This window comes from Paraburkholderia sp. 2C (assembly GCF_054589215.1).
The window spans coordinates 86,996-194,898 of sequence record NZ_BAAILL010000039.1; the positions used below are offsets into that span (position 1 = coordinate 86,996).

The window sequence follows — 107,903 nt, forward strand, 5'->3', positions numbered from 1 at the left end:
CTCCATGCTGAACTTGCCCTGCAGCCCGGTCTTCGGATGGTGATGAATCAGCGTATTGAGCATCTGCCGGTTCGTGCCGACGCGAACCTGAGCCACATCGGCTGCCTCGATGCGATGCGTCTCGATGAGATCGAGCATCGCATCCATGGCCGGATGCGTCAGCGACCCCGTGGGAAACGGCTTGATCGACACGCCAGGCGTCATGAGCGACCACGGCTTGCCGAACTTTCCTTCGGTAGCCTGAGGATTCCAGCCGCCGCCATAGGCCGTAAAGAAGCCGCGTTTCGCTTCCAGAATATTTTCTGCGGCCGTCCATCCCAATGCGGCCAGATCGGCCGCGGTCACGCCGCATTCGGCCGCGTGGCCGGCCTGAAAAGGTTTGGTCATGGTGCCGAAGTTCTCGCGAAGACCGCAGGCCTGAGCGCCGGCGATGCCGAACACATTGCAAAGCGCGCCTGTGTCAAAGCCGCGCATTTTGCCGGCTGCCGCCGCCGACCCGAACACGCCGCAGAAACCGGTCGAGTGAAAGCCGCTCTCGTACGAGCGCGGCGCGATGGCTTCGCAAATCTTGGTCTCGACTTCGAGGCCGACGTGATACGCGAGCATGAAGTCGCGTCCGGACTTGCCCAGCGCTTCGGCCATCGCGAGCGCCGAGGGCACGGCCGTTACCGTCGGATGCGTGAGCAGTCCGTAGACGCGGTCCTTCGCTACTGCCAGTTGCGTGTCGTCGAAATCGTCGGCATGAATGGCGACGCCGTTGGCGAATGCGGCGAAGCGCGGCGGCGCTTTGAGGTTCGTGCCGAGCACGCTCGACAATCCTCTCAGTACACCGAGGTCGCCCAGATACCGCTGCACGACGGGGCCGGTTTCCGCGCGCTGCCCGGCAACGGCGAGACCGAACGCATCGAGGATATGCATCTTGCCCAGTTCCACCAGTTCCGGCGGCAGATCTTCGTAGGCGACGCGGGCGACAAAGCCGGCCGCCTCGGCCGTGACCTTGTGCTCAGCCATGGCTGAGCTTGCCGCGGCGCCTGCTGCGGGCTGTGCGGCGGCATGTGAAGTTGCAATGCTTTCCGACATTTACGATGCGCTCCTTTGCGCGGCGAACGACCCTGAACGTGAATTCTGTCGTTCGTCGAGCGGTTCGCCGAGGTAGGGCCGGTCCGGCCGTATCCAGTTCGCGGCGATCGGGCCGAGCAGAAGACAGGCGATCGATAGCGCGAACACCGGTTGCCACGAATGCGTGGCATCGACGAGCCAGCCGACGATCGGCGGCGACACCGACGCCGCCACGCCGAGGCCCGTATTCATGATGCTGCTCGAGGTGGCCGCATGATTCGGCGCGAGATCCATCGCGACGGCCCATAGCGGCGCCGTGACCATCTCCGAGAGGAACAGGGCCGCCGCCAGCGATAGTGCCGCGATGTTCGGCGATGGATGCAGGAACATCGGAATGAAGAACACGATAGGCGCAAGAAAGCCGATGGTGATCATCGTCTGGCGTGCGCGGCGGATATTGCCGGTGCGCTTGAGCAGCAGGTCGCTGAGTGTGCCGCCGAGCGTGGTGCCGACCACGCCGCTCAGAAAAATGCCGGAGCTGAACAGGGCCGAATGCTTGATGTTCAGGTGGTAGCTCTGCGCGAAGAACGACGGCATCCAGTTCAGGAAGAACCACAGAATCCAGCCGTGGCAGAAGCTGACGAGCGTGGCCGGCCACAAGGCGCGCAGCAGCGGTCCCCAGCGCATCGGCACGCGCGCCTTGCTGGCTTTGACGGGAAGACGCTCGAGGTCTTCGGGCGTGATGCCGGGATGGTCGGCCGGATTGTCGCGGTAGTACCAGACCCACAGCGCGACCCACGCGAGGCTCGCGATGCCGAGCACCACGAATGCGATGTGCCATGAAAACGCGGTGATCAGCGCGGCGACCACGATCGGTGTCGATGCATTGCCGAGGCGCGCGCATGCATGCGTGATGCCTTGTGCGAAGCCTCGCTGATCGGGTTTCATCCACGCGGTCATGGCGCGCGCGGAAGTCGGAACGATCGGGCTTTCGCCGAGCCCGACGATAAAGCGCGCGACCAGCACCATGGCGAAGCCGCTGGCGAGGCCGGTCAGCAGCGTGCCTAAGCCCCAGAGCAGGCCGCAGATGGCGAGCATCTTGCGCGAGCCGAGCCGGTCGGCAATCACGCCGCCCGGAATCATCGCGATCGCGTAAGTCATGGCGAACGCGGCGAACACGACGCCGAGTTGCGAATTGTTGAGCTGAAGATCGTGGCGGATTGCGAGCGCCGCCGTGGAAATATTGGTGCGATCGACGTACATCAGATACGACATGATGCACAACACGATCAGGACGCCAGTGGTGGCGGAAAACCGTCTGCGCGGCTGAGGCGATGCCATTGTCTCTCTCCATGCGCGCGCCGTGCGAGCCGGCGCGGTTGCGACTGCCTGTGCCGTCGCTCGCGGGCGCGCGCCATCGGAATGGCAGCGTGCGCCGCGGCACGACATGGGTTGCTGCAACGCTGGGGCCCCGCGGATGTGTCGCGGAGCGGTGCGCCGGCTGTGTCGTATCGATCTTGTCAGTGCGCCGTGGACGCGCGGTGAGCGCGTTGGAAAGGCGCGGGCCGGCGCGCGTGGCTTATTCCAGCACGGCGCCGTGCACGCCCGCGGCGAGCGTTTCCTTTTCCCAGCGCTTCATCGGCACGACTTCCGCGACCGGACCATTAGGCGAGCGGAACTTGACCGGCAAATGACCGGGCGCGGTCAAAATCTCGCCGCCATTGGCCTTGATCTGTTCGATAAACGCGTCGAGGTCTTCCACTTCCATGCCGATATGATGGATGCACGGTGCGGGGCCCGCGAAGTCGGCTTCGTCCGCGTTCGACGATTCGTAATGGATCAGCGTCAGGTCCATATAGCCGTCGGTCAAATGATGCGACACGTGATTGCCGTTTTTGCCCTTGCGCAGCACCGTGTTGACGTGCCGGTAACCGAACACGTTCTCATAGAACGCGCGTTCCTTCTCGACGTCTTCTACCTTGAAAGCAATATGTTTGATGAAGTTGGGCATGGAGTCGGCTCCTCATGAATGGCGCGCGGGAAGCGCGCGGTGTGAGTCAGTCTAGGACGCACGTCGGTATGCGTCAATCGAATCATTCGAATGATTCGATTGATAATGCGCGTTTCTCGGGAAAACACCAGGGCGCGACGCCGGTTGCGTCGTAAAAGGGCGCGTTCCTGTATCCTTCGCAGATTCGCGGGCGAGGGCGCCGAAGTCGCCGGCGGACAGCCCGGTACCACCTTTGCGCCGACCGCGTCGATAAACCGGGCCATCAAGCCGCTTTCAGCCGTTTTCAGCCGCTTTCATTTTCAACCGATGCCAGTCACACGCAACACGGGCGAACAGCCACTTTATGAAATCGTTCGGGCGGGGATTCTCGAACGGCTACGTACCGGCGAATGGGCGGCGGGCGACAAGATTCCGACCGAGCCGCAGCTCGCCGAATCCTTCGGCGTGGGCATCGGCACGATCCGGCGCGCGGTCGAGGAACTGGTCGCGGAGCGGCTGTTGATCCGGCGTGCGGGGCGGGGCACCATCGTCGCGCGTTTCGGCGAGAACCATCAGTTCGACCACTATTTCAATTTCGTCGACGCAAACGGCGACGCGGTCGCCGTGTCGGCGCGCCTGCTGCGCTTCGGCAAGGAGCGCGCGACGGCTGAACTGGCGGAGCTATTGAAGGTCGAACGCGGCTCGCGGCTCGCGAGCGTCGAGAATCTGCGGCTGCGCGACGAGACGCCGCTGATGCTCGATCATCTGTGGTTTCCGCTCGACGTCTTCCCGAATCTCGATGCGCAGACCTTCGTCGCAAGGCGCGGATCGATCTATGGCTTCTATCAGGATCACTTCGGTATTTCGGTCGTGCGGGTAGTGGAAGATTTGCGCGGCGCGGTCGCCGACGAGCGAATCGCGGATGTGTTGAATATCGACGTGGGAGCGCCGGTGCTGCGCATCGAGCGCATCGCTTATACGTTCAAGGACAAGCCGGTGGAGTTTCGCGTGCGGATTGTCTCGAGTGAGATTGCGTATCGCAATGTGCGAGGGTTGCAGGATTAAGGCGATCGATACAGGCAAAAGGATATGAAGACAAGGATTGTTGACGACGAGGCTCGTGATCGCCTGATCCTCTGGCTGCGTCGTCGGATGGATGAATTTGGCATTACGACTGAAGCGCTGGCGGCCTCGATCGCCGAGGATCGCCGCTATCCGCCGCTTTACCGCGACGCGCGCGGCAACGAATGGAACGGGCAGGGCGACATGCCCAGCTGGCTGCGGGCCGCGCAACACGCGGGCGTCGATCCGGCATTCTTCCGCATCGAATCGAAGCCGGCCGCACCGCAGTCCGTCATCGGCGCGGGGCAGAAACCGGCCGGCGACGACCCGCGTCAGCTCGATCTCTTCGTGTGAAGAGGGGAACGCATGCCGAGCCATGAGCGAATGCGATCGTCTACGCTGATCGACTGGGTCTGGCGCGTGGCGCTTCGTGCCGCATTCCGTTGCGCGCGCGTCTGGTGGCACATCCGGCGGCCTCGTCATGAGGGCGCGCTGGTCGCGATCTACGTCGGGCGTGACGTGTTGCTGGTGAAGTCGTCGTATCGCACCGAGTGGAATTTTCCCGGCGGCAGTCTCCACGCCGGCGAGACGCCCGACGCAGCGGCGCAGCGCGAAATGGAAGAGGAGATCGGTCTGTCTTCGTACCCGCTGATTCCCGCAGGCAGCGCCAGCGGCGTTTGGGACGGGCGAAGCGACCGCGTGCACTTCTTCGAACTGCACCTCGATCGCGTGCCGGAACTGCGGCTCGACAATCGCGAGATTGTCGCGGCGCGTCTGGTCGCGCCGGAGGATTTGCGCGGCCTTGCGCTGACCGGGGCGGTCGAGGCGTATTTCGACGCACGTCCGCGCTGACTTCGAACGCTATGCCTCGCGCTTGCTGCGCCCGTATAGCAGCAGCATCGCGGCGATCACCACGCCGTAGATAATCTGCCGTCCCGCTTCGGGCATTTGCGCGACCGAGAGGATCGACTGCAGCAGCGTGATGAGAATCGCGCCCGCCACGGTGCCGAGATACGAACCGCGGCCGCCCAGAATCGACGTTCCGCCCAGCACGACCGCCGCGATGGCCGGCAACAGGTAGGCATCGCCCATCGACTGCGCCGCCTTCGACGCATAGCCGGCGAGCAGCACGCCGCCGAACGCCGCAAATGCGCTGCATACGGCGAACGCGGCCACGGTGACGAGCCGCGTATCGATGCCGGAGAGATAGGCCGCGCGCTCGGTGTTGCCGATCGCGTACAGCGTGCGGCCGAAGGTCGTGCGCGACAGCAGGAACATCGTGACGCCGCCGATCACCACCCACAGCGCGACGGCGTTCGGCACGCCCGGCACGAGCCAGCCCGCCGCGAGCCAGCGCATCACGTCCGGTGCGGAATCCTGCGGCGACGATCCGCCCGTGTAGACGATCATGATGCCCTGAGCGACCGCATTGGTCGCGAGCGTCGCGATCATCGACGGAATGCGCAGCAAGGCGACGAGGATGCCGTTGACGACGCCGATCAGCACGCCGCAACCGATGCCGGCCGGAATCGCGAGGAGGCGCCCGGTTTCGCCGTGCCCCGCGACGGCGCACGCCATCATCGCGCCGACCGTGATGGTCCAGGGCAGCGACAGGTCGATATGGCCGAGCAGGATCACCATCATCAGGCCGGTCGCGATGATGCCGAGAAACGCGCCGACCTTCAGCTGCAGCAGGATGTATTCGGGCGACGTGAAGTTTCGTGAAAACATCCCGCCGACTAGCACGAGCGCCACGATGCACGCGAAGGCGATGACGATCGGCCGGTCGATCCTGCGCGTGAGCTTGGTGATGAACGTGGTGCACCTCGTTGCGGAAACGTCGCTCATTTAAACCACTCCAGGCGATTGCGCACCCTGAACAGCCCGCATGCGCCGATCGCGACCGAGAGCAGAAGAATCACGCCCTGGAACAGCGGCTGCCACAGCGCATCGACGTTGAACACGAACAGCAGGTCGCCGATCGAGCGGAAGGCGAAGGCGCCGAAGATCGCGCCGATCGCGCTGCCTCTGCCGCCGAGCAGCGAGACGCCGCCGATCACCACGGCGGCGATCGAAAACAGCGTGTAGGAGTTGGCACTGCCGAGGCTTGCTTCGCCCGTATCGGTGAAGAACGTCAGGAACAGGCCGCCGATCGCCGCGAGCACGCCGGCTAGCGTATAGCTCGCGAACTTCGCGCGCTGGATCGGCATGCCGGATAGAAAGGCCGCGGATTCGGACGAGCCGGTCGCGTAGGCGGCGCGCCCGATCGTCGAGCGTTTGAACGGAATCCAGACAATCGCCACTGCGGCCAGCAGAATCAGCAGGCTCGCGGGCACGAGGCCGGCAACCTTGCCGGTCAGCGCGTCGGCGAGGTCCTCGTTGATCGATCCGCCCGGCACCGGACGCAGCAGCAGCGCGAGTCCATAGTAGACGGCGCCGGTCGCGATCGTCGTCACGATCGGCTGCAGACGCCCGAAAATGATAATGACGCCGTTGAGCGCGCCGCACAGCGCGCCGGTGGCGAGCACACCGACGATGCCGAGCGCGCTGTGCAGCGCATCGCCCGTGACGATCCACGATCCGACGCAATTCGTCAGCACGAGCATCATGCCGATCGACAGGTCGATGCCGGCCGTGAGCACGACAAGCGCCTGACCCATCGAGACCAGCGCGAGCAGCACCGCCTTGTTCGCCGCCGTCTGGAACACGTTCGCAGACAACGCCGACGGATAGTTGAACAGGTAAATCGCGAACATCAGCACGAACAGCGCGAAGGCGAATGTCGTTCCGCGGTTTTCCGCATACCAGTAGCGCAGCCCGCTCATCGCGCGGCTCCCGTTGAAGGCGAAATCTGTCCGACAGGCAGGTCCAGTGCACTGGCGATCAGGTTCTGCTCGGTGATCTCCGGCCCGGCCAGTTCCTTCTTGATCCTGCCTTCGTACAGCACGAGCACGCGGTCGCAGCAGCCGATCAGCTCGTCGTAGTCGGTCGAATGGAAAAGGATCGCCGCGCCTTCGTCGGCGAGGCGTCTGAGCAACTGATAGATCTCCTGCTTGGTGCCGACGTCGATGCCGCGCGTCGGGTCGCTGAGAAGCAGGATGCGCGGCTGCCGGATCAGCCATTTCGCGATGACCACCTTCTGCTGGTTGCCGCCCGATAGCGAACCGACGGCCGCGTCGACGCTGAACGACTTGATCGCCAGCAGCTCCATCATCCGGGCGACCAGCGACTGCTGGCGGTCGCGATCGATCACGCCCGCGGTGGACATGCGATCGAGCGCGGCAAACGACAGGTTCTCGCGTACCGACATCGGCAGCATCAGGCCTTCGGTCTTGCGGTCCTCCGGAATCAGCGCCATGCCGACGCGGTTGGCGCGCGCGGCCACGGGGCTTCCGATCGACATGGCACGGCCGTCGATCTCGATCTTGCCGGTGCAACCGCGCAGCACGCCGAACAGCGCGAGCAGCAGTTCCCGCTGACCTTGACCGTCGAGGCCGCCGAGTCCGAGAATTTCGCCGCGCCGCAACGAGAAGCTGACGCCCTGCAGCGTGTCGCTCCACGCAAGGTCGCGGCAGGCGAGGACGGGTTGGGCGGCGAGGCGGCTATCGCTCTGGCCGGCGGGCTGATCGGCGGGCTGAGCGGCGGTCTCATCGGTGGGTTTATCGGTGGGTTTATGGACGGGCTTAGCGGGGAACGCATGCTGGTACTTGCGGCCGATCATCATTTCGACCACCTCGTTGTCGGTGCGCGTGCCTGCCTCGAAGCTCATGACGTGGCGACCGTTGCGGTAGACCGTGCATTCGTCGGCGAGCGCCTTCACTTCGTGCATCCGGTGCGAGATGAAGAGCAGGGCGAGCCCCTCGTCGCGCAGGCGTTTGAGCACGTCGATGACGCGCGCGACGTCGGCCGCGGTCAGCGCCGAGGTGGCCTCGTCGAGGATCAGGATGCGCGGCTCGTGCGCCAGTCCCTTCGCGAGTTCGACCATCTGCTGGCGCGACAGCGGCAGATCGCGGACGTTCGCGAGCGGATTGATGTCGGCCGCGCCCGCGCGGGCCAGCGCCGCTTCGGCCTGGCGGCGCTGGGCCCGGCGGTCGATCATGCCGAAGCGGCGCGGCGGATTCGACGCGAAGATATTGTCCGCCACGCTCAGATCGGGGATCAGCGACAGCTCCTGATACACGCAGACGATGCCGGATGCGTTCGCCTCGGCAGGCGACGCGAACGCGCTTGGCCGGCCGTCGAGCCGCATGGTTCCCTCGTCCGGCTGCACGACGCCGGACATCACCTTCAGCAACGTGGACTTGCCGGCGCCGTTCTCGCCGAGAATCGCGTGGATGCGTCCCTTGCGCACCTCGAGGTCCGCATGATCGAGCGCAACCGCGCCGCCGTAGCTTTTGGACACGCCCGACATCTGAAAGATCGGCTGCTCCCCATCCTGCGGCATGCTTGGTCTCCCGTTACGGCGCCGGTCATCGCGCGATTACTGGTTGCCCTGGTTCTGCTTCATGATTTCCTGCGCGGAGAAATTGATGCCGCAAGTCGGAAACGAGTTGCCGACGAAGAAGTTGTCGGACTCGTTGGGGAAATAATTGACGCCCGCCTTCAGCTGCGAATCGTCGGTGACGTCGAGCGGCAGTTTGATCGCCACGGGAATGGTCTGGCCGTCGAGCGCCGCGAGCGCCGTCTTGATCGCCACGGCCACCTGCGCGGGACCGCTGCCGGCCGACGTGCACTTCAGGCCCTGGCTGCCATACTGCGCGCAGAACTTGCGAAAGCCGTTTTCGGTTTCGCCGCCGAACGGCACGAAAGGATGTTTCGCGTCGAGCATCGCGCGCACGACACCGGTGTCGCCGCCTTGGGCCGAAATGCCGTCGAAATGGCCTTGAACGGCAATCGCGTCGGCGGCGGCCTTCTGCGCGACGCCGTCGTCCCACTTGCCGTAGACCTGGACGACATTCCACTTCTTGCCGGTGTCGTCGAGGGTTTTCTGGAAGCCATTGTGGCGGTCGGTGTCGACCGACGTGCCCGCCACGCCGCGGACCTCGAGCACCTTGCCGCCGTTCGGCACATGGGTTGCGAGCCATTTGGCCCACAGCACGCCGAGCCCGTACTGGTCGACGTCGACGTTGATCGCGTCTTCGCTGTCGAGCGTATTGTCGAATGCGACCAGCACGACGCCGGCTTTCTTCGCGCGGCGGATCGCGGGTCCGAAGGAGGAGGGATTCTGCGCGTCGACGACGATCGCGTCGTAGCCCGCGTCGATGAAGTTGTTGACGGCCGAGATCTGCGCCGGCACATCCTCGCCGGTCGAGACGACCTTGAACTCCTTGAGCTTCGCGGCGACGGCCGGCTGCGCCGTATAGGCCTTCGCCGTCTTGATCATCTGGATGCGCCAGGTGTTCGCGATATAGCCATTCACAAGCGCGATCCGGTACGGCCCGGTCTTCTTAGGATACTTGACGAACTTCGTGTCGTTTTTCCATGGAACCATGCATGTGGGATCGCTGGATGGGCCGGATACGATCGAGGCCTGCGCGAAAGCCGCGCTTGCGCTCAGCGCCAATGCCGCGGCCGCTGCCGCTCGAAGCACCTGGATTCCTGAAAGCATGTTGTCTCCGTTTTGTTGGATTGAACTTACCGACTGCCGGCGCACACGGGTCGTCGTGGATAACCGACGCGGTGTGCGTAATGCAGGGAATCTTGCGGACAGGCTGCAGCGGAACGGGATCGGGCTCGCCGGATTAGCGGAATGGCGTTTTCAAAGGTGCCCTCGAAGCGCAACGGAGGGCATGCACGACACCTCCCCATCTGACAAAACGGATTGTTACTGGCATACCAATCGGCGCGCGATAGTGGTTTACCAGTGCGCCCGAAATCGGCCCGATCGGGCCCGAAGCCGCGCCGTGTCTGAAGGTCGGCGAGCGGCATGCCCCCGGTGCGGGCGGTAAAATTCAGGGAACATGGAATCGCATTGGAGTGGGTGTTTGACCGAACAGAAACAGGGCTTCATTTTGACCCGTCACTGGCGAGACTCGCCGGCAGGGACGGAGGTGGTGTTCTGGCTGGCGACGGACGACGGACCCCGCCAGATCCGCCTGCGCCCGCAGGAATCCGTGGCGTTCATTCCCGCGGCGCAGCGCGATCGGGTCGAGCTGACGTTGCGTCGCGAATCGTCCTTGTCTGCTGGAATCGAGTTGCGTCCGCTCGAACTGAGCGACTTTCATCATCGTCCGGTGCTGGGGCTGTACAGCAAGCAGTACCGGCAACTGACGCGGTTCGAGAAGCGCCTGAAGCAGGGCGGCGTCGACGTCTACGAGGCCGACGTGTTTCCGCCCGATCGATACATGATGGAGCGATTCATCACGGCGCCGGTATGGTTTGGCGGCCGGCCCGACGGCGAGGGGGCGAGTGGGGCGAGTGGCGTGGGTGGCGCGAGGGGTGCGGGCGGTGCGTTGGTGGACGCGGACATGAAGCCCGCATCGGGCTATCGGCCGCGCTTGCGGATGGTATCGCTCGACATCGAGACGAGCGCCAAAGGGGAGCTGTATTCGATCGCGCTCGAAGGGTGCGGGCAGCGTCAGGTTTACATGCTCGGACCGGCAAACGGCGAGGGCGGTTCAGTCGACTTCGACCTCGAATACTGCGAGAGCCGTCCGCTGCTGCTCGAGCGGCTGAACGAATGGATGGCCCGGCATGATCCCGATGCGATCATCGGCTGGAATCTCGTGCAGTTCGATCTGCGCATCCTGCATCAACACGCGGAGCAATATGGTGTTTCGTTGCGTCTGGGCCGCGATGGCAGTGCGATGGAATGGCGGGAACATGGGCTGACGCAAGGGCATTTCTTCGCGGGCGCCGCGGGCCGGTTGATCATCGACGGGATCGAAGCGCTGCGCTCGGCGACCTGGAGCTTCGCGTCGTTTAGCCTGCAGTTTGTTTCGCAGTCCGTGCTGGGTGAGGGCAAGGCGATCGACAACGCCTACCAGCGCATGGACGAAATCCAGCGCCGCTTCGATGAGGACAAGCCGGCGCTTGCGCGCTACAACCTCAAAGACTGCGAGCTGGTCACCCGCATCTTTGCGAAAACCGAGTTGCTGGCGTTCCTGCTCGAACGCGCGACCGTGACAGGTCTGCCGGCAGACCGAAGCGGAGGCTCGGTGGCCGCGTTCACCCATCGTTATATGCCGCTCATGCATCGGCTCGGCTATGTGGCGCCGAATCTGGGGGAGGTGGCGGGCGCCCCGAGTCCGGGCGGCTTTGTGATGAACTCGCGGCCGGGTCTCTACGACTCGGTGCTCGTGCTCGATTACAAGAGCCTGTATCCGTCGATTATCCGCAGCTTCCTGATCGATCCGGTCGGGCTCGTGGAAGGCATGCGCAATCCCGATGATGCGGACTCGGTTCCCGGTTTTCTGGGGGCGCGCTTTTCCCGTACGCGGCACGGCTTGCCGGCGATCGTCGCGCAGATCTGGGAAGCGCGCGAGGCGGCCAAGCGCGAGCACAACAAGCCGTTGTCGCAGGCGTTGAAGATCATCATGAACTCGTTTTATGGCGTGCTGGGTTCGACCGGATGCCGGTTCTTCGATCCGCGCCTCGCGTCGTCGATCACGATGCGCGGTCACGAGATCATGCGCAAGACGCGCGATCTGATCGAGGCGCAGGGCTACGAGGTGATTTACGGGGATACGGATTCGACGTTCGTTTGGCTCAATCATGCGCGTACCGAAGAAGAGGCGGCGCAGATTGGGCGGATGCTTGTCGGGCATGTCAACGACTGGTGGCGGCGGGATCTGCGCGAGCGTTTCGGGCTGGAGAGCGCATTGGAACTGCAGTTCGAGCGGCACTATCGACGCTTTTTCATGCCGACTATCCGGGGCACGGAAGAGGGCAGCAAGAAGCGTTATGCGGGCCTCACGCTGCGTGAGGATGGCGGCGAGGAAGTGGTCTACAAGGGGCTGGAAACGGTGCGGACCGATTGGACGCCGCTCGCTCAGCGGTTCCAGCAGGAGCTTTATCTGCGTGTGTTCAGGCGGGAGCCGTATCAGGAGTATGTGCGTGATTATGTGCGCCGGACCTTGAGTGGGGAGTTCGACGAATTGCTGGTGTACCGCAAGCGGTTACGTCGTCCGCTTGCGGCGTATGAACGCAATGTGCCGCCGCATGTTCGGGCGGCCAGGATGGCGGATGAATTCAATGCGAAGCAGGGGCGGCCGCTGCAGTATCAGAGCGGCGGGTGGATCAGTTATGTGATGACGAGCGCCGGGCCGGAGCCGCTGGAAACGTGGCGAGCGGGGCTGGATTATGGGCACTATGTGAGCAATCAGTTGCAGCCTGTGGCGGATGCGATATTGCCGTTGTTGGGGGATGACTTTGAGACGTTGACGAGTGGGCAGCGGACGCTTTTCTAGCTGGATCACAGGTGTGGGTCGCGACGTCGGTCGGCGGCTGCGGCACGATAGCCGCTTGGGGGCGGGTAGCATCTATCGGCCAAAACCGAAGCGTGGGTCTCGTGTCGGCGGCAAGGCCAGGAACGTCGACTGCGACGCGAAATTCCCGAAGACGGCTCGAACAGCTGGCCTGCGCTGTCCGCTATGAATGTCATGAGCCCCCGCATCGATCTGGCTTACGAACTTGAATTCATGTACAGCGTGTCCCGTGGAAAGAACACACGCTGGTTGAAAGCCGGCAGCACGACTGTCGCGCCGCTGGCGGTTACACGGACATTGCAGGTTTGATCGATCAGCGTGCCGTGCTGGTAGATGAACGCCCCAGGGCCGCCGCCGCACGCGGCAACGTGCTCGAAGAGCTGCATGTCCCGACCGTGCGCCATGTCCCTTCTGATGACGAAGCCGTCGGCATATGCACCGGTTACGCTAACCAAAGCAGCGACTCCAATGACGAATCTGGCAGTCTGCATGATGCCGATCTCCATAGGTTCATTTGCTGCGTCTGATTCTATCGGCAAATTAAAGGTATTGCAGGCGCGACCGAATCATGAGCAATCTGCGCCGGGCATGTCGAGCGACGCTGACCAGGCGCCGGTTCGCGCACGGCCCCGGAAAGTCACGCGCCGTTCGCCGTGGCACAAGAATTCGTTCGTTCCTGCACAACTCGAGTCATTTTTGACACTCCTATTATGGGTCGTCATCGCTGAAGCGTGCGCACGCAATGCGCATCGATCTCTCGCTGCTCTTTTCAACCCCGAATGGAGTTTTACGAAAGATGAAATCCCTGCTTTCCACCGGTCACTGCGCACGCGGTTCCTTCGCACCGTTTTCACCTGCACGCACACGCTTCATGGTCGGCACGGCGGCGGTCGTCGCGGCGTTGTGCGCAACGGTGGCTGCTAACGCCGCGGCGCCGCAGCCGATCGAGTTCGTCGAAGCGGTCCACAATCTCGGCTACATCGATCTGTATGTCGGGCAGCATGCAGGAATTTTCGAGAAGCACGGCCTTGCGCTGCACCTCACGGCCGCGGGCGGCGACACGCAGGCATTCGCCGCCGTGCTCGGCAAGACCGCGCAATTCGCGGTCGGCGATCCGACCATGGTCGAGATGTCACGCGAGCGCGGCGGGCCGGGGTTAGTCATCGGCACGCTGGTGCAACGCGCCCATTACTTCGGCGTTTCGAAGACCGTCGCCGCACCGATCAAGAATCCGCAAGGCTTCAAGGGCCTTACGTTCGTCACGTCGCCGGATCCGAACACGAACTACAGCGTCACCAGGAAGCTGATGCAGGACGCCGGTCTGAAGCCTGGCACCGACGCCAAAATTATCGAAGTGAACCCCGGGACCGAAATCGGCGCGATGCTCGCGGGCCGCGCGGACGTCGCGGTCGCGTATCAGCCGAACGTCGCGGCCGCGATTTCGCAAGGCGCAAAAGTCGTGTTCGATTTTTCGAGCTACATGGGACCGTTCTGCAATACCGGCGTGATGGTGTTGCCCGACTACGTGAAGGCGAATCCGCAGGTCGTGCAGGCGCTGATCGATGCGCTCGAGGAATCCGCGCGGCTCACATACGCAAAACCTGATTACGCGAAAGAAGTCGCGCGCGCGGAATTCCCTGATGTACCTGCGGACGTAGTGAACCGCGCCATCGACATGGAACTGCAATACAAAATTCCCGCGCAGACGATTCCGGTCGATCCGAAACAGTGGCAGAACCTGATGGCGATGCAGAAGTATCTCGGCAACGTACAGGCTTCGATCGGCTTCGATCAGATCATCGATAACGGCTTTGCCGACAAGGCGGCCAAAACCGCCGCCGCCAAGGATGCGGGCGCAGCGGTAGCAGCGAAGTGACTGGCACCGGCACGCACAGCGCAGGCGGGACGGCGGCGGCCACTCACGCGGCAGCGAGCGCAGCAACACTGTCTGCCGCGGCGCCGCACATCCACCGCGCCTCGGCGGTGCCGCTTGCCGCGCGCGGCGTAGGCAAGACGTACGGCGAAGACGACACGGCCAACCCCGTCATCGGCGAAATTTCGTTTGATCTTCGCCCCGGCGAAATCGTCAGCCTCGTTGGGCCGTCGGGTTGCGGCAAGACCACGCTGCTGAACCTGCTAAGCGGCCTCACGCGCCCCACGCGCGGGGAGGTGCTGTGGCATGGCAAGCCGCTTGCCGACGTGCCGCGCGGCATCGGCTACATGCTGCAGAAAGACATGCTGATGTCGTGGCGCACGGCGCTAGCCAATGTAACGCTCGGCCTCGAGATGGCAGGAATACCGCGCGCGCACCGCGCCAGCAAGGCGCTCGCGATGCTCGGCAAGGTCGGGCTCGCGCCTTACTACGACTACTATCCGTCAGCGTTGTCGGGCGGCATGCGCCAGCGTGTCGCGCTGGCACGCACGCTGGTCACCGATCCCGAAGTGCTGCTGCTCGACGAACCGTTCGCGGCGCTCGATTTCCAGACCAAGGTCGTGCTCGAAAGCGACATGGCGCGCCTCGTACGCAGCGAAGGCCGTTCTGTCCTGCTCATCACGCACGACGTCGAAGAAGCGGTATCGCTATCAGACCGCATAATCGTGCTGACACACCGCCCCTCGCGCATTCGCGCAATCCACGAAGTCCGCCTTGGGGGCGAGCGCGGCGACATGATGGCGATGCGCGATACGCCTGGCTTTGCGGCGCTGGTGCGCGAGATCTGGTCGCAGCTCGACGTGCGCATGGGCGAACGTTGAAGAGGAGCCACGCGTGTTGAAACCCAATCGCCACGCAGTGCCCGCCGGGAGCGGCGCTGTCTCGCCCGCACACGTCGAGCGACGCCGGCGCCTCCTGCGCAAATGGCGCGGTAAGCTCGGCGTTGCCGCCTGCCAGTTGCTGCTGCTCGCGCTGTTGCTCGGACTCTGGCAATGTGCGGCTTCGAAGCAGACATTGAATGCGTTCCTGTTCGGCTCCCCCGCACAGATCTGGGGCTTTCTCGTGCAGATGCAGCAGGACGGCAGCCTCGCACACGACACGGGCGTGACCGGCCTCGAAACACTGCTCGGCTTCCTGCTAGGCAATGTGATCGGTACGCTGCTCGGCCTTTCGTTGTGGTACTCGCGCTTCGTATCGAAAGTCGTACAGCCGTTTATCGTTGCACTCGGCTCGATTCCGATCGTTGCGCTCGCACCGATCGTGATCATCTGGTTCGGTACCGGCATGGCCTCGAAGCTGGCGATGTCGACGCTTTCCGTTGTCGTGATCGCGCTGGTGATCGCCTATAAAGGCGCCACCGGCACCGACGACGACCAGATCAATCTGATGCGCACGCTCGGCGCGAACAAGCGCCAGATTTTCCTGAAGCTGATCATTCCCGCGTCGCTGCGCGACATCTTCGCAGGCCTGAAACTGACGGTCGGATTTGCGCTGATCGGTGCGATCATCGGCGAATTCATGTCGTCGTCGGAAGGGCTCGGGCACGCCATTTTCAAGGCCGGCAGCCTGTACATCATTCCCAAGGTGTTTGCGGGCGTAGTCGTGACCATCGCGCTTGCGCTTTTCCTGTCGTTTCTCGTCGGACGTCTTGAGCGCTTTCTGATGCCGTGGCACAAGTTCGACTGAGCGCCTGCGCCCATTGCTGCCGTTGCGCGCACAACCGATCGATGTTGCAACGGCGTGTGTTTACCTCACCGCTCCCGTGATAACCGAACTCGCACGCATACCATGAACACTGTCTCCGTACCGCATCAGATCATCCGCAAGCAGGGCCTGAAGTATGCGCTCGCCGCCACGGACAGCTTCATCGCCGAAGTGCAACCGGGCGATACGTTCGAAGTCGAGACCGAACTGAATATCGGCGGCCATCTGATCACGCATCTGGACGACAAGCTCGACGCTTCGCAGGTCACGCTGCCGTTCGTCAATCCGGCCACCGGCCCGGTGCGCCTCGCCGGCGCAAAACCGGGTGACATGGTCGTGATCGACGTGCTCGACGTCGGCGTGCACGGCCTCGGGTACACCGCGCTCTGGCCCGGTATCGGCATTTTTCCGGACTGGGTGCGCAAGCGCGAGTTCGGCATCCAGAACCGCAACGTCGTCGTCAAGGACGGCATCGTGCACTGGAGCGATGCGTTAAAGCTCGAAGCGAAACCGATGATCGGCGTGATCGGTGTCGCGCCGGTTGCGGGCGGCACGCTGACGGTCGACAACGGCGTGCATGGCGGCAACCTCGATATCCAGGAAGTGACCAACGGCAACCGCATCATGTTTCCCGTGTTTCACGAAGGCGCTTACCTGTATTTCGGCGACGTGCACGCGCTGCAGGGCGACGCCGAATGCAATGGGATGGGGGCGATCGAGATTCGCGGCCATCTGAAGCTGAAGGTCGACATCAAGCCCGCGCCGCGCCGGATGACATGGCCACGTATCGAAACGCCGACGCATATCTGCACGGTGGGCTGCGCGCGGCCGCTCGACGACGCGCTGCGCATCGCATTCGAAGAGATGGTGTACTGGCTCGAAGAGGAGTTCCACATTCCGGGGCCAGAGGCCTACATGCTGCTCGGGCAGATCGCCGAGGCGCGCTGCACGCAGATGGTGAACCCCAAATTCACCTACGTCTGCAAGGTGGCGAAGAAGTACTTGCCCAAACGCTAAAGCAGGGCGCCTCATTGCGCGCGCGGCGTTATTCGCCGCCGCGCGTCGAATGCGACAGTGCCGCTGCGGGCGTGGGCGGGTGTCGAACAGCCCTTGATTCGACAGGCGGATCGGGCAAGTGTTGCGCGCAGGTCTGACTGCGGCGCATCAGCGGGGCGATTGCGTCGGTCGCCGGCGTTACGATTTCTGTGGATCGGCTGCAGCGGATCGCAAAACCAACGATCACTACATCGCCAGAATGTCCCTCACTGCCCGATCGATGAACTTGATGTCGGTAGCATTGGCCGCCGGGCCGCCCGCAAAATGTCCCCAAACCGACTCGATAGGCCGCAGCTGTGCATTGGGCATCTTCGAGACTTCATACGCACTGTCCTCCGGCGGAAAATACAGATCCGTGCGTCCGGGCATCACCATAGCCTTGGCAGTGATACTGCCCAACGCCCGATCGAAATCCCCCATATAACGCGAATTCGCGGAAATATCGCCGTGCTGCCAGCTCCACATCATGGACAAAATATTGTTCGCGTCTTTCTTCAGAAAATCGCCTTCCCAAAAGTGGGTGATAAAGTCCTCGAGCGAGCCATATCCCATGGCTTCGATGTCGAGCCGTTGACGCAGAAATGCCTGCGAAAACCCCCAGCCGGCGAATACACGCGCAGCGGCTCGCATTCCACGCGTCGGCGGTGCATCGTAAAAACCGTGCTTGAACGCCGGGTCCAGCAGCAAGGGTGCCTTTAGCCCCTCGATAAACACAAAATTGTGCCGGGAGCACCGCGCCGACCCGCAAATCGGCAGAAGTCGCTCTACCATCTCCGGATACATCGCGGCCCAATGGTAGGCCTGCATCGCCCCCATCGACCAGCCGGTGACGAGCCTGAGCGACGCGATGCCAAACTTTTCGGTCACGAGGCGGTGCTGCATCGCGACGTTGTCGTAAAGCGTGACATGCGGAAAGCGGCCACGATCGTAAGGCGGCGGATTATTGCTCGGCGAACTCGATACGCCGTTGCCAAACATATTCGGCACAATGATGAAGTATTCCAGCGGATCAAGGCCCATGTGCTCGCCAATCAGCCACTCGTTGTCTGCGTGGCTGCCGCTATAGAAGGTCGGATAGACGATCGCGTTGTCGCGTGCTGCGTTTAGCCGACCATACGTTTTGTAGCCGAGCAGCATGTCCGGCAGCGTCGCGCCGGACTGTAGCGTCACGCGGCCAAGATTGAAAGTTTCGAAGTCCGGCATGTGAGCCTCATATCAGGTGGCGACGACGTTAAGGAATCTTCGGGTACGCTCGTGAGTCGGGTTGTCGATGACTTGCTGTGGTGTTCCTTGCTCGATGACTTCGCCACCGTCCATGAAGACGACACGATCGGCGACGTCGCGGGCAAAGCGGATTTCGTGCGTGACCACGATCATCGTCATACCGGCATCGGCCAGCCCGCGCATCACGCCAAGCACTTCACCGACCAGTTCCGGATCGAGCGCCGAAGTGGGTTCGTCGAACAGCATCAACTTCGGCTTGATTGCGAGTGCACGGGCGATCGCCACGCGTTGCTGCTGTCCGCCTGATAACCGGTGCGGCAAGAAGTCCGCATGGCCGGCCAGACCCACGCTCTTCAATAGATCGCGGCCGAGCGCTTGCGCCTCGGCGCGCGGCACGTCGTAGACCTGCCGCTGAGCTTCGACGATATTCTCCAGCGCACTCAAATGACTAAAAAGATTGAAATGCTGGAACACCATGCCCACGCGCGCCTCGGCTCGCGCTCGCGCGAGGTTGTGCACGGGCCGAACCGTGCCGTCGCCACCCGCTACTTCGCGATACCCGACATACTGCGAATCGACCTTGATGGTCCCCCAGTCAAGCGGTTCCAGATGGTTGATGAGTTTGAGCAGCGTGCTTTTACCGGATCCGCTCGGGCCGAGCACGACGACCACCTCGCCATGCGCGATCGACAAATCGACGCCGCGCAGAATCTCGCGCTTGCCGTACGATTTCCAGACGTTCCTGCACGCGACAAACGGTTCGTCGGGATGTCGCGGCGTGCGACTGCCGGCGGGCAGCAGCGTGCTGATCCATACGTGATCGCTCGCCGTCGCTGCCTTGGCTGCGCCCGGCAAATCAACCGGTGCGTCGACGGGCTTTACGTCACGCGTCGATGCGCGCAGTCCAAACCACGTGAACGCGAGCTTGCGGTCACGCTCGTGGTCGAAGATGCCTTCGAGCCACACCTGCAGCATGGAGATTGCACTGGTCAGGAACAGATAAATGACCGCGGCCGCGCCGAACACGGTAAAGAACTTGAAGTTTTGCCCGACCACCTGTTGCGAGCGAAATGTTAGCTCGTTGACGAAAATCACCGACGCGATAGACGTCAGCTTCAACATGCCGATTGTGTCGTTGGCCAGACCCGGAATCACCGCGCGCATCGATTGCGGCAGGATAATGCGGCGTAGCGTCAGCAGGGGGCCCATGCCAAGCGCTGCGGCCGCGGTCGATTGCGAACGATTCACCGACAGGATCCCGGCACGGAACAGTTCGGCGCTAAACGCCGCCTCGTTCAACGCAAAGCCGATCACCGCGGTCGTGAATTCATCGAAGCGCAGACCGATCAGCGGCAACGCGTCGAAGATAAACACGAGTTGCAGCAGTTGCGGTGTGCCGCGCACAAACCAGATATAACCCCATGCTGCCGAGTTTAGAGCCTTGAATCGCGACAAGCGCATTAGCGCGAGTCCGAGGCCGAGCATCAGCCCGATCGACATCGCTATTAGCGTGATCTTCACCGCGATCCATGCGCCGCCGAGAAGAAAAGGCGAGCCCACGTAGCCGCCGAGTTCTTTGAAACCGTCGAATACCTGAACCCCATCGAGACCGGCGGCGATTGCCGGCTGCCATGCAAGCATGGCGATCGTGCCGAGAGCGCCGGCGAACCTGTGTTGGATACGCAATGTCTTCATGTCCAGACCTGATCCATGACGACGGCCGGAAGACGACGTCGTGTGCCGCGCGGGCAGCGTTATTGAGTAAGCAACGTGGTCGGCATTTGCAGCGACGGATCGACGCCGTACTTCTCGAAAGTCTTTTTCTGCGTCTGATTCGCCTGCATGATCTTTAGCCCATCGGATACCGCCGCGATCATGTCGGCGTTATCTTTCTTCACGCCCACGCCGATCTTCATGCCGCTCGTCACCATGAAGCCGCGCATGTAGAGCTGTGGATTCTGTTTCGCGAGACCGTCAACGAGCGCCAGGTCGTACATCATGACGTCGGCGCGATGGCTTGCGACGAGGCGCGCGCCCGAGGCGATATCGGCGGACGTCATGATCGTCACATCAGGTTTGTTTTCTGCCTTGCATTTGGCGGCCTGCGCTTGCGCCATCGTCAGTTCGACGGTACCGATGCCTGCGGTGACCGTGAGGCCGCACAGTTTGGAGATGTCGTCGATCTTCTTCGGGTTGCCCGCTGCCACCAGGCCACCCGTGCCGGCTTGCATATACGTGACGAAACTCGTCTCCTTCGCGCGTTCCGGTGTGTAGTAGAGCAAGTCCCACATCACGTCGATCTGTCCGGCGCGCAGCGCGGGCAGCAAGCCCGGCCAGCCAGCCGTGAAAAACTCCGTTTTCACGCCGGCGCAATCGAACACGGCGCGCGCCATGTCGGCATCGGCGCCGATGATCCTGTTGAAGTCCTTGCTGTCACGAAACGCATACGGCGGCGACTCCGGATCTACGCCGATCTTGATGGTCTTGCCCGCAAGCGAGGGATATTTCTGAGCCACCTTGGACGGTTCGCACGATTGCGCGAACGCGCTTTGAGCGAGGAGGAGGCCGGTAACCGCACATAACAGCAGCTTGAAAATCTTTGGCATGAACATGGCGAATCCTGTCGGGGCTAATAACACGAAAGAGGGGGAGGCGAGGCGTGGCACGACGTGAACATGAAGCGATCTAATGGCCAAGCAGCTCCATGTGGCTTGCAATCGAACCGGGCGACGTGATGCAGATCCGGCCTTCGTTGCGCGCACGGGCAATATGCTCGAGTGCCCTGCGCAAGTGACACAGGCGATGGGGCTGCCCCATCAGGTAGGCATGCAATGCAATGCCCATCACGAGCGGTTGGCGGGCGGATTGCCGCAACATTTCCTCGAAGTGGTCGATTACCAGATCGGCGAACGACTTTGCGTCCATTTGGCGCGCGAGAATCATGGGGATATCGTTGACCTCCTCTGGATACGGAATCGCCCACAGCGGCTGACCGTTGCGGGTATGCAAGCGCGTGGGCTGATCGTCGTGACACCAGTTGAGCGTGTACTGGTAACCGGCTTCTGCCACCAGATCGCTTGTGACATGACTCTCCGAGAGCCACGGTGACAACCAGCCAGCCGGCTGCTGTGCGCTCTCGGTGGCGATGCGCTGGCGACATGCCACGATCAGTGCGCGTTCGTCGTCCTCGGACAACGTGCCCTGCCGTTCCGAGTTCGTATGGCCATGTGCGACCAGTTCATCGCCACGCTGAGCGAACGCGGCGACCAGTTCAGGGCAGTGATCGTAGAGGGCCGTGTTGATGATGGCCGCGGCCGGTAGCGCAAGTTCGTCGAAGAGATCGAGACAGCGCCATGCGCCGACGCGCAACGCGTATTCACGCCAGGCGTGATTGAGCACATCGGGTTCGGGCATCACCGGACCGATAGTCGGGCCCAATCCTTCGCCGAACGAAAAATGCTCGATGTTGAAGCCGATATAAACCGCTAGCCGGGATCCGTCAGGCCAACGATAGACCGGTCGGTCATTGATCGGCGAATATTGAAAGCGGCCGTGGCCGGGCACCGCGCGGTGTGCGGGAGAATCCATGGTCCAGTCAGTCCTGTCAAACGGCGCGTGCGCCTGTGTTCACGTCAGGACCATGGTATGGAAGTCAAAATAGCGGCATCGCGCTTGCAGCGAACAAACTCTTGTCCGCATGCGCATTGAATCGCGTCACTTGCGACTTGAGTCCTTGAAAAGCGCCTTGCGGATGATGGCGTGCACTCCCCAGTTGCCATCGACGACCTGCGTCACACCGAAATCGACGGCGACCGAGATCAGGGAGATCGCTTCATCTTCGGAAAGCCCCTTGGTGGTCATCAGAAAGCGCCGCGTTTTGATGAACGCGTCGCGCATCGCAAGATCAAGCGTGGATTTCTCGTACACGGCGCTTTGCGCGCTGGTGCCGAACTCGGCCAGATAGTTTGGATGACTGAACCCGTGAAGCACCCATTCATCGGCGGTTTCAACGAGCGGATATGTGAGGTCCGCAAACTCCTGTTTGCCAAGCGTTTCCTTCTTGTGAAGCACCAGTTGGAAGTCGCCGGTGAGGGAACACTCGATTGCGGTGCCGCACAATTCCGAGTCTCCTTGCGACGCGTGCGGGTCGCCAATGGAGAGCAGCGCGCCGGGCACCCCGACCGGCAGAAACACGCTCGCACCGCGCGTGACACGCCAGTTGTCGAGATTGCCGCCGAACGCGGACGGCGGAATCGAATCGATCAGACCATCCTGTTGCGGCGCGACGGTGACTACGCCAAAGTGCGGACGCACCGGAATCCGGACATCTTTCAGGATGTCGTGGTTCTCGACGACCGTTGAGTGATCGACGGGCACGCCCGGATAATCGATTGTCGGATGCATCACGCCAAAAGGATCGCGCTGAGGTGTCCAGCGGAAGTTATAGACGGCGTGCGCACAGGCTCGTTCGCCCGCGGTGGCGTCGGCGTCGAGTTCGTAGATGGTGATGACCTCGCGAGGTTTCGGCTCGGTCAACAGTTCGCGATAGTGGAAGCCCCACCAGGCAGCGGCATTGCTGCCGAACGCGCGACCGGCGAATTTTGGATTGGCGCAACGGCGTGGATGAATGTCGAGGATGCGGACCTCCAGCACGTCGCCGGGTTCGGCGTCGCGCACGGCAATCGGTCCGGTGCAGATATGCACCCCGAAGCCTTCTCCCGCACCCCGTCCATAGATGGAGGCATCCATCGGGCCCGCTCCGCGGCGGTCGACGTTCTTGCGGTTGGCGGTCCAATGGAACACGCTTTCGGCGCCGGGGTCGCCCTCCACCATACGCTCCCAGTCATCCGCCGCGTGCTGCGTGAGTGTTTCGATCGTCACCGTGTCGCCGGTGCTGACTTCGAGGACCGGCTTGAGACTGTGGCTGAAGTAGCCCCAGTGAATTGTATTGGCCGTTGCGCGCAAAAGATGATGGCGCGGCTTGCCGGACTCGCGCGGTGGTGGCGCAGAAGTCGCGCCGGGCGGCGCGAGGAAGCGGGGGCCGGCCAGCTGGTCCGCGACTTGGTGAACCACCTCCTTAGTGGCGAGCTGTGCACGCGCAAGCAAGCTGCCGGCATTGACCGGTAGGCCCCGCGAAATCCGCCGCACGAGATGGCGCGCCAGTTCAAGCCCGCGTTCATGCCGGAAGGTACGCGGCGACGCGCCATATTGTTCGCGAAACGCGCGGCTGAAATACGCGGAATCGTTAAATCCCCAGCGAAAGCACACATCGGCGATGGAAACTTTTTCGTACAGTGGATTGACGAGATCCGCACGGCAGCGCTCCAGCCTGCGCGAGCGCAAGTACGTCGAGAAACTCTGCCCGACCGTTTCAAACAGCTTCTGCAGATAGCGCGGCGAAACGCGCTCTTCCTTGGCGATCGATGCCAGTCCGAGATCGGGGTTAGCCAGACTGCCTTCGATGGTCCGGCATACGCGCGAAAAAAGCGCGGCCTGGGAGGGCGTGAGGCCAGTGAAGCCGCCATTCTTGTCGTGACCGGCGAGACTCGCGATCAGAAACTCTGCTAGCGCGAGTTCGAGAGGACGCAAGTCGTCGAGTGATAGCGTCTCGATGCTTTCAGCGATCGAGCGCAGAAAGCCCGAGAACACATGACCAATGCCCGTCTCGCCTGGCAAACGTCCGGCTTGCAGCGAGAACGGTGTTAAAAGGCGTGCGTTGATGGCCGAGCGGGGGACGCGGATCCCGAATGCGCGAAAGCTGGACGTGAAGGACAGGTAGGCGTCCTCGCGCGACGACGCATAGACAATATCGCCGATGGCAACCGGCGTGTGCACGCCATCGACGACGAACGTCCCGCCGCCGTCAAGATGTAGCACGATTGTGAGCGTGTCAGCGCCGTCGTCCTTGAGCTCGATGGTTTGCGCAAACGCGGCCAGCGCAATCAGCTCGAAGTCGTTGCCCGATTTGCGCGACCGGATGGTTCCATGCAACTGCTGCGCGGATGCCGGACCTGCGCTGCAGCGCAGGCCGAGCGCTTCGAGCGCCTCCCTCCATGCTTGCAGGCGATCTCCTTCGGCATACGACTCGGTGGTGAAACGCAATAAGTCCAATCTCGGCTCCCGGACCCTGACGAACGTCAGCCGACGATTGAAAAGCAATGTCCGCGCCATTAATGAAACGTCGTAGCCGCTGTCGTTCATGTCGGACAATGCACGGTGCACGGTTAGCGTGCACTGTGGGCCTGTGCGTGGACGCACCGTGCTAGCGCGCGCACGCACTCTTTACGCGCGAGGCTTTTTTCTTACGGGAAAGATGCGGCGGGGAACCTTGCAGTGAATGCCTTGCGGCCGTCGACAACCTGAGTCACGGAGAAATCCGCCGCGACAGTCGAAAGCGGTGAATAGATAACCCCACGGCGCTGCGACGTTCGATCCTTGGTGGAAGCGTGGAATGATCTGCCGATCGCACACCACGAGCAGGTCGCCGGGTCGACCATCCCCCACAGGGAGGGGGCCTGTCATCAGAGGCACACCGGGCGGGCGATCCGATTCGGGAATCGCGTCTCTTGCAGGTCGTGAAGCATGCGTTTCTCACGCTCCGTAAGCGTGTGTAGTCAGCACGAACGAGACCGGTGACGATCGTATGGGCGACAGAACAGCGGATGATGATGCGTTCATCGCCTGGTCCGAGCGTGCGACAGCAGGTCATCGACGGACCATTGATCGTATAGATGCTTCCCATACTTGCAGGCGAGAACTCGTCCATCGATGTCGATAAGGAAATCGGCGGGCAAGCCCAATTTTCCACCTTCAGGATGGAACGACGTTACAGGTTGCCGTTTGAACACAACCCTGCCGAGACTTCGCAACACACCGCGCAGAATCGGGAGCCATGCCTGTGGACTCAACAGTGCGCGGGGCGATGCCTCGACGCCGAACGCCGCATATAGCCTTTTGTCCGGATCGGCAATGATCTCGAACGGCAGTTCCACGGTGAAGGGGCGCAAGTCGTCCGCGGCCGTGTGGAACACAGCCACTTCCCGAATCCCGGCAGACACGATCTCGCCGTGCCGTTTCGCGATGGAGTGCAAGTGCAGGTCGCACGCGGGACAACCTGCAAAACGCCGGAATTGCAGATGAATCAGCCGATTCGGGTCTGGCAGCGCCACTACGCCATTCAGCGAGAAAAGCTGTCGGCCTGTGATCAGATGGCCGGGTTCGATTACCAGGCGGTTGTGCAACGTGTGCATGACTTTGTCTCATCGTTAGAGTACAGTGTACGCTTACGCAACAGCATAACGCAACTCTGCGATTCGCGGCCATGCCACGTTCACGTTCTCTGATGCATTCCGACCTCGCCGCCGCAGCCCTCCGAGTCATCGATCGCGATGGCTTGCCGGCACTCTCCATGCGTACAGTGGCGGCGGAACTGGGCGTGGGAGCCATGTCACTGTATCGTTATGTCGAGGACCGCGAAGCCTTGGAGAGACTCGTAGTCGACGAGGTGCTAGCGAGCGTCGAAACGGATTCCGAACTTTCTTTATCGTGGGATCGACAAATCGCCGAGCTCGCGGCGAAAATTCGCGATGCGGTGGGCGCACACCCGTCGATCGTGCCGCTGCTGATGCTTCATCGCCATGACTCGCAGTCCGTGAGGCGATGTGCGGAAGCGCTCCTGCGTATGCTGACCGACGGCGGATTCAAAGGCGCACAGCGAGTCATTGCGTTACGCACGCTGGTCAGCTATCTCAGTGGTGCACTCCAGGCGCAATACCTGGCTCCGCTCGATGGGCGGGGCACGGGCGCAATGGCCGATGCACCACGCGGCGAGTACCCGTTGCTGTCGGCGACAGCACGCGTTGCGCGACGGGTTAGACCCGACGAAGAGTTTCGGAAAGGAATCGATATTTTATTGCGCGGATTGGCGAGCCTGCTGAACGATGGATGAGTAGGGCATCTCTACGCTGATGTACAAGGCTGAATGGCATCAGCCATTCGTCGGCATTCGAGCGTGTTCGGTAGTCTGACGGCATCGACCGACACTCGCATGTGCGCTTCGCGGCCCGACAGCGGTCGCTCGTCCGCCAAAGGCCAAAGGCCAAAGTCGAATGTCGGTGGCGTCAACTGTACGACTGATCGATGAAGGCGGAAACGTCGTTTTTCCCTCATTTAAGGTCAAATGGCGCAGTTCGAGGTTTCTTCGTAAAATGCGCCTTTCCATCGATTTCAGTTAACTACTTCGTCATGCATCGAATTGGATTTTTCGTTTGCCGTGGCCACGACGTTCTTGATCTCGGCGGGCCCCTTTCGGCATTTAGCCAGGTGGTGACAGCCGCTGGACATTCCCCATATGATCTTCAGGTAATCTCGCAGGCTGGAGGCCCAATTCCTGGCAATTCGGGCCTTCCGATCGAAACAAAGCCGGCCGGGCGGCGCACGTTTGACACCGTCATTTTCGTGGGCGGTGACATAGCTCCGATGCAGGAATCCAGGAACATCGCCGCTGCAAGGAAATTGGCCGCCAAAGCCTTGCGTGTCGCAAGCGTGTGTACGGGGGCGTTTTTGCTTGCGGAAACCGGCTTGCTGGACGGTCGGAGAGCAACGACGCACTGGCGATACGCGACTCAATTGCAGTCGCGCTTCCCTCTCACCAAGGTCGAAGGCGACAGCATCTATATAGCGGACGGTTGCATTTGGACATCGGCGGGCATCGCCTCCGGAATAGACCTGGCACTCGCCATGATTGAAAGAGATCTGGGCGCTGAAGTTGCGCGCGCTGTCTCCAGGCTCCTGGTCGTTCCATATCGTCGGCCCGGCGGTCAGTCTCAATTCTCGGCGATGTCGCAAATGGAGCCGGAATCGGATCGTATCCGCATCGCTTTGAATTTTGCGAGGGAGCATCTGGCTGAAGCGTTACCTGTCGAACGGCTCGCCGATGCTGCAAGATTAAGTTCGCGACAATTTGGACGAGCATTTCGCCGGGAAACCGGCGAGACACCTGCCAAGGCGGTCGAGCGCTTGCGAGTGGAGGCCGCGCGGTTGCGCCTGCAGGATGGTAGCGAGCCAATAGAACAGATTGCTCTCGCTGTGGGATTCGCAGATCCTGAACGGATGCGCAGGGCATTCGTCAAATTGCACGGACACCCACCGCAATCGATTCGACGCGAGAGCAGGCTAGCCAGTGGGCGCTGATCGATTGACGGCCGATTGGCGCTGCCTGGTCGGCACGGTCTAAAAGCTTATTCGCGCGTTCTATAAGCGATATCTATTTCTCGGCGCGACGCTCAACGGCCGTCGGCGTTTACGGTAGCGGAAGCATTCCACATGTCGCGATGCAATTTCCAGGCGCCGTTCTGCCTCAGGAAAACGAGAGTCTGCTTGCCGCGAAACTTGAGTCTCCCGACGCGGTCTCGAATTTCCACGTCAGAAACCTCGGTCACGGCTTGATCATTGCCGTAGAACTCTGCATGACTGAACGATACCGTGTCGGACGCGGCGCTGGCATTGCCCTTGGCGAAGTAGCTGGCAATTGCCGCGGCACCGGTGATTCTCTCGCCGCCGGGTGGCAAGAGCGCGCCATCTTTCGTATAAAGACGGCCTATCGCCTCATCATCACCTCGCGCGAAGGCTTCTGCCCATCGCGCGTTCTCGGCTTTGATGGCGGCTTCGGGCGGACGCGGCGAACGATCGGCCAGTGCCGGTGCGGCAAAGGCGGAAAAAGAGACGCAGGCTGCAAGGGCAGCAGTGCAAAGAGAGATCCGTTGCATGAATTGATTTCCGATCTTGGCTTAATTGAAAAGGGGTTGCCCGGACTGGAACCGGGGAGCAGGCAATGCCGCCTGGGCTGTCCTTCAACAAAGCGACCGCGCACATTGCCTGCACTGCGTTTCAGCGAACGCCTGGAATGCGTGCGAGCCCGCGGCTTGCGCCGGGCAGTTCCTGATCGACCATCGCAATCACGTCCGGCCGCGCGTCTCGAGGGTGACCGGAATGGAATGGCGGAGCGGGATCATATTCGATCGCGAGCTGAGTGAATTCGGCGGCCTGTTGCCCGCGCAATTTTGCTGCGACACGAAGCGCGAAGTCGATGCCCGCTGTCACGCCGCCACCGCTCATGAACCGGCCGTTATCGTCTTCCACGAAGCGATCGGGAACGGGGATGGCGCCATATTCGGAAAGCTTGTTGACGAAGGCCCAATGGCAAGCGCTGCGCTTGCCGTCGAGCACGCCCGTCGCAGCGAGCACCAGCGATCCGTTGCAAACCGAAGTGATATGTTGGGCGCTTTCGGCGAGACGCCGGATCTGCGCTTGATACGCGGGGCGCATCGGCGCTGTCAGGTTCGAGCCGCCGGGAACCAGGATCAGATCTGTGCGATCGATATCGGCCAGTCGTTCAGTCTTGCCATACACGACGCCGAATTCGAGCGTTACGTTGCCTCCATCGAGGCTCGCATAGCGAACGTTCGTATTGGGCAGTCGATGAAAAATCTCGCTGGGGCCCGCGAAATCGAGCAGCGTACCTCCGTCGTAATTGACGATCAGAATATTGAGGGGATCATTCGGCGCAAGTATCCCCGCGCTTGCGGTCTGCTCAGGCGTCGGCGTGGCGTGGCCAGGCAGCGCCCGGCCTCCCAGAATCGCGCCAAGCGCGGCGATGCTTCCAAGCTTGAGAACATCGCGGCGGGAACGGCCCGCAGCGTACAGCGGCTTGCTGGAGGCGCTGTTTTTGGTGTTGTCGGTCAAGATATATTCTCCTGATGCTTTTGCGCTCTTTGCGAGCGCGACCCGTGAAGATCCACCGCGACGAAAATCGTCGCGTGCATGTGGTCTGGTTAGCGGTGGATGACCTGCGGTGACGCGCAAGCCTCCGGAATCGAAACCCGAGGCCTTAGAGTTGCGAGGCACCGCCATCGACGACCAGTTCGGTGCCGACAACGTAGGCGGATTCATCGCTAGCGAGATAGAGCGCCGCATAGGCGATGTCCTCGGCCTTGCCCATATGGCCCACGGGAATAGCTTCGGCGAACTCGGCCTGACGGTCGCGAACCCACTCGTCGGACATGCCCCACCTGGTGATCAGGGGCGTCTTCATCGCGCCAGGCGCGATGGCGTTAAAGCGGATTTTTCGGTCGAGAAACTCATAGGACCAGCTGCGGGCAAGCGATCGCACGGCCGCCTTTGCCGCCGCGGTCAATGAGATGCCATGCTTGCCGGTCTGGGCGACGAACGATGTATTGAGAATGACCGAGGCGCCCGCTCGCAGGTCCGGCAGTACGGCTTGAAGTGTGAACACCACGCCCTTGACGTTGATGTCCATGATCTCGTTATAGAGTTGTTCGTCGATGTCGTCGACCGCGGAGGGGAAAGCCCAGCCAGCGTTGGCGAATACGACATCGAGACCGCCGAACTTATCTTTTATCTGTGCGGCAATCGCCCGCATGTCCTCGATCGAGCGTACATCGCCCTTGAGAACGAGCGCATTCTCGCCAAGCTCGGCTTTTACGCGCTCAAACGCGGCCTCATCGCGACCAGTAACCGCTACTCGGGCGCCTTCCGCAATGAAGAGCCTGGCGGTTGATAGACCGATTCCACTGGTACCGCCCGTAATCAAAACTGACTTGTTCTTAAGCCTCATGGTGTGTTCCTTTCTTCGCTTTAAGAATGATCGAACCGACAGGCAAAGGCACAAACGCGTTTGTGCACGTGTCTGGGTTTGATTTCCTGTGCAAATTATGGAACCTGAATCAGACGGCTCAAAGGTCCTATTTCCCTCAAAAAACGCCGTTTCATTTCAGGCAAATGGCCAACGAACCTCGGCCGGGCCGATGCCGTTCAGTGAATGCGCCCGGCGATGTAAGCGCAATTCCTTTCGATCACTGCCGAGTTATCCAGGTGCGCGATAGTGTTTCGACGCACGCCTGCAGCGCGCCTTACTTCCAGGCGCTTAAACAACGTTTGGGGTTCGCGTCGATAGCCCTGGCCGATAGCCGGGGTAGGTAATAGCCGGTGCCGTGCTGTGCGGCTTTGACTTGAGGTGCACCGCCTGTGCGCCGTTGGCGCATGCCGTGGATCAAACTTCGCCGATCGGCGTCAGCCGGGTCCATCACTTGCGGCTGCGAGAAGCGGCACGACCAGATCGCTGATCGGCGTTGAAATGCCGCGCGTGCGACCGCATCGCTGCACGACTGCGTTGCGGCAGTCCCATTCGAGCGGACGACCTGCCTGCCGGTCCGCAAGGATGGACGTACCCATGTCGGCCGGGTAGCGTCGGAATGCATCGAGGATCTCTTGCGGCACCTCGTCGCCCAGCGTGGCGCCTTCCGCACGGGCGACTTCGAGACATTCCCGTAGATAGGCCAGAGACAACGCGGCGATGTCGTCTCGGGAGAACATGCCGGATCGGCGTCCTGTCAGAACCATCAAACCGGCGACCGCGTTCTGCAAGAGCTTTCTCCACGCGACGGAGGCGAAGTCGGCAGCGACGTCGACCGCGCATCGCGTGTCGCGCAGCGCCGCGAGCACGACGCTGCTTTCCGGTCTGTCCGGCAAGGTGAGGCGCGCCTTGGCGCGCAGCCATACCGACGCGTCCGCTTCACGTTGAGCAGGAAACCACACCACCGAGGGCAGCACCGGGTTGCCGGGCAAGAAGGATGCGACGAGCGCTTTCTGTTCCACACCGTTTTGCAACACGCAAACGACGGTCTTCTCATGGCATAAGGCAGAAAGCCACGGTGCCGTGGCTGCAGTCTGTGTCGACTTGACCGCGACGAAAACCAGGTCGTACTTGTTTTCGATCTTCGCCGGATCGTTCTGCACGGGCCCCGGTACGACGATACTTCCGCCATCGAAGCGAAGCTCCAGGCACTCGTGCGCCGTGCGGCCGAACAGATCCGGCGTGCGTCCCGCCTCATGAAGCGCTGCTGCCACGGTCGTGCCGATTGCGCCCGGACCCACGAGCGCGACGGTCAGATGTTCAAACTTCGTCATTGAATGGTGTCCTGATGTGTTCGAGCATGGGCGCAAGCATATCCACCTTCTGAAGCTCGAACAAACCAGATAAATTGCCGCGCCGCCTTAGAAAAACTCTCTCGAATGAACCGGCGAACTCCTCCGCTCAATCGAGTGACCGGGGTGGGGCGCAAGGCGACGGTCGTGTCGCCTACTTCAACGCAGCTTTTCTTTTCCCGTTTTCCGCACCCGTCTGCGCCGCACTCAGTTGTCGACTCGTCGCGCGAATCAGCGACGTCTTCACACTGACCACGTGCTGCCGCATCAGCGTCTCGGCCTCGCGGGGTTCGCGCGCAAGAATCGCATCGTAAATGCGGTGATGAAAGCGATGCCGTTCGCGAATGTCATCGATCTCGAACGCCAGGATGTTGTGCGCCGATGCCTGGGGAATCTGCTGGCACAGGCGCAGCACGTCGGACACGAGCCGCGAACTCGCCGCGTCATGGATGACCGAGTGAAATACCTCGTTGACCTCGGCGTACTCTGCGCGCTGTTCGTTCGGCTCCGCGTGGCTGGCAAGGATCTCGTCGCCGCGCATGAGCGCGTTTTCCAGTTGCACGCATGCTTGCGCCGACAGCCCGCGCTCAGCTGCGAGCCGTGCGGCGAGTCCTTCTGCGAGCGCGCGCATTTCATAGGCGTCGACGATTTCCGAAAGCGGAAACGCACGCACCGTGAAGCCGCGATTCGGTGTGTAGGTCAGCAGGCCTTCGCCTGCGAGCATCTGCAGCGCGGCACGTAACGGCGTGCGCGACACCGCGCGTTCCCGGCTCAACGACACCTCATTGATGCGCGAGCCGGGTGCAAGCACGCCATCGAGCAAATCCTGGCGTATGCGCTCGGCGAGTTCGCCCGACAGCGTGGCAGCGGCGGTTTTTTCGGTCATAGGGTCCTCGGACTTGAGACGAGCGCAATTATAGACGAGTGGTGAGCACACTTATGGGTCGTTCAGGCTACAAAAGTATGCAGAATCGATTTCTTGCTTATCGCTGCTCGACGGCCAGATCGGGGTTGAGCCGTATATCGGTGCACACATTGCCTGATTCGGGAGCGATACAGATTGCTGCAATGCACCTCAAAGTGAATACACTTATGCGTTGACAAAGAGAAATTGTACACAGAACATCTGGCCAACAAACCTCACAACCAGGAGAGACAAGCTTGACTGCTTCGTATGCCATTTCATTGGCTACCCCCGTCCTCGCGATCGCCGGCGGCGCTAGCGCGTTTCCGGTGCGCCGCGTCTACTGCGTCGGCCGTAACTACGTCGAGCACATTCGGGAAATGAAGGAAGGTGACGAACGCGATCCACCGTTCTTTTTCCAGAAGCCGTCGGACGCGATCGTCGCGAACGGCGCCGAACTGGCTTATCCGCCGTGCACCGAAGACTTTCAGCACGAGATCGAGCTCGTCGTCGCGATCGGCACCGACGGCATGAACATTCCGGTGAGCGATGCGCTCGACCACGTGTTCGGCTACGCGGTGGGTATCGATATGACGCGTCGCGACCGTCAGCGCGAAATGCGCGAACGCATGCTGCCGTGGGAGATGGGCAAGTCGTTCGACGCATCGGCGCCGTGCGGTGCGCTGCATCCGGTCGAACGGATCGGACATATCGGACGCGGCGCCATCTCGCTGTCGGTCAACGGCGAGGTGCGGCAAAGGGGCGATCTTGCGCAGATGATCTGGAACGTGCCCGAGATTGTCGCAAACCTGTCCACGCAATACGAACTCAAGGCAGGCGATTTGATCTTTACCGGCACGCCTGCCGGCGTCGGTCCCGTCGTGCCGGGCGATCGCATCGTAGGCGCGATCGAAGGGCTCGATACCATCCAGTTCACCGTCGGTGCGAGGAAATCATGAAGCTGCTGCCTAACGAACGTCTCACGTATTCGCCGATCGTCGAGCGGTCGAAGCTCGCGCTGCCGGACGGCGCGCGGCTTGCCGTGTGGGTGATCGTCAACATCGAGGAATGGAATCCGCTCGAAACGATGCCGCGCACCGTGCTGACGCCGCCCGCCGGCGGCTCGCCGACGCCGGATGTGCCGAACTGGGCATGGCATGAATACGGCAATCGCGTGGCGTTCTGGCGCATGCTCGACGTGTTCGACACGCTCGGTATTCGCGCCGCGCTGGCCATCAACGGCTCGGCGATTCGCAGCTACGAGCCGATTTCGCGCGCGGCGCTCGAGCGTGGCTGGGAGTTCATCGGCCATGGTTTTGGTCAGAAGAACATGCAGAAGGTCGAGGACGAGCGCGCGGACATTCGCAAGACCACCGAAGCGATCCGCGCGTTCACCGGGCAGGCGCCGCGCGGCTGGCTCGGACCGGGCCTTACCGAAACGTGGGAGACACCGGATATTCTGATCGAGGAAGGTTACGACTATGTGTGCGACTGGGTGCTGGACGACCAGCCGCTCTATCTGAAGACGCGCACGAAGCCGATTGTCAGTGTGCCGTATACGCAGGAGTGCAACGACGTCGCGATGATGCTGATCCAGCACCATGCGGCAGCGGAGTATCGCGACCGCGCGATCGACCAGTTCGAGCAACTCTATGCGGATGCGCACCGGGAGCCGCGGGTGATGGCGCTGGTCGTGCATCCGTACATCATGGGCGTGCCGCATCGCATGCGTTACTTCCGCGAAGCGCTCGCGCATATCAGTGCGCGGCAAGGTGTCGTTTTCACGACCGGGAGCGCGATCTGCGACGCGTTCGTCGCGTCGGCGCCGCAGCCGGGCTGAGAGCAGGACCGTGGCGCGCCGGCCTGCCGTGCCGGCGCCGCTCCCGTGACATGCGGCGGCCGTGCGGCCGCCGTCTCCTTCGAGATGTTCATGACTAGTGCTCTTTCAAAGACCACGCCGCAGGCTGGGTCGCGTCTTCCGGGTTCGATGCTGAGCGCTTTCGCGATGTTCGTCGTATTACTGGTCTCGTACTCGATCAACGCGATGGACCGCCAGATTTTCCCGCTGCTGGCGACCGACGTGCGACGCGAGTTCGGTTTCGGTCTCGCGCAGATCGGTCTGCTGTCCACCATCTTCACGCTCGGTATGGCGGTGGCGGGGGTGCCGACCGGCTTTCTGCTTTCGCGGCTGTCGCGCCGCAGCGCGACGATCATCGGGATTGCGATCTTTTCGATCGGAACCGTGCTGACCGCGACCGCACACGGTTTTGCCGACATGCTGCTGTATCGCGCCGCGACCGGCGTCGGCGAAGCGATGCAACTGACGGTAATCATCGCGATCGGTACGAGCTACTTCACGCGTTTTCGCTCGACCGCGGTCGGCGCGGTGAACTTTTCCTTCGGCGTCGGCGCGATCATCGGGCCCGTGGCCGGCAGCGGGCTCCTGACGATGCGGCACGAGTGGCGCCTGCCGATGATCGCGTTCGGGTCGTTAGGCATTCTCGCGATCATCCTGATCCTTATCGCGGTGCGTCCGTGGTTCAGCGAGACTCGCGCGGCCCGTTCACGCGACGACACCGGCATGACCGCGGCCGACACGCTATGGAATCGCAACACCGTGCTGCTCACGGTGCTCAGCCTGATCGGCGGCCTGATCATCTACGGTTATCTCGGCATGTATCCGACATTCCTGCGCGAGCATCTCCACTTCACTCCGTCGATGACGGGGCACGTGATGAGCGCGTACGGATTCGGTGTGTTTGCGTCGATTGCGGGTGGCTGGGTCGGAGACCGCTTTTCGGCGCGCAAGGTGCTGATCGCCGGTTTTCTGATTGCGGCGCTGCTTGGCTACGGGCTCTTCCATGCCGCGACCACGCTGCTCGTACAGGCGCTGCTGTCGTTCTGCTGGGGTCTCGTGGTGAGCGGCGTGATTTATGTGAATCTGGCCGGCTATCACATTCGTTCGGTTAGCGGCCATCTGAACAACAAGGCCTCTGGAGTATTCGTGTCGAGCCTGTATGGATCGGCATCGATTGCGGGCTACACGATCGGCTGGCTCGCGACGTCCGCCGGCTGGTCGGCCGCCGGACTCGAGCAGATTTCGCTGCTGGCCTGTATCGGCGCATTGCTCGCACTCGCGTTGCAACCGTCGCGCATGGCGCTGCCCGCCGGACGTGCGGGCAGACCCGTCGCGGCGACGGTCGAATAGTCCGAACGTCTTTCTTCCGTATCTCACTGCAATATATATTTAGGATGGTTAATCAATGAAAGAATCAGGAAAGTCATGGGCGGCCGCCTTCGTCGCCGCCGCGCTCATCGCATGCGGCATCAGTGCCGTGCCGGCTGCGCAGGCGCAGCCGGCACATGAACCGGACGTGACGGTCAACGTATTTCCCGGCGGCTTCAACTGGCCGAGCTATGTGGCCGAAGACAAGGGCTTTTTCGAACGGTACGGCATTCACGTGATCCTGCAGGGCACGACGGGATCGGTGAACCAGATGACCGATCTGTCGCAAGGACGCTTCGATATCGCGATGACCGCGATCGACAACATCGTCGCGTATGTGGAAGGCGAGGGCGAGGCGCCGATCGGCCCTCAGCCGGACTTTGTCGCGATCATGGGCAGCGACAGCAGCTTCCTGTCGCTGGTTGCGGCGCCTGACATCAAGACATACGACGATCTGCGCGGCAAGACGCTGTCGGTCGACGCGCGCACCACCGGCTATGCGTTCGTGCTGTACGACATGCTTGCGCGAAGAGGCCTGCAGCCCGACGACTATCGGATCGAGACCGCGGGCGGCATGGTGCAGCGATGGGACGCATTGCAGCAACACAAGCAGGTAGCGACGCTGCTGTCCACGCCGTTCAATATTCTCGCGCGCAACAAGGGATTCAACCAGATCGCGACGGCCACCGATGTGATCGGACCGTATCAGGGCAACGTCGCGGCGACGCGCCGTTCATGGGCACGCAACAACAAGGCGAAAGTGGTGGCGTTCATCCGGGCCTACGTCGAGGCGATCGACTGGCTGTACGACCCGAAGAACCGCGATGAAGCGATTCGCATCCTGATGAAGAACGTACCGCAGATGTCGCCGGAACTGGCGGCCACCACCTATGGCGAGCTGCTGGATCCGCACGCCGGCTTCTTTCGCAAGGGACGGATGAACGTTGCGGGCATTCGCACCGTGCTCGCGCTGCGCAGCCGCTACGCGACGCCCCATAAGGCGCTGACCGATCCGTCGAAATATTACGACCCCGCCTACTACCGCGCGGCCATGCGCTGATCGGGCGCACACCAATAAAACAACAGATTACGGAGGTATCAGATGCACAGGAAACTGCTTCGTGCGTTCCCTGCGGCGGCGCTCGTCGCGTCGTTGTGGAGCGGCCACGCCGCTGCGCAGTCGAGCGCGCAGTTGTACGGCGATGTCGACGCGTTCGTGGGGGCGAAAAAGGCGTTGGGCGGCCAGACCGCGCTCATGCTCGGCAACGGCGGTGCGACCGCGTCGTTCTGGGGCATTAAGGGAGCGGAGGATCTGGGCGGCGGGTATCAGGCGGTGTTCGAGCTGGAGAGTTATTTTTCGGTGCAGAACGGCACGTTTGGGCGGTTCGCCGGGGACGGGTTCTTTTCGCGCAACGCGTGGGTCGGAGTAAGTGCGCCATGGGGCAAGCTCGTATTCGGTCAGATTGGCCCGCTCTACTGGAATTCGACGATTTTCTACAATCCGTTCTTCAATTCGTTCGTGTTTTCGCCTGCGGTGATTCACACCTACGTCGCTGTGAACGGGCAGGGCGTGGGCGGTGGAGGAGGCGAGTGGAGCAATGCGGTCACCTGGTCGTCGTCGTTCTACCACGGTTGGCAGTTGAACGGGCAGTATGCATTCGGTAACGCGGCGGGCGAGCCGGGGCAGAACAAGTGGGCGGGGCAGGTTCAGTATCGCGGTGGGTCGTTGAGCGCGAACGTCGTGTATCAGCAGATCAAGTTCAACAGCGTGCCGGGCGATTTCGCGACGAGCATGCCGGGACTGTCGACGCAATCGGCGGTGCAGGCGGGCGCCACCTATGTGATCGGTGTCGTCAAACTGTACGGGCAGTATCAGTACATCGAGAACGCGATTGCGGGCGGCGGGTATCACGTCGATTTCGGCGAACTCGGGGCAGCGATACAACTGGGCACCGGGACGGTGCTCATGTCGGACGGCATGTCGAAGAGCGGTGGCCAGCGCGACGAATTCCGCAACACCTGGTCCGTCGGCTACGACTATCCGCTCTCGAGACGCACGCTTGTCTACGCGGCCGTGCTCGGCGATCACGCGACCCATTTTTCGTCTGGATACACCGTTGGAGGGGGAATCCGCACGCTGTTCTGATGGGGTAGTGCCGCAGCGCAGTCCTGGCTGCGGGTACCGATCGATTCATGCGTAGGAATGCGTACCTACCTGACCGCCGCGACCACCGCGTTAAAGAAATCGTCACGGTTGATCACTTCCGTTCCGCTCGGCTTGGACTGCGCACCCCACATCACGATGACGACCTTCTCCTTCGGGTTGATGTAGAGGCCCTGGCCTTCGATGCCGTGCCCGGCAAAGGCGCCATCCTGAACCGACTGCCCCGACGTTACCGGCCACCAGAAGTAGCCGTATTGGGACACCTGGCCCGTGGTGAGCGTCTTGGGCGTACCTGCTTCGGTGGTCCAGCCCGTGGGCACGACCTGCTGGCCGGCGATAGCCCCGCCGTTTTCGATGAACACACCGAAGCGCCCCCAATCGCGCAGTGTCGCGCTCAGGCCGCTACCGCCGATCTCGACGCCATTCGGAGAGTCAAGCCACCACGTGGCGTCGGACTGCATGCCGAGCGGACGCCATACCTTCTCCGACAAGTATCCGGAGATCGTCTTTCCTTTTAGCGCACCATGCAGGACTTCGGCTGCGACCTGGGTTTCGCCGGTGCTGTAGTTGAAGCGGCTGCCTGGCGGGAAGGCTCGCGGCAAGCGTTTCATGAGGTCGATTGTTCCGCCCGGTTTTTGAGCCAGTTGCACTTCGAGCAGCGCGCGTCGATCCGAATTCGGGTTCGTGTAGGTTTCGTCCCAACGCACGCCGGAGGACATCATCAGGACGTTCCGGATGGTGACGCCATCGTAGGCGGTGCCGGTTAGCTCGGGTACATAGCGGGTGACCGGGTCGTTGATGCTGTCAATCAAACCGTCCTTGATGGCTGCGCCGAACAAGGTTGAAGTAATCGACTTTGCGAGCGACATCGACATCCACCGCGTGGCAGGCGTGTTGCCGTACTGGTAGGTCTCGTAGACGATCTGGTCGTTCTTCAGGATCAGCAGTCCCGATACACGATCGAGCGACAGGAAATCGAAGAGGTCGAAGTGTTTGCCGTTCGAGACGAACTGGACCTGCGTGAGTTGCCGAGGCGAATCGGCAAGCGGGGAGACGGTGTCGCCACGGGCGATGCGGCGCGTGGGGAAGAGTTTGTCGATGTGCCTGAAGGTGTGGACGGCGAGGTCGGGGGTAAGGGCGCCGTCGTAGATCTGCCGGACTGTGCCGATGGGTTCGTCATCGTTTGAGGCGTCGCCTGGCTGGCGGGAGGCGGTCGAGCAGGCAGCGAGGAAGGTGATTGCAGCGCAGAGTGTTAGAGCGAGTCTGGTCGGGTGGGGCAGGTGCTTCTGACGACGCGATGAGGCGCCGTTGTGTGACGCAGGCATGAGTGATCCTCGTTGTTGGTGGCATGTAAGGTCGTGCTGGTGTGGTGAGCGTCGGCAGCACGTTGTGCGGCAGGCGGGGCATTCTATAGCGCCTTTAATTGAGGTGCGTTGGACCCATCGATAAAGGGATCGCCATCGGTCGAATTCGATTGACGGCACTTACGATTTTTTGTGAACGACGCTCATGCGCCGTTGGGAAGCGGAATGAAAAAGCATGTGACAAAAGTTCAGATTTGGACTTTCGCAGACTGCCAGAATATAAGCACATCGGCACGATGTCAGTGCGGCAAGGCAGTCCATCAACCGACCAGATCTTTATGGAACCTCTAGATATCGCGGAAATCTGCAAGCGCGTAGCGGTGCATCGTCCGTACTTTGCATTTTCCGAACTCAACGCAAACTTGCGCGACAAAACGACAATCGGAATATTCAATGCCGAACAGGTAACGGGCTTCGAGCTTGGACCGATTTCATCGGCGGAGCTGGGCCGTCATCTGGCAATACTTGGAAGTTGTGCTGCAGCCGTGGACGGACCCGATGAGATGACCTATTACCTGGCGAGCAAGGGCCGGTTGAAACTTCTTCCCTACACGGACGAAGCGCAAAAGAATCAAAGCGGCGTCGCGATCGCTGCCGTAGTGAACCGGAACCGGCGTGTAATGACGGCAGAAGTTTTGGGCTATTGTGGACCGCTCGCCGCACACCTTTGGTGTGAGTATCAAGTGCTGTCACGTGAAGTATTTGCCCGGGTTTTCAGTGGGCACTATATGGGTTCTATTGCGCGGCCAGATAAGTCACCGTATTCCGCACCGATACCATTTGATGTGCTTTCCGCCAGCACCGATCGCATTGTCGTTCACACAAGCGAAATTGGTCCCGAGAATTTCTCTGGACACTTCGACAACTATCCGTCCTGGCCGGTCGCCATTCTTGCTGATACTTTTGGCCGGGTGCGGAGCGCGCTTTTGCATAATATCGTGGATCGACAGACGAATTATCGTGTCGGCTATCTGAACGTCGACGCGTTTCAACTGGCACCGGCGGCGGCCAGATTGACGTTCGACGTGGTATGCATGAGCTCTTTGCCGTCGCTGGGGCGCTATGTATTTAGTGCTAAGGTCTTATGGGGCGATAAGACTATCGCGGCCATGGAGTCGGAAGTTTTCGCGTCTGGGGAGATGTCTGCCGTCACACCTGCTCAGTTTGACCATGCGGCTGGTTGGACTCGTCGGGCGTCAGGTAGGCCAAGCTTGAATGTGGCCGGATAGCATTGTAGTGACGTCGCCACTGATAGCCGACGGAAGCCGGCACAGGGGACGATCGTGCCGGCGCCGGAGCGCAACAATGACAGCGTCGCAAAGGTTGACGACGTGTCGATCGCTGGCGGCTGGCCGCTGCGCGACGTCTTGGTCATCGCGCAATTGATCGCGTTAGTGATTTGACATAAGATAAATTATCGACCGGAAATCTGTAACGGCCATTTAGTAATGTCCGCTTCTAGCTAAATACAGATGTCGTGTTTCGGCGCGCGGCAGGATGATCGCCGGTACCCCTGAGGGAGCGCCGGCGATGAACGCAACTGGGACGATCACGATGACGATGCGTGAAGTGGATCGGCTGAAGGTCATCGAGGCGCGTGGACCGGCGTTGCGCGGCGCACATGCGAAACATAGCCGTCGGGCCGGATCATCAGCGCCGCCAGGTCCGGATAGAAATCGTCGTCGGTGCGCTGGATGTCGAATGGCCGGATGGCGCGGTGGCCTGCCGGTAGCGCGGCATCGCGCGCAAACCGCAGGCAAACCGTTCGCCCACTTTCGAGAAGGCGGCTGGCGCGTATCGACGTTCCGTCCTGCAGCGTGACGCGTCGATCTTTGATCCGCTCGCCGCTAATACCTGCAACGTGTTCCCAGCCATCCGGCGCCGCGTCGAGAGGTTCCGGATAGGCAACGCTGAATCCCGCGATCTCGTTCGCGAGCTGCCGGTTGAGTTCCGGATTCTGCAGCATCGTGTCGAATACACGCCGTAGCGCGAGCGTCGGCGGGTCGAAGTGCGAAAACAGCGATAGCTGCGCCAACGTGTTGTCGCGCAACGTTATCGCGACCGGCAGGCGCTCGCGCTGATAGCTGTCGAGCAAGGTGTCGGGCGCGATGCCGTGAATGACACTCGCCAGTTTCCAGCCGAGGTTCATCGCATCCTGCAAGCCCACGTTCATGCCTTGGCCTCCCATCGGCGCCTGGATGTGCGCGGCATCGCCCGCCAGCAGGATCCGGCCATCGCGGTACTGTTGCGCCACGCGCGTTTCGTCGGTGAAGCGGGTCAGCCACAATGGATCGTGAGGCCCGAAATCGCGACCTCCGATGCGCGCCATCGCTGCGGCGAGTTCGTCGAGCGTCAGCGGCTCGGACGGACAGACGTCGCGGCTCTGCACGTCGAGCATGCCAATCCGGAAGTGCACGCCGTCGCCGCGCGGGAGCATGATCAGCCCGCCTGCTTCGTTCGCTGTCAGCAGCGTGTTGCCTTCAGGTGGAGCAAGCAACGCGACGTCGGCCGCTGCCAACGTATTGCGCGCCGGATAGCCCGCGAACTCGATGCCCAGCGAGCGGCGGACGAGGCTGCGCGCGCCGTCGGCGCCAACCGCGAATTGCGCGGCAATGCACCAGTGTCCGGCGGCGGACTGTCCTTCAATAAACACGCCGTCCGCGTGCTGTTCGATGGACTCGACCATGTGGCCCCGGCGCAGATCCACGCCAAGCTCCAGCGCCCGCTCTTCCAGCAGCCGTTCGGTGGTCGCCTGAGGAATGAACAGCGTGAACGGATAACGCGTGTCGAATACCGACATGTCGAGCTGGGTCGACAGCGCGGCATAGTGCATGCGCGCTAACGGGCGGCCTAGCGCCAGGAATCGCTCTGCGAGGCCACGCAGCTCGAGCATTTCGAGCGACCGGCCGTGCAGCGTCAGCGCACGCGAATGCACGATGCGCTCGGTGCGCCGCTCGACCACCGTTACCTTCACGCCGGCCAGCGCCAGTTCGCAACTCAGCCAAAGGCCAACGGGGCCGCCTCCGGCAATCACCACATCCGTTGTGTCAACCATGCTGACCTGGAGAAATATCCTTCACTGAGGGGCGGCCCTTTGCCGATTTGGCCATTCATGCGGCGTTACGGCACCAGCATGAAATGCGTGTCGAAACGCGCGCTCAGCTCTTTTGCCGCAAGCGTGCCGAACTGCCCTATCGCCATAAGGTCCGAAATGGCCTTGAAATACTTGTCCTGTCCGCCTGGCAGGCTCCAGTCCAGCATGTGTCCGACCGTCGTGCCGATGTTCTTGAAGCGATGCGTGACGCCGCGCGGAATGAACAGCAGCGTGCCGCCGCCGACAACGCGAGTGGCCCCGTCGATCGCCACTTCATAGGTGCCGTCCACGATAAAGATGCACTCTTCCTGCGACCGGTGCAGGTGATCTGGCGGTCCCTCGCCTGGGCGGTGGCTGACGAGGATGATCGAAAGCGCCCCGCCGCCCTGCTCGGTGGTCAACATGATCTGCATGTCGAGCCCGAACGGTTTGATCGCAATGGCTTCCGCGGCAGTTACCACGAGCGGTTTGAGTGAATTTTCAGCTGTCATTGAGAAACGGCGAAGAAGAAAAGCGGTTCAACGGAAAGGTGCGCAATGAACGGCACACGATGTTCAACAGGCGCGGCTGTCGAGCTGCGTTAGGTCTAGTGTGGTGCGTGGGTCCGATGTCCGTCTTGAACGCTATTGCAGGCGGCCGGCGCGCTATGCGCCGGTTCGCGGCGAGCCGCGCTTGTCGCTGCCCTCCACTTCGAAGGAAAATGCCGCCTGATAGGCGCCGGGCGTGATGCCCATGAATTTGCGGAAGGTTCGGGTCAGATGAGCCTGGTCCGCGAAGCCGGTTTCGGTGGCCGCTTCGCTCAGCGACAGTCCGCGCCGGATCAGTTTCATCGCTTCACGCAGGCGCGCTTGGCGCTGGTAGCCGTGAGGGGTCATGCCCGTCGCACGCTGGAACGCGCGTAACAGCCGATACGGCGGCAGCGTGGCCGCGGACGCAATGTCGGTCAGACCCACCGTCTGGTCGAGATGCGCGTGCACAAATTCGAGTGCGCGCTCGACGGCGCGTCCCTCTTTGCCGACGCTCGCGTTGGCGCGTGCGCCGCCGCGAATATGCAACTCGAACAGCCGGGCAGCGAACGCGAGGTACCGCTCGTCCCGGTACAGCGGATTGCCGGTGCCGCCAGAACTGACGTGGAAATCGTACAGCGACGCGCATAGCGTGGCATCGCGAACGATCGGCGAGCCGGTCAGCGACAGGTGACGCCGCTCGTCACCGAGCAATACGCCGATGTCGTTCAGGTCGACGAACAGCACGCGCACCGAGCACGCATTCGCCGAGCTTGAACCGTCGCCGATGCGCGGGCCGCCGGCGTGCGGGACGTTGGCGTCGATCGCGCAGATCTCTCCGGGCTGCATATAAAACGTTTCGTCCTGGATTTGCAGGCTGTTTTGTCCGGCGGTCAGCAGCGCGAAACACGCTGTATCGTGAGCGTGCACGTCGCAATCCCAACGTTCGAATTCCGCATGCAGCAAACACTCAGCCCTCAAAGCCGGGATCTGCCAAAAAGCAGTGTCGACGTTCGAATGCGATGTCGCCATGATTGCTCGAAGTCCTGTGATGGGTTCGTGGTATGCGTGCCTACGACACGCTTGCATCGGTTTACGGTCGAAACACGCCGCCCGCCGGCTTTATTCCGCGCGAATGCCGGTTTCCTTCTGCGGCAGCATGACCTCGGCAAGGTTGCCGACCGTTTCCGGGTGCGAAGTGATGCAGTTGCGTACCGCGCGCGCCGGATTTCTGGCCGATCACGCGGACCGCTTCGAGCGGCACTCCGGCGATCACCGTTTCGTGGATGTCCGAGCGCTGCCGCAGGTCGATCGACGCCAGATCGAAGCCGAACACGTCGGCCGCGGCAGGAATTCGGCTGTCGCCAGCAGGGACGTCCCTGCGGCGACCGACCAGACTGCGAACCAGCCCGACCGCGCGTTTGACCGATCGGGGATGACCGAATCAATACGCGGCCCGGCATTCATGCGCAGGCTGCCTTTACGGCCTGGCAGGCCGCTTGTCCGGACCCCTGGCTGGCGGCGGGCGCGATCATACCGTCCCCGACGGCATCAGCAGGTTGAGCAGAGAGAGCGGCTGTTCCAGGTCCATTAGCCGCCCACCCGTCGCGAGGCTGCCCAGCGGTACCGCGCGAAAGCCGATGTCTTCGATCAGCCCGCAGACGGTCGTCAGCGCCTCGTCGTCGTCGCCGGCGGCGAACAGCACGCGATTCATGCCGGCCGGCACGGGCGAAAACATCGTGCCGAAGTCGAGCGTGTTGAACGCCTTGACCACGCGAGCGGTTGGCGCGAGCCGGGCTATGATCTCGCTACCGGAATCGCCGTTCAGATCGTCGATGCGGTAATTTGGCGGGTAGCTGAGATAGATGTTGGTGGCGTCGAGCAGGATGCGTCCTTGCCAGTCGTGGGTGGGGTCCAGTACTTCCTCGCGCTTGATCCAGGGCGCTGCCAGCACCACGAGCGGGCAGTCCACAACCTCCGCCGCCGACGCCGGCGTGACGCCGTCGGCCACGCCTGACTCGGCGAGGCGTTCCTTGACGGCTTCCGGGCCGCGACTGTTGGCCAGCAAAACGTTATGACCTGCCTGGGAAAATTCGATCGCCAGCCGCATGCCGACGATGTGGGTGCCGATAATGCCGATCTTCATAACATCCTCCTGCGCAACTGCAGAGTGGAGCGGCACATCGATACGATGCCGATGTGCCGCTTCGCGACGGCGCAATCAGGCCGTAAAGCCGCCGTTCACATCGATGATGGACCCGGTGATGAATGCGGCGTCCGGTCCGGCGAGGAACACAATCGCGGCTGCCACCTCGCCCAGCGCGGCTACCCGCGGGATCGCGTGCGCCTGTTCGAACGCCGGCGGCAACTGTTCGACGGAACCGAGCACCCCTGCCGCCATGTCGGTGTCCATGACGCCGGCCTGGACGACATTGACGGTGATGTTGCGCCGGCCGAGATCACGCGCCGCGCCACGCGTATAGGCGACGATTGCGGCCTTGCTCGCGGCATAGTCGGTCAGGCCCGGAAAGGGGATGCGCGTGCCGACGCCTGAGCCGATCGAGATGATCCGGCCGCCCTCGGGCAGGACTTTCACCGCCGCGCGGATGGCGGCGATCACGCCCATCGTGTTGATCGCCCACTGCCGGTCCATCGCGTCGTTGTCGATCTCTGGGTCGTCGATGGTCTTGCCCTGCAACGCAATGGCGGCATTGTTGACGAGGATGTCGAGCTTGCCGAACTGCTCGACCACCTTGGCGATGAGCGGCCCGGCGGAGGCGGGGTTGCCCTGATCAGCCTGGATGGCGATGGCGCGAACGCCTTTCGCCTTGAGGCTTTCGACGACGGCGTTCGCCTTTCCGGTCGAAGCAACATAGCTGATCGCGACATCCGCACCCTGATCCGCGAGGGCAAGCACCGTCGCGGCACCGAGGCCGCGCGATCCACCGGTGACGAGGGCAACTTTGCCCGCAAGTGGTTTGCTCATCGGATTGTCCTTTTTATGAGGCAAGAAGTGAGAACAGAGCTGAACGCTCAAGCCACCGCCGGCAGGCCCAGTTTCGCGCGCACCCAGCCGGCCATCTCGACGATGGCGGCGTCGATCTCCGGCACCCGGCCCGCGCCCAGAATGAAATTGTGTTGACCATCGGCAAGCGCACGTAGCGTCACATCGACGCCTGCCTGCTGCGCGCGTTCAGCGAAATCGATAGCGTCACCTGCGAGTATTTCCTGATCGCCGTAGTAAATCATCGTAGGGGGCAACCCGGTAGGATCGGCATGCGCCAGATTGATCCGCGGATCGGCCCGGGAAACACCGGTGCCGTCGAGCATCAGATCGCTGAAACCGAGGAGCATCTCGCGGGTGAGCTGCTTGTCGAGATGCGCGTGCGTCTGCACTGTTTCGTGTCTCACTTCCATATCGAACCAGGGCGACATCGACACCACCGCGCCCGGCGTGGCCATCCCCTTGCGGGCGAGCGTCAGTGCGAGGTTGACCGCATAATTCCCGCCGATCGAATGGCCAATGCTGACGATCCGCGACGCGTCGAAGCCTTGTGACATCAGCCAGTTGAACGCCGTTTCAACGTCATCGATTTGCGCGGGAAACGTGTTCTCGGGCGCAAGGCGGTAATTGATGATCAGCGCTCGCATGCCGGTTGCCTTGGCCAGGTGCGCGACTGCTTTACGGTCCATATACATCGAACTGACGACCGAACCGCCCGAATGACTGTGCAGCAGCACATGACCGGGCGAACTGTCGACCGGAACAGCCCATATCGCCGGAACCCCGCCGGCATCTGCTTCAGCGTAGGTCACGCCCTCGGGCTCGGTGGCAAGCATGTGCAGCCGTTCGGCCACATCCCGCTGCATTCTTATGTCGTCGACAGGCCATCGATCGGCAAGGTCGGCGTAGAAATCCGCCATCTGAAGTAGCTCGGCACCAGGCATGTCATTCCTCGCATCAGGGTAATTGCGAAACCAGCATTACCGCCCCTCCCCCAGCGTCCAGCGCACAATGCAGCAACAACCTGCGACAAGGCCGATACCGCTGACGGGACAGGGAGCCTTCAATCTTTGGTGAGCTGAAGTAAAATATAGTATCGATCGTTATGGTAATGAACGGTACTGTATTTGTCAGGTGCCGTCAAGAATTCTATAATGACCGTTCTTGAATACGGGTTTGATGCCACAGGTGACGTATGGGGCGACGCAGGGAATTCGATGAGGACAAGGCACTCGAAGCTGCCCTGTCGGTGTTCTGGGAAAAGGGCTATGAGGGCGCTTCGTTTGACGATTTGAGCAAGGCTACCGGCGTAGCGCGCCCCGGCCTCTACGCCGCATTTGGCAATAAGGAAGCGCTGTTCCTCAAGGCCGTCGACCTGTACGAAAGCCGCTACCTTGGATTCATGTCGGATGCGCTGGCCGAGCCCACGTCGCGCAAGGTTGTGGAACGCATCCTGCAAGGCTGCGCCGCATTGCATACACGAGATTCAAACCATCCTGGCTGCCTTGGCCTCAATGGCGCACTCGCGTGTTCGGAAGAGGCGGAGCCTATTCGCGTGGAACTTGTCGAGCGCCGCGCGGCGTCGCAACTGGCATTGCGGCGCCGGCTGGAGCTTGCTCAACGCGAGGGGGATTTGCCGCAATCGGCGAAGTGTGCGGTGCTTGCCTCCTTCGTGATGGCCGTTTCACAAGGCATGGCGGTACAGGCGAAAGCAGGCGCATCCAGACGGGCGCTAGAGGCGCTGGCGAGCCACGTTCTGAGCACCTGGCCTTCGCCGTCCGACTAGACTGCGGTGCCGTCCGGGCCCGACGCAAGCGGCAGCCGCACCGTGACGCACGCACCCCGGTCTGGCCCGTCGCTGATGACGGAGATCGTGCCGCCGTGCAGAACGACAATATGCCTGGCGAGCCACAGCCCCAGGCCAAGACCGCCTACGCGCCCGCTCGAGCGCGGTGCAATCTGCTGGAAACGATCGAACAGGAGCGGCAGCGCATCGGCCGAAATGCCTCGTCCCGTATCGCGCACACGCATTTCCGCGAATCCGTTGGTCACGCTTACCGATAAATCGACATGGCCGTGATCCGTGAACTTGACAGCATTGGTTAGAATGTTCCAGATCACCTGTTTCATGCGGCTGTCGTCCGCCATCACGGTGCAGGGGGAAATGGCGGAGGCACGTAATTCGATCCCTTTGTGCTCGGCAGGCTTGCGCATGTCCTGAGCGACCATGGCAGCGATCGCACCAAGATCGACGGGCTGCAAATTGACCGATAGCTTGCCGGTTGCGATCGCCCCGCTGTCCAGCAGATCGTCGACCATCAGCGACAGCTGCCTGCCGTTGCGCCTGATTGCTTCCCCAGCGCGCGCGACGTGCGCCGGATCCGCGACCACTCCGAGCAGTTCCGCCCAGGAAACGACGGCATTGAGCGGCGAGCGCAGCTCGTGGCTCACGGCCGCAATAAATTGATCCGTCGTGCGCGCGAGCGCTTCGCTTCGCTCGCGCGCCGCCCGTTCGGCATCGGCGAGCTCGCCCAGTTGCAGCTCGTGCTGCTTGCGCGCCGTGATGTTGAGCGTAAAGCCCATGACGGAGCGCAGGGTCCCATCCGCATTCAGGCGGCCCATGCCACGTACGAGCACCCAGCACTTGCCATCCGGCAACGCGACATTCCGTTCGAAGTCGAACGGTCTCCCGCTTTCCAGCGCGGCGCGATTGGCCGCCGCGTGTTCGGTGTCATATCCGAGCAGTCGGTCTTTAACATGATCGCTGGATGTGTCCGCGCCAAGATCCCGCAGGCACCTCTCGCTGCACACGAGCTCGCCCGTGTCGATATCGATCTGCCATGTGCCGAGGCCCGCGAAAGCGCACGCCTGCTCGAAGTGGCTCACACGGTCGTCGCCCTGCTCTTTCACTTCGCGACGAAGAAGCTGCCGCAGACGCGCATGAGACCGGAAGCGTGCCTTCTCGCGGCGCTCGTCATCCACGGCCAGGTTGCGAGCGGTTACGTCGTCGTAGCGCAGAGCGAGCTGCGCGGACGCGGCCGATGTCGCGGGAACAAACGACGCATGGAGCTGCCAGTAACGCGGCGACGCCGCGGTACCGGTAATTTCGTCCACGACGTCCATGCGGAATACCGGCGAGAGCCGGTTCTGGTTGCCGCGCAGATTGCTCGCGATCGCCCTGATCAGCTGTTCGTGCTGCGACTGCATCCCGGGTTGCCGCGCGCCTGACGCGCCCTGCGCCGCTTTCGCGTCGGCAAACAGCGCGCGCCACGCCGCGTTGGTTGCAACGATTGCCAGCTCGCTGTCGACCACGACGTACGGGTCGGTCAGATGTTCAAACAGCGCCGCATGGTCAAGCGCCGTCGTGCCGCTTGCCGGCGCTGGGTGTATTCGCTGGTCCATTACCGCACCATCGGGACACGTCGGACCATGCGCGGCAAAGTAACGGGCATCGTGCGGTCTACCTTCGGGTCAGTTTTTCAATCGTTGCCAGCAACGCGTCCATTCGCGCAGGCTTTCTCAGCACCGCGTCCCACAGGCGCGGCGGCGCAGCCATCACGCCGACGTGCGCCGACGAATGTATCAGGATCGGGATAGCGGCCCATTGAGGCGTTTCGCGCAGCGCCCGGCACAGATCTTCGCCGCTCATGCCGGGCATCATCAGGTCGGTCACGACGAGATCGGGTGGCCGTTTGCGGACCGCCTCGAGCGCCTGCTCGCCGTCACGCGCCAGATCGACCGCGTAGCCGGCGAACTCGAGCGCGAAACTCCACGCCTCAAGCATTTCCGGTTCGTCATCAACAAGAAGTACGCGCGTCATGGAGCACTCTAAGTCAATGCGGTCATTTCAAAGGAACTGTCCCGACAAGGATGCAACGGCGCCGCTCCGCGTTCCTGCTCACGCCGACTCGCCGTTGCCGACACTGCCGGCCGGCGTGACGCCTGCGTACCGCGCGACCAGTTCGATCAACCGGGCGGGCGCGTATGGCTTACGGAGAATCGCCGCAAACAGGTCGCGCTCCTGCTCTGCAACCGGATCGGGTACTGCCGTGCACAGAATCAGAGGAGGCTGCCGCGAGGCCTTGCGCTCTCTCAGCGCCCTTGCAAGTGCCAGGCCCGACATGACCGGCATCATGAGGTCGGTGATTATCAGCGCCGGCGTTACCCGGTCAACGATATCCAAAGCCTCCTTGCCGTTCGAGGCGGCGTGGATCACGTATCCCTCGCGCTCCAGCAGGAACGTGAGAAAGTCCGTGACCAGCGACTCATCGTCGACGACAAGCAGGTTCGTCATGCCCTCGGTCCACGCTTATTGATCTTCCGGCCTGCGACCCGGCAAAGCGCCCTTGCCGGAGATCGGCAACGTCCCGGTCACGCGCAGGCCGACGCCGGTTCCGGTGAACTCCACCTGCGCAACCGACGACTCGAAATGGCTGTCCCGCACCTTCATGACCGTCACGCTGCGCTGCAGGATGCCTTCGACCACCGCATGCTGCATACCGATGATATTGTCGAGCTGACTCAATATTTCCGGCGATGGATTGGTCACCCACGGGCCGGACAATTCCTTGACTTCCCATGTGCAAACCGTTGTCACGCCCATCGAACGCAGCTCGTTCGTGAGCGCCGCGAAAAACTCGACGATACGGTGCGGCTCCACGGTCGCACGCTCGAAGCCGGTCAGCCCGTCGATAAAAAGCCGCTCCGCGCCCGTTTCGCGAACGGCCGCGAGCAGGTCGTAGGCGAGCTTGTCGAGCAGGTTCTCCGTAAGCGGACGCCACAGCAGCTTCAGTGCGTTCGATTGCACGAGCGACTCGAGGTCGATGCCGAGCGCGTGAGCCTTTGCGCACAGGCGTTCGGGCGTTTCGTAGAAGCCGAAATGGACGGCGGGACGCTGCGGCGTCGCAAGCCGCAAAAAGCCGATGCCGAAGGTGGTTTTTCCGCTACCTGCCGGTCCGACGACCACCGACACCGAACTGGCCGGGAGGCCCCCGCCGAGCCGTTCGTCGAGACCATGCATGCCCGTGCCGATCCGCGCGGCGCTCGCCCGGTCCGCTCCTGAAGGACTGGACAGCGCGGCTTCGAGGCGCGGATAGACGTCTATGCCGCGGTCGCTGATCTCGAACAGGTGCAGGCCGCCGAGCGACCGGCTGCCGCGCGATTTTGCAACACGGATGTGGCGCACGGTGCGCGACGCGAACAGGTTTTCCTCGAGCTGCAACACGCCATCGACCATCGTATGTTCGGGACTCGATTCGTCGATACGCGCGCTAGTCAGGAACAGCACGGTGCAACCCGTGAAGGCGGCATGGCCTTGCAGCTCCGCGACGAAGGTCTTGACGTCCAGGTTGTTTTGACCGCTTTCGCGTGCGTTGAGCAGTCCGTCGAGAATGAGAATGCTCGCGTTCTGGCGCGCGAGTTCACCGCGCAGCGTGCTCACGAGCGCGCTGAGCCCTTCCTCGCGCAGCGTGCGAAAGAGGCTGATATAAGTCAGATCCTTGCCCACCCGCGCGGCGTCGTAGAAATCGAGCGTGGACAGAGACTGGAACAGGCGGTCGTGAGACTCTGCCAGCAGCGTGACATACAACACCTTGCATCCCTGCCTGGCCTGTGCGAAGGCAATCTGGTTCGCAAGGATCGTCTTGCCTGCTCCGGGACGTCCCTGAACGATATAGGACGAGCCGGCAATAAGGCCGCCGCCCGTAATCTCGTCAAGTCCGGGAACGTCGCTGCTTAGCCGCGCAAGCGTCTTGTCCATTGCCTGAATCCGTAAAAGAAAGGTTCGTACCGGCTGGCAGGACGCGCGTGCTTCGCTGCACCGCGTTCGGGTTGCATGCCGCCAGTTATCTCACGAAACGGGTAGTCTACTTTAATAACTCGCGCGGACCGGTTTCAGGCTGCGGTTCAGTCCGGTTTTTACTGTCGGAGCGATGCGATGCCGGGAACGCGGCTTGCTGCTTCCCGCTTCCCGCTTCCCGCTTCCCGCCGTGATCACTTCCCTTGATCAACAACCAGAAAGGTTGTGCGTACAACGAACTGTGAGCTTAAGGCCACGCGCCACAGGTAACAGGATTGTCAGCGACTCCACCTGTCGGATGCGCGGATGGCGGGCGCGTTTCGCGGGGGGCGCCTCGCCGGCTTGATCGCGGTCGATCTTCGTCGCTTCAATACCGTCGTCGATCGCCGCACAAACGGCACCTGCATATCTCGGTTACACAGGCACCGGAAAACCAGGCAATCGCGGCGTCCTCGTGTATTGCAAAAGCACGCTCGCACGCGCACCGACCTCGCCATTCAAGCGTCAATCCTGTAAGCAACGTAACGCACGTAAGCCCGGAACGGGGAAGTAACGGGGCGTCCCCGAATGATTGATTTACATCAATCGCCGCGTGTCGGGAAGAGCAGATTATGTAGACGTTCCCAACATCCTGAAGGACTTCACCATGGAACTTCCTCTTAGCGGCATCAAGGTTATCGATTTCACCGGCGTTCAGTCCGGCCCCGCGTGCACCCAGATGATGGCCTGGTACGGCGCCGACGTTATCAAGGTGGAGCGCCCCGGTGTTGGCGACGTGACACGCAACCAGTTGCGGGACATCCCCGATCTCGACGCGCTGTATTTCACGATGCTCAACAGCAACAAGCGTTCGCTCGAACTCGACACGAAGACGCCCGAAGGCAAGCGGATCATGGAGCAGTTGATCCGGGAAGCGGACGTGCTGGTCGAAAACTTTCACCCTGGCGCGATGGACCACATGGGCTTCACGTGGGAGCACCTCCAGGAACTGAATCCCCGCTTGATCTTTGGGTCGGTGAAAGGCTTTAACGACGCTTCACCCTACGCGCACATCAAGGCCTACGAAAACGTCGCGCAATGCGCCGGTGGTTCGGCGTCGACGACCGGCTTCTGGGACGGCCCGCCGACCATCAGCGCGGCCGCGCTGGGCGACAGCAATACCGGCATGCATCTGTTGATCGGCGTGCTCACCGCCCTGCTCGGTCGCGAGAAGACGGGCAAAGGCCAGCGTGTGACGATCTCGATGCAGGACAGTGTGTTGAACCTGTGTCGCGTCAAGTTGCGCGACCAGCAGCGCCTCGATCGCGTCGGTTACCTCGAAGAATATCCGCAGTATCCGAACGGCACCTTTACCGACGTGGTGCCGCGCGGCGGCAATGCGGGCGGCGGCGGTCAGCCTGGCTGGATCCTCAAATGCAAGGGTTGGGAGACCGATCCGAACGCGTATATCTACTTCACCATTCAGGAGCAGAACTGGGCCGAGACCTGCGATGCGATCGGTAAGCCGGAATGGAGAGACGATCCCGCCTACGCTACCGCAAAAGCCAGGCAGCCGCACCTCTTCGATATCTTCGCCGAGATCGAAAAGGTGCTCGCGGACAAAACCAAATTCGAGGCCGTCGACTATCTGAGCAAGTTCGATATTCCTTGCGCGCCGGTATTGACCATGAAGGAAATCGCCAACGACGCGTCGTTGCGAACAAGCGGCACCATCGTCGAGGTGGAGCAGAAAAAGCGCGGCAGGTATCTCACGATAGGCAGTCCGATCAAATTCTCGGGGTTCACACCGGACATCAAGGGTGCGCCGCTTCTTGGCGAGCACAACGAGGAAATTCTCGTGGGACTCGGCTATTCGAAGCAGCAGGTCGACAGGCTGCGCGAAGCCAAAGTCATCTGAAGCGCGGATCTTTCCCAACGGCTCACTCACCGGAACGAGATGCAAAATGGCCGATTCTCCCACTCAGAGCACCATGACGGATGGTTTTCATCTGGTCGTGCAGTCGCTCAAGCTCAATGGCATTGACACGATCTATGGTGTCGCCGGCATTCCCATCACGGATCTCGCGCGTCTCGCGCAGGCCGAAGGCATCCGTTACCTCGGCTTCCGTCACGAGCAGTCCGCCGGCAACGCCGCGGCTATTTCCGGCTACCTGACGCGATGGCCGGGAGTCTGTCTGACCGTGTCGGCGCCGGGCTTCCTCAACGGACTGGTCGCCCTTGCCAACGCAACGACTAACGGATTCCCGATGATCCAGATCAGCGGCTCCAGCGACCGCTCGATCATCGATCTGCAGCAAGGCGACTACGAGGAACTCGATCAGCTCAACGCAGCAAGGCCATTCGCGAAGGCGGCGTTCCGGATCAACCGTCCCGAAGATATCGGTATCGGCGTCGCGCGAGCCATTCGCGCGGCGGTCTCCGGCCGCCCCGGGGGCGTGTATCTCGACCTCACGGCCGCCTGCCTCGCCGCGACCATCGATGACGATAGCGCTCGCCGCTCGCTCGTGAAAGTGGTGGACGCCGCTCCCGCGAGACTTCCCTCGCCCGCTTCCGTCGAACGGGCGATGCTGCTGCTCGCGGGCGCCAAACGGCCGCTTGTCATTCTTGGCAAGGGAGCGGCTTACGCGCAAGCCGACGAAGGCATTCGCGCGTTCCTTGAGGAAACCGGCATTCCCTATCTGCCGATGTCGATGGCAAAGGGAATTCTCCCCGACGATCACGCCCAGTCCGCGGCCGCCGCACGCTCCTTCGTGCTCGGGCAGGCCGATGTGGTGATGCTGATTGGCGCGCGTCTGAACTGGTTGCTCGGCCACGGAAAGGCGCCGCAATGGTCGCCCGATGCCGCGCTGATCCAGATTGACATCGAGCCCACCGAATTCGACAGCAATCGACCCATTGCGGCACCTGTCGCCGGTGATATCGCTTCGTCGATTGCGGCATTCCGGGCAGCGCTTGCGGCCACGCCTCTGCGCGCCCCGGAAGCGTGGACGAATGCCATCGCCGAACGGCGACGGCACAACGAAGAGCGAATGACGGCGAGTCTGCAAGCCAACCCGGAGCCGATGACGTTTCAGAGCGCATTGCGCGCAGTGCGTGACGTGCTTGCGGCGCACCCCGAGGTCTATCTCGTCAACGAAGGGGCGAACACGCTCGACTTTGCGCGCAACATCATCGACATGAAACAGGCGCGCAAGCGGCTCGATGCCGGTACCTGGGGCGTAATGGGCATCGGCATGGGCTATGCCATCGGCGCCGCGGTAACCGGCGGCAAGCGCGTGGTGGCAGTCGAAGGCGACAGCGCGTTTGGTTTCAGCGCGATGGAGATCGAAACCATTTGCCGCTACGGCCTTCCGGTTGTTGTCGTGGTTTTCAACAATGGGGGCATTTATCACGGCGACGACGTCAATCGCAGCGGCGGCTCGGATCCGGGCCCGACGGTTCTCATGAGCTCGGCGCGCTACGACCGGATGATCGAGGCGTTCGGCGGCAAGGGCTTCCATGTCACCCGGCCCGACCAGTTGACGACGGCGCTATCGGAGGCGCTCGCGGCCGGCGTGCCCGCCCTGATCAATTGCGTCATCGATCCGCACGCGGGCACGGAAAGCGGGCACCTGAAAAACCTGAATCCGAAAAGCGGTCTGACGGCCGTGAAGTAACGGCCGGCGATTGCGGCCCCCTTCTCTCCAAGGAAGAATCTCGATGGACATGTCGTCACGCACCGCCGCGCGGCCTGCAGGGCCGTTTTCCGACCTGCTGGTCATTGACCTCACCCATGTGCTGAACGGCCCGTTCGGGACGAACATCCTCGCGGACCTCGGCGCTCGCGTGATCAAGATCGAGCAGCCTGGGCACGGCGACGATACGCGCCTGTACGGCCCGTTCGTGAACGGGCAATCGCTCTATTTCAGTTTCGTCAACCGGGGCAAGGAAAGCATCGTGCTCGACCTGAAAGCCGAAGCGGATCGCGAAATCTTCCTGAACATGGTGCGCAAGGCCGATGTGATCGCGGAGAACTTCCGCCCCGGTACGATGCAGCGGCTGGGCTTCTCTTACGAAGCGCTCTCCGCCATCAACCCCCGGCTGGTCTATGCGTCGTCTTCGGGCTTCGGCCAGACAGGACCAATGGCCAGCTATCCCGCCTATGACACGATCGTCCAGGCCATGAGCGGCATTCTCGATGCGACCGGCTTTCCGGACGGACCGCCGACGCGCGTGGGCACTTCGCTGTCGGATCTGTGCGGCGGCATCTTCATGTTCAGCGGTATTGCGAGCGCGTTATACGACCGTCAGAAGACCGGAAAAGGCGCGCATGTCGACGTCGCGATGTTCGATGCGACGCTCGCGTTCCTCGAGCACGGATTCATGTCCTACGTGGCGACGGGTCACGCGCCCGGGCGAATCGGTAACCGGCACCCCTACATGGCGCCCTTCGATGTCTTCGAGGCGCGTGACCGGCAGTTTGTGATCTGTTGCGGCAACGATTCGCTGTTCCAGAAACTGTGCCATGCCATCGCACGGCCGGAACTCGCGACCGACGCGCGCTTTTTGGGCAATCACGACAGGATGGAAAACAGCGCCGCGTTGAAAGTCGAACTCGAGCGCACGCTGCGCGGCGAGGACGCATCGCACTGGCTACGCGTCATTCATGAAGCCGGTGTGCCGGTCGGGCCCTTGCTCGATATAGCGGAAGCCGCGGCCTTGCCCCAGACAGCGGCGCGCAATATGGTGATCGAAGCGGGCGGCATCAAAATGCCGGGCAACCCGGTCAAGCTCAGCGGCTATGAGGATCCCGCCGTGCGGCCTGGCGCACCGTCGCTGGACGAGCACGGCGCATCGTTGCGACGCGAGTTTGCGACGGAAGCAACTGTTCCCGGCTATGAGGGGCGGTAAATGGATGTCTCTGCTTCCCGGGTCGCAACGCTTCCGCTACATGTGAACGCGCGCCGCGTGATTGCGCTGACCACGGTATGCGGATTTGTGGAGGTAATCGGCTACAAGGACGCCGGCGGTATCTATCCGGCGATCATGACCGGCAACACGGTGCAACTGGGCTGGAGTCTCGCGCAAGGTGCATGGTCACGCTTCTCGCTGCTGGCGTTTGCCATTGGAAGCTTCTTCATCGGATGCATGATTGCGAGCCTGATCAGACGTCACCTCAAGCGGCCGCCGCTGGAGCTTTGCATGATGTCAGTGCTTCTTATCGCGACCGGCGTCGTCCGCCAACATGCCGCATTGCGCATTCCAGTCGAACTGCCATTGCTCGCGCTCGCCCTCGCAATGCAAGGCGAAACCGTCAGCCGGTTCGGCGCCGTCTCGTTGCAAACGCTTGTCGTGACCAACAACATGGTCAAGTTCTCCGATGCGTTCGTTGGGCGCTACTTTGGCCGCCATGGTCCGGCGGACAAGCGCCCTGCACTGGCCGAGGTACTCCTGCCCTGCCTTGCGTGGCTCACGTATAGCCTCGCAGCGGCCGCCGGTGCGCTTGCCGCGGGCCAGATGTCCGAGCCGCTGATCATACCGGCGCTCCTGCTCGTCCTGATTACGCTCGATCTGATCCGACTTCCCGATCGCTAATTGAATGGCTATGAAAGATACTTCCCACGCAAAGAGCAGCATTCCCGTGTTGCCGTTCCTGTGGCCATTGGCCGCCGGCCTTGCCGTGTTCGAAGCAGGCGCGGCGCTGTCCGCAAGAAATCTTGCTTTTCTCGCCGAAGAGGAAAAGCTCCACTTCGAACTGCGTCCTGCGCTCGCGACCGCGAACCGTCCGCTGCTCGACCTGCGCACCATGGTCTTGCGTGACTATTCCACCGATGCGGCGCAAGGTCTGCCGACCATTGTCGATGCGCCCTATGCAGGTCACAGCGCGATGATCGCCGACTTCCATGCCGGGCAGAGCCTGATGGAGACGCTCAAGACGAATAACGTCGGACGACTGTTCCTGACCGACTGGAAATCGGCCACCAGCGACATGAAGGACCTTGAGATCGACCAGTACCTCGCCGAACTGAACGTATGCGTGGACGAACTGGGCGGGCGCGTGAATCTCGTCGGCTTATGCCAGGGCGGCTGGATGTCCGCGATGTACGCCGCCCGCTTTCCCGACAAGGTCGCAAGTCTGGTGCTGGCCGGCTCGCCGATCGACACCGACGCGGGTGACGGGCCGATCAAACGCATGGTGCATACCTATCCCGAGTCGTTTTACGAGGAACTGGTCGATCTTGGAGGAGGCTTGATGCAAGGACGCCTCATGCTGCGCGGCTGGAAGAATATGCATCCGGAACAGCATTACCTCTCCGAGCACGTCGATCTGTATGAGCACATCGACGACCCGGTCTATCTGAAGAAAGAAGAGGTTTTCGAAAGCTGGTACGAGAATCCACTGGATCTGCCGGGACGATGGTACCTGCAGGCGATCCGGCAGATCTTCCGGGAAAACCGCCTTGCGAAGGGCACGTTTGTCGCATTGGGCCGCACGTTGAACCTGCGCGCGATCACCTGTCCGGTCTACCTGCTTGCCGGTGAGTCCGACGACATTACGACGAAGGAACAGGTGTTCGATGCCGCAAAATATCTGGGGACCTCGCCCGAACGTATCTCGAAGCGCCTGGTACCGGGCGGCCACATCGGACTCTTCATGGGCAGCCGCACCTTGCGAGAAACCTGGCCTCTGATCGCTTCGTGGATCTCGACGGCCAGGTGATCGCTCGCAGCGGTCAGCTAAAAGCTCATGGCGAATCCGAACGACACGCCATGTACGTTGTGGCCGAATACGTAGCGAACGATCGCGCGCGTGCGCGTGACGATGACCGGATATCGGCTGCTATCGAGTTCGAGGCCGACGCCGAGAGACGTGAGGTCATTGAAACCCAGCACGCCCGCGCTGTCGCCGAAGTAATGCGAATAGGCGGCCTCGAGCACATAGCGCACGGGCCGGTCCAGCGCGTGCCAGCCGGTAGGCGCGCGCCAACGCGTCCAGAGGCTCACCTGTTGTGCCGTCGCCGAGCCCTGCACGGCCTCGGACGTGCCACCAAAGCTGCGCAGATAAATATCGGTCGCGCGCAACTCCGCATCGATTTCATAGTTGTCCCGGTAGTGTTCGTAGTCCAGCATGAGCGAACCGCCGTAGCCGTAGGCGTCCAGCGAACCGTTCTCGAGAAACTGGAGATTACTGTCGGTCACGCGATTGAAGATCGACTGCCCGACTTTCAGATCGCTCGAGACACGCCCGATCGTGCCGTTCAGAATGGGACGAAATGCCAGTTCGTTCGTAATGCGGAAGTCCCATCCAATGCCGACCGTGCCGCTAAAGGTGTTCCATTTTGTCGGGACTGACCGCTGTTCGGCGCCGTCCGTGGCAACGAAGATCGGATCGTAGCGGCTATAGGCGAGCGTGCCCTCGAGATACAACGGAAACGACCGGCTCATCGTGAAGCCGCCGCCGAACTGCGTCTGGCCGAAACTGGGATTGCCGCTTACGCCGTTGTTGACAGACAGGTTGCTGGTGGTGACGTCGGGCACGGTCGTGTAAGTCATGACCGCAAGCACGGCATCGGCATGCTGTTTCACATTGCCGCCGATCACGGTATTGCCGGACAATTGGCCCGGCGCACTCTGCGCCTTCGACAGGCAGGACAGCAGAGCCATCGACACAGCGACACACGCACGTGATGAGCAGCGCGACCACATCATGACCTCCGTCGTCGTTGACGTCTTCGTGTGCTGCGGGGTTCGGCGATGCCATAAACACGGTGGATCGAAAGACCCGGCGAGAGCACAGTTAATGTGCGCGTCGACCGGCACTGTCTGTTCGCCAACGAACGGAACGATGTGCAAGACCGGCGAATAGTGGCAGTCGTACGAAGCCCAGCGGACGGACCCCGATGCGTGCGTATCTCCACCTCCTCGCCGTTTCAACGCTGATCGCCGGCTGCAACACGCCGCCGATCCCGCCAGGCAAGCCGGTCGACATTTCCACCGCGCTGGGACAAGTGCTGGACGGCCTGTGCGACGCAAAAAAGAATCTGGCGGCCCGTCAGAAGGAGCTGGGCGTTGCGATTGACTCGCTTACCGTGGAGCTCGATTTGACCGTGGACGGATCGAAGAATCCGCCGGTGGCCGTTGCACCGGATATCCAGTTCATCCCCACCGTCAGCTACGGGCAGATCATCACGGCGACCCGGGGCAGCAGGCTGACGCTTTCGTTCAGGAATACGGGTGCCGGCACCGCCGGCGTCGAGTGCCATCCTGCCAATCCTGTGAATTAACCGCCGACGATTGACGGCAGGCCTATGCAGAGCAAACCGGCGGGCATTCCTGCGGCGATGGGTAGATGCGGTGCTATGGGGTGCTGCGTTGATCAACCCGGCGGTTCGACCGTGCGCTGGAATGCCGCCTCCGTTTCCGCTATCTGAGGGGCGCATTGGGCGTAAGTCCATCCTGGGCCGCCCGTGCTGTTGTACATGCCGCGGCACATGCCTTTGAGCCGGATTCGCGTCGCGCCGTCTTCGCCGACGGTGCGCTCCGCCCAGAAGTAGGCGACGCCGAACTGGTGCGGCCGTTCGGTTTCTATCACCATGCTATCGGCGCGATGAATGGGCGTCGTCGAATGCCCGGCGACGTATGCGCGCGTTCGCTCCCAGATGCCATCGCAGATGGACTGTGTACGACAGGTGACCGACGCCAGCTCGCGCGCTTTCGCCAGTTCCGTTTCCGTCTTCTGGAATGCGGCCGCACGATCGGTATCTCGCGGGCCGTGCCCATACGGGTCTTGCCAGCCGGTCATCGTGCAACCGGCGGCGCAGGCAGCGCAGGCGATGACGAAACCCGCGCGCGCCCGCCACGCAGACCGCAGTTCGCCCGGCGCATTGACTACGCGGCAGACGTGCTCCGGCAAGCTTCGCACGCCGTTCTCCTACATCGTCCATTCGATCGTCTGCAGCGCCGCGAGACGATGACGGACCTTGCGTGCAAACTCGTCGACGAGCGCATAATCGCGCCCGGCACGCAAATCCGCGCCTGTCACCGCGCAGGTTGCCAGCGGCGATACGCCGGCGCTTGCGCCCATCTGCTCGAACGCCTTGTCGCTGCCCCGGCTGCCCCGGCCGCCCAGGCTGCAGAACAACGCAAGATGGCGAAACTGCCGACGATGCTGCGCGAGCCATGTCGACACCGGAGTCGACGCGCGGCTCGCCCACACTGGCGTGCCGACGATCACAATGTCGTACTGTGCGGGGTCGTGCATGGTCGGCCGCAGATTCGCGGAGCGGCGCGCAATGATGTCGATGAGCGAGCGCGCATAGCCTCGCGCCCCGCTGCGCCATTGCGCGCCCTCGCGTTCGCGCAATGTCTCGCAATCGGCCGGCAACTGCGCCGCGATCGCGTCGGCCAGCCGCTGCGTCGTGCCGCTTCTGGAAAAGCACACCACCAGTACGTGAGGACGGTCAGGCATCGCCAGTTCTCCTTGTATCCTTAGCCGCGCGCCCCTGCCCCGCGCATGGCGGCCTCACGCGCACTAGTCCGCTTCAATCAGCACCTTCAGCGCTTGCGTGCTGGCGGCCCGGCCGAACGTGTCGTACGCGTCCATTGCGCGACTCAGCGGGAACCGGTGCGTAATCAGCTTGCGCGGGTCGAGCCGGCCCGAGCGCACGGTCTTCAGCAACATCGGCGTGCTGACCGTATCGACCAGACGCGTCGTGATCGTAATGTTGCGGTCCCACAGCGTCTCGAGGTGCAGATCGGCTTTCACGCCATGCACGCCGATATTCGCGATCACGCCGCCTGGCGCCACGAGCGCCTCGCAGAGTTCGAATGTCGCCGGCACGCCGACCGCTTCGATCGCGCAATCGACACCGACCGAATCGGTGAGCTTCATCACCTGCGCGACGACATCGCCGCCGCGCCCATCCACGCACGCGGTCGCGCCGAACTGTTGCGCGATCTCGAGACGGTTCGGATCCTGGTCGATCATGATGATTTGCGACGGCGAATAGAACTGCGCGGTCAGCAGCGCTGCGAGACCGATCGGCCCCGCACCGACGATTGCCACGTTGCTTCCGGGTTCGATCTTGCCGTTGAGCACGCCGCATTCGAACCCGGTCGGCAGAATGTCGGACAGCATCACGAGCGCCTCCTCGTCGACCTCCGCGGGAATGCGGTAGAGGCTGGTTTGCGCGTGCGGAATGCGTACATATTCGGCTTGCGTGCCGTCGATCCGGTTGCCGAGAATCCAGCCGCCCGTGGTGCAATGCGAGTACATGCCGCGGCGGCAGTATTCGCATTGCCCGCATGACGAGATGCAGGAAATCAGCACGTGGTCACCCACCGCAAGACCCGACACCGCCTGCCCGACGCTGTGCACGATGCCAACACCCTCGTGACCGAGAATGCGGCCCGGCTCGCAGGTCGGCACGTCGCCTTTCAGGATGTGCAGATCGGTGCCGCAGATCGTCGTGCGCGTCACCTTGACGATCGCGTCCGTCTGCGCCGCAAGCTCGGGCATCGGCCGTTCGTCGAGCGATTTTTTTCCCGGTCCGTGATAAACGACTGCTTTCATGAACGCATCCTCCGTTGATTGGCCTGTGCACCGCGCGGCGATCGCATGACATCAATGTACGAACACGGCAGCAGACCGGCATTGACCTCGATCAAGTCAAAAGGAAGAACGCGCGCCATCGGCGGCGCGTCGTTCGGGTTGCGTCACGGCAACAGCACATATGTGCCGGGCGCGTCGGCAAGCTGGGGATCGAGGCGGCGCGCCGCCGCTTCGCCGTTCGAACGCGCGCGCAGCCACGCCGCCCAGCACGGCCACCACGAACCGTCGACGGGCGGCGTGCGTTCGACGAAGTCCTGCCGGCTGCGATAAGGCGCATCGGCTTCGCGCACCGCGCAGCGGTAATAGCGGTTGGCGTGGCCGGGCTCGGAGACGATGCCCGCGTTGTGTCCGCCGGCCGTCAGCAGAAAGGTCAGTTCGTTGTGCGTGAGCAACTGCAGCTTGTATACGGAGCGCCAGGGCGAAACGTGGTCGCGCTCGGTGCCGACGACGAACGTCGGCATGTCGATATCCGATAGCGCGACCGGTCTTCCGTCGACGCAGTACCGGCCTTCCGCGAGATCGTTGTTGAGCAGCAGCGACGTCAGATATTCGATGTGCATCCGGTACGGCATGCGCGTCACGTCCGCGTTCCACGCCATCAGGTCGTTTGGTTTCGAGCGGCGGCCGAGCAGATACTCGCTCATCATGCGCGACCAGATCAGGTCGCGCGCGTTGAGCAACTGGAATGCCGCGGCCATTTGCGCGCCGTCGAGATAGCCTTGCCGCCACATCAGCGCATCGAGTGCGGCGAGTTCGCTCGCATCGATGAAGAGTCCCAGTTCGCCCGGTGCGCTGAAGTCGGTTTGCGCGGCGAGCAAGGTGATCGAACGCAACGCATCCTGCCCGCCGTCGCGCGCGAGCGCAGCCGCGGCGATCGCAAGCAGCGTGCCGCCGAGGCAATAGCCGACCGCATGCACAGGCTCGCCACCGCAACGCTCGCGCACTTGCGCGAGCGGCTCGAACACGCCTTGCGTCAGGTAGTCGTTAAGCGCGAGATCGCGATCCGGCGCGTCGGGATTGCGCCAGGAAACCGTGAACACGGTGAAGCCCGCATCGACCAGATAGCGGATCAGCGAATTGTGCGGCTGCAGATCGAGAATGTAGTACTTCATGATCCACGACGGCACGATGAAAACCGGTTCCCGCGCAACGCGCGCGGATGTGGGCGTGTACTGCAGCAGTTCGCAAAGCCCATTGCGCCAGACCACCTTGCCTGGCGTGACCGCGAGTTCGTGGCCGGGCCGGTATGCGGATGGGTGGTCGGCCCGCTCGCCGCGCGGGGTGCGGACAATTTCCTCGAAATCTTCGATCCAATGGCGCGCACCGACCGCGAAATTCGCGCCGCCCGAACGTACGGCCGTTTCCAGCACGAGCGGATTGAGCGCGGCAAAGTTGCTCGGCGAACACGCGTCCAGCCATTGCCGCGCGGCGAAGCGCACCATGTCTTCATGGTGGCGGCTCACGCCTGGCACGCCCGTCGTCGCGTCTTTCCACCAGCGTTGCGCGGTCAGGAAGCTGTCGCGCCAGATTCGGTACGGCCAGTGTTCCCACGCCGCATGCGCGAAGCGCGGGTCGTCGACCGCGCCCGGTACATCCCGCCCATCGTGTTGCGACGCCAGGCTTGCCGACGCAACCGCCGACCCGCCATTCAACCCATGCAGCATCAGGTCGAGCTGTTTGCCCGGCGCGATCCCGATGTGCATCGCCCAGTCGAGAAACGCAAGCGCCATCGATGCCGGCGAAAGGCCGCCCGTCAACATGGCAAGCGTCGCCTGCGCGGCCTGGTCGATCGGATCGCCATGCGTGGGCAGCACCGTCGCGCAATCGTGCTGCCTGGTCAGGGAAGGCCTTGGACGGCGCGGATGGTCGGGGACGCCGGTTTGCACGGCTCGTATATCGGCGGGTGCCGCATCGCTCGCGCCGCGCAGCGTGTGCAATGGTGCGACGTCCGGTGCAGCGCCCTCTTCGGCCTGAGTTCCGGTGATTGAACTCATCGCATGTGCATGCCGCCGTTGATTGCGATTTCCGCGCCGGTGATGAACGCCGCCTCGTCCGAACACAGGAACGCGACGAGCGCCGCGACTTCGTCGGGCTGCCCGAGTCGGCCGACGGGAATCTGCGGCAGGATGCGGCTTTCCATTACCTCGCGCGGCACGGCCTCCACCATCGCCGTGGCGAGATAGCCAGGCGCCACCGTGTTGACCGTGATACCGCGCTTCGCGACTTCGAGCGCAAGCGCCTTGGTAAAGCCGTGCACGCCCGCTTTCGCCGCCGAGTAGTTTGTCTGCCCGTACGCGCCGCGCGCACCGTTGACCGAGCCGATATTGACGATACGTCCGAAACCGCGATCGATCATTCCCGCGAGTAGCGGCTTCGTCATATTGAAGAGGCTGTCGAGGTCGGTTCGCATCACGCGGTCCCAATCGGGCTTCGACATCTTCGCGAAGGTCGCGTCGCGCGTCATGCCCGCGTTGTTGATCAGGATATCGACACGCCCAAATTCATCGAGCACCCTGCGCGCGCACGCTTCGCATGAGTCGAAGTCGCTGACGTCCGCTTCGAATGCGCGGAAGTCGCGGCCGGCATCACGCTCGTGCATGAGCCACGTGGCCACGTGATCGTTGCCCGGCGAATGCGACATCGCAACCGTTATGCCAGTCTCATGAAGACGGCGGCTGATCGCCGAGCCTAGACCGCCCATACCACCCGTGACGAAGGCCACACGTTTATCCGACATGCTGCTCTCCTTGCGCGGCGCGCCTTTCGCCTGCTCTTGAGGGTGCCGCGCCGCTGCTCGTAACCGGCACCGCGGGCATCCCGGCGGTGTTCATCATGCGTTCGAAGATCGACATCCATTCGCGCGCGGGCTGACCGGTTGCGTCAATGCCGGGCATGCCGCGCCAGAATTCCGCCCAGGTCGCGAAACCGTTGCCCACCGCGCGCTCGAGCGCGCTTGCGAGCGCCCCCTGATTGCCGCTCGCAAGCCGGACAGCCTCCTGCCAGATTTGCGCGGTTGCGCTCAGGTAATCGCGCAACGCGGATTGCGCGTCGGCGGAGAAGCCGTTCCAGTCAGCCGCGCGCGCCGCCTCCTGCATCTGCCGCGCAGCGGCCTGGTCGCGCGCGATCCGTTTGCCTTCGAGATCGTGCAGATCCCTGCGCCAGCCTTGAGCGATCGTCGCCAGTTCAAACCATGTGGTAAAGCCGGAGCGGCATTCGCCGAACCATGATTTCGCGCTATACGTCATCGTGTGTCCCGTCCAGAACAATTGGCTGAAGAAAGGCGCCATGCCGCGCGTCTATCGCTGCATTCCACTCTAGTTCGCATGCCGCGGCCGCCATTGATGTGTGTCAACGGAACGCTTCGAATGCCGTGCCGCCCCCGTCCGGGCGCGCCGCGGACCGGCTTGATCTGCGTCAACGCGACCCGCACCGCACGCCATAGACTCAATCCAGTTTTTCTCGTGATCGGCTTTTGCAACGGAGCCCATGCGATGAGCTACAGAAGCCTCCTCGTCCATCTGGACAACAGCGAACGCACCCATTCGCGGCTCGACATCGCGCTACGCCTCGCGCGGCAATTCGGTGCGCAGCTCACAGCGGTGCATGCGACCTTCACGCCCGATCCGCGGGCCTTTTTCGTGATGGCCGGGACCGGGGCGTACTACGCCGAGCATGTGCGCGATCGCGACGAGCGGCGCGGCGCCATCGAGCGACTGTTTCATGCGGGATGCCTGCGCACGAAGGTGACGGGCCGGTTCATCACCTCGAACGAGCCGGCCAACCGGGTGGTCGCGCAGCATGCGCGTCTGGCCGATCTCGTCATCGCCGGGCAAAGCGACCCGAACGATCCGCAGTCCTATATCGATGATCACTTCGCCGAGCGTCTCGTGATGACCGCGGGCCGGCCCGTTTTGCTCGTACCGTACGTCGGGGTCTTTCCGGACATCGGCAGCCGCACGCTCATCGCGTGGAACGGGAGCCGCGAAGCAGCTCGCGCCGCCTACGACGCCGTGCCGTTCCTCAAGCGTGCGAAACAGAACACGGTGGTCACCGTGCACGGCGCGTCGGACGCGTTGCCCGGCGAGCGAATTCCCGGCGCCGATATTGCATTGACGCTCGCGCGTCACGACGCGGTGGTCGACGTATTCGAACTCGAGGCGCCGACCGGTGCCCACGCGGGGGACATGCTGCTCTCGTGCGCGCACGAACGCGGCTGCGATCTGCTCGTGATGGGCGCCTATGGGCACGCGCGCTGGCAGGAGGCCGTCATGGGCGGGGCCACGCGAACCGTGCTGCGTTCCATGACGATCCCTGTGCTGATGTCGAGATAAGCGGCAGCGCGCGAAAGGTCGCGCTTTTGCAAAGGAGACGTGATGTATTCGAACATTCTGGTGGCGCTCGACGGCAGCGAAACTTCGACGCGCGCGCTCGACGTCGCATTGCGGCTTGCGCGCGAAAGCCACGCGCTGCTGCATCCGCTCTATGTAATCGAGGTGCCGCTCATTGCGTTCGATACACCCGGCTTCGACCCATCCATTGTCCGCGAGGCATTCTGCGAAGAGGGCCAGCGTGTCATCGACGCCGCATGCAGCCGGATGGCGAAGCTCGGCGTCGACGGCAGCGCGCGTGTCGTCGAAGCGGCCGCACCAGGCGAGGACGTTGCGTACCGCATTCAGCGGGCCGCCACCGAGTGCGGCGCCGATCTGATCGTGATGGGCACGCATGGAAGGCGCGGCTTCCGGCGGCTCGTACTGGGCAGCGTCGCCGAGCGCGCGCTGCGAAGCGCAACCTGCCCGGTTCTGCTGATTCCCGCGTGGACAAAGCAGCAACTACCCGGCGCAACGGACGCCCATGCCGTCGAAAAGGAGTGCTCGTGAGCGACAAGACTGGACCGGTTCACCTCGACGACAGCGGTCACTGTGCCGCACGCACGGCAGTCGCACTGGATCTCGCCCATTGTTTCAACGCGCGGCTGATTGGGCTTTACTGGTCGAATCGATGAAGGTGCCGGTGCTGATGTCGCGTTGAGTCAAGACGGATCGCGGTATCTGGGGCATATCCGGGACGTGACGAAACACGTCCCGGCCGCCGCGACTTCCAGTACGGCTCGAACCGTTCCTGAGCGAAGCTCGAACGGCAATCGGCCAGTTCAGGCCGGCGGATGAGACTCAGAGGCGCGCACGAGCAATACGGGCTGGCGCGCGGTCCGCACGACGGCTTCGGCCACGCTGCCGAGCAACAGTCGTTTCAGGCCGCGCCTCCCATGCGTGCCCATCACGATCAGATCGGCGCTGCACTCATCGGCGGCGAGTGCGACCACGTCCGCAACATTCGCGCCGCACGAGTCGATCATGCGCACACTTGCGGTTACGCCCGCTTCGCGCAACCGCGCGCCCGCTTCCTCGAGCGCGACCGACGCCTCCTTGTGCGATGCGGTTTCGGTTTCGTACTCGTCCACAAAACCGGAATCGACATCGGCGAGCTTCATCCCTTGCCATACCACGCTTATCGCTTCCACCACCGCGTGCGCGTTGCGCGCGATAGCAACGGCTTCGTCCAGTGCGCGCCGCGAACAGCGGCTGCCGTCGAGCGCAAGCAATATCCTTTTGTACATGGAACCTCCGTGGGCACGTACCCGCTGGCTGTCGCGGCATCGTCCAGGTGAGCCGCACTGCCAGTCTGACGAAGCCGCGGCGCGTGAACTTGACGCCGATCAAGACAGGCCTTCCTGGCGAGCGGTCAACGCAGGGGCAGAAAAACAGGCTGCATGGACAAGCGCGGCAGTGCGGCCCGATCCGGATTGGCGCATTGCGGTCAAACGTGCAAAATCGCGCGTACGGGTCATGGCGAACAGGTCCGCGCCGCGGTCTGCCATGCGGCGACGCGCCAGAGCACGCCCGCAAAGGTCGCGCGAAGCCGCGCGATCCGCGGCACCAGGCGTTGAATTGACGGGTGGATCGACGAAGCGATCGGAGGCGTTGCGGATGGCAGCGGATACAGCGGATACAGCGGACACAGCGGGTAAAGCTGATACAGCGAACAAGCAGGCGAATTCCAGCATGAAAGCGCCGCGCCGTGCCAACGGAAGGCGGCCGTTGCTGCGGCCTGCCGTCCTCAGCGGTGTCGTTGCTGTCATCGGCGTGGCGGCGACGCTCGCGGTCGCGCAAGTCGTGGTGCACGAGCGACGGCAGGCGGCGTCGACCCGCTTCGAGCAGCGTGTTGAACGCGTCACGACCACCGTGCGCAACGAACTCCGCACGAGTGCGCTATGGCTCGAAACCGCGCGCCGGGTGATCGAGGCGTCGCATGCCGCGCCGGACCCGGTATCGCGCGAATTCGCCGAAGCGCTCGATCCGGGCAGCGCGATGACGCCCGTGCGCGCATTCGGATTCGTCGATGCCGGCAACACACAGGCCGACAACACACAGGCCGGCGGCGATGCCGGCGCGGCGGCGCGTGCCGCGTTGCGCGATGCCGCGCAAACAGGACAGCTTGTGCTGGTCGCGCCAACCGCGCCGTATATGGGCTCCGGGCAAGAGCGCAATGGCACCCTGCTTCTCGCGCTGCCGGTTCGCCCTCAAGGAGGGCAATCCGGGGCCTTGGGGGATGAGCCCTTGGGCTTTCTGTTCGCATCGATCGATCCCGCGCGCCTGTTCGAGCCGGCCGGCATCTCGGAACGCGGCCTCGACATGCGGCTCTCGGTCGGTTCGCCGCCGCAGGCGGTATACGCCGCAGGGCGCGGTGACGACGATGCGCCGAATGCACGCGACGCGTTCGAAGCGTCCAGAACGATTTCATTCGGCGGCTCGCTATTGACGCTCGCTTTTACGGCAAACGGCGGTGCGGTCGACACGGGCGCCGCCGGACCGGTCGCGATCGTTCTGGTCGCGGGGCTCGCCGGAACGCTGCTCGCGGCGCTGGCGTGCCAATGGATGCTGTTGCGCGGCAACGGCGCGGCGCGTTCGGGAGACGCCGTCCTCAACGAGGCGCGGATGATGAGCATCGTGCACGCCTCGTCCGACGCGATCATCACGATCGACGACGCGCAGCGCATCATCATCTTCAATCCGATGGCCGAGCGCGTGTTCGGCGTGTCGGCAATGGAAGCCATCGGCACGACGCTCGACCGCTTCATTCCGCTCCGTTACCGTGCCGCCCATGCGGGCCATGTCGAGCAATTCGGCGTAACCGGCGTGTCGACCCGGCAAATGGGCAGGCAGCGCGTACTGTCCGGCATCCGCGCAAACGGCGAGGAATTCCCGCTCGAAGCGTCCATCTCGCAGATCCGCGACCCGATGGGCAAGCTCTACACGGTCGTATTGCGCGACGTCACCGAACGGATGCGCGCCGAAACCGCGCTCAGACAGTCGCGCGAGGAATTGCGCGACCTGTCCGCCAACCTGCAGAAGGCGCGCGAGGAAGAAAAAATGCGCATCGCGCGCGAGCTGCACGACGATCTCGGCCAACAGCTGACCGCGCTCAAAATGGACCTGTCGTCGGTCGAGCAGACGCTGCGGCCAGCGACGACGGACGGCCTGGCCGGCTCGCCGGCCGTGGCCGAAACGCTCAGACTTCTTGCCGGCATGCGCAGGCTCGTCGACGCCACGGTCGTATCGCTGCGCAGGATCGCCGCCGACCTGCGCCCGGTCATGCTCGACGATCTCGGCCTGCTGCCCGCAATCGACTGGCTCACGCGAGACTTCAGCCAACGATATGGCATTCCAGTCGACCAACGCATCGACGCCGACCAGATCAATTTCAAGCGCGAAGCGGCCACGGCGATTTTTCGCATCATTCAGGAAGCGCTGAATAATGTCGCGCAGCACGCCGATGCGACGAGCGTCCGGCTGCGCCTCACCACCGGCGACGGTCGCTGCACGCTGGCGATCGCCGACGACGGCCGCGGCTCGGACCGGCACGCGCGGCAATACGGCAGCGCGCCGGCCGACGCCGAAGCGCGCACGGCGTTCGGCCTGATCGGCGTGCGCGAACGCGCACATGGGCTCGGCGGAACGGTTACCATCGAAACGACGAGACACAAGGGCTTCACGCTTACCGTTTCCCTTCCGTTAGGTGCCGTACAACAGGAAGAGACGCTCTTATGATCAGGGTATTGATTGCCGACGATCACGCGGTGGTGCGCGACGGACTTCGCCACATTCTGCAGAGCGCAAGCGGCTTCGAGGTGGCCGGCGAAGCCGGCGACAGCATCGCGACCATCGCGCTGGCCCGCAAGACGCCCGCGCAGATTCTGGTGCTCGACCTGTCGATGCCTGGCCGCAACGGCATCGAGCTGATCAGCCAGATCAAGGAAGAAAAGCCGGAACTGCGCATCCTCGTGTTGACGATGCATGCGGAGCAGCAATACGCGGTACGCGCGTTCAAGGCCGGCGCGTCGGGCTACCTGACCAAGGAAAGCGCGAGCGAGGAACTCGTCGGCGCCGTAACCAAAATCGCGGCGGGCGGTGTCTATGTGAGTCTCGCGATGGCCGAGCGTTTCGCGCAAAGTCTGAACGAGCCGGCGGATGCGCTGCCGCATCAACGTCTATCGGACCGCGAATTCGACGTGTTCCGGCGCATCGTGGCGGGGCAGACGCTCACCGAAATCGCCGAGGCGCTCTGTCTCAGCGCGAAAACGATCAGTACCTACAAAATGCGCATCCTCGAAAAAATGCAGATGCCGCACGACGCCGCACTCGTGCGTTATGCCATGCGCCATCAACTGTTCGACGACGATCAGGACGGCGTTTGACGTACTGAGCGCGCCGCGCGTGCCGCCGTTCGAAACGCCCGCGCGCGTAGGGAATTTCCTACAAAAAGGCCGCAACACCCTACAGCAAGTTCAACCACCGCCGATTCTTTTTTGAGATAGCGGCGACGATACTGCAGTGCATGGACACCGATGCGCGCAGCGCCACCCTCAAAGTGTTTCTCGTCGAAGACGCCCCAGGCGTCAGACGCAACATCGCATTGCTGCTCGAAGTGCTGGCTCGCGCCAACATAGTCGGCGAAGCGGAAGATGGCGAAACAGCGCTCAACGCGATTCATGCATGTCGTCCCGACGTCGCGGTCGTCGACCTGCGGCTTGCGGCCGGCAGTGGCATCGAGCTGATTGCGCAACTGTCGCGAACGCTTCCGGATATCGTCACGATTGCACTGACGAACCATTCCGGAACCGCTTTCCGCTCGGCGTGCCAGGCGGCGGGCGCGCACTACTTCTTCGACAAGACCGCCGAGTTCGATGCAGCCTGCCGCACCATCCGGGAACTTGCATCGACGCCCCGCCAGCGCGTCTCCAGGTAAAGAGGAACTGATCATGTCATCGCCACTCGCCATAGAAGCCATGCCGTCCGCCACGCCCATGCACGCGATCCTTCGCATTCGTGCGATCGACCCGCAGCCGTGCGTCGAATCCGACAAGCGCGCCCCGGTGCGCTGCTCGGGTTGCTCGATGCGCGCCGTTTGCATGCCGGCCGGTCTGACTGCCGCCGAACTCGCGCAGCTCGATTCGGTGATCTGCAACACGCGCCCGGTGCACCGCGGCGATGCGCTGTACCGGGCGGGCGACGCGTTTCAGAGCATCTATGCGGTGCGCGCCGGTTCCTTCAAGACCGTCGTCATGCACCGCGACGGCCGCGAGCAGGTAACCGGCTTTCAGATCGCGGGCGAAGCGCTCGGACTCGATGGCGTATGCACGAACCGCCATAATTGCGACGCGATCGCCCTCGAAGACAGCGTCGTCTGCGTGATTCCGTTCCTGCAGCTCGAAGCCGTCTGCCGCGAAGTGCGGACGATGCAGCATCATGTCCACCAGATGATGAGCGGCGAGATCGTGCGCGAATCGTCGCTCATGATGCTGCTGGGCACGATGACCGCGGAGCAGCGCGTCGCGGCGTTTCTGCTGAACCTGTCGAAGCGTTTCAAGGCGCTCGGCTACTCGCAGTCGGAATTCAACCTGCGCATGACGCGCGAAGAAATCGGCTGCTATCTCGGCATGAAGCTCGAGACAGTGAGCCGTATGTTCTCGAAGTTCCAGCGCGATCGGCTCGTCGATACGCGCGGCAAGCAGATACGCATTCTCGATCCGGACCGGCTGTCCCACGTCTGAGAAATGGATGAACTGCGCCGTCGTGCGTGATAGTCAGAAGCCCGATTTCACGCCTTGAGCTGCACTTGACGTGCGTCAATAGCGGTCTTGCGGCTCGCGTTACAGTGGTCGTGAACGGAGCCCGCCATCATGACCCTATCCCGGTTTCGCCTGATCGCCGCCTGTGTTGCCGCGTGGAGCGCCGCTGTCAGTAGCGGTGCGCTCGCCCAGCGCAACGAGCCTACCGAGCTTGTCGACCAGCAGCACTGCATGTTCTGCCACACGTCCGATGCGCCGTTTCTTGCGCCGTCTTTTCATCAGATCGCCGAGCGGTACCGCGGCAAGCCTGATGCAACCCTGATGCTCGAGCGCAAGTTACGCGTCGGCGGCCGTGCGCACTGGGGCGACATGCCGATGCCGGTTTCCGCTGAGCGGGGCGGCCCGCCGCTTTCCGCTGAAGACGCTCGCACGCTGATTCAGTGGGTCATGAGCCAGTGATATGCCGCCCGGCGTGATCCGCCTGCGTTCCATCGACACCGCGAGGCCCTCCGCGTTGAGGGAAAAGCAATGCGAATTACCGTCCACCTCGATACATTCCACTGCGCCGTTCCTTCGGCCTATGCCATTCTCTGGCTCGACCTCGAGGCGCGCAAATGGTCGCGCGAAGGCCATGCCGGCGTCGAACTGCCCGAATGGGGCACGCTCGAGTCAGCCGGAACCGACACGCGAATCACAGGACAACACGCACCGCAGGCGCTATGCGTGCTCGAAGGGCTCGATCTGTCGAGGGTCCATGCGCCTTTCGAGGGAGAAAGCGGTCGCGCGCTCTGGTACCGCCACGCACATCACGCACCGGTGATCGGACAGTGGCATGTGCAATGCGTCGACCGTACGCCGTCGGCGCCCGAGCACGGCGTGTTCGCGGACGACGAGCGGTGAGCGGCATCCGTCGCCGCGCCGGAACCCGCCAGGGTCCGCTACTGAAAGCCGTCGAGTCCGCCTGACGGAACGCCTTGCGAACGGTGCGCCACGCACTTACTGGACGCGAGGCGCCGACTGCGCCACGAGCCCCCGCAGCTCGCGCTCGGCGAGGTCGAACGCATGCCGGATCGCCGCGCCCGCGCTCTCATCGCAACAATGATCGAGCGGTTTGAAGCAGGACGAGCGCAGCAGCAGATCGAGACGCACGTCATAGACGGGATGCTCGCTGCGTGGACGCAGCGCCTCGATCGCAAGATGACAGCCTGACAGCAGATGGCTGTATCGCTCGAGACGCACGAGTTGCGCGGCGGCTTCGCCCTCCAGCTCCCTTGAGCCGGTAAAACCCATATAAACGATCTGCATCCCGACTCCCATGACGGCTCCCCAAACAGCGTGCTTGCCACTCATGCAATCGGCGCCGGGACGGCGTATTGCGAGGCATCTGCTGGCTTCATCATGGTGCGATCCGGTGCGAACGCCTTGATGTGTGTCAATGGGCTGACGCCCGGCTGTCATGTCGGCGCAAGATCGACAGACCTCGAGAGAGACGCCGGCGTGCTTGTGATGCGCGATGCGCAGAGCGGTCGCGAAAAATATCGAAGCCTGCCCGGCACGCCCGCGTCGCTGCGTCGCGTCGCAACGATGCCCGGCGGCCGGTTGCGCGACTCCGGGACAGCCTGAGCTTGCGTGCGTCCGCCGCCTCGGCCTCCATGTTCGAAACGTTCGCGCGCCGCGCCGAACCGCCAAACGCTGATCTGCATCAAGAGCGCCGGCTCCCTGGCATGACTTAATGAAGTATCTCTTCAATGAGGGAGCCTCGCCATGAGCAATCCCGCAGACCATCTCGGCCATGCGCCGTCCGCCGCGGCGCCCCAGGCATCGAGCGCCACCGCGCCGCGCAAACTGCCGCTTTCGCTGCTGACCGCGGTCGTCATCGGATCGATGATCGGTAGCGGAATTTTCTCGTTGCCGCAGAACGTGGCGGCCGGCGCGAGCGCGGGCGCCGTTCTGATCGGCTGGCTCATTACCGGCGTCGGCATGCTGATGCTTGCGCTGTGCTATCAGACGCTCGCATTGCGCGAGCCACAGCTCGATAACGGCGTCTATGCCTACGCGCGGGCGAGCGCAGGCGAATTCGTCGGTTTCAACTCCGCATGGGGCTACTGGGTCAGCGCCTGGATCGGCAACGTCGGCTACCTCGTGATTGTGTTCGGCACGCTCGGCTATTTCTTCCCCGTTTTCGGCGACGGCAATACACCCGCTGCGATCGCCGGTGCGTCGGTTGCGCTGTGGGTCATGCACGCGATGATCCTGCGCGGCATGCGCGCAGCGGCGGTCCTGAACGGACTTGCCACTGCCGCGAAAATCGCCCCGCTGCTGCTATTCATTGTGCTCGTCGCCGCCGCGTTTCACGGCTTGCAGTTCCGCGCCGACTTCTGGGGCAACCCGAAGCTGCCCGGCGTGCTCGAACAGGTGAAGAGCACGATGCTCGTCACTGTCTGGGTTTTCATCGGCATCGAAGGCGCCAGTGTGCTGTCCGCGCGCGCGCAGAATCGCAAGGACATCGGCCGCGCAACCGTGCTCGGCTTCATTGTCGTGCTCGCGTTGCTGATGGGCGTATCGCTGCTGTCGCTCGGTGTGGTCGGCCAGCCAGAGCTCGCCGCGATGAAAAACCCGTCGATGGCGGGTGTCCTCGCCAAGGTGGTCGGCACATGGGGCGCGGTGGTGATCAACCTCGGCCTGCTCGTGTCGGTCGGCGGCGCATTGCTGGCATGGACGCTGCTCGCCGCGGAAACGCTCTTCACGCCCGCATCGGACGGCGTCATGCCGAAACGCCTCGCGCGCGAAAACGCTCACGGCGTGCCCGCGAGCGCGCTGTGGCTGACGAACGGTCTGGTGCAGCTGTTTCTGATCGTCGCGCTCGTGTCGAATGCAACTTACCTCGCCCTGATCTCTCTTGCGACGTCGATGATCCTCGTGCCCTATCTGTTCTCGGCCGTCTACGCGTGCGTCATCGCGTGGCGCGGCGAGCACTACGGCGCCGCGGATACCGCCGCGCGCCGCCGCGAGAGGCTGATCGCCGTGGCTGCGGCCGCTTACTGCTGCTGGCTGCTCTACGCGGCGGGGCTCAAGTACCTGCTGCTGAGCGCCCTGCTCTACGCACCTGGCGTGGTCGTGTATGCGTGGGCACGGCGCGAACAGCACGCCCGGCTGTTCCGCCGCTTCGAACTTGCCATTCTGGCCGGTGTGCTCGCACTCGCCGCATGTGCAGCCGTGCTGCTCGCGACGGGCCGCCTCGGTCTTTGATCATGATGGAGCATTGACCATGGGATACGGAGTATTTTCGGAAGTCGGCAAGTTGCGCAAAGTGCTTGTGTCGAGACCGGGCCTTGCGCAGGCGCGTCTCACGCCGGGCAACTGCAACGCGCTGCTGTTCGACGACGTGCTATGGGTCGCGCAGGCAAAAACGGACCACTATGCGTTCGTCAGCGCCATGCAGGAGCGCGACATCGAAGTTTTCGATATGCACGACCTGCTCGCGCAGGCGCTGCAACGGCACGACGCACGCGCGTGGCTGCTCGATCGGCAACTGACGCCTGCCCGCCTCGATGCCGAGATCGCCGCGCAATTGCGGCCGTGGTTCGACGAGATGAAGCCCGACGAACTGGCGACGCGGATGATCGGCGGAGTCGTCGTCAACGAGTTGCCCTTTCGCGCGTCGGGACTTACGGCGCCGTGCGTCGAACCCGGCGGCTTTCTGCTGCCGCCGCTGCCGAACGCGATGTTTACGCGCGACTACAGTTGCTGGATCAACGCCGGTGTGGCGCTCGGCTCGATGTACTGGCCCGCGCGGAGACAGGAATCGCTGCTCGCCGCGGCACTTTACCGGTTTCACCCGATGTTCGCGGTCGCGCCGCCGGTGTTGTACGGCGACCCCGACACGACCGGCGCGTACGGCTCGCTCGAAGGCGGAGACGTCATGCCGCTCACTCCCGGGCTCGTGTTGATCGGCATGGGCGAACGCACGTCGCCGCAAGGGGTCGCCCAACTGGCGCGCACGCTCTTTGCCCGCGAGACGGCCGACGGCCGCGGCGTCACACGCGTCATTGCCGCGCAGTTGCCACGCTCGCGCGGCGCCATGCACCTCGATACGGTGCTGACGTTCTGCGACCGCGATCTTGTCACGATCTTTCCGGAGGTGGTCGACGGCGTCCGCTGCTTCAGCCTGCGTCCCGGCGATCGCGAGGGCGAACTCGACGTGCGCGCCGAGACCGCGCCGTTCCTGAAGGTGCTCGCCGACGCGCTCGGCCTCGCCGCGCTGCGCACCGTCGCAACCGGCGGAGACCAGTGGGAAGCCGAACGCGAACAGTGGGACGACGGCAACAACGTGATCGCGCTCGAGCCAGGCGTCGTCGTCGCGTACAACCGCAACGTCTACACGAACACACAACTGAGAAAAGCGGGCATCGAAGTGATCACGATTCCGAGCGGCGAACTCGGCCGCGGCCGGGGCGGCGGCCACTGCATGACCTGTCCGCTCGAACGCGACCCGTTCTGAAGCGACGAGGCCCTTTTCGACTCACTTTCCGACCGAATCACGAGGCACCTATGTCATTCAATCTTCGCAACCGCAGCCTGCTCGACATGCAGGACTTTACGCCGCGCGATATCCGCTTCCTGCTTGATCTCGCAGCCGAGCTCAAGCGCGCCAAATACGCAGGCACGGAAGTGCCGCGCCTGTCCGGGAAAAACATTGCGCTGATCTTCGAGAAGACATCGACGCGCACGCGCTGCGCGTTCGAAGTCGCCGTGCACGATCAGGGTGGCCACGTCACGTATATCGATTCGTCGGGCTCGCAGCTCGGCCGCAAGGAGTCGCTGAAGGACACCGCGCGCGTGCTCGGACGTCTCTACGACGGCATCGAGTACCGCGGTTTCGGGCAAAGCACGGTCGAGGACCTGGCGACGTATTCGCACGTGCCGGTCTGGAACGGCCTGACCGACGAGTTCCATCCGACGCAGGTGCTGGCCGATCTGCTGACGATGCGCGAATTCGGCGAGAAGCCGCTTTCGCAGTTGTCGTTCTGCTACCTCGGCGATGCGCGCTTCAACATGGGCAACTCGCTGCTGATCGGCGGTGTGCAGATGGGGATGGATGTGCGTATCGCCGCACCGCGCGAGCTATGGCCTTCCGAGATCATCGTCACGAAGATGCGGCGCCTCGCGCAGACCACGGGCGCGCGCATTCAGCTGCTCGAGGAACCGCAGGCCGCCGTCTCGAACGTCGACTTCGTGTATACGGACGTGTGGGTGTCGATGGGCGAAGCGACCGATGTCTGGGGCCATCGAATCCACCTGTTGCAGCCGTATCAGGTCAATACGCAGCTGATGCGGGCGACGGGCAACCCGCGTACGCGCTTCATGCACTGCCTGCCCGCCTATCACAACCTCGAGACCGAAATCGGCCGCGAGATACACGAGCGCTTCGGACTGGCGGAACTCGAAGTCACCGATGAAGTATTCGAATCGGAGGCATCGGTCGTGTTTTCGCAAGCGGAAAACCGCATGCATACGATCAAGGCCGTGCTCGTCGCCACGCTCGGCTGATACCGCGCAGCACGCAAGGAGCCGCATGCACGCCTCGTTCCGGGCGTCCGGAAAGCAGGAAAGTCAAAACCAACGATCTCCCGAGGCGACTTTCGAGGCGAAACGGATGGGTGTTCTGCTCGTCACGTGCGGCGCTTCTCTTCGAAATAGGGCTGCCGCTCGGCCGCGAGACAGAGTGACGACACGAGGTGAGACGCGGCTTCCAGCAGGTCGTCGAAGGCGATCACGCCAACCAGTTCGCCGGACTTGCCTATCACGGGCATCCGGCGCACGCCTTGCAGCCGCATCCGGCCTGCGACGTCCCACGGACTCTCCCATGCATACGCGAGTACCGCGGGCTCGGACATCACTTCGCCAACGAAGAGCGTGGACGGATCGACGCCGGCCGCGACGACGGCGAGCACCACGTCGCGGTCGGTGAGCATGCCGACCGGCGATGCTTCGCTGGCTGTCCCCTCGATCACGATCAGATCGCCGACATGGCGGTCGCGCATCAGGCGCGCCGCCTCCAATAGCGTCGTGTCGCGACGGCATGTGATCACGTCGCGTGTGCAAATGCTCGCTGCGTCCATTGCCGATTACCCTCCGTATGTACAGCAGGTGTCAGACATGCAGCGCGCCGGACACTTTCAGTTCGACCCATGTCATGCCTTCGCGCAGACCTTCGAGCAGGGCCTCGCGCTCGGTCGCGAACAGCCCGCTGTGCTGGAAATCGTGCGCGAAAGCGCCGTTCGCGGATTGATGGGTAATGTGCACGTTGCTTCGATATCCGCGCTCGACGGCGGACGTGGTGACGTCCACCGACCATTCGGTCGCGTGCGCGTTGCCGGTTAGTGTCATGCGAGGCTCCTATGCCGTTCAGACGTCCCGACTGGCCGGGGTAGCCGGTCGCTCGTCACGTATAAGCAGCGTAACGACGCGCGCAACGCAGGCGTTGATGCACATCAACGGCACGCCGGGAGCGGCCGACCTGTGCGAACGATTGCTATGCGACAGCGCGCGGCCCTTTCGAGGACGATGTGGTCGTGAAAATCGCGATGTTCGCCGGCCGTTCATTCAACCCGCAGTTCGTCGACGACCGCGCGCACGCCCGGTGCACTCCACGCCGCGCCGCGCGCGACTGCCCGTTCGGCAAACGAATCGACCTTGCCGGTCAAGGTCACCGTGCCGTCGAGCACCGCGATTTCGATGTGGTGGGCTTCCCGGCGCGCGTGCCGCTGCATCGCCTCGCGGATTCGGGTGGCGACGTCGCCGGACCCCACGTTGCCGCGCACTTCGATCTGATCGGAGACACCGACCACACCGCGCATGTGGGAGATCGATCGCTGTGCGACGTGGCGCTGGTAGCCCCAGTCGACCGTGCCGCTCAAGGTCACCCAGCCGCGCTCGACCTGCACCTTGACCGCGTCCTCGGGCAGGCCTACGGTCCAGTGCAAAATTGAGTGAGCGGCGTCCGCGATATCGGCGTCGCTGCGCAGTTCCGTTTGCGGCAAGCGCACCTGCATCTCGACCACCACGCCTTTCACGCCGGCAATCCGGTGCGCGGCCTTTTCGGCCGCGAGCTTGTCCGCATAACTGGATGGATGGCCCGACAACGTCACCACGCGGTCCGTCACCTCGACCCCGATCTGCGTCGCGGTAACGGCCGGATCCCATTCGAGTTCCTCTTCCACTTCGTGCTTCAGCTGCTTGTCCGATTTCATCGCACCCTCCTCGTCAGATACGGGTGTCCGCATCAAGCTCCAGCTTTGCAGAATCGGCGCGCGGTCGTCTGATGCAGGTCAAAGCCATGCATGAACGCCGGGGCAGGCTGAAACCATTGCGCGGTGTACCCGCGCCGATGCGTTTCAACGTGACCATGAGCCAGCCTGGGCTTTTTGCCCCCGGCTCATGCCCGGCTCGAACTCACGCCGGCACTCGGCGGCCGTGAACCCGGCATCAAGCATGTCGCGCCTCCCGGCGGCATGGCCGGCGCGCTCGTGCTCGTCCCGCACCGGGCGCAGCGCGGCAGCTTGACTGAAATCAAATCGCGCGCGTGCGCGGTCTTTATCGTGTAAAGCGGTACCGCAGCCGCCCGGCGCGGATCGACCGACTTCGATTGGAGTGAGATATGACCGATACACAACGGCTGACTTACGAGCCTTCGCCAGCGCGCCGAGCATTGGCCGCGCGAAGCCACGCGCAGGCTGTCATTGAACTGCCGCAGCCGGACAGCGCCTCGGGCGTGTCATTGATGACGGCGCTCTGGACGCGAGCGAGCACACGCGAATTTTCCGACGACGCGTTGACGCCGGCCGCGCTTGGCGGAATCCTCTGGGCGGCCAACGGCGTGAACCGTCCAGCCACCGGCGGCCGCACCGCGCCATCCGCGCACGCATTCCACGAGATCGACGTCTATGCGGTGCTCGAAGACGGCGTCTACCGGTACGATGCGCCCCAGCACCGGCTGGTGCTCAAACACGCGGTGGACGCCCGCAACAGGACCGGCTATCAGGACTTCGTGGGCACTGCGCCGCTCGACCTCGTCTACGTCGTATGCATGTCGAAGCTGCTTGAGATGGCGCCCCAGCAGCGCGATATCTTTTCGGCCGTCGCGGCGGGCGCGATCGCGCAGAACGTGTCGCTATATTGTGCCTCGGCCGGGCTCGCGACTGTCGTGCGCGGCTGGATCAATCACCGGCTGCTTGCCGACGCGCTCAGCCTGAACGAAGACGAGTTGCCGATTCTGGCGCAAACGGTGGGCAAGCGCGCCACCGTACTGACTTCGCTTGCCGATTAGCCGGCTCATGCGCGGTTAATGCTTGGTTAGTGCTCGGTTAGTGCGCCACGGGCCGCGTCATCGACGCCAACCCGCGGCGCGCTCGGACAGCGGCCACTTCATCGCTTAGCCGATCGACAGGCGCTTGCGGTCGCCCGGCGCCTTCTTCGGCAGCGACAGCGACAGCACACCGTCCTTGTATTCCGCGGTTGCCGCTTGATCGTCGATTTCGCTCGCGAGCGAGAATGCACGGCTGAACGAGCCGGAGTAGCGTTCCCGCCGAATCACGCGCTCGCCTTCCTTCTGCTCCTGGTTACGCTCGACCTTGGCACTGATCGACACACGATTGCCGTCAATCTGCACGTCGATGTCTTTTTTGTCGATGCCAGGCAGTTCGGCTTTGACCGCGTAGGCGCTCTCGCTTTCGGTCACGTCGATTTTCATCGAAGCGACATCGGTGTCCTCCTGGCTGAGGATGCTGCGCATCGGCCGGAACAGTCCGTGGAACAGATCGGGAATCGGATCCATCGAAAATGGGTCATATCGCGTCACATTGCTCATCACTTGCTCTCCTTAAAGATCCATCGATGCGATGGAGATGGACCGCAAACGCGCCGGTCCGGCGCGACAGGCATCACGGCGCAATGCCTCAGCCCTTCAGGCGCCGATCGAAAGCGGGTCGATCATCGTCGGCACACCAGCAGCCGACCGGGCCGCATTAAGCGAGATCGACTTGTCCGGGAGGGAGCCCAACCCCCGACGCCGGCGGCGTGGATGGCCGGGTTCCTTTTAGCGTACCGGCGCCCCCGGTACCGTGCTTGATTCAAGTCAAGCGCAGCGCATGCCGCTGAACCACTTCCCGCAGTCAGCCATGTCGAAACGAACAGACATAGTCGGAAAGCGGCTCGCTGAAACCACCAGGACATCGATCTGCCTTGTCAAGCCGGGCCACTTTCCGTGAATCAAAAATACGAGCAGAATGACGGCGAATGCAACGACGAACGACAAGGCGACCTTTTCCAGCACGCGAACGTCGAGTCCGTTTCTGTCTCCTCCGAAAACAATGCGAGCGCTGAGCGTGCCGCTTGTCTTTCATGTTCGGTCCACGCGACCCGACTTGCCCGATGCAGATCAGTGTTTATCGATGCTGTGCGCGTGCTGCGCGGCGTTTTTGACGTCCGCCGGCACGTACTGAATGGAGATAACTGTCAATGGCTTCGCACGACCCAACGACGGGCGGAAATGCATCGTTTTCGGAAATCGCGATCGACGACCGCTATCAGTTGCTGATCGACGCGGTGCATGACTACGCGATCTTCATGCTCGACCCCGCCGGCCGCGTCGCGAGTTGGAACACCGGCGCGCAGCGAATCAAGGGCTATTTGCCCGAAGAAATCATCGGCCGGCATTTTTCCGTGTTTTATACCCCGCAGGATGTCGCCGCCCAAAAGCCCGCGCGCGAACTGGACATCGCTGCGACGGTGGGACGTGCCGAAGACGAAGGGTGGCGCGTGCGGCGCGACGGGTCCCGCTTTTGGGCCAATGTGGTGATCTCGGCAGCTCGCGACGCGACGGGCAAACTGATCGGTTTTGCGAAGGTCACGCGTGATATGACCGAGCGGATGCGCCTGACGGCGCTCGAGCATGCGAGCGAAGTATCGGCGCAAATGCAGATCGCCCGTGAAAACGAACAGAAGCGCATCGCGCGCGAATTGCACGACGACCTCGGCCAGCAGTTGACCGCATTGAAAATGGGAATGGCGCTGCTGGAAGCGCGCCTCGAAAAGGTCGGCGGATTAACCGAGCCGCTGCGCAGCACACACGAGCTGCAGGTACAGGTCGATGCGATGGCCGTCTCTCTGCGACGCATCTCGGCCGACCTGCGTCCGCCGTTGCTCGACGATCTCGGTCTATCGGCAGCACTCGACTGGCTCGTTGAGGATTTCTCGAAACGATATGGCGTTCAGGCAACCGCTGACGTGTCGAACGATAGCGGGATAGGCGAGCTCGCAGCCGTGACCATTTTCCGTATCGTGCAGGAAGCCTTGACGAACGTGGCCCGGCATGCGCAGGCCCATACCGTAGCGGTCAAGCTCAAACGCGCTGGCGATCAATGCATGCTGGAAATCGCCGACGATGGCGTGGGCGCCCAATCGGTTCCTGCCGCACCGGGTGACCGCAAGTCGTTTGGCTTGCTCGGCATGCGAGAGCGGGTCAGGCAACTCGGCGGGACCATTGCATTTCATACCGAACCGGGCGCAGGCTTCCGTGTGCAAATCTGTTTGCCGGAAGCGTCGTTGAAAGGCAGCGCCTTCAGCTGACGCAGCGATGCACGCGACGGGCTGTCGTGTGCAAAGCCACCCACGCTCAGCCTCGCCTGAGGCCGACAAAGCTCCACCCGCAAGAAGCCCGCTTGCGTGCGCTATCGGGCATGCGTCGTCAAGCCGTGGGGCGCACCAGCAATACGGGCACTTCCGACAGGCGTGCGACGCGTCGCGCCACGCTGCCGAGCAGCCAGCCCTGCAGCCCGCGCCTGCCGTGCGTGCCGACCACCAGCAATTCGGCACCCGCGTGCGCCGCTTCGCGCACAAGCGTATGCGCGATGTCGTCGTTGAACGCCCGGGTCGACACCAGCCTCGTTTTCGACGGATTCGGACGGCCCGCAAGGATTGGCGCTGCGTGCTCCAGCGCGCGCTCGCCCTCGGCGACGTACGCACCTTGCAGCACGCCCGCGGGCGCGATATCGAACAGTCCCGTCGCGCGATCGACGACGTACATGGCGAGCAGCTCGGTTTGCGCCGACGTGATCTGGAGGCCGTACCGCATGGCGTACAACGACGCGGCGCTGCCGTCGAGCGCGAACATGACGCGCGTGAGCGGTCCGCCGGTCTCGCGCGCGAAGCGCTCGGGCACGATCAGCATCGAGCAGTGAGCGTATTTCGTGACCGGCCGCGATACGCTGGCGTCGGTCCACTGCAGCACGCCGCGACGGTGCCGCGCGCCGACCGCGAGCAGGTCCGCGCGATAGGTGTGCGCATCGGCCACGAGCGCGTCCGCGACGATGCCGCCCTCGCGCGACAGATCGATGAGACGGGCGTCGACGTCGGCGCCGCTTGTGCTGACGATGCCGCTCGTGCGCCCTAGCGCTTCGCGGGCATCACGCCGCAATTCGTCGCGTGCCACGTCGAGCGCCGCGTGGATGAAGCTGAGCTGCGGCGTCAGCACGCGCGGGTTTTCCGCAATGCTGACCACCGACACATGCATGCCCGGGCGCGCGATATCGCGCACATATTCTGCGAGGCGGTCCGACGCCGGCGAAGCATCGACCGCCACTTCGATACGGGTGATCGCGCGTACTGAACCGGTGGAGGTTGCTGTGGGCTCACTCATGATCATGTTCCTCCAGGGCAGCGGGAGATTCCGTTACGGCCGGGCGAACGCCGCTCGCGGCGTCGGCCCCGGACCCGGCCGCCGCGGATCCCGGCGGCCATTTCATCGCCCGTCTCGCCAATCATTGAGACGGGGCGTCAGTGTCGACGCATCGCGAACGGCACGAGCAACAACGGCAGCGCGCCGAGTGGCGCAACCTGCTCGGCGATGCTTGCGAAGCGCCACTTGTCCGAAGGCTCGCCGGCATGGGTGCCGGGCACCAGCAGGTCCGCCCGCCACTCGAGGGCGGCGCCGACGATCGCATGCGCGAGGCTGCCGCGATGGAACATCGATTCCATATCGAGCGATGCCGTCGCGTAATCGATCAGCTTCGCAGGCAGCCGGCTACCCGAGACGGCAATCATCACGCGCCGGTACGGGAACCCTCGCCGCGGCCGATGGCGCTCGCGCGCGGCGTCCGGGCTGGCTTCCATGCTCATATGCCGCCCCACGCGAACACGCACCGCATGCGGAACGATCGGAGTTCCGCATCGCAGTCAAACGACGGATGGAAGTTCATTCGCGATTTCCTCTCGGTCCGGTCGCCAAACCCATGCTCGGTACCTGCCACAAGCATCGCGCAACGCGCTGTTCGCCCTTTGATATCGATCAACGCTCGCGCGGGCAACGGGCGCCTCGATCTCTCACCGGGCGCACGGTTCGTTGACTCAAATCAATAGCTTGCGCGTGTCGTGCCGGTTCAATAGCAAAGCGGGACGGCGCGCGGCGTCGCCGTACGCCTGACCCGCGAACGAATTCATGGAGCCCATCGTGTCAGCCAGAAATCTTGTCTTCCATCAGGATGCTCGCCCGTTGCGGCTGACCACAGATTGCATGATTGCTTGCCCGGCTGTGCGGCACACGGACGCCGATGGCAGCCGTGCCTTTGCGCGGACATTCTGATGGCTGGCGGCCCCGCCGATGTTCGAATCGCTTTGCCGGGCGGCCGGCCAGGCTATCTGTCGCATCTCGTCTGCGCGGTTGCGTGGGCGCTGTCCCGGTCGCTCGACCCTGGTGTTCCCGATGCCCTCGCGGCACGACCGGATCGCACCGTGAGGCATCGTGCCGTAGCGCCGCTGGTCGCGATCCTGGTCTATCACCGCTTCGCGCAGACGGCTGTCGATTCGATGACCGTGCGCGTCATGACGTTCGAGGCCCAACTGGCTTTTCTGCAAGAGCACGGATACCGGATCGTGCCGCTCGCGGATATCGTCGCGTGGATGCGCGACCGCTCGGCGCCGCTGCCGCCGAAGGCAATCGCGGTAACCGTCGACGACGGTCATCGGTCGGTCCACGAGGTGATGATGCCGATCGTCATGCGCGAGCACATTCCCGTCACACTGTTCATCTATCCGTCGGCGATCTCGAACGCGTCATATGCATTGACGTGGGATCAGCTTCTCGCGCTGAAGTCGACCGGCCTCTTCGATGTCCAGTCCCATACATGGTGGCATCCGAATCTGGGCATCGAGGAACGCCGGCAGTCGCCGGACAGTGTGCGCCGGTTCGCGATGCAGCAGTTCACGCATTCCCGTGACGTGATCGAACGTGAAGTCGGCGGACGGGTCGAGATGGTTGCGTGGCCGTTCGGCATCTACGACGACGAACTCGTCGCCCTTGCCCAATCGGCCGGTTACGTCGCCGGGCTGACGATCGAAGCACGCCGCGTGCGGCGGAACGACTCGCTGCTTGCCTTGCCGCGCTTCCCGATGGTCGACGCCTGCACGCCGCCCGTGCTGGGCCGTCTGCTCGGCGAGGCACGGGCGCGCCGGCCGCCGGCCGCGGGCGACTCGTGATGATGCGACAACCCGACGATGCAGCGCCCGCTGGCGAACCGCCGTCACTCCGTGCCGCGTGCCGGCGGCGACGTGCCCGCCGCGTGTTGCGCGCGCTCGACCGGACCTTGCGCCGGCCCGGCTTCTATCCGCATCCGGCGGGACGCATCGAGCGCCGCGAAACGCATATCTCGGTCGTGTATCTCGCTGGCCGTTTCGCATACAAGATCAAGAAGCCGGTCGTATTCGGCTTCGCGGATTTCTCCGCACCGATTGCCCGAAAGCGCAGCTGCGAGGCCGAACTGCGTCTGAACCGCATGCTCGCGCGGCCGCTCTATCTCGGGCTCGTGCGTGTCGGGTCGAACGTCCGCGCCGCGCGGCGTGCGGGGCGCGATGCCTCGGTTGACGAATACGCCGTCAAAATGCGGCGCTTCGACGAGCGCATGCTGTTTTCGCAACTGCTCGCGCGCGGCGCACTGCGGCGCGCGGATATCGACCGCGCCGCGGCACGGCTCGCGACATATCACTTGCATGCGCCGCGCGACGTGCCGCGGCGCGCGCTCGGCAGCGCCGTGCTGCTGCGCGCGCAGCTCGACGACGTACTCGACGGCTGCGCAACGCAGATCGGCGCTGCGCGTATCGAACCGCTGCGCCGCTGGTGCGCGAGCGAATACGCGCGCGTTGCCGAGGCGCTCGACCGACGACGGGCGATGGGCCTCGTGCGCAGCTGCCATGGCGACCTGCATCTGAATAACATGCTGCGGTGGCGGCGCACCGCGCTGATGTTCGATTGCATCGAATTCGACGATGCGCTGCGCTGGATCGACGTCGCCAACGATCTCGCGTTCCTGCTGATGGATCTGCGCGCGCACGGCCGCGCCGATCTTGCGAACCGGCTGCTGAATCGCTGGCTCGAAGCGACCGGCGACTACGACGCGCTCGGCCCGCTGCGGCTCTATATCGTGTACCGGGCGCTCGTGCGCGCCTTTGTCGCGCGTCTCGGCCCGCCTGCGCCGGCATTGCGCGCGGCGAGCAACCGTTACCTGGAAGCCGCCACCGCGGTAATGAACGAAACGGCGAGCGGGCAGCCGCGCGCGCTGCTGCTGTGTCATGGTTACTCGGGCTCGGGCAAATCGGTGGCGAGCCGTGCGCTGGCGGAACACTATCCCGCCATACGCGTGTCAAGCGATGCGCTTCGCAAGCGGGTTCGAGCCTTCGAGCCGCTGCATGAGGCGGCGCTGTCCGCCGACGCCTATACAGCCGACGCAATCAACCGCGTGTACGGCGACTTGCTCGACACGGCGCGCGAGGTCTTGCGCCATGGCCATAGCGTGATTGTCGATGCGACGTTCCTCAAGCGCCGGCACCGCGCGGCGTTCATCCGTCTCGCCGAAGAACTCGGGGTGCCTGTTCGGCTGCTCGATTTTCATGCGAGCAAGGCGTGCATCGAGTCGCGCGTCGCCCAGCGTGCGCAGGCACGCGACGATCTGTCCGACGCCGGCCTCAGCGTGCTCGACCTGCAACGCGCGAGCGCGCAACCGCTGACGGCCGATGAACTCGCCATCGCGATTTCGTTCAATACGGACGTTCCGCTGCCCGTCATCGAAGCGGCGCGGTACTGGCAGCCGGTGCTCGATGTCGGCGGCAGCCGTGCCGTATCGATTCCGGTGCGTGACCGGGAATCTAGCCGCGTGTGGCAAGCGCCCGACGGAGAGCCGCCGCAATCTGGTCGATAAGGACTCTCCCCTCGTCAATCACGCCCGCTATGGATGCCAGCCCATGGATCATGCCCGGCCAACAGGTGTAGTCGACCTGCACGTTTGCCGCCTTCAATTTCGCTGCGTATGCCTCTCCTTCGTCGCGCAGCGGATCATGGTCGGCCGTGATGATCAGGGCCGGCGCAACCCCGGCAAGGTCGGTCGCGAACAATGGCGACACCTTCGGGTCGGCACGGGATATCCCTTTTGGCAGATAGGCGTCGTACAGTTCGAGCGTCCGGCTATGGGAAACGATGTACTCGCCGGTTCCCAGTTCTCTCCATGAAGCGCTCGATGCTGTGGTATCGAGAACCGGATCGAGCAACACCTGAAGCCGCAAATCGACGCCATGGGCAGCCGCCCTTTGCGCAACCCAGGCGGCCAGAAGACCGCCCGCGCCGTCCCCGCCGACCGCCATGCGCGTGGGGTCCGCTGCGATTTCGGACGCATGGTTCGCGACCCAGTTCAGTGCAGCCAGTGCGTCGTCGTTCGCTGCGGGATAGGGGTGCTCCGGGGCGAGACGATAGCCTACAGACAGGACAAGGCAGCCAGCGCGATTGACGATTGCGCGAAGGAGCGTGTCGTGACCATCGAGATCCCCCGAGACAAAGGCGCCACCGTGGTAATAGACAAGTACCGGTGCGGATTCACACGAAGACGCCCTGCCGTTTGGAACATAGAGGCGAACCGGAATGCTTCCGGCAAGCCCTGGTATATCGAAATCATCGGCGAGCCATACCGGTTCGAACGGCACCCCGAGCGCACCGTACATCACGAGAAGTTCCGGCGTCACGCTCGCTTCGCGCGCGGACGAAGGATGCCGGGGTGTATTCGATTTAAACCGTTCTAGCAGGACTTCGACTTGCGGATTGAGCTTACGCATTCCGGGCACTTCGTAGTTGAGGACCGTATCGCGGACCTGGTGTTCTCGCCGACATGGAGCGGTGCTCGATCTGCATCCGGCAGGTGACGCTCCTGTTCCGCGAGACGGCTGGCCGGATGCTCGACTGTTCAACGCAGGAGTCCCCCTGTTGACGACAATATCTTCATACATTTTTATAGTGTCAACGGTCTCATATTATTTTGTGCGGCGCCAAGGCTCACCTCTTCCTGAGCTTTGCGGCACGGGGTTCCAGGCGCCACGGAACCAGGCCCGCCCGTTCGAATTGCCCGTCAGTCGACGACCTCCGACACCGGCCTCCTCGGCGCATGGTCTGTTTGCGGACCGCGGCCCACACGAAGCAGCAACTGGGGCATCGCGTCGACTTTTAACAACGCGCGCAACGGCTCGCGCAGCGTGCTGACTTCGATCGGCTGATTGAGGTACGACGCGGTGAGTCCCTCGCATGCGGCAACCAGCAGCATGCGCTCGAGCGCCTGGCCCGCCGCGACCCACCCTTCCCGGTTGTCCTGCCGCGTGGCAATGCCGACCAGAAGCGGCGAGCCGTCGACGAGTCGCTGGTCTGTCGCGGGTGTTCCGCCTCCCAGATCGAACACTCGCACGGCCGACTCGACGAACGGCGCAGCAAAATCGAGCATGCGGCCGACCGCTGCGCCATACGAGGGCATGCCGTCCGCGATGCGCGAAGGATGGATCCAGCTGGCCAGTTCGCGCCGGAAGCGCGGGTCCGCGAACTGCATGTGGTCGGCCTCGTCGATCAGTTCGGCAATGGCCAGACGGGTCGATCGCGCCTCGACGCAGCATGCGATCGCCCCCTCCGCCGCGCACGCGTCGATCAGGCGCGTTTGCACAGGCTTCGCCATGACTTCATCGGCAAACGGCGCGCGAGTCGTCACCCGGAGCGTTATGGCGCTGCACAGTTCGGCCAGCGCTGCGTCGTGATAGCCGTCGTGCGATACGGTCATGTGCGCGACGATATCGGGATCCAGTTCGGAGGGAAACAGCGTGATCGCATAGGACAGTCCGAAGCGACTCAACGCGACGCGAAGGTTCAGCAGTGCCGCGCCGCAACTGATCACCAGTTCGCGATCGAACGGATCGACGACCGGCAACGCACGCGTCCGATCGGCGCACAGCTGCACCGTGTTGCCGTCGACGATGAATCGCCACGGCTGCGCGTTGTGATTCGATGGCGCGAGCACCGCGTATTGCAGCGCAAAACGCAATTGCTGCGCGATTGGCGCGGATGCGTCGAACCGGTGTTCGTCCAGGTTCCACGCGGACGGTAAGGTATCGCTGGTCATCGCAAGACTCTCCTCGTTAGTCCGGTCGGGCGAGGCGCGTTTCGACAACGGAGGGGCGAACTTCGCTCGCTCATGCAGCGGCCGCAGGTCGTCTCAACGATAGAAGCGGAAATATCCGCTATGCAGCAGCACCGGCTTGCCCCCGACTTCGTTCAGCATCCGGTCCGCGGCCTGTTCAATTTCGAAGCGATGCGCGTCGAACGCCGCGATCAGATCCGGCTCTCGCAGCGATGCCGCGCCGAAATGGTCTTCGAGCGCCTCCGCGGTAATCGCGCATCGAACCGGTTTTCCGTCGACGAGCGCGGGAAATGCAATGACCAGGTCGCGCGCGCCATACTCGCGCGCAGCGTGTGGAAACGAAATGTGCATGGCCGCCACCTGTGTGCAACGTCAAGCAGTTCACAGCCAGCATACAAACGTGCGAGCCGATGACGTTGACGCAAGTCAAGCGTGGACGCCTCTTCGGCGTGTTCACCCTTAGCGCAAAGGCAGGCCGTCGCGTGTGATGTGAATCGCCGTCGCTTCGATATAGTCGACCCGCAGCGATTCGCCGACCCTCAGTCCATCGAGCAGCCGCGTCGAAGACGCCTGCATGGTCACGCTACGGTCCGGTCCGCGCAACGTGAGCATCCGTTTGTCACGGTCGATATTCGTGACCGTCGCGACCGCCTCGACCCGGTGCATGGACATCGATGCGCCAGTCGAAGCGCGGCTCGTCACATCGGAATCGACGCGCTTGCGGATGTCGTCCGCTCCCGATTTGCTCGTGCGCAGCAACAGCGCGCGACTGTAGGTGATTTCAACCTTGTCGCCCATCTGCAATGCCTTTACCGGGCCGAGCGCTTTGTCGACCACGATCTCGACCGGCTCGCCGGTTTCCTCCCAGAGCGTCACGCTATTTCGCTTCGGATCCACGCCAAGCACCACCGCGTTCGAGCGCGTTACGCTTTTGCCCGAAAAAACCGGCGCATTGGGTTCGCTCGCAGCGTCGTCCGCGGCGGCCGACGGAATTGCGCTGCAGAGGATGACAACGGCAGCGACAGCGGCGCCCGCCAGGAAAGTATCTGGCCATTTACATTTCATCGCATGCCCCCAGTGAAAACTCCTTCGACGCGTCGGCGTCAGCGTATCGAGCCGTCCGCCCGTGAGTCATGACGCTGAGTCTCGACGGTTGCGCTCCCGCTCGAGCAGCACGGTAGCGGCAATGAGTGCGCCGCATAACGCGCCGCTACCCGCGTGGAACAGGTACGCCCCGCTGATCACGATGCCCTGCAATGCAACGACCAGGCCCAGCATCGAGGCGAGTACGGCGATCGTCGCGAGCGAGACGCGCCACGGGTGAATGAATTTCATGTCGCCCCCGCTCGCCGGGGATGTCATTCGCTTGCCGGCTCTTTCGCGTGCGCATCGTCTGCGCGCACGAGCAGCACCGGACATTCCGAGAGCCGCACAAAGCGCTCGGCGACGCTGCCGAGAATCGCGCGTTGCATGCCGCGCCGGCCATGCGTGCCCATCACCACAAGCTCCGCGCCGAAGCGCTGCGCGCAGTGGTGCAGGCAGTGCGCGACGTCTTCGGCGACCGTCTCGGTTTCGACGAGTTCGGCCTCGCCCGTGACGCCCGCCGCGGCAAAGCGGGCCGACGCATCGTCGAGCGCGGCGCGTCCGTCGCGGCGGAACGCATCGATCATCGCGACCGGATCGTAGTACCCGGCATAAGGAAAAAGCGCGGCCTGATCGACGACATAAACCGCGTGTACCTTGCCGCGCGTCATGGCGGCGACGCGCACCGCCTCGTTCAACGCCTGCTTCGATGTGTCGCTGCCGTCTACGGCAACCAGAATCTTCTGATACATGACTGACCTCCAATGAACGCTATGTGGCCGATGGAATCGGGGCAATGCGGTTAGAGAAAGACCGGTGGCGGCTCCGTACCGGTGAGGGCCGTCGCATCGTCGGCGGGTCGGGCGAGCTTCGCGGCGACCCACGCCGGCGGATAGACGAACATCGCGCAGGGCGGATCGCGCAGCGCCCGGGAGGCCACCCGTCCCGGCAACGTTTCGATAAGCGCATGCCGGCTGCGCAAGCCCATCACGATCACGTCGGCTTTCCACTGCCTGGCCTCGCGCGAAATCGCATCGGGCACGTCGTCGAGTTCACCTTGCGTTTCGAGCAATGCGGCTTGCGCATCGACACCGTGCTCGCGCAGGACCTCGGCTGCGGCTTCGAGCGCGCGTTCGCCCGTTTGCCGGAACAGCTCGTGCGGACACCATTTGCGCAGATGAAATATGCCGTCGATCACATATGCGACCTTCACCACCGCGTTCGCGGGAAGCGACGCCAAGGCCGCGCGGAGCATCTGCAATGAAGCGTGCGTGCCGTCCACCAGGATCAGCACGCGTGCGCGGTGAGGAACGCCGGTCGGAAGCTGCCCATCGGGAACGTACAGAACCGGACAGTGCGTCGAGGCAGCCACTTCCTCCGGATCGAACTGGCACGTCCAATGGTGCTTGCGTGGCGGCGACGAGAGGGCGACGAGGTCGGCTTGCCACGACATCGCCGCGCGGCCAAGCAGCGTGGCGGTGTTGACATGGAGCGCCGGCGAGTCGAGCAACTGCGTGTCCGCCTTGACGCCGGCGCCAGCCAGTTCGTCCGAAGCGCGCTTGAGCGTGATCGATGCGGCACGCGTCATTGCCCGGTGCGCTTCGCTCCAGTCCGGGTAACTGAGCATCAGCGTCGGAAACAGCGACGCGGGGTTGCAGACGATGTCTATCAGTCTGACCATCGCATTGTCCGCGGCGAACAGCAGCGCGAAGCGCGTCAGCATCAGCAGACCGCTGCCGCGCTCGCAGGCGACCGCAATTCGCGAAAACGCCGCCTGGGCCTCCGTTTTACGCTGCGAGCCTGCCATCTGTGCCTCCATCGGATCCGGTGTCCGCCCCGGCGTGGTGTCAGGGGGGGCGGCGCGCTATGACCGGTTCATGATGAGCGGCAACGACGGACCGCCGCTTGATGTACATCAAGCAGGCGCGTCCGGCGGGCGGTGGTGAACGGAAAAACCTGTGAGGTGAGCCCGGAACGGTGAACGGCGCGCAACGTCATCCGGAGAGGGTTGAACCGTGCTTCGTGGCCGACGCAGGCATCGTTCAGGTTACCTTGTCATCAGCCTGCTTGCCGCGCGACGACGATCGCACGGTCCACGGCATCATGCGATGCATCACATCGTCCTTCAATACGAGCTCGTGAAAAAGCGCAGCGGCGATATGCGCGCCGATCAGAACCAGCAGCACCCATGCGAGCACACTATGGACGTCACCCATCGCATGACCCAACGAAGCGCCTTTTGCGGAGAGTGCCGGCAACGGAACCCCGCCGGGTAGTGCGACCGTCCATCCTCGGGATGAGGCATTGATCCAGCCGGCCACGGGCACACCGATGAGCGCCGCATAGAGCAGAATGTGTGTCGCACGCGAAAGCGCGGCTATTGTCCTGGGCACATCGGCCGGCGGCGGGGGATGGCTGATGCGCCATACGATTCGGATTACCATGACCGCGATGATCGTCGCCCCCACCATCAGGTGCCACGCGATCAGTCCATCGGGCATGGTGTCGCGGTGAATGTCGGGCATGATCCAGCCCAACATGAACTGCACGGCGATCAATAGCACGATCAGCCAGTGCAGCGTGCGGGCCATGCCGTCGTATTGGAAAGATCGTCTCGTCAAGGTAGGCTGGGGTCGATAAGCGAGCAGATGGATCATGCTCGGGTGAGGTCCGAATTTACTCACCTTCCCTGAAGAAAACCTTAAGCAATGCCGGGTATGCCCGTCATGCATAAGCGGCCGGGCGTCGTGCCGTATCGAATGACGCTTGCCTCGTGGAGCAACTGATGCGAACTCTCCTCGTCGAAGACGACGACCTGATCGGCAGCGGCGTCGACGCAGGGTTGCGTCAGGCAGGATTTGCCGTCGACTGGACACGCGATGGCGTTGAAGCGCTGCTTGCGCTACGCACGATGAGCTACGCGCTCGTCGTGCTGGACCTCGGTCTGCCGCGCATGTCAGGGAACGACGTGCTGGCCGCGATTCGCCAATCGGGCAATGACGTGCCCGTCATCGTGCTAACCGCGAAGGGAACGGTCGCGGACAAGGTAATCGGCCTCGAGGCGGGAGCAGACGACTACCTCGGCAAGCCGTTTGATCTAACCGAACTCGTCGCCCGCTGCCGCGCGCTCGTGCGCCGCTCGCATGGCCGCAGTACCGAGACAATCGAGTACCGGAACCTGCGCGTCGATCCGCTGTCGCAAACCGTCACCGTCGACGACATCCCCGTCCTCCTGACCGCAAAAGAGTGGGCCATGCTGATCCACCTGCTTGCGCACCTTGGCAAGCCTCAATCACGCGCACGCCTTGAAGATAGTCTGTACGGGTGGCATTCGGAGATTGAAAGCAACGCCATCGAAGTGCACATCTCAAACCTGAGAAAAAAACTCGGCGCAGACCTGATCAAGACGGTACGGGGTTTCGGCTATGTGATGGATAAAACGCCATGATGACGTCAATCCGCGCCCGCCTGCTCGCACTGATGCTTCCTGGCATCGGCGCGGTCTGGTGCGTGGCGATCGCGTGGAGCTACCACCAGACGGCACACGAGGTCCGTCAATGGGACCGCACGCGCCTGCTGCAGACCGCGTCGTTGTTGATGCCCCTCGACACTTACAGTCTTGCGCGCCTGGCCCCGGGTGGTATCGACGTTCGCAACGAGTATCCGGAACGCCCCGATTCAGGTTCCCCAGTCGATGGCGACCAGGTGCCTCGCCGAGCGCTGCTGGAGGTCCGCGACCGGGACGGCGCGATCATTGCCCGCAGCCCGGATTTCTTGCGTTTTTTCGCTTACAGACGGAGCTCGCCCGATGCACGTGGCTTGTCCGGTTTCGTCGTCGATAGCGCGCAGTGGAACGCGGTTTCAGTCCGCGACGCGCAGAGCGGAAGGACAATCAGCCTGATCGAACCCGCGCTGACAGGCAGCGACCTCGTCAGTGGCGTTGCGGGCAGAATCGCACGGCCGATGCTGATAGGACTTCCCGTGCTGGCGGTGCTCGTGTGGGTCAGCATCGGACGAAGCCTCGCGCCACTTGCCGCCTTGTCCCGCGCAGTGCGCGCGCGCGACGCAACGCGACTCGATCCGATCGCTGCGGGGCCGGGGCCCGTCGAGGTCGGGCCGTTGGTCGAGGAGATCAATCAGTTGCTCGCTCGCGTGCAAGCGACATTCGCCCGCGAGCGCGCATTCACGTCCGATGCGGCGCATGAACTGAAGACGCCGCTTGCCGCGATCAAGGTGCAGGCACAACTCGCACTCTCGTCGCGTGACCCTGAACTAACACGCGTCGCGATGGAGCGCGTTGCTCAAGGAGTCGATCGCAGCGCGCGGCTGGCGGAACAACTGCTCCTGCTGGCGCGTCTCGACGAACATGAACGAATCGCCGCGGCGGATGTGGATATGGTAGCGATCGCCCAGGACGCGATCCTCGCGCGGCATGATGAAATGGAACAGAAAGACATCGATCTGTCGTTCGACGCGGCGAATACGGCCGTCGTCCGCGCGGATGCGACCTTGTTGCGCATTCTGATCGACAACGTGCTGGATAACGCCGTCAAGTATGGCGCCGCGAAAGGCAAGATTGCGGTCACGATAGCGCGCGACCACCGGTCCGTCGTGCTGACGGTCGCCGATGACGGGCCCGGTGTCTCGCCCGCCGAACACGAACGGATTACCGACCGCTTCTTCCGGGGCTCGAACGTGACGGCGAGAGGGACCGGACTTGGGCTCTCGATTGTCGCCCGTATCGCGCAGTACTTTGACGCGACGCTGCGCTTCGCGCCGGGCATTGCCGGGCGTGGACTTTCGGTCCACCTTGCGTTCGATGCTGCGCAAACCCGTTGATCAGACGGACGGTGCAGACGAAGCAGACGAGGTAGATCAGAAATAATCCCCGAAACAAGGCCGTTTCGAACGTCATTTCCGAAACCTTGAAAAACAGAATCGAGCCGAATACGGGCACTTGTAGTGTCAGGCATCCCGCCGCCGCGATCATCAGGTACGCGCGAACAATTCGCGCGACCCGGTAACGCATCATTTCTGGCCACATGGTTCGACACGTACTCGCTGGACGATCCAATTCGGCACAGGCTGACATACGACGCTGAGGAAGCACTTAAGCTTCGCTTTCAGGACGTAAGCGGCGGTATTTCCTGAGTGCGGGTTGAGCGTCGAAGGCGGCCCGACATCCGCATTCGCGCAGGACCTGACTAAGCGCGGACCTACCGGTGTCCTGGACTTCGCAGCTCGACGTCGCGGACGTCGCGGACGCCGCAGCGATGCTATTCGACCGGGTCGACTTCAACGGGGTGGCGGCGGTCGGTCAGTGCCCGCCCAGCGGTGCCCGCATGGTCGAGCGCGTGTGCGGTTAAAGATCGAGGTCGCGGTGCCGGCCAGCACCGTTTTTGCAATCAAGCCCCGCCTGCGCCAGGACACCGCGCCCCCCTCCTACCGCCTGGACGAACGCAGTCTGTCTGCACGCACGACGCAACCACGCAAGCAGGCGCTCGTCGCGGCCTGGCGCTTCATCGTTTCCGCCTAGTACAAAGACCGCATGCATGCTGCTGCCGTGGCGTGTTTCCACCGAATCCGACCAGATCAGCGCTCCGGACGAAGATCGGATCGCACCGCCGTGGGAGGAAAGAAACAGCAGTTCGTAAGAATCGTCAACTCGTTCGCCTATGCCGCGAAGTCGATTGGCGACGTCGAAGGTCTCGACCACACGCCCCAGCGACATCAGCGAAAAACCGCTCAGCAAAATAAGGGCGATACGGCGCGGGCGCGGCACGGTTGCCGCGCGGGCGCCGGGCGCCGCATGCATCGCTTGACCAACCGCATCGACCGCATACTCCATTTCATGCTCCTCTGCCGCAAGCAGGCCCGCTTTCGAAGTACAACATCGTAAATTCCTCCCGCGATCATTCGATATAGACGGCCGATCGCTCTCCGCTATTGGCGGATCAAAACAAACGTCTCTGTGGCTCGTATTCCATGTCGCGCGGCGCGGCAAGCAGGCGCCCCGTCGAGGCTCATGCTTTCATGCTCCCGCTGAAGTAATTGAACGCGCCACTGTAGTCGTCGCGCGTGATGGTCTCCTCCCCCGTCTTCTGCAGGACCGTTTGCCCGTTTCTGACGAGCACAAAGCGTGGCCGCCCGGGCGTCCACGGAAACGCGGCTTCATTGACCCCCGCCTGTAACGGCAACACCCAGCGATTCGCTCCGCACGTCACTTGCAGACTCGCCTCCTGCGGCACAAACGCCGTGACATGGATATAAGACGTCAATCGCCCGGAGCCGCGCGGCGGAAACGCGGCGCGGTTGGAGATCGCATCGATGAGGTTCGTATGCAGATCGACCGGATGCAGCCGGTAGAAATAAAATATCTCGTCGCGATCGATGGCAGGCTTAACGCCCGATTTGAACCAGTCGATGAAATAGCGGCTCGCATCGAGATAGCCGGTATGGTTCAACAGAATGCCAAACCGCTCGTTGTACACGAGCGCTCCCGATGTCGAGCCGATGGGCGCAACGTAAGTGGACTCGGCCCAGTCGTTCCACGTCACGATCTGCACCCAGTCCGCGTCGGCGGCAATGGCTGCCTGCCATTCGTCCGCCATGCCGTTAAAGCCATTCGTTTCGAATGCGCGATAGTTGGTACCTGACGCAAGGCCCCGATAATACGGCGTAACGGGCGCCATCAATGCCTTGCGCGCACGCCTGAGCGTGAAAGCGAGCAGCCTGATCGAACTGGCCAACGAGTCCGGCGATGCCGCCGCGCCGAAGAAGAAGTATCCGTCGGCGGATTCCGTTCGCTTCGCGATTTCCGTTGCCTGCTCCGGTCCGATCACCGCCTCTCCGCTGCCCGGCGAAAAATGCGGTATGAACCATGCGCCGAGCTGACGCGCCTGACGGATCAGCGCATTGCATCGAGCGGGGTCCCGCCCGCCAAGTCCGTAAGCGGACAACACCGGCTTGCCGTCCTGCATCAGCTGCGCATCCAGACCGCGTATCGTCGCGACGATGTCGTCGAGTTCGTTCTGCGCGTTGCCGTCGATGGAAACGAATAATTTGAAACGGCCTGAAAAGCCTTTAGCCGCCTCGTATAGAAGCAAAGCCCGCTGTTTGTAATGCGGCTCGCTCGCGTGCCAGCCGCCGCAGTTGAGCGCGAATCCGTCGATTCCGCGCGCGAGCGCGTCACGTATTTCCGCGGCATAGTCCTCAAGCTGCGCGTGCGGTCCGCCCCTCGGCCACGCGACCATGTAATGCGCGAACACGTATTTCCTCGATACGGGCGCTGCCGGCTGCGCCGCCGCCGCAACGAGCGCGTGCCCGCCCGGCAATGCAGCCAACGAAGCCGCGGCCGCCGCTTCAAGCAATCTTCGTCGTTCCATCGTTCGCGCCAGTCTCGAATCGGGATTCAGACCGAAACCGCCATGGGTTTCGTGCTTAGCCGCGCGGACAGGCCGAGCACAACGGCTCCGCCTAGCACCGGCCCGAGCGTCGCGCCGATCAGTCCGAGCGCGTAGGACAGCAGCGTGACGAGTATCAGCGACGCTCCGGCCTCGAGCGATGACAGTCTGACAAACGACCGTTGATCGATCGAGAAAACGTGCAGCGAGTAGATCCGGCAAACGAAGATCACGCCGGCACCGAGAAACGCCGCGAACATGAAAGCGAATTGACGAACCGGTTCACCTAACGAAGCGGTGGGAAACAGATGAACGCGCAGCGCAACCCAGCTGGCCGACGCGACCAGCCCGACGCCGGCAATGGCGCCCAACGCGACCGGCGCGCGCCGCACCCTCCGTAACGACCGCATCGCGCCGCCCAACTTGCTCGCAACGACCAGCGCGAATGCCTGGCCGCTATTGAATGCGAGATTGTGGACGCTCTTGACACCCCGATACAGTGCCGCGGCCGACGGTCCCAACACCAGTGTGACGAGCATGATGTCCGCATGCTTGGCGCCGGAAAAGACCGCATTCGAATACCAGCTTCCCAGTATCTCCTTGCGATGTTCCTTGAGGAAATCAAGGTAACCGAAAGTCCATGGATTGAATTTTCCAGGGGCGGCAGCCGATGCGTCGAATTCGCCCAGGTACGTACTGCCGGAAAGAACGGTAACAAGATAAGTCAGCAACAGCATCGCGCCGTATCCCGCTTCCACCAGCAGCAAGAGGTCGGGAAGCATCGGCTGAAGATCGGCGTGCGCGACGACCAGCCACACCACGGCGACGCGGCTGAGCGCCGATATGCTCGACACCGCGCATACGACGGCACTGCGTCCGTAAAGCCGCAGCACGCCGAGCGAAAAATGCGAGAGCCCGAAGCACGCGGGCGCGATCACGAGGCTGCCTGCGAAATGCGGTTGGGCAACGAGGCCCCGCTGCGCAATGAAATGCGTTATCGACGCAAAGACGATCGTTGAACCCACGGCGCTCGCCACATCGAGAAAGATGAGCGTCGAGACTTTTGAGCGGACCCGATCGATCGTGAAGATACGCGGGGAACCGAAATTGAAGAGATCGATGGCAATATAGAAAAACGCGAGCAACGCGTACGATCGGCCGAGCCAGTCCGGGTCGAGGTGGCGCAATGCGAGCGCGACCGCCACGAAGTTGCCGAGTGCGGGCAGCGCGGAGGCCAGCACCACGTAGAGGAAGTCCTTCTTCACGTGGGGCTCCTCGCCTTCAGTTCGGCACAGTAGGTCAGATACTGCGACTGCAATGTCGAAAACTGGAACCTGCGCGCGATCGAACGATGCCGTTGCGCCTCGCTTCTGCGGAACGCCGGGTCCTTCACGACGCGTTCGATGCGATCGCACAGGCCCGCAACGTCACCGGGCTTGACGAGCTCGTTCACTTCCAGCACCTCGGCAATGCCGCCGACCTGCGTCGCGATCACCGGTACGCCGAGCGCCATCGCTTCAAGCATGGCGCGCGGCATACCCTCCTGAAACGACGGCAACACAAACAGCGCATGCCGCGCGACGGCCGCGCGCACTTCGTCGCCGCCCATCGACCCCGCGAAATGCACCGCGCCGTCAATGCCGGCCTGCTTCGCTTCCCTGACGAATTTCTCCCGCAGCGAGCCGTCTCCGATCAGCGTCGCATGCACGTTCAGTCCGCGTGCGCGAAGCCGGGCGATCGCGTGTATCAGTACCGTATGGCCTTTGCTTTCGTTATGCATCATCGCCACGTTGACGATCCCGAAGCTGTGGTGCGGATCGTTCGCCGGGCCGACCGCCTGATCGAACATCGAATCGGGCAGATAGACGTCGCTGAAGCCGAAAACGCGCCGGATGTCATGTGCCGGATACTCGAGTTGCAAGGTGTAGGCGGTGACGTAGCGGACGGTCTGAGCGTGCGTCGCGGCGTACCGCGTCGCCCAGCAATGCACCGCGCGCGCGATCCGCCGCAATGGATGCCGCGATGCCGCGTCACTGAAATAATCGGCGGGATCGGCCACGATTTCGGTCGAAAAACGCTTGCCGCGCCACCAGCAGATCAGCATCGCCAGTAGCGCGATATTCCCCGGAAAGCGGATCAGCAGGACGTCTGCCTGCGCGACGGTCCGGCTGACGCGCGCGACGAGACGCGGGATACCGGCCAGCAAGGCAGCGACACCGCGATGGGCGCCAAGATCGAGAAACGATGTCCGCTCACCGGTCACACGCGTACCGACCGGTCTCGCCGCCGGAAACGAGCGCGCGGCAATACGCACCTCGTCGAAACTCTGCGTGAAACGGGCCGCAAATTTCTCGAAGCCCATATGCGGGCTATAGACTTCTGTCCCGACTCGCGAGAAATTTCCGTCCATCAGCAGCGTGATCGAAGTGTCGCGTTTCATTCTTGATGTACTCCAGCAGTTCGTCGTAGCGGTTCGCGGATGCCGTATTCAAACTGTTCCAGAAAAGGTGCGGCACCGTTCTCAGTTGCTCCACCAGCGTGGCTACCGCAGCCGGATCGAAGTCGCTGGCATGAAAGACGTACTCGTCGAGACCCAGATCGCGATACGCGGCGATGCCCTTTCGCTCATACGACAGATGGACGCTCGGCACCCCGGCAAGCACGCTTTCGAGGCTTCCGTGCAGACGCACCGAAACGACGATGGCGTCGCGGCATCGCAAGGCTTCTCGCAATGACGTGCGGCACTCGATACCGAACACACGACGGTAGAACGCGTCGTCGCTATTGCCCCGGCCGGAACTCTGCAAAACGAATTCCGCATCCGGAATCAGCTCCGCAAGGCGTTTGACGTTTCGCAGGTAAGCGTCCGAGTACGGCTTGCCGCTCAGATCACGAAACACGAAATACACCTTTTGCCGATCTATGGCGGGTTGCACCACGGTTGCCTGCACCCGTCTGGCGATTTCGAGCACCACCAGATCGCCGATCCGGATGCCGCGCCAATGCTGCAGTTGCTGGTTGCTCTTGTCGTCGCGCAGAAATATCGTGCCGACGTAACGCCGAACCAACTTTTTCAGAATGAAACCGGTGAAACCGTTGAACGGTCCGACGCTTTGCGGCAGATAAATGGTTTTGCTTCGTGCGCTGGCCGCGGCACACAGAATTTGCGTGCCATGCGCGATCAGGGCCTTCCATCCTTCGGCCGCATTTCCGGAGCGCAGATATCCGCCGCCGACGCCGAAAAATATCGCCGGACGTCGGGACACCACGCGAACCGCAGTCCTCAACACAAACTCCGCGAGCGAAATCAGCTCGACCTCGGGATCGTCGAGGTAGTTCGCGAACGCCGCCTTGTCGAGGCACACGACCGTCACGCGCCGATCTATGCCGGCCGCGCGAATGGCTTCCAGACTCAACTTCACGAGCAGTCCGTCGCCGCTGTTACGCGGGCTATAGGCGTGCAGCAGAAACACGTCATGCGCTCTCATAGCAGCTCATCATCGATCTGAAAAAGCGATCCGCGCGAAACGCGTGATCGAATACATGGCGTGCATTGGCGCCCATTCGCCGGCATTCTTCAAGCGATAACGCATTGAGCTGTCCGGCCAGGCATTCGCTGGTCAATTCGCGCAACATCAGGCCGTTGTAGCCGTGAATCACCTGTTCCGGCAATGAGCCCTCATTGGACACAACGAGCACCTTCCCGGCCCGCATCGCCTCGATCGGAACGAGCGCCATGCCCTCCCAACGCGAGGGCACCACGATGACATCCATCTCCTTCATCGCCCGACCGGTCTCCTCCGGACCCACCCAGCCGTGATACGTGACGCACGGGTCGTCGGCGCGCAGACTCACCCCGCCTCTAACCGCCGTGCCGAATATGTGCACGTGCAAGCCGTCCTTCAAACGCGGTATGGCGCCCAGAAGAATGTCGAATCCCTTTTGATAGTCGAGCCTGCCGAAGTAGCCGACCTGAATCGACATGCCGGCATCCCGCGCGGCCGCCTGCGTGGCGCCACGCTCGGCAGCCACGTCCGGCGAAATGCCGGTGTACACGAGATCGATTTTTTCCAGCGGGATGCGGTAGCGTCGGGCGGCGCGCACTTCGTCGAACGACATGCATAGAATCCTCGTGCATCGTTTCGACAGCGCTCGCTCGACCGATGCAAACAGATGCCGGATCGCCGCCGGCGTGTCCCGCTTCATGAAGGACCACGCGTGCGGCGTGTACAGCACCCGCTGCGTGTCACGATATCGGCTCAGGCGGACGTACACGCCCGGATAGGTGCTGTGGCAATGGATCACGTCTGCGTCGATGTCGTCGATCAGCGTCTTCAGCTTCCGTGCGACCACCGGAAACAGCAGAGGGTTGCGGCTCGATCGATAATGAACCACCGCCACGCCCGCGATACCCGGCTCGACCTGGGTGAGATTCATCGGGTCGCAAAGCAGGACCACCTCGTGCCCAAGGTTTCGCTGCTCGATCATCAATGCACGCACGTAGCTGGCGATTCCGCCAATCCAGGTCTCGACTACATGAACGATTTTCATGTCACGCCCCGCGATAAGTATTTGCGCCGTACCGTGCGTCGATACCGCACGGATCCGCTTTTTTTCCACAACTAACAATCTTCTTCCGTCAAACTCCCCCATGCTTCAGACACTCGGCACAACCCGCCTCGCTCACTCCGCCGTTCTTGCCCGCTCGTAGCGATACGCGATATACCGATAGGAACCGTACTTCGAGCGATAGCCGAACGCGCGCGCATCGACCGCGTTGAAAATCACGCCCTTTAGCGATGCGTTTGCGCGTTCGAGCTGTTTTGCGCTTTCGGTCAGTTCGCCTATCACGGTTTTCTGGAATCGGGCCACGAGGAACGTCGTGCCCATGCTTCCCGCGAGAATGCTGGCGTCCGCCACCGCCAGGACCGGCGGTGCGTCGATGACAACGAGGTCGTACATATCGCCGACACGGTCGAGAAGTCGAACCATGCCCTTGCTCATCAGGAGTTCGGACGGATTCGGCGGAAGGTTGCCCGTGGTCACAAGATCGAGCCCTGCCGATACGTCGCGATTGATCACCTCGTCGAGCGAAGCCTGGTTCGACAGAATGTTCGACAGACCGCGGCCCCGGGCGATACCGAAGTACTTGTGCAGGTGGCCGCGTCGCATGTCCGCATCGATCAGCAGCACGCGCTTGTCGGAGCCGCCGATGATCGCGGCCAGATTCGACGCGACGAACGACTTGCCGACGCTCGGCCCAGGCCCCGTCAGAAGCAGACGGTTGTTCGATGCCTCGAGCATCGCGAACGTCAAGGCGGTTCGCAAGCTACGTAAGCTTTCGATGGACGGGTCCGCGCGATCCCGGCTCGCAAGCAGCGAGAGGCCGCGCCTGTGCGAACGCAATTCGTCCTCGAGAGAACGCTGTTGCGGCGAGTACGGAATGGCGCCGTAGACGCTAAGCCTCGCGTAGCGCTCGATATCCTGCGCGTCGGTCACACCGCCGTACAGGTGTTCGCGGCCGAATGCGCCACACACGCCGAGCATCCACCCGCCAATCAGCGACAAGGCGATGACGAGCGGCTTCTTCGGTTGCACAGGTTCTTCCGGCACGCGCGCATGATCGACGAGACGCACGTTTCCGACCTTGCCGGCCGACACGAGCTTGAGCTGCTGAAGGTTGCTCAGCGCCCCGAGGTAGATGTCCGTATCGACCTGCACGTCTCGCAGCAACGCGACCGTTCCCTGCTCCAGATCCGGCAGGAGCTTCATGCGACCGTCGACGCCTCTGAGCCGCTGCTGCATATCGCCGATCTGCCGGTCGATCGCTTGCACGGACGGATAGTCCGGCGAGAAAGTACTGGTCAGCTCGGAACGTTTTTGTTGCAGCGTCAGCAGCGTGGTCTGCCATGCAACGGTCTCCTGCAGCAGGCTTTGCGCCTCGAGGCCCAGGTCGTACGTGCCGTGCCGGTTGCGGTATTCGTTGTAGCGCTTTTCGGCCTTCTCCAGATCGCTCTTCAGACCCGGCAACAGGCCTTCGAGGAACGCGGACGACTTGTCCGCTTCGGCCGATTTCCGTTTGATGTTCTGCGCGACATAAGCCAGGCCGATCGTGTTGAGAATCCTTGCAGTCTTCTCCGGGCTGCTACCGCGAAGCGAGGCCATGATGATGTCGCTCTGCTTGCCCTTTTGCTCGACCGTCAACTGCTTCTGCAGATCCGCTAACGTCTTGAGCTCGGAATTCCGGATCAGCGTGAACGCCGCACCGGGCTTGCCGTTGACCGACGACACCAGCAGCCGGATCCGTCCGACGCTCTGATCGGCGACCACCATGTGGCCGATGCTGCCTTCGATCGGCGCGTCCAGATCCGATTGGGTCAGGCGGAATCGGCCGCCGTCGAGCAGCGTAAGCTTGAATCGCTCGCCCTGGAGATCGACCGGTACGTCGAACAGATCGACCTTGATCGACTCGACGCCCCAGCAGAATCCGCCAAAACCCAATAGACCCGGCGTCGACAGACCTTTCGAGTGCTGCGCGATCAACCAGCCGAAAACCGGGAAATAACGCGGCGCGGCCTCGATATAAAGCTTGAGATCCTGCACGGCCTGATCGACGACCGCGCGCGACTGCAGAATTTCGATCTCGCCTTCCGCCTGCGTCTTCACATCGAACAGCGACGACACGTCGTTGAGCAAAGAACCGGCGCTGGTCGGGTTGTCCTCCTCCACCTGGACCATGATGTTGGCTTCGTAGCGCGGCCGTGCGAGAAACGCATATGCGGTGCCGAGAATCAGCACGATGGCGCAGATTGCGGCGACGGTCCACCGTCTGCCGATCAGGATATCCATATACCGGACGAAGTCGGTATCGCCTTCGCCGAGGTCGGCCGTCGTGTTGTCGATTATGTTGCTCATCGTGTTTGACATCCGTCTAAGCGAGCGCCTTGATACGCGAAGTCCATACGTCGACACCGCGAACGATCAAACCGAACGAATCGTGAAACCGGTCAATCGGTTTCCGATAGGGGTCGGGCACGTCGAAGTCTTCTGCTTCGCCGAGACGAAACACCTTTCCATGAGAGGTTGGATACCGGTGCAGCAGCTCGCGCATATGTGTCGCTTCCATCGTCAGGATCAACTCGGCCTCGTTCACGAGCGCCAGGTTGACCCGGCGTGCGCGATGCGGCGTGATATCGAGTCCGTGCTCGGCGGACACGCGAATCGCGTCGGGATCGGCGGCGTAGCCCTCCAGCGCGTCGAGCCCCGCCGACGCCACCGCGATTCCGTCGAGCCTGTCGCGCAACGCATACTCGGCCATCGGGCTGCGGCAGATGTTGCCCACGCATACCACCAGAATCTTGTTCATCATTTCCCGACGATCACTCCGGTGAGTCCCGCGTTCACCGCGGGCAATAACAGGTTCAGCACGCGGCTGAAACGGACGAGGCCGTTTCCGTCGACGTATACGATGTCGCGAGGCGCGAGCGGAAACTGATCCGCCAGAACCATCGCGACCGGCGACTTCGCATCGAGGCGATAGACCTGCGGATGCGCCGTCGTTGCATCGCGGATGACGTACACCTGGGCCGGATCCGCCGATGCGCTGTTGAAACTGCCGGCCTGCGACAGCGCGTTGCTCAGCGACAGCTTTCCATCCCGCATCGGCAACGCGGTGGAAGGCTTCGTCACTTCGCCCATCACATACACGCCGCTGTCGTCGCGCGCCTTCACACGCAAAAGATCTCCGTTATGCAAGACGATCTGCGCCGGGTTGAACCCGTTCTCGAACATCGAGGTCATGTCGAGCCGATACGACTGGCCGTTGCGCACCAGCAGCAGGCGGCTCTGATCGGCTGTGGCAGAAAATCCGCCGGCCCTGCCGATCGCGTCGTAGAGCGTCATCGGCACGTCGTTCAGCGGCTGCACGCCAGGCGTATGAACTTCGCCTTCGATAAAGACCTGCTTGGCGCGAAACGACGCAATACGAACCGTGACCTGCGGTTGCTTGAACGGCTTGACCAGTGCCGCCCGCACCTTTTCCTGGATCTGCGCCGTCGTCAGTCCGGCTACGTGCAACGTGCCGGCGAACGGAAACTGGAGGTTGCCGTCGTGGTCCACGACAAAACCAGGGACCGGGTCCGCGGTCCGGGTGGTGGTCTGGCCCGGCGCGCCTTGCGCGATGGCGAGCTCGGGATGGTCCCAAACGGTGATCTGCAGGACGTCCGCGGGCCCGACCCGATACGGCGCGGGCTCGGCAGACAGATCGCGGGCAACCCGTTCGCCATCCGCGACGCCGAGCGCACGCTGTTGCGCGATCAGCGTGGTGTCGATGTCCATGATCGGCACCGGTGCGGTTTGCGCCACCCCTTGGGCGTCATGAGCCACGTCGATGGTCGCGGGCTGGATCATCTTCTGACCGGGCGCCACCGCGCACGATGCGAGCACGACGGAAACCGCCAATACCGGAATCGCGAATACCGACCTTCGTACGCCGCCGCCGATGACATCCTCTGCAATCTGATCGCCCGTCTCTCGCATTGCATTCCTTTATTGCATTCCCTGATTGCATCCCTTTTCGCATCGCGCCATTCACGCTAACTTGCGTCCCCTGCTTTCGAGGCGAATCATATTCGCGGCAAGCACGGTCCGATTCCGTTCCGTCCGATCAGGACAAGGGGTTGGCGGATTCGGCAAAGGTGGGTCATCTGCCGTCTCGACGTGGCCGCGTTATGCGTTATTTCATCGGCATAGGCAAAAAAAAAGCCCTCCGTGACAACGTCATGAAGGGCAAAACGTTTGGCCAGCCAGGAACGGGGGGAAGCATGGCGGCCAAAGTCGGGAACCGATTTATCCGTGCGTGGGCCGCTCCGCTACATGCGCCGCGCTTGCCGATTGTCTGGCATACGAAACAAGTGGAATGACGACGTTTTCCGCCACGGTGTGCAACGCCATTCGCTCGTTGCATCCGTCGAGCAGCATCCATAGGCCGCATCGATGCACCGGCAAACGGCGCACGTCGCCAAAGAAAAGTGCGATATGCGTTGTCGAACTGCCGATCGACCGCTGCATCGCCCGATTGGCGCCAACGCAGTTCCAGCAGAACGGTCCGCATGACTCAGAAGTCGACCTGACGAGATGGATCACCATGTCGAGCCCTTTGCCGTCGCGGTGTCGCAAGACCTCCCACGAAGCCTTGGCTCCAGAACCGGGCAGATCCTGAAGCCAGCCCTCGACCTCGAAGTCGTAGAAGCCCCACAAACGAAGCCCCACACGCATCACACTCAGGCCCGAGTCCATCGCACCTCCGATTCCGCTGGACCCGGCCATCAATCGATCATCGCGACGACGCGCTCGCGTTCGTCGAGATACGCGCGAAAATCGGCCGCGAGTTCCGCATGACGCAGCGCGAATTCGACGGTCGCCTTCAGATAGCCCAGCTTGCTGCCGCAGTCGAAACGTGTGCCGTCGTATTTATACGCGAGCACCTGTTCGTCGTTGAGCAGCGACTGGATCGCGTCGGTCAGTTGCAACTCGCCGCCCGCGCCCGGCTTCAGCGCGCGGATATGTTCGAAGATGCGCGGCTTGAGCACATAACGGCCGACCACGCCGAGATTGGACGGCGCGACGTCCGGCGCCGGCTTTTCCACGATGCCCGACATCTTGATGATCGCGTCTTCCCATTCCTTGCCG

General features: G+C 62.8%; 106 protein-coding genes and 2 pseudogenes (1 of these 108 cut by a window edge). 41 read left to right on the forward strand and 67 right to left on the reverse strand.

Annotation, left to right across the window (positions count from 1 at the left end; all coding sequences use genetic code 11):
* The 3 genes from ACYPXD_RS18080 to ACYPXD_RS18090 all read right to left on the reverse strand — a co-directional run.
* A protein-coding gene (locus ACYPXD_RS18080; RefSeq protein ID WP_459714060.1) for an MmgE/PrpD family protein crosses the window boundary here: on the reverse strand, positions 1-1,011 show its 5' portion. The gene continues 384 nt to the left of window position 1, outside the view; only the first 1,011 of its 1,395 coding nucleotides appear in the window; its start codon is at positions 1,009-1,011; its stop codon lies beyond the left edge, outside the window.
* Between the two features lie 69 nt (positions 1,012-1,080).
* Positions 1,081-2,400, reverse strand: coding sequence for an MFS transporter (locus tag ACYPXD_RS18085; RefSeq protein WP_459714062.1), 1,320 nt, complete (start codon positions 2,398-2,400; stop codon positions 1,081-1,083).
* A gap of 238 nt (positions 2,401-2,638) precedes the next feature.
* Complete coding sequence (locus ACYPXD_RS18090) at positions 2,639-3,070, reverse strand: VOC family protein (protein ID WP_459714064.1); 432 nt, start codon at positions 3,068-3,070, stop codon at positions 2,639-2,641.
* Between the two features lie 306 nt (positions 3,071-3,376).
* Here ACYPXD_RS18090 and ACYPXD_RS18095 point away from each other — a divergent pair, with 306 nt between their 5' ends.
* The 3 genes from ACYPXD_RS18095 to ACYPXD_RS18105 are packed head-to-tail and all read left to right on the forward strand — an operon-like array spanning position 3,377 to position 4,963.
* A complete protein-coding gene (locus ACYPXD_RS18095; RefSeq protein WP_459714066.1) occupies positions 3,377-4,114 on the forward strand; it encodes a GntR family transcriptional regulator in 738 nt (245 codons plus the stop codon).
* A 24-nt stretch (positions 4,115-4,138) separates the two neighbouring features.
* Entirely contained in the window at positions 4,139-4,465 is a 327-nt protein-coding gene (locus ACYPXD_RS18100) for an H-NS family nucleoid-associated regulatory protein (protein ID WP_459714068.1), read from the forward strand.
* Positions 4,466-4,477: 12 nt separating this feature from the next.
* A complete protein-coding gene (locus ACYPXD_RS18105; protein WP_459714070.1) occupies positions 4,478-4,963 on the forward strand; it encodes an NUDIX domain-containing protein in 486 nt (161 codons plus the stop codon).
* A 9-nt stretch (positions 4,964-4,972) separates the two neighbouring features.
* Here ACYPXD_RS18105 and ACYPXD_RS18110 read toward each other — a convergent pair whose 3' ends face one another.
* The 4 genes from ACYPXD_RS18110 to ACYPXD_RS18125 are packed head-to-tail and all read right to left on the reverse strand — an operon-like array spanning position 4,973 to position 9,719.
* A complete protein-coding gene (locus tag ACYPXD_RS18110; RefSeq protein ID WP_459714072.1) occupies positions 4,973-5,959 on the reverse strand; it encodes an ABC transporter permease in 987 nt (328 codons plus the stop codon).
* Positions 5,956-6,936: an ABC transporter permease gene (locus ACYPXD_RS18115; RefSeq protein WP_459714074.1), complete on the reverse strand. Its 981-nt coding sequence runs from the start codon at positions 6,934-6,936 to the stop codon at positions 5,956-5,958. Before ACYPXD_RS18115 ends, ACYPXD_RS18110 begins: the two co-directional genes overlap by 4 nt.
* Positions 6,933-8,555, reverse strand: a complete 1,623-nt coding sequence (locus tag ACYPXD_RS18120; protein WP_459714077.1) for a sugar ABC transporter ATP-binding protein — start codon at positions 8,553-8,555, stop codon at positions 6,933-6,935. The genes ACYPXD_RS18115 and ACYPXD_RS18120 overlap by 4 nt, the downstream gene beginning before the upstream one ends.
* A gap of 36 nt (positions 8,556-8,591) precedes the next feature.
* Positions 8,592-9,719, reverse strand: coding sequence for a sugar ABC transporter substrate-binding protein (locus ACYPXD_RS18125; RefSeq protein ID WP_459714079.1), 1,128 nt, complete (start codon positions 9,717-9,719; stop codon positions 8,592-8,594).
* A 376-nt stretch (positions 9,720-10,095) separates the two neighbouring features.
* Here ACYPXD_RS18125 and ACYPXD_RS18130 point away from each other — a divergent pair, with 376 nt between their 5' ends.
* Positions 10,096-12,519 (forward strand): DNA polymerase II, encoded by a 2,424-nt coding sequence (locus ACYPXD_RS18130; protein ID WP_459714082.1) that lies wholly within the window; start codon positions 10,096-10,098, stop codon positions 12,517-12,519.
* 215 nt (positions 12,520-12,734) lie between these two features.
* On the opposite strand, the gene ACYPXD_RS18135 is transcribed toward ACYPXD_RS18130, so the two are convergent.
* A complete protein-coding gene (locus ACYPXD_RS18135) occupies positions 12,735-13,043 on the reverse strand; it encodes a hypothetical protein (protein WP_459714084.1) in 309 nt (102 codons plus the stop codon).
* A gap of 290 nt (positions 13,044-13,333) precedes the next feature.
* Here ACYPXD_RS18135 and ACYPXD_RS18140 point away from each other — a divergent pair, with 290 nt between their 5' ends.
* From ACYPXD_RS18140 to ACYPXD_RS18155, 4 genes are all read left to right on the forward strand, one after another.
* Positions 13,334-14,413 (forward strand): ABC transporter substrate-binding protein, encoded by a 1,080-nt coding sequence (locus tag ACYPXD_RS18140; protein ID WP_459714087.1) that lies wholly within the window; start codon positions 13,334-13,336, stop codon positions 14,411-14,413.
* Positions 14,410-15,291: an ABC transporter ATP-binding protein gene (locus ACYPXD_RS18145; protein ID WP_459714089.1), complete on the forward strand. Its 882-nt coding sequence runs from the start codon at positions 14,410-14,412 to the stop codon at positions 15,289-15,291. The genes ACYPXD_RS18140 and ACYPXD_RS18145 overlap by 4 nt, the downstream gene beginning before the upstream one ends.
* Positions 15,292-15,304: 13 nt before the next feature.
* Entirely contained in the window at positions 15,305-16,156 is an 852-nt protein-coding gene (locus tag ACYPXD_RS18150) for an ABC transporter permease (protein WP_459714091.1), read from the forward strand.
* Between the two features lie 102 nt (positions 16,157-16,258).
* Entirely contained in the window at positions 16,259-17,191 is a 933-nt protein-coding gene (locus tag ACYPXD_RS18155) for an acetamidase/formamidase family protein (RefSeq protein ID WP_459714093.1), read from the forward strand.
* Positions 17,192-17,416: 225 nt separating this feature from the next.
* On the opposite strand, the gene ACYPXD_RS18160 is transcribed toward ACYPXD_RS18155, so the two are convergent.
* From ACYPXD_RS18160 to ACYPXD_RS18185, 6 genes are all read right to left on the reverse strand, one after another.
* On the reverse strand, positions 17,417-18,433 hold the full coding sequence (locus ACYPXD_RS18160; protein WP_459714095.1) for an alpha/beta fold hydrolase: 1,017 nt from the start codon (positions 18,431-18,433) through the stop codon (positions 17,417-17,419).
* 12 nt (positions 18,434-18,445) lie between these two features.
* On the reverse strand, positions 18,446-20,149 hold the full coding sequence (locus ACYPXD_RS18165) for an amino acid ABC transporter permease/ATP-binding protein (protein WP_459714097.1): 1,704 nt from the start codon (positions 20,147-20,149) through the stop codon (positions 18,446-18,448).
* 59 nt (positions 20,150-20,208) lie between these two features.
* The gene (locus ACYPXD_RS18170; RefSeq protein WP_459714099.1) at positions 20,209-21,216 is read right to left on the reverse strand and encodes an ABC transporter substrate-binding protein; all 1,008 of its coding nucleotides are present in this window, start codon (positions 21,214-21,216) and stop codon (positions 20,209-20,211) included.
* Complete coding sequence (locus ACYPXD_RS18175) at positions 21,140-22,042, reverse strand: polysaccharide deacetylase family protein (protein WP_459714101.1); 903 nt, start codon at positions 22,040-22,042, stop codon at positions 21,140-21,142. The genes ACYPXD_RS18170 and ACYPXD_RS18175 overlap by 77 nt, the downstream gene beginning before the upstream one ends.
* Before the next feature lie 126 nt (positions 22,043-22,168).
* A complete protein-coding gene (locus ACYPXD_RS18180; RefSeq protein ID WP_459714302.1) occupies positions 22,169-24,565 on the reverse strand; it encodes an acetamidase/formamidase family protein in 2,397 nt (798 codons plus the stop codon).
* A gap of 563 nt (positions 24,566-25,128) precedes the next feature.
* On the reverse strand, positions 25,129-25,704 hold the full coding sequence (locus ACYPXD_RS18185) for a peroxiredoxin-like family protein (RefSeq protein WP_459714103.1): 576 nt from the start codon (positions 25,702-25,704) through the stop codon (positions 25,129-25,131).
* A gap of 92 nt (positions 25,705-25,796) precedes the next feature.
* Between ACYPXD_RS18185 and ACYPXD_RS18190 the strand changes: the two genes are divergently transcribed.
* Entirely contained in the window at positions 25,797-26,402 is a 606-nt protein-coding gene (locus ACYPXD_RS18190; RefSeq protein ID WP_459714105.1) for a TetR/AcrR family transcriptional regulator, read from the forward strand.
* Between the two features lie 296 nt (positions 26,403-26,698).
* On the forward strand, positions 26,699-27,646 hold the full coding sequence (locus ACYPXD_RS18195; RefSeq protein ID WP_459714306.1) for a GlxA family transcriptional regulator: 948 nt from the start codon (positions 26,699-26,701) through the stop codon (positions 27,644-27,646).
* A 92-nt stretch (positions 27,647-27,738) separates the two neighbouring features.
* Here ACYPXD_RS18195 and ACYPXD_RS18200 read toward each other — a convergent pair whose 3' ends face one another.
* The 5 genes from ACYPXD_RS18200 to ACYPXD_RS18220 form a co-directional block, all read right to left on the reverse strand.
* On the reverse strand, positions 27,739-28,221 hold the full coding sequence (locus ACYPXD_RS18200; protein WP_459714107.1) for a YybH family protein: 483 nt from the start codon (positions 28,219-28,221) through the stop codon (positions 27,739-27,741).
* Between the two features lie 121 nt (positions 28,222-28,342).
* Entirely contained in the window at positions 28,343-29,197 is an 855-nt protein-coding gene (locus ACYPXD_RS18205) for a DJ-1/PfpI family protein (protein ID WP_459714109.1), read from the reverse strand.
* A 145-nt stretch (positions 29,198-29,342) separates the two neighbouring features.
* A complete protein-coding gene (locus tag ACYPXD_RS18210) occupies positions 29,343-30,089 on the reverse strand; it encodes an SDR family oxidoreductase (RefSeq protein WP_459714111.1) in 747 nt (248 codons plus the stop codon).
* A 455-nt stretch (positions 30,090-30,544) separates the two neighbouring features.
* Positions 30,545-31,441, reverse strand: coding sequence for an oxidoreductase (locus ACYPXD_RS18215; RefSeq protein ID WP_459714113.1), 897 nt, complete (start codon positions 31,439-31,441; stop codon positions 30,545-30,547).
* Positions 31,442-31,613: 172 nt separating this feature from the next.
* The gene (locus tag ACYPXD_RS18220; protein ID WP_459714115.1) at positions 31,614-32,345 is read right to left on the reverse strand and encodes a GntR family transcriptional regulator; all 732 of its coding nucleotides are present in this window, start codon (positions 32,343-32,345) and stop codon (positions 31,614-31,616) included.
* Positions 32,346-32,620: 275 nt separating this feature from the next.
* Between ACYPXD_RS18220 and ACYPXD_RS18225 the strand changes: the two genes are divergently transcribed.
* The 5 genes from ACYPXD_RS18225 to ACYPXD_RS18245 all read left to right on the forward strand — a co-directional run bounded on the left by ACYPXD_RS18225 (position 32,621) and on the right by ACYPXD_RS18245 (position 37,735).
* Complete coding sequence (locus ACYPXD_RS18225; protein ID WP_459714117.1) at positions 32,621-33,322, forward strand: fumarylacetoacetate hydrolase family protein; 702 nt, start codon at positions 32,621-32,623, stop codon at positions 33,320-33,322.
* Entirely contained in the window at positions 33,319-34,203 is an 885-nt protein-coding gene (locus tag ACYPXD_RS18230) for a polysaccharide deacetylase family protein (protein WP_459714120.1), read from the forward strand. Before ACYPXD_RS18225 ends, ACYPXD_RS18230 begins: the two co-directional genes overlap by 4 nt.
* Positions 34,204-34,293: 90 nt before the next feature.
* Positions 34,294-35,571 (forward strand): MFS transporter, encoded by a 1,278-nt coding sequence (locus ACYPXD_RS18235; protein ID WP_459714123.1) that lies wholly within the window; start codon positions 34,294-34,296, stop codon positions 35,569-35,571.
* A gap of 55 nt (positions 35,572-35,626) precedes the next feature.
* A complete protein-coding gene (locus ACYPXD_RS18240) occupies positions 35,627-36,649 on the forward strand; it encodes an ABC transporter substrate-binding protein (RefSeq protein ID WP_459714125.1) in 1,023 nt (340 codons plus the stop codon).
* Between the two features lie 42 nt (positions 36,650-36,691).
* Entirely contained in the window at positions 36,692-37,735 is a 1,044-nt protein-coding gene (locus tag ACYPXD_RS18245) for a porin (RefSeq protein ID WP_459714128.1), read from the forward strand.
* A gap of 65 nt (positions 37,736-37,800) precedes the next feature.
* Here the strand turns inward: ACYPXD_RS18245 and ACYPXD_RS18250 are convergent, their stop codons facing one another.
* The 9 genes and pseudogenes from ACYPXD_RS18250 to ACYPXD_RS18290 all read right to left on the reverse strand — a co-directional run bounded on the left by ACYPXD_RS18250 (position 37,801) and on the right by ACYPXD_RS18290 (position 46,641).
* A complete protein-coding gene (locus tag ACYPXD_RS18250) occupies positions 37,801-39,078 on the reverse strand; it encodes a serine hydrolase domain-containing protein (protein WP_459714130.1) in 1,278 nt (425 codons plus the stop codon).
* 1,188 nt (positions 39,079-40,266) lie between these two features.
* Positions 40,267-40,368: pseudogene (locus tag ACYPXD_RS18255) on the reverse strand (integrase core domain-containing protein); the annotation flags it as partial.
* A gap of 334 nt (positions 40,369-40,702) precedes the next feature.
* Entirely contained in the window at positions 40,703-42,172 is a 1,470-nt protein-coding gene (locus tag ACYPXD_RS18260) for an FAD-dependent monooxygenase (RefSeq protein ID WP_459714133.1), read from the reverse strand.
* Between the two features lie 65 nt (positions 42,173-42,237).
* Positions 42,238-42,624 (reverse strand): cupin domain-containing protein, encoded by a 387-nt coding sequence (locus ACYPXD_RS18265; protein ID WP_459714136.1) that lies wholly within the window; start codon positions 42,622-42,624, stop codon positions 42,238-42,240.
* Between the two features lie 231 nt (positions 42,625-42,855).
* On the reverse strand, positions 42,856-43,806 hold the full coding sequence (locus ACYPXD_RS18270; protein WP_459714138.1) for a helix-turn-helix domain-containing protein: 951 nt from the start codon (positions 43,804-43,806) through the stop codon (positions 42,856-42,858).
* Positions 43,807-43,851: 45 nt separating this feature from the next.
* Positions 43,852-44,062, reverse strand: a pseudogene (locus tag ACYPXD_RS18275) (hypothetical protein); the annotation flags it as partial.
* A gap of 186 nt (positions 44,063-44,248) precedes the next feature.
* On the reverse strand, positions 44,249-44,863 hold the full coding sequence (locus ACYPXD_RS18280; protein ID WP_459714140.1) for an NADPH-dependent F420 reductase: 615 nt from the start codon (positions 44,861-44,863) through the stop codon (positions 44,249-44,251).
* Positions 44,864-44,938: 75 nt separating this feature from the next.
* Complete coding sequence (locus ACYPXD_RS18285) at positions 44,939-45,703, reverse strand: SDR family NAD(P)-dependent oxidoreductase (RefSeq protein WP_459714142.1); 765 nt, start codon at positions 45,701-45,703, stop codon at positions 44,939-44,941.
* 47 nt (positions 45,704-45,750) lie between these two features.
* Positions 45,751-46,641, reverse strand: a complete 891-nt coding sequence (locus ACYPXD_RS18290) for an alpha/beta hydrolase fold domain-containing protein (RefSeq protein ID WP_459714144.1) — start codon at positions 46,639-46,641, stop codon at positions 45,751-45,753.
* A 275-nt stretch (positions 46,642-46,916) separates the two neighbouring features.
* Here ACYPXD_RS18290 and ACYPXD_RS18295 point away from each other — a divergent pair, with 275 nt between their 5' ends.
* A complete protein-coding gene (locus tag ACYPXD_RS18295; protein ID WP_459714147.1) occupies positions 46,917-47,507 on the forward strand; it encodes a TetR/AcrR family transcriptional regulator in 591 nt (196 codons plus the stop codon).
* Here the strand turns inward: ACYPXD_RS18295 and ACYPXD_RS18300 are convergent.
* The 4 genes from ACYPXD_RS18300 to ACYPXD_RS18315 all read right to left on the reverse strand — a co-directional run bounded on the left by ACYPXD_RS18300 (position 47,504) and on the right by ACYPXD_RS18315 (position 51,479).
* Positions 47,504-49,123 carry a sensor histidine kinase gene (locus ACYPXD_RS18300; RefSeq protein WP_459714150.1) on the reverse strand — a complete coding sequence of 540 codons (1,620 nt, stop codon included), beginning with the start codon at positions 49,121-49,123 and terminating at the stop codon, positions 47,504-47,506. The genes ACYPXD_RS18295 and ACYPXD_RS18300 overlap by 4 nt on opposite strands.
* 58 nt (positions 49,124-49,181) lie before the next feature.
* Positions 49,182-49,541 (reverse strand): response regulator transcription factor, encoded by a 360-nt coding sequence (locus ACYPXD_RS18305; protein ID WP_459714153.1) that lies wholly within the window; start codon positions 49,539-49,541, stop codon positions 49,182-49,184.
* A 78-nt stretch (positions 49,542-49,619) separates the two neighbouring features.
* Positions 49,620-50,015: a response regulator gene (locus tag ACYPXD_RS18310; RefSeq protein ID WP_459714155.1), complete on the reverse strand. Its 396-nt coding sequence runs from the start codon at positions 50,013-50,015 to the stop codon at positions 49,620-49,622.
* 15 nt (positions 50,016-50,030) lie between these two features.
* Positions 50,031-51,479, reverse strand: a complete 1,449-nt coding sequence (locus ACYPXD_RS18315; protein WP_459714157.1) for an RAD55 family ATPase — start codon at positions 51,477-51,479, stop codon at positions 50,031-50,033.
* 685 nt (positions 51,480-52,164) lie between these two features.
* On the opposite strand from ACYPXD_RS18315, the gene frc reads away from it, so the two are divergent.
* The 5 genes from frc to ACYPXD_RS18340 are packed head-to-tail and all read left to right on the forward strand — an operon-like array spanning position 52,165 to position 58,218.
* Entirely contained in the window at positions 52,165-53,415 is a 1,251-nt protein-coding gene (gene frc, locus ACYPXD_RS18320; protein WP_459714159.1) for a formyl-CoA transferase, read from the forward strand.
* A 46-nt stretch (positions 53,416-53,461) separates the two neighbouring features.
* Entirely contained in the window at positions 53,462-55,174 is a 1,713-nt protein-coding gene (gene oxc, locus ACYPXD_RS18325) for an oxalyl-CoA decarboxylase (protein WP_459714162.1), read from the forward strand.
* 43 nt (positions 55,175-55,217) lie between these two features.
* Entirely contained in the window at positions 55,218-56,408 is a 1,191-nt protein-coding gene (yfdE, locus tag ACYPXD_RS18330; protein WP_459714165.1) for a CoA:oxalate CoA-transferase, read from the forward strand.
* 57 nt (positions 56,409-56,465) lie between these two features.
* Complete coding sequence (locus ACYPXD_RS18335) at positions 56,466-57,092, forward strand: YoaK family protein (protein ID WP_459714167.1); 627 nt, start codon at positions 56,466-56,468, stop codon at positions 57,090-57,092.
* A 4-nt stretch (positions 57,093-57,096) separates the two neighbouring features.
* Positions 57,097-58,218 carry an alpha/beta fold hydrolase gene (locus ACYPXD_RS18340; RefSeq protein WP_459714169.1) on the forward strand — a complete coding sequence of 374 codons (1,122 nt, stop codon included), beginning with the start codon at positions 57,097-57,099 and terminating at the stop codon, positions 58,216-58,218.
* 17 nt (positions 58,219-58,235) lie between these two features.
* Here the strand turns inward: ACYPXD_RS18340 and ACYPXD_RS18345 are convergent, their stop codons facing one another.
* Positions 58,236-59,162: a hypothetical protein gene (locus ACYPXD_RS18345; protein ID WP_459714171.1), complete on the reverse strand. Its 927-nt coding sequence runs from the start codon at positions 59,160-59,162 to the stop codon at positions 58,236-58,238.
* A gap of 236 nt (positions 59,163-59,398) precedes the next feature.
* Between ACYPXD_RS18345 and ACYPXD_RS18350 the strand changes: the two genes are divergently transcribed.
* On the forward strand, positions 59,399-59,782 hold the full coding sequence (locus ACYPXD_RS18350; RefSeq protein ID WP_459714174.1) for a hypothetical protein: 384 nt from the start codon (positions 59,399-59,401) through the stop codon (positions 59,780-59,782).
* 92 nt (positions 59,783-59,874) lie between these two features.
* Here ACYPXD_RS18350 and ACYPXD_RS18355 read toward each other — a convergent pair whose 3' ends face one another.
* The 6 genes from ACYPXD_RS18355 to ACYPXD_RS18380 form a co-directional block, all read right to left on the reverse strand.
* On the reverse strand, positions 59,875-60,300 hold the full coding sequence (locus tag ACYPXD_RS18355; protein WP_459714176.1) for a hypothetical protein: 426 nt from the start codon (positions 60,298-60,300) through the stop codon (positions 59,875-59,877).
* Between the two features lie 129 nt (positions 60,301-60,429).
* Complete coding sequence (locus ACYPXD_RS18360; protein WP_459714179.1) at positions 60,430-60,966, reverse strand: flavodoxin family protein; 537 nt, start codon at positions 60,964-60,966, stop codon at positions 60,430-60,432.
* 63 nt (positions 60,967-61,029) lie between these two features.
* The gene (locus tag ACYPXD_RS18365) at positions 61,030-62,070 is read right to left on the reverse strand and encodes a zinc-dependent alcohol dehydrogenase family protein (RefSeq protein WP_459714181.1); all 1,041 of its coding nucleotides are present in this window, start codon (positions 62,068-62,070) and stop codon (positions 61,030-61,032) included.
* Between the two features lie 143 nt (positions 62,071-62,213).
* Positions 62,214-64,037 (reverse strand): PHA/PHB synthase family protein, encoded by a 1,824-nt coding sequence (locus ACYPXD_RS18370; protein WP_459714308.1) that lies wholly within the window; start codon positions 64,035-64,037, stop codon positions 62,214-62,216.
* 62 nt (positions 64,038-64,099) lie between these two features.
* Positions 64,100-64,846 carry a beta-ketoacyl-ACP reductase gene (locus tag ACYPXD_RS18375; RefSeq protein ID WP_459714183.1) on the reverse strand — a complete coding sequence of 249 codons (747 nt, stop codon included), beginning with the start codon at positions 64,844-64,846 and terminating at the stop codon, positions 64,100-64,102.
* Positions 64,836-65,396, reverse strand: a complete 561-nt coding sequence (locus tag ACYPXD_RS18380) for a hypothetical protein (RefSeq protein WP_459714185.1) — start codon at positions 65,394-65,396, stop codon at positions 64,836-64,838. Before ACYPXD_RS18380 ends, ACYPXD_RS18375 begins: the two co-directional genes overlap by 11 nt.
* Positions 65,397-65,600: 204 nt before the next feature.
* Here ACYPXD_RS18380 and ACYPXD_RS18385 point away from each other — a divergent pair, with 204 nt between their 5' ends.
* Positions 65,601-66,440 (forward strand): universal stress protein, encoded by an 840-nt coding sequence (locus ACYPXD_RS18385; RefSeq protein WP_459714187.1) that lies wholly within the window; start codon positions 65,601-65,603, stop codon positions 66,438-66,440.
* A 42-nt stretch (positions 66,441-66,482) separates the two neighbouring features.
* A complete protein-coding gene (locus ACYPXD_RS18390; RefSeq protein ID WP_459714189.1) occupies positions 66,483-66,986 on the forward strand; it encodes a universal stress protein in 504 nt (167 codons plus the stop codon).
* A gap of 272 nt (positions 66,987-67,258) precedes the next feature.
* On the opposite strand, the gene ACYPXD_RS18395 is transcribed toward ACYPXD_RS18390, so the two are convergent.
* Entirely contained in the window at positions 67,259-67,723 is a 465-nt protein-coding gene (locus ACYPXD_RS18395; RefSeq protein ID WP_459714192.1) for a universal stress protein, read from the reverse strand.
* A 445-nt stretch (positions 67,724-68,168) separates the two neighbouring features.
* Here ACYPXD_RS18395 and ACYPXD_RS18400 point away from each other — a divergent pair, with 445 nt between their 5' ends.
* The 6 genes from ACYPXD_RS18400 (at position 68,169) to ACYPXD_RS18425 (ending at position 73,135) form a co-directional block, all read left to right on the forward strand.
* Positions 68,169-70,214: a PAS domain S-box protein gene (locus ACYPXD_RS18400; RefSeq protein ID WP_459714195.1), complete on the forward strand. Its 2,046-nt coding sequence runs from the start codon at positions 68,169-68,171 to the stop codon at positions 70,212-70,214.
* Positions 70,211-70,861 carry a response regulator gene (locus tag ACYPXD_RS18405; RefSeq protein WP_459714197.1) on the forward strand — a complete coding sequence of 217 codons (651 nt, stop codon included), beginning with the start codon at positions 70,211-70,213 and terminating at the stop codon, positions 70,859-70,861. Before ACYPXD_RS18400 ends, ACYPXD_RS18405 begins: the two co-directional genes overlap by 4 nt.
* Before the next feature lie 140 nt (positions 70,862-71,001).
* Positions 71,002-71,412: a response regulator gene (locus ACYPXD_RS18410; RefSeq protein ID WP_459714199.1), complete on the forward strand. Its 411-nt coding sequence runs from the start codon at positions 71,002-71,004 to the stop codon at positions 71,410-71,412.
* 13 nt (positions 71,413-71,425) lie between these two features.
* Positions 71,426-72,217 carry a fumarate/nitrate reduction transcriptional regulator Fnr gene (fnr, locus tag ACYPXD_RS18415; RefSeq protein ID WP_459714201.1) on the forward strand — a complete coding sequence of 264 codons (792 nt, stop codon included), beginning with the start codon at positions 71,426-71,428 and terminating at the stop codon, positions 72,215-72,217.
* Positions 72,218-72,346: 129 nt separating this feature from the next.
* A complete protein-coding gene (locus ACYPXD_RS18420) occupies positions 72,347-72,694 on the forward strand; it encodes a c-type cytochrome (RefSeq protein WP_459714203.1) in 348 nt (115 codons plus the stop codon).
* Positions 72,695-72,763: 69 nt separating this feature from the next.
* Positions 72,764-73,135: a DUF3564 domain-containing protein gene (locus tag ACYPXD_RS18425; protein ID WP_459714205.1), complete on the forward strand. Its 372-nt coding sequence runs from the start codon at positions 72,764-72,766 to the stop codon at positions 73,133-73,135.
* A 96-nt stretch (positions 73,136-73,231) separates the two neighbouring features.
* On the opposite strand, the gene ACYPXD_RS18430 is transcribed toward ACYPXD_RS18425, so the two are convergent.
* Entirely contained in the window at positions 73,232-73,552 is a 321-nt protein-coding gene (locus ACYPXD_RS18430; RefSeq protein WP_459714207.1) for a hypothetical protein, read from the reverse strand.
* A gap of 447 nt (positions 73,553-73,999) precedes the next feature.
* Between ACYPXD_RS18430 and arcD the strand changes: the two genes are divergently transcribed.
* From arcD to argF, 3 genes are read left to right on the forward strand one after another with little or no spacing between them, the layout of a single operon-like run.
* Positions 74,000-75,484 carry an arginine-ornithine antiporter gene (gene arcD, locus ACYPXD_RS18435; protein WP_459714210.1) on the forward strand — a complete coding sequence of 495 codons (1,485 nt, stop codon included), beginning with the start codon at positions 74,000-74,002 and terminating at the stop codon, positions 75,482-75,484.
* A gap of 19 nt (positions 75,485-75,503) precedes the next feature.
* Positions 75,504-76,736 carry an arginine deiminase gene (locus tag ACYPXD_RS18440; RefSeq protein WP_459714212.1) on the forward strand — a complete coding sequence of 411 codons (1,233 nt, stop codon included), beginning with the start codon at positions 75,504-75,506 and terminating at the stop codon, positions 76,734-76,736.
* A 50-nt stretch (positions 76,737-76,786) separates the two neighbouring features.
* Positions 76,787-77,785, forward strand: a complete 999-nt coding sequence (gene argF / locus ACYPXD_RS18445; protein ID WP_459714214.1) for an ornithine carbamoyltransferase — start codon at positions 76,787-76,789, stop codon at positions 77,783-77,785.
* A 122-nt stretch (positions 77,786-77,907) separates the two neighbouring features.
* On the opposite strand, the gene ACYPXD_RS18450 is transcribed toward argF, so the two are convergent.
* The 3 genes from ACYPXD_RS18450 to ACYPXD_RS18460 all read right to left on the reverse strand — a co-directional run bounded on the left by ACYPXD_RS18450 (position 77,908) and on the right by ACYPXD_RS18460 (position 79,488).
* Entirely contained in the window at positions 77,908-78,357 is a 450-nt protein-coding gene (locus ACYPXD_RS18450; protein WP_459714216.1) for a CBS domain-containing protein, read from the reverse strand.
* A gap of 31 nt (positions 78,358-78,388) precedes the next feature.
* Positions 78,389-78,625 carry a UDP-glucose 4-epimerase gene (locus ACYPXD_RS18455; protein WP_459714218.1) on the reverse strand — a complete coding sequence of 79 codons (237 nt, stop codon included), beginning with the start codon at positions 78,623-78,625 and terminating at the stop codon, positions 78,389-78,391.
* Positions 78,626-78,837: 212 nt separating this feature from the next.
* Positions 78,838-79,488: a BON domain-containing protein gene (locus ACYPXD_RS18460; RefSeq protein ID WP_459714220.1), complete on the reverse strand. Its 651-nt coding sequence runs from the start codon at positions 79,486-79,488 to the stop codon at positions 78,838-78,840.
* 174 nt (positions 79,489-79,662) lie between these two features.
* Between ACYPXD_RS18460 and ACYPXD_RS18465 the strand changes: the two genes are divergently transcribed.
* Positions 79,663-79,842, forward strand: coding sequence for a hypothetical protein (locus tag ACYPXD_RS18465; RefSeq protein WP_459714222.1), 180 nt, complete (start codon positions 79,663-79,665; stop codon positions 79,840-79,842).
* A gap of 53 nt (positions 79,843-79,895) precedes the next feature.
* The gene (locus ACYPXD_RS18470) at positions 79,896-80,564 is read left to right on the forward strand and encodes a SagB/ThcOx family dehydrogenase (protein ID WP_459714225.1); all 669 of its coding nucleotides are present in this window, start codon (positions 79,896-79,898) and stop codon (positions 80,562-80,564) included.
* Positions 80,565-80,669: 105 nt separating this feature from the next.
* On the opposite strand, the gene ACYPXD_RS18475 is transcribed toward ACYPXD_RS18470, so the two are convergent.
* The gene (locus tag ACYPXD_RS18475; protein WP_459714227.1) at positions 80,670-81,104 is read right to left on the reverse strand and encodes an Hsp20/alpha crystallin family protein; all 435 of its coding nucleotides are present in this window, start codon (positions 81,102-81,104) and stop codon (positions 80,670-80,672) included.
* Between the two features lie 267 nt (positions 81,105-81,371).
* On the reverse strand, positions 81,372-81,569 hold the full coding sequence (locus ACYPXD_RS18480) for a hypothetical protein (RefSeq protein WP_459714230.1): 198 nt from the start codon (positions 81,567-81,569) through the stop codon (positions 81,372-81,374).
* A 185-nt stretch (positions 81,570-81,754) separates the two neighbouring features.
* Here ACYPXD_RS18480 and ACYPXD_RS18485 point away from each other — a divergent pair, with 185 nt between their 5' ends.
* Entirely contained in the window at positions 81,755-82,864 is a 1,110-nt protein-coding gene (locus ACYPXD_RS18485; protein ID WP_459714233.1) for a PAS domain-containing sensor histidine kinase, read from the forward strand.
* A gap of 118 nt (positions 82,865-82,982) precedes the next feature.
* On the opposite strand, the gene ACYPXD_RS18490 is transcribed toward ACYPXD_RS18485, so the two are convergent.
* Both ACYPXD_RS18490 and ACYPXD_RS18495 read right to left on the reverse strand, forming a co-directional pair.
* On the reverse strand, positions 82,983-83,933 hold the full coding sequence (locus ACYPXD_RS18490) for a universal stress protein (RefSeq protein WP_459714236.1): 951 nt from the start codon (positions 83,931-83,933) through the stop codon (positions 82,983-82,985).
* Positions 83,934-84,070: 137 nt separating this feature from the next.
* Positions 84,071-84,412, reverse strand: a complete 342-nt coding sequence (locus ACYPXD_RS18495; protein WP_459714238.1) for a hypothetical protein — start codon at positions 84,410-84,412, stop codon at positions 84,071-84,073.
* Between the two features lie 462 nt (positions 84,413-84,874).
* Here ACYPXD_RS18495 and ACYPXD_RS18500 point away from each other — a divergent pair, with 462 nt between their 5' ends.
* A complete protein-coding gene (locus tag ACYPXD_RS18500) occupies positions 84,875-85,768 on the forward strand; it encodes a polysaccharide deacetylase family protein (protein WP_459714240.1) in 894 nt (297 codons plus the stop codon).
* A complete protein-coding gene (locus ACYPXD_RS18505) occupies positions 85,768-87,483 on the forward strand; it encodes a bifunctional aminoglycoside phosphotransferase/ATP-binding protein (protein ID WP_459714243.1) in 1,716 nt (571 codons plus the stop codon). The genes ACYPXD_RS18500 and ACYPXD_RS18505 overlap by 1 nt, the downstream gene beginning before the upstream one ends.
* On the opposite strand, the gene ACYPXD_RS18510 is transcribed toward ACYPXD_RS18505, so the two are convergent.
* The 8 genes from ACYPXD_RS18510 to ACYPXD_RS18545 all read right to left on the reverse strand — a co-directional run bounded on the left by ACYPXD_RS18510 (position 87,431) and on the right by ACYPXD_RS18545 (position 93,467).
* Complete coding sequence (locus ACYPXD_RS18510) at positions 87,431-88,387, reverse strand: alpha/beta hydrolase (RefSeq protein ID WP_459714245.1); 957 nt, start codon at positions 88,385-88,387, stop codon at positions 87,431-87,433. The two genes, ACYPXD_RS18505 and ACYPXD_RS18510, sit on opposite strands and share 53 nt — an antisense overlap.
* Before the next feature lie 290 nt (positions 88,388-88,677).
* A complete protein-coding gene (locus ACYPXD_RS18515; protein WP_459714248.1) occupies positions 88,678-89,709 on the reverse strand; it encodes an Acg family FMN-binding oxidoreductase in 1,032 nt (343 codons plus the stop codon).
* A 93-nt stretch (positions 89,710-89,802) separates the two neighbouring features.
* Positions 89,803-90,087, reverse strand: coding sequence for a DUF1488 family protein (locus ACYPXD_RS18520; RefSeq protein WP_459714250.1), 285 nt, complete (start codon positions 90,085-90,087; stop codon positions 89,803-89,805).
* Positions 90,088-90,186: 99 nt separating this feature from the next.
* Positions 90,187-90,624, reverse strand: a complete 438-nt coding sequence (locus ACYPXD_RS18525) for a hypothetical protein (RefSeq protein ID WP_459714252.1) — start codon at positions 90,622-90,624, stop codon at positions 90,187-90,189.
* A gap of 234 nt (positions 90,625-90,858) precedes the next feature.
* Positions 90,859-91,062 (reverse strand): hypothetical protein, encoded by a 204-nt coding sequence (locus ACYPXD_RS18530; RefSeq protein ID WP_459714254.1) that lies wholly within the window; start codon positions 91,060-91,062, stop codon positions 90,859-90,861.
* Between the two features lie 23 nt (positions 91,063-91,085).
* Positions 91,086-91,562, reverse strand: coding sequence for a universal stress protein (locus ACYPXD_RS18535; protein ID WP_459714256.1), 477 nt, complete (start codon positions 91,560-91,562; stop codon positions 91,086-91,088).
* 50 nt (positions 91,563-91,612) lie between these two features.
* A complete protein-coding gene (locus tag ACYPXD_RS18540; RefSeq protein ID WP_459714259.1) occupies positions 91,613-92,617 on the reverse strand; it encodes a universal stress protein in 1,005 nt (334 codons plus the stop codon).
* A 235-nt stretch (positions 92,618-92,852) separates the two neighbouring features.
* Complete coding sequence (locus ACYPXD_RS18545) at positions 92,853-93,467, reverse strand: cytochrome b (protein ID WP_459714311.1); 615 nt, start codon at positions 93,465-93,467, stop codon at positions 92,853-92,855.
* A 128-nt stretch (positions 93,468-93,595) separates the two neighbouring features.
* Between ACYPXD_RS18545 and ACYPXD_RS18550 the strand changes: the two genes are divergently transcribed.
* From ACYPXD_RS18550 to ACYPXD_RS18560, 3 genes are all read left to right on the forward strand, one after another.
* Positions 93,596-94,258: a response regulator gene (locus ACYPXD_RS18550; RefSeq protein WP_459714261.1), complete on the forward strand. Its 663-nt coding sequence runs from the start codon at positions 93,596-93,598 to the stop codon at positions 94,256-94,258.
* The gene (locus tag ACYPXD_RS18555; protein ID WP_459714263.1) at positions 94,255-95,649 is read left to right on the forward strand and encodes an ATP-binding protein; all 1,395 of its coding nucleotides are present in this window, start codon (positions 94,255-94,257) and stop codon (positions 95,647-95,649) included. Before ACYPXD_RS18550 ends, ACYPXD_RS18555 begins: the two co-directional genes overlap by 4 nt.
* Before the next feature lie 383 nt (positions 95,650-96,032).
* On the forward strand, positions 96,033-96,176 hold the full coding sequence (locus tag ACYPXD_RS18560; RefSeq protein WP_459714266.1) for a hypothetical protein: 144 nt from the start codon (positions 96,033-96,035) through the stop codon (positions 96,174-96,176).
* Here the strand turns inward: ACYPXD_RS18560 and ACYPXD_RS18565 are convergent.
* The 11 genes from ACYPXD_RS18565 to ACYPXD_RS18615 all read right to left on the reverse strand — a co-directional run.
* Positions 96,173-96,658, reverse strand: a complete 486-nt coding sequence (locus ACYPXD_RS18565; protein WP_459714269.1) for a type 1 glutamine amidotransferase family protein — start codon at positions 96,656-96,658, stop codon at positions 96,173-96,175. The genes ACYPXD_RS18560 and ACYPXD_RS18565 overlap by 4 nt on opposite strands.
* A 175-nt stretch (positions 96,659-96,833) precedes the next feature.
* Positions 96,834-98,195, reverse strand: coding sequence for a glycoside hydrolase family 71 protein (locus tag ACYPXD_RS18570; RefSeq protein ID WP_459714271.1), 1,362 nt, complete (start codon positions 98,193-98,195; stop codon positions 96,834-96,836).
* A gap of 26 nt (positions 98,196-98,221) precedes the next feature.
* Positions 98,222-99,478 carry a hypothetical protein gene (locus ACYPXD_RS18575; protein WP_459714274.1) on the reverse strand — a complete coding sequence of 419 codons (1,257 nt, stop codon included), beginning with the start codon at positions 99,476-99,478 and terminating at the stop codon, positions 98,222-98,224.
* The gene (locus ACYPXD_RS18580; protein WP_459714277.1) at positions 99,475-100,653 is read right to left on the reverse strand and encodes a glycosyltransferase; all 1,179 of its coding nucleotides are present in this window, start codon (positions 100,651-100,653) and stop codon (positions 99,475-99,477) included. Before ACYPXD_RS18580 ends, ACYPXD_RS18575 begins: the two co-directional genes overlap by 4 nt.
* Positions 100,583-101,701 carry a polysaccharide pyruvyl transferase family protein gene (locus ACYPXD_RS18585; protein WP_459714279.1) on the reverse strand — a complete coding sequence of 373 codons (1,119 nt, stop codon included), beginning with the start codon at positions 101,699-101,701 and terminating at the stop codon, positions 100,583-100,585. Before ACYPXD_RS18585 ends, ACYPXD_RS18580 begins: the two co-directional genes overlap by 71 nt.
* On the reverse strand, positions 101,688-102,866 hold the full coding sequence (locus tag ACYPXD_RS18590) for a glycosyltransferase family 4 protein (protein WP_459714281.1): 1,179 nt from the start codon (positions 102,864-102,866) through the stop codon (positions 101,688-101,690). Before ACYPXD_RS18590 ends, ACYPXD_RS18585 begins: the two co-directional genes overlap by 14 nt.
* A 30-nt stretch (positions 102,867-102,896) precedes the next feature.
* Positions 102,897-105,128 (reverse strand): polysaccharide biosynthesis tyrosine autokinase, encoded by a 2,232-nt coding sequence (locus ACYPXD_RS18595; protein WP_459714283.1) that lies wholly within the window; start codon positions 105,126-105,128, stop codon positions 102,897-102,899.
* Positions 105,129-105,144: 16 nt separating this feature from the next.
* Positions 105,145-105,582: a low molecular weight protein-tyrosine-phosphatase gene (locus ACYPXD_RS18600; RefSeq protein WP_459714286.1), complete on the reverse strand. Its 438-nt coding sequence runs from the start codon at positions 105,580-105,582 to the stop codon at positions 105,145-105,147.
* Positions 105,579-106,751 (reverse strand): polysaccharide biosynthesis/export family protein, encoded by a 1,173-nt coding sequence (locus tag ACYPXD_RS18605; RefSeq protein ID WP_459714288.1) that lies wholly within the window; start codon positions 106,749-106,751, stop codon positions 105,579-105,581. Before ACYPXD_RS18605 ends, ACYPXD_RS18600 begins: the two co-directional genes overlap by 4 nt.
* A 309-nt stretch (positions 106,752-107,060) precedes the next feature.
* A complete protein-coding gene (locus tag ACYPXD_RS18610; RefSeq protein ID WP_459714290.1) occupies positions 107,061-107,510 on the reverse strand; it encodes a hypothetical protein in 450 nt (149 codons plus the stop codon).
* Between the two features lie 29 nt (positions 107,511-107,539).
* On the reverse strand, positions 107,540-107,903 hold a 364-nt coding region (locus tag ACYPXD_RS18615), incomplete at its 5' end, for a sugar phosphate nucleotidyltransferase (RefSeq protein WP_459714292.1).

Excerpts from the sequence above, each read along its gene's own strand:
- ACYPXD_RS18600 (WP_459714286.1), bottom strand. The coding sequence starts at position 105,582 with ATGATGAACAAGATTCTGGTGGTATGCGTGGGCAACATCTGCCGCAGC.
- ACYPXD_RS18490 (WP_459714236.1), bottom strand. The coding sequence starts at position 83,933 with ATGAGTGAGCCCACAGCAACCTCCACCGGTTCAGTACGCGCGATCACC.
- ACYPXD_RS18440 (WP_459714212.1), top strand. The coding sequence starts at position 75,504 with ATGGGATACGGAGTATTTTCGGAAGTCGGCAAGTTGCGCAAAGTGCTT.
- ACYPXD_RS18100 (WP_459714068.1), top strand. The coding sequence starts at position 4,139 with ATGAAGACAAGGATTGTTGACGACGAGGCTCGTGATCGCCTGATCCTC.
- ACYPXD_RS18190 (WP_459714105.1), top strand. The coding sequence starts at position 25,797 with ATGCATTCCGACCTCGCCGCCGCAGCCCTCCGAGTCATCGATCGCGAT.
- ACYPXD_RS18590 (WP_459714281.1), bottom strand. The coding sequence starts at position 102,866 with ATGGGGGAGTTTGACGGAAGAAGATTGTTAGTTGTGGAAAAAAAGCGG.
- ACYPXD_RS18405 (WP_459714197.1), top strand. The coding sequence starts at position 70,211 with ATGATCAGGGTATTGATTGCCGACGATCACGCGGTGGTGCGCGACGGA.
- ACYPXD_RS18485 (WP_459714233.1), top strand. The coding sequence starts at position 81,755 with ATGGCTTCGCACGACCCAACGACGGGCGGAAATGCATCGTTTTCGGAA.
- ACYPXD_RS18555 (WP_459714263.1), top strand. The coding sequence starts at position 94,255 with ATGATGACGTCAATCCGCGCCCGCCTGCTCGCACTGATGCTTCCTGGC.
- ACYPXD_RS18425 (WP_459714205.1), top strand. The coding sequence starts at position 72,764 with ATGCGAATTACCGTCCACCTCGATACATTCCACTGCGCCGTTCCTTCG.
- ACYPXD_RS18200 (WP_459714107.1), bottom strand. The coding sequence starts at position 28,221 with ATGCAACGGATCTCTCTTTGCACTGCTGCCCTTGCAGCCTGCGTCTCT.
- ACYPXD_RS18565 (WP_459714269.1), bottom strand. The coding sequence starts at position 96,658 with ATGGAGTATGCGGTCGATGCGGTTGGTCAAGCGATGCATGCGGCGCCC.
- ACYPXD_RS18535 (WP_459714256.1), bottom strand. The coding sequence starts at position 91,562 with ATGTATCAGAAGATTCTGGTTGCCGTAGACGGCAGCGACACATCGAAG.
- ACYPXD_RS18530 (WP_459714254.1), bottom strand. The coding sequence starts at position 91,062 with ATGAAATTCATTCACCCGTGGCGCGTCTCGCTCGCGACGATCGCCGTA.
- ACYPXD_RS18540 (WP_459714259.1), bottom strand. The coding sequence starts at position 92,617 with ATGGCAGGCTCGCAGCGTAAAACGGAGGCCCAGGCGGCGTTTTCGCGA.
- ACYPXD_RS18430 (WP_459714207.1), bottom strand. The coding sequence starts at position 73,552 with ATGGGAGTCGGGATGCAGATCGTTTATATGGGTTTTACCGGCTCAAGG.
- ACYPXD_RS18505 (WP_459714243.1), top strand. The coding sequence starts at position 85,768 with ATGATGCGACAACCCGACGATGCAGCGCCCGCTGGCGAACCGCCGTCA.
- ACYPXD_RS18360 (WP_459714179.1), bottom strand. The coding sequence starts at position 60,966 with ATGCCTGACCGTCCTCACGTACTGGTGGTGTGCTTTTCCAGAAGCGGC.
- ACYPXD_RS18280 (WP_459714140.1), bottom strand. The coding sequence starts at position 44,863 with ATGAAGATCGGCATTATCGGCACCCACATCGTCGGCATGCGGCTGGCG.
- ACYPXD_RS18135 (WP_459714084.1), bottom strand. The coding sequence starts at position 13,043 with ATGGAGATCGGCATCATGCAGACTGCCAGATTCGTCATTGGAGTCGCT.
- ACYPXD_RS18235 (WP_459714123.1), top strand. The coding sequence starts at position 34,294 with ATGACTAGTGCTCTTTCAAAGACCACGCCGCAGGCTGGGTCGCGTCTT.
- ACYPXD_RS18380 (WP_459714185.1), bottom strand. The coding sequence starts at position 65,396 with ATGGCGCCTTTCTTCAGCCAATTGTTCTGGACGGGACACACGATGACG.
- ACYPXD_RS18290 (WP_459714144.1), bottom strand. The coding sequence starts at position 46,641 with ATGGCGGATTTCTACGCCGACCTTGCCGATCGATGGCCTGTCGACGAC.
- ACYPXD_RS18230 (WP_459714120.1), top strand. The coding sequence starts at position 33,319 with ATGAAGCTGCTGCCTAACGAACGTCTCACGTATTCGCCGATCGTCGAG.
- ACYPXD_RS18580 (WP_459714277.1), bottom strand. The coding sequence starts at position 100,653 with ATGAAACGCGACACTTCGATCACGCTGCTGATGGACGGAAATTTCTCG.
- ACYPXD_RS18090 (WP_459714064.1), bottom strand. The coding sequence starts at position 3,070 with ATGCCCAACTTCATCAAACATATTGCTTTCAAGGTAGAAGACGTCGAG.
- arcD (WP_459714210.1), top strand. The coding sequence starts at position 74,000 with ATGAGCAATCCCGCAGACCATCTCGGCCATGCGCCGTCCGCCGCGGCG.
- ACYPXD_RS18195 (WP_459714306.1), top strand. The coding sequence starts at position 26,699 with ATGCATCGAATTGGATTTTTCGTTTGCCGTGGCCACGACGTTCTTGAT.
- ACYPXD_RS18595 (WP_459714283.1), bottom strand. The coding sequence starts at position 105,128 with ATGAGCAACATAATCGACAACACGACGGCCGACCTCGGCGAAGGCGAT.
- ACYPXD_RS18410 (WP_459714199.1), top strand. The coding sequence starts at position 71,002 with ATGGACACCGATGCGCGCAGCGCCACCCTCAAAGTGTTTCTCGTCGAA.
- ACYPXD_RS18470 (WP_459714225.1), top strand. The coding sequence starts at position 79,896 with ATGACCGATACACAACGGCTGACTTACGAGCCTTCGCCAGCGCGCCGA.
- ACYPXD_RS18515 (WP_459714248.1), bottom strand. The coding sequence starts at position 89,709 with ATGACCAGCGATACCTTACCGTCCGCGTGGAACCTGGACGAACACCGG.
- ACYPXD_RS18340 (WP_459714169.1), top strand. The coding sequence starts at position 57,097 with ATGGCTATGAAAGATACTTCCCACGCAAAGAGCAGCATTCCCGTGTTG.
- ACYPXD_RS18120 (WP_459714077.1), bottom strand. The coding sequence starts at position 8,555 with ATGCCGCAGGATGGGGAGCAGCCGATCTTTCAGATGTCGGGCGTGTCC.
- ACYPXD_RS18455 (WP_459714218.1), bottom strand. The coding sequence starts at position 78,625 with ATGACACTAACCGGCAACGCGCACGCGACCGAATGGTCGGTGGACGTC.
- ACYPXD_RS18160 (WP_459714095.1), bottom strand. The coding sequence starts at position 18,433 with ATGCCGGACTTCGAAACTTTCAATCTTGGCCGCGTGACGCTACAGTCC.
- ACYPXD_RS18545 (WP_459714311.1), bottom strand. The coding sequence starts at position 93,467 with ATGATCCATCTGCTCGCTTATCGACCCCAGCCTACCTTGACGAGACGA.
- ACYPXD_RS18165 (WP_459714097.1), bottom strand. The coding sequence starts at position 20,149 with ATGAAGACATTGCGTATCCAACACAGGTTCGCCGGCGCTCTCGGCACG.
- ACYPXD_RS18110 (WP_459714072.1), bottom strand. The coding sequence starts at position 5,959 with ATGAGCGACGTTTCCGCAACGAGGTGCACCACGTTCATCACCAAGCTC.
- ACYPXD_RS18365 (WP_459714181.1), bottom strand. The coding sequence starts at position 62,070 with ATGAAAGCAGTCGTTTATCACGGACCGGGAAAAAAATCGCTCGACGAA.
- fnr (WP_459714201.1), top strand. The coding sequence starts at position 71,426 with ATGTCATCGCCACTCGCCATAGAAGCCATGCCGTCCGCCACGCCCATG.
- ACYPXD_RS18475 (WP_459714227.1), bottom strand. The coding sequence starts at position 81,104 with ATGAGCAATGTGACGCGATATGACCCATTTTCGATGGATCCGATTCCC.
- ACYPXD_RS18495 (WP_459714238.1), bottom strand. The coding sequence starts at position 84,412 with ATGAGCATGGAAGCCAGCCCGGACGCCGCGCGCGAGCGCCATCGGCCG.
- ACYPXD_RS18125 (WP_459714079.1), bottom strand. The coding sequence starts at position 9,719 with ATGCTTTCAGGAATCCAGGTGCTTCGAGCGGCAGCGGCCGCGGCATTG.
- frc (WP_459714159.1), top strand. The coding sequence starts at position 52,165 with ATGGAACTTCCTCTTAGCGGCATCAAGGTTATCGATTTCACCGGCGTT.
- ACYPXD_RS18260 (WP_459714133.1), bottom strand. The coding sequence starts at position 42,172 with ATGGTTGACACAACGGATGTGGTGATTGCCGGAGGCGGCCCCGTTGGC.
- yfdE (WP_459714165.1), top strand. The coding sequence starts at position 55,218 with ATGGACATGTCGTCACGCACCGCCGCGCGGCCTGCAGGGCCGTTTTCC.
- ACYPXD_RS18300 (WP_459714150.1), bottom strand. The coding sequence starts at position 49,123 with ATGGACCAGCGAATACACCCAGCGCCGGCAAGCGGCACGACGGCGCTT.
- ACYPXD_RS18395 (WP_459714192.1), bottom strand. The coding sequence starts at position 67,723 with ATGTACAAAAGGATATTGCTTGCGCTCGACGGCAGCCGCTGTTCGCGG.
- ACYPXD_RS18345 (WP_459714171.1), bottom strand. The coding sequence starts at position 59,162 with ATGGCTCTGCTGTCCTGCCTGTCGAAGGCGCAGAGTGCGCCGGGCCAA.
- ACYPXD_RS18155 (WP_459714093.1), top strand. The coding sequence starts at position 16,259 with ATGAACACTGTCTCCGTACCGCATCAGATCATCCGCAAGCAGGGCCTG.
- ACYPXD_RS18175 (WP_459714101.1), bottom strand. The coding sequence starts at position 22,042 with ATGGATTCTCCCGCACACCGCGCGGTGCCCGGCCACGGCCGCTTTCAA.
- ACYPXD_RS18390 (WP_459714189.1), top strand. The coding sequence starts at position 66,483 with ATGTATTCGAACATTCTGGTGGCGCTCGACGGCAGCGAAACTTCGACG.
- ACYPXD_RS18305 (WP_459714153.1), bottom strand. The coding sequence starts at position 49,541 with ATGACGCGCGTACTTCTTGTTGATGACGAACCGGAAATGCTTGAGGCG.
- ACYPXD_RS18285 (WP_459714142.1), bottom strand. The coding sequence starts at position 45,703 with ATGAGCAAACCACTTGCGGGCAAAGTTGCCCTCGTCACCGGTGGATCG.
- ACYPXD_RS18245 (WP_459714128.1), top strand. The coding sequence starts at position 36,692 with ATGCACAGGAAACTGCTTCGTGCGTTCCCTGCGGCGGCGCTCGTCGCG.
- ACYPXD_RS18140 (WP_459714087.1), top strand. The coding sequence starts at position 13,334 with ATGAAATCCCTGCTTTCCACCGGTCACTGCGCACGCGGTTCCTTCGCA.
- ACYPXD_RS18250 (WP_459714130.1), bottom strand. The coding sequence starts at position 39,078 with ATGCCTGCGTCACACAACGGCGCCTCATCGCGTCGTCAGAAGCACCTG.
- ACYPXD_RS18610 (WP_459714290.1), bottom strand. The coding sequence starts at position 107,510 with ATGGACTCGGGCCTGAGTGTGATGCGTGTGGGGCTTCGTTTGTGGGGC.
- ACYPXD_RS18210 (WP_459714111.1), bottom strand. The coding sequence starts at position 30,089 with ATGAGGCTTAAGAACAAGTCAGTTTTGATTACGGGCGGTACCAGTGGA.
- ACYPXD_RS18585 (WP_459714279.1), bottom strand. The coding sequence starts at position 101,701 with ATGAGAGCGCATGACGTGTTTCTGCTGCACGCCTATAGCCCGCGTAAC.
- oxc (WP_459714162.1), top strand. The coding sequence starts at position 53,462 with ATGGCCGATTCTCCCACTCAGAGCACCATGACGGATGGTTTTCATCTG.
- ACYPXD_RS18500 (WP_459714240.1), top strand. The coding sequence starts at position 84,875 with ATGGCTGGCGGCCCCGCCGATGTTCGAATCGCTTTGCCGGGCGGCCGG.
- ACYPXD_RS18220 (WP_459714115.1), bottom strand. The coding sequence starts at position 32,345 with ATGACCGAAAAAACCGCCGCTGCCACGCTGTCGGGCGAACTCGCCGAG.
- ACYPXD_RS18095 (WP_459714066.1), top strand. The coding sequence starts at position 3,377 with ATGCCAGTCACACGCAACACGGGCGAACAGCCACTTTATGAAATCGTT.
- ACYPXD_RS18310 (WP_459714155.1), bottom strand. The coding sequence starts at position 50,015 with ATGACGAACCTGCTTGTCGTCGACGATGAGTCGCTGGTCACGGACTTT.
- ACYPXD_RS18315 (WP_459714157.1), bottom strand. The coding sequence starts at position 51,479 with ATGGACAAGACGCTTGCGCGGCTAAGCAGCGACGTTCCCGGACTTGAC.
- ACYPXD_RS18215 (WP_459714113.1), bottom strand. The coding sequence starts at position 31,441 with ATGACGAAGTTTGAACATCTGACCGTCGCGCTCGTGGGTCCGGGCGCA.
- ACYPXD_RS18265 (WP_459714136.1), bottom strand. The coding sequence starts at position 42,624 with ATGCAGATCATGTTGACCACCGAGCAGGGCGGCGGGGCGCTTTCGATC.
- ACYPXD_RS18105 (WP_459714070.1), top strand. The coding sequence starts at position 4,478 with ATGCCGAGCCATGAGCGAATGCGATCGTCTACGCTGATCGACTGGGTC.
- ACYPXD_RS18570 (WP_459714271.1), bottom strand. The coding sequence starts at position 98,195 with ATGGAACGACGAAGATTGCTTGAAGCGGCGGCCGCGGCTTCGTTGGCT.
- ACYPXD_RS18400 (WP_459714195.1), top strand. The coding sequence starts at position 68,169 with ATGAAAGCGCCGCGCCGTGCCAACGGAAGGCGGCCGTTGCTGCGGCCT.
- ACYPXD_RS18550 (WP_459714261.1), top strand. The coding sequence starts at position 93,596 with ATGCGAACTCTCCTCGTCGAAGACGACGACCTGATCGGCAGCGGCGTC.
- ACYPXD_RS18510 (WP_459714245.1), bottom strand. The coding sequence starts at position 88,387 with ATGCGTAAGCTCAATCCGCAAGTCGAAGTCCTGCTAGAACGGTTTAAA.
- ACYPXD_RS18115 (WP_459714074.1), bottom strand. The coding sequence starts at position 6,936 with ATGAGCGGGCTGCGCTACTGGTATGCGGAAAACCGCGGAACGACATTC.
- argF (WP_459714214.1), top strand. The coding sequence starts at position 76,787 with ATGTCATTCAATCTTCGCAACCGCAGCCTGCTCGACATGCAGGACTTT.
- ACYPXD_RS18270 (WP_459714138.1), bottom strand. The coding sequence starts at position 43,806 with ATGCAAGCGTGTCGTAGGCACGCATACCACGAACCCATCACAGGACTT.
- ACYPXD_RS18295 (WP_459714147.1), top strand. The coding sequence starts at position 46,917 with ATGGGGCGACGCAGGGAATTCGATGAGGACAAGGCACTCGAAGCTGCC.
- ACYPXD_RS18355 (WP_459714176.1), bottom strand. The coding sequence starts at position 60,300 with ATGACCGGCTGGCAAGACCCGTATGGGCACGGCCCGCGAGATACCGAT.
- ACYPXD_RS18085 (WP_459714062.1), bottom strand. The coding sequence starts at position 2,400 with ATGGCATCGCCTCAGCCGCGCAGACGGTTTTCCGCCACCACTGGCGTC.
- ACYPXD_RS18605 (WP_459714288.1), bottom strand. The coding sequence starts at position 106,751 with ATGCGAGAGACGGGCGATCAGATTGCAGAGGATGTCATCGGCGGCGGC.
- ACYPXD_RS18460 (WP_459714220.1), bottom strand. The coding sequence starts at position 79,488 with ATGAAATCGGACAAGCAGCTGAAGCACGAAGTGGAAGAGGAACTCGAA.
- ACYPXD_RS18385 (WP_459714187.1), top strand. The coding sequence starts at position 65,601 with ATGAGCTACAGAAGCCTCCTCGTCCATCTGGACAACAGCGAACGCACC.
- ACYPXD_RS18240 (WP_459714125.1), top strand. The coding sequence starts at position 35,627 with ATGAAAGAATCAGGAAAGTCATGGGCGGCCGCCTTCGTCGCCGCCGCG.
- ACYPXD_RS18185 (WP_459714103.1), bottom strand. The coding sequence starts at position 25,704 with ATGCACACGTTGCACAACCGCCTGGTAATCGAACCCGGCCATCTGATC.
- ACYPXD_RS18375 (WP_459714183.1), bottom strand. The coding sequence starts at position 64,846 with ATGTCGGATAAACGTGTGGCCTTCGTCACGGGTGGTATGGGCGGTCTA.
- ACYPXD_RS18420 (WP_459714203.1), top strand. The coding sequence starts at position 72,347 with ATGACCCTATCCCGGTTTCGCCTGATCGCCGCCTGTGTTGCCGCGTGG.
- ACYPXD_RS18450 (WP_459714216.1), bottom strand. The coding sequence starts at position 78,357 with ATGGACGCAGCGAGCATTTGCACACGCGACGTGATCACATGCCGTCGC.
- ACYPXD_RS18350 (WP_459714174.1), top strand. The coding sequence starts at position 59,399 with ATGCGTGCGTATCTCCACCTCCTCGCCGTTTCAACGCTGATCGCCGGC.